General features: G+C 68.0%; 101 protein-coding genes, 1 tRNA gene and 1 pseudogene. 50 read left to right on the top strand and 53 right to left on the bottom strand.

The genetic code is table 11. The annotated features are described in order from the left end of the window. The first annotated feature begins 124 nt into the window (after positions 1-124). Both ACIGHN_RS18000 and ACIGHN_RS17995 read left to right on the top strand, forming a co-directional pair. Entirely contained in the window at positions 125-1108 is a 984-nt protein-coding gene (locus tag ACIGHN_RS18000; protein ID WP_396505419.1) for a GNAT family N-acetyltransferase, read from the top strand. Between the two features lie 131 nt (positions 1109-1239). Further along, a complete protein-coding gene (locus tag ACIGHN_RS17995; RefSeq protein WP_056421419.1) occupies positions 1240-1764 on the top strand; it encodes a GNAT family N-acetyltransferase in 525 nt (174 codons plus the stop codon). 49 nt (positions 1765-1813) lie between these two features. Here ACIGHN_RS17995 and ACIGHN_RS17990 read toward each other — a convergent pair whose 3' ends face one another. Next, positions 1814-2008 carry a hypothetical protein gene (locus ACIGHN_RS17990; protein ID WP_396505418.1) on the bottom strand — a complete coding sequence of 65 codons (195 nt, stop codon included), beginning with the start codon at positions 2006-2008 and terminating at the stop codon, positions 1814-1816. 363 nt (positions 2009-2371) lie between these two features. On the opposite strand from ACIGHN_RS17990, the gene ACIGHN_RS17985 reads away from it, so the two are divergent. From ACIGHN_RS17985 to ACIGHN_RS17975, 3 genes are all read left to right on the top strand, one after another. Beyond that, a complete protein-coding gene (locus ACIGHN_RS17985) occupies positions 2372-2959 on the top strand; it encodes a YigZ family protein (protein ID WP_056421421.1) in 588 nt (195 codons plus the stop codon). 87 nt (positions 2960-3046) lie between these two features. Further along, entirely contained in the window at positions 3047-4462 is a 1416-nt protein-coding gene (locus ACIGHN_RS17980; protein ID WP_396505417.1) for a dihydrolipoyl dehydrogenase, read from the top strand. 167 nt (positions 4463-4629) lie between these two features. Continuing rightward, a complete protein-coding gene (locus tag ACIGHN_RS17975; RefSeq protein WP_056421423.1) occupies positions 4630-4845 on the top strand; it encodes a YjfB family protein in 216 nt (71 codons plus the stop codon). 121 nt (positions 4846-4966) lie between these two features. On the opposite strand, the gene ACIGHN_RS17970 is transcribed toward ACIGHN_RS17975, so the two are convergent. From ACIGHN_RS17970 to ACIGHN_RS17955, 4 genes are all read right to left on the bottom strand, one after another. Next, entirely contained in the window at positions 4967-6130 is a 1164-nt protein-coding gene (locus tag ACIGHN_RS17970; protein WP_396505416.1) for an NAD(P)/FAD-dependent oxidoreductase, read from the bottom strand. 42 nt (positions 6131-6172) lie between these two features. Further along, a complete protein-coding gene (locus ACIGHN_RS17965; RefSeq protein WP_396505415.1) occupies positions 6173-7738 on the bottom strand; it encodes an amidase in 1566 nt (521 codons plus the stop codon). A 35-nt stretch (positions 7739-7773) separates the two neighbouring features. Beyond that, complete coding sequence (locus ACIGHN_RS17960) at positions 7774-8757, bottom strand: tripartite tricarboxylate transporter substrate binding protein (protein ID WP_056421426.1); 984 nt, start codon at positions 8755-8757, stop codon at positions 7774-7776. A gap of 100 nt (positions 8758-8857) precedes the next feature. Continuing rightward, complete coding sequence (locus ACIGHN_RS17955; protein WP_396505504.1) at positions 8858-10231, bottom strand: D-serine ammonia-lyase; 1374 nt, start codon at positions 10229-10231, stop codon at positions 8858-8860. 153 nt (positions 10232-10384) lie between these two features. On the opposite strand from ACIGHN_RS17955, the gene ACIGHN_RS17950 reads away from it, so the two are divergent. Then, positions 10385-11341, top strand: coding sequence for a LysR substrate-binding domain-containing protein (locus tag ACIGHN_RS17950; RefSeq protein ID WP_396505414.1), 957 nt, complete (start codon positions 10385-10387; stop codon positions 11339-11341). Positions 11342-11366: 25 nt separating this feature from the next. Here the strand turns inward: ACIGHN_RS17950 and ACIGHN_RS17945 are convergent, their stop codons facing one another. After that, positions 11367-11903 (bottom strand): AAA family ATPase, encoded by a 537-nt coding sequence (locus tag ACIGHN_RS17945; RefSeq protein WP_396505413.1) that lies wholly within the window; start codon positions 11901-11903, stop codon positions 11367-11369. A 100-nt stretch (positions 11904-12003) separates the two neighbouring features. Here ACIGHN_RS17945 and ACIGHN_RS17940 point away from each other — a divergent pair, with 100 nt between their 5' ends. The 7 genes from ACIGHN_RS17940 to ACIGHN_RS17910 all read left to right on the top strand — a co-directional run bounded on the left by ACIGHN_RS17940 (position 12004) and on the right by ACIGHN_RS17910 (position 18358). Beyond that, positions 12004-12312 (top strand): helix-turn-helix domain-containing protein, encoded by a 309-nt coding sequence (locus ACIGHN_RS17940; protein ID WP_396505412.1) that lies wholly within the window; start codon positions 12004-12006, stop codon positions 12310-12312. 49 nt (positions 12313-12361) lie between these two features. Beyond that, on the top strand, positions 12362-13717 hold the full coding sequence (locus ACIGHN_RS17935) for a type II toxin-antitoxin system HipA family toxin (protein WP_396505411.1): 1356 nt from the start codon (positions 12362-12364) through the stop codon (positions 13715-13717). 220 nt (positions 13718-13937) lie between these two features. Then, positions 13938-15272, top strand: coding sequence for a DUF2254 domain-containing protein (locus tag ACIGHN_RS17930; RefSeq protein ID WP_396505410.1), 1335 nt, complete (start codon positions 13938-13940; stop codon positions 15270-15272). A gap of 203 nt (positions 15273-15475) precedes the next feature. Continuing rightward, positions 15476-15760, top strand: coding sequence for a DUF6150 family protein (locus tag ACIGHN_RS17925; protein WP_396505409.1), 285 nt, complete (start codon positions 15476-15478; stop codon positions 15758-15760). A gap of 277 nt (positions 15761-16037) precedes the next feature. Further along, on the top strand, positions 16038-16643 hold the full coding sequence (locus tag ACIGHN_RS17920; RefSeq protein WP_056421431.1) for a chromate transporter: 606 nt from the start codon (positions 16038-16040) through the stop codon (positions 16641-16643). Next, a complete protein-coding gene (locus ACIGHN_RS17915; protein ID WP_396505408.1) occupies positions 16640-17278 on the top strand; it encodes a chromate transporter in 639 nt (212 codons plus the stop codon). The genes ACIGHN_RS17920 and ACIGHN_RS17915 overlap by 4 nt, the downstream gene beginning before the upstream one ends. A 123-nt stretch (positions 17279-17401) precedes the next feature. Then, positions 17402-18358 carry an aldo/keto reductase gene (locus tag ACIGHN_RS17910; RefSeq protein WP_396505407.1) on the top strand — a complete coding sequence of 319 codons (957 nt, stop codon included), beginning with the start codon at positions 17402-17404 and terminating at the stop codon, positions 18356-18358. Positions 18359-18503: 145 nt separating this feature from the next. On the opposite strand, the gene ACIGHN_RS17905 is transcribed toward ACIGHN_RS17910, so the two are convergent. From ACIGHN_RS17905 to ACIGHN_RS17885, 5 genes are all read right to left on the bottom strand, one after another. Then, on the bottom strand, positions 18504-19670 hold the full coding sequence (locus ACIGHN_RS17905; protein ID WP_396505406.1) for an ABC transporter substrate-binding protein: 1167 nt from the start codon (positions 19668-19670) through the stop codon (positions 18504-18506). A 435-nt stretch (positions 19671-20105) separates the two neighbouring features. Continuing rightward, positions 20106-20831, bottom strand: a complete 726-nt coding sequence (locus ACIGHN_RS17900) for an SIR2 family NAD-dependent protein deacylase (protein WP_396505405.1) — start codon at positions 20829-20831, stop codon at positions 20106-20108. A gap of 159 nt (positions 20832-20990) precedes the next feature. After that, positions 20991-21737 carry a 23S rRNA (guanosine(2251)-2'-O)-methyltransferase RlmB gene (gene rlmB, locus ACIGHN_RS17895; protein WP_056421436.1) on the bottom strand — a complete coding sequence of 249 codons (747 nt, stop codon included), beginning with the start codon at positions 21735-21737 and terminating at the stop codon, positions 20991-20993. 44 nt (positions 21738-21781) lie between these two features. Further along, a complete protein-coding gene (locus ACIGHN_RS17890) occupies positions 21782-21934 on the bottom strand; it encodes a hypothetical protein (protein ID WP_396505404.1) in 153 nt (50 codons plus the stop codon). 25 nt (positions 21935-21959) lie between these two features. Then, positions 21960-22676: an ABC transporter ATP-binding protein gene (locus ACIGHN_RS17885; protein WP_396505403.1), complete on the bottom strand. Its 717-nt coding sequence runs from the start codon at positions 22674-22676 to the stop codon at positions 21960-21962. Positions 22677-22691: 15 nt separating this feature from the next. On the opposite strand from ACIGHN_RS17885, the gene ACIGHN_RS17880 reads away from it, so the two are divergent. Beyond that, positions 22692-23387, top strand: a complete 696-nt coding sequence (locus ACIGHN_RS17880) for an arylesterase (protein WP_056421438.1) — start codon at positions 22692-22694, stop codon at positions 23385-23387. 2 nt (positions 23388-23389) lie between these two features. Here the strand turns inward: ACIGHN_RS17880 and ACIGHN_RS17875 are convergent, their stop codons facing one another. The 4 genes from ACIGHN_RS17875 to ACIGHN_RS17860 all read right to left on the bottom strand — a co-directional run bounded on the left by ACIGHN_RS17875 (position 23390) and on the right by ACIGHN_RS17860 (position 26650). Further along, positions 23390-23578 carry a hypothetical protein gene (locus ACIGHN_RS17875; protein WP_056421439.1) on the bottom strand — a complete coding sequence of 63 codons (189 nt, stop codon included), beginning with the start codon at positions 23576-23578 and terminating at the stop codon, positions 23390-23392. A 245-nt stretch (positions 23579-23823) separates the two neighbouring features. Then, positions 23824-24726, bottom strand: coding sequence for a DUF2189 domain-containing protein (locus tag ACIGHN_RS17870; protein WP_396505402.1), 903 nt, complete (start codon positions 24724-24726; stop codon positions 23824-23826). 116 nt (positions 24727-24842) lie between these two features. Continuing rightward, positions 24843-26072, bottom strand: coding sequence for a PLP-dependent transferase (locus tag ACIGHN_RS17865; protein WP_396505401.1), 1230 nt, complete (start codon positions 26070-26072; stop codon positions 24843-24845). An 86-nt stretch (positions 26073-26158) separates the two neighbouring features. Further along, a complete protein-coding gene (locus ACIGHN_RS17860) occupies positions 26159-26650 on the bottom strand; it encodes a BON domain-containing protein (RefSeq protein ID WP_396505400.1) in 492 nt (163 codons plus the stop codon). Between the two features lie 145 nt (positions 26651-26795). On the opposite strand from ACIGHN_RS17860, the gene ACIGHN_RS17855 reads away from it, so the two are divergent. From ACIGHN_RS17855 to ACIGHN_RS17840, 4 genes are all read left to right on the top strand, one after another. Continuing rightward, entirely contained in the window at positions 26796-28481 is a 1686-nt protein-coding gene (locus tag ACIGHN_RS17855; protein ID WP_396505399.1) for a SulP family inorganic anion transporter, read from the top strand. Between the two features lie 83 nt (positions 28482-28564). Next, a complete protein-coding gene (locus tag ACIGHN_RS17850; RefSeq protein ID WP_056421443.1) occupies positions 28565-29335 on the top strand; it encodes a GGDEF domain-containing protein in 771 nt (256 codons plus the stop codon). Positions 29336-29345: 10 nt separating this feature from the next. Next, positions 29346-30200: a MinD/ParA family protein gene (locus tag ACIGHN_RS17845; RefSeq protein WP_056421444.1), complete on the top strand. Its 855-nt coding sequence runs from the start codon at positions 29346-29348 to the stop codon at positions 30198-30200. A gap of 174 nt (positions 30201-30374) precedes the next feature. Further along, a complete protein-coding gene (locus ACIGHN_RS17840) occupies positions 30375-31217 on the top strand; it encodes a sulfurtransferase (protein WP_396505398.1) in 843 nt (280 codons plus the stop codon). Between the two features lie 176 nt (positions 31218-31393). Here the strand turns inward: ACIGHN_RS17840 and ACIGHN_RS17835 are convergent, their stop codons facing one another. From ACIGHN_RS17835 to ACIGHN_RS17815, 5 genes are all read right to left on the bottom strand, one after another. Then, positions 31394-32284, bottom strand: a complete 891-nt coding sequence (locus ACIGHN_RS17835; protein WP_396505397.1) for a pirin family protein — start codon at positions 32282-32284, stop codon at positions 31394-31396. A gap of 61 nt (positions 32285-32345) precedes the next feature. Continuing rightward, the gene (locus ACIGHN_RS17830) at positions 32346-32753 is read right to left on the bottom strand and encodes an OsmC family protein (RefSeq protein WP_396505396.1); all 408 of its coding nucleotides are present in this window, start codon (positions 32751-32753) and stop codon (positions 32346-32348) included. Between the two features lie 86 nt (positions 32754-32839). Continuing rightward, a complete protein-coding gene (locus ACIGHN_RS17825; protein WP_056421447.1) occupies positions 32840-33394 on the bottom strand; it encodes a flavodoxin family protein in 555 nt (184 codons plus the stop codon). A gap of 162 nt (positions 33395-33556) precedes the next feature. Further along, a complete protein-coding gene (locus ACIGHN_RS17820) occupies positions 33557-33970 on the bottom strand; it encodes a DoxX family protein (RefSeq protein ID WP_056421448.1) in 414 nt (137 codons plus the stop codon). Positions 33971-34040: 70 nt separating this feature from the next. Then, complete coding sequence (locus ACIGHN_RS17815; RefSeq protein WP_056421449.1) at positions 34041-34742, bottom strand: pirin family protein; 702 nt, start codon at positions 34740-34742, stop codon at positions 34041-34043. A gap of 105 nt (positions 34743-34847) precedes the next feature. Between ACIGHN_RS17815 and ACIGHN_RS17810 the strand changes: the two genes are divergently transcribed. From ACIGHN_RS17810 to ACIGHN_RS17790, 5 genes are all read left to right on the top strand, one after another. Beyond that, on the top strand, positions 34848-35786 hold the full coding sequence (locus tag ACIGHN_RS17810; RefSeq protein WP_056421450.1) for a LysR family transcriptional regulator: 939 nt from the start codon (positions 34848-34850) through the stop codon (positions 35784-35786). Positions 35787-35897: 111 nt separating this feature from the next. Then, positions 35898-37040: an NAD(P)/FAD-dependent oxidoreductase gene (locus ACIGHN_RS17805; protein WP_396505395.1), complete on the top strand. Its 1143-nt coding sequence runs from the start codon at positions 35898-35900 to the stop codon at positions 37038-37040. Then, positions 37037-38050, top strand: coding sequence for a tRNA glutamyl-Q(34) synthetase GluQRS (gluQRS, locus tag ACIGHN_RS17800; RefSeq protein WP_396505394.1), 1014 nt, complete (start codon positions 37037-37039; stop codon positions 38048-38050). The genes ACIGHN_RS17805 and gluQRS overlap by 4 nt, the downstream gene beginning before the upstream one ends. Further along, on the top strand, positions 38047-38811 hold the full coding sequence (trmB, locus tag ACIGHN_RS17795) for a tRNA (guanosine(46)-N7)-methyltransferase TrmB (protein WP_396505393.1): 765 nt from the start codon (positions 38047-38049) through the stop codon (positions 38809-38811). Before gluQRS ends, trmB begins: the two co-directional genes overlap by 4 nt. Before the next feature lie 34 nt (positions 38812-38845). Further along, the gene (locus ACIGHN_RS17790; RefSeq protein WP_056421453.1) at positions 38846-39895 is read left to right on the top strand and encodes a GGDEF domain-containing protein; all 1050 of its coding nucleotides are present in this window, start codon (positions 38846-38848) and stop codon (positions 39893-39895) included. A gap of 77 nt (positions 39896-39972) precedes the next feature. Here the strand turns inward: ACIGHN_RS17790 and ACIGHN_RS17785 are convergent, their stop codons facing one another. Together ACIGHN_RS17785 and alaS are read right to left on the bottom strand one after the other, a co-directional pair. Beyond that, positions 39973-42960, bottom strand: coding sequence for an HD domain-containing phosphohydrolase (locus ACIGHN_RS17785; protein WP_396505392.1), 2988 nt, complete (start codon positions 42958-42960; stop codon positions 39973-39975). 420 nt (positions 42961-43380) lie between these two features. Further along, positions 43381-46008, bottom strand: a complete 2628-nt coding sequence (gene alaS / locus ACIGHN_RS17780; protein WP_396505391.1) for an alanine--tRNA ligase — start codon at positions 46006-46008, stop codon at positions 43381-43383. Between the two features lie 345 nt (positions 46009-46353). On the opposite strand from alaS, the gene ACIGHN_RS17775 reads away from it, so the two are divergent. The 7 genes from ACIGHN_RS17775 to ACIGHN_RS17745 all read left to right on the top strand — a co-directional run bounded on the left by ACIGHN_RS17775 (position 46354) and on the right by ACIGHN_RS17745 (position 53521). Then, entirely contained in the window at positions 46354-47271 is a 918-nt protein-coding gene (locus ACIGHN_RS17775; RefSeq protein ID WP_396505390.1) for a dihydrodipicolinate synthase family protein, read from the top strand. 95 nt (positions 47272-47366) lie between these two features. Continuing rightward, positions 47367-48515 (top strand): branched-chain amino acid ABC transporter substrate-binding protein, encoded by a 1149-nt coding sequence (locus ACIGHN_RS17770; RefSeq protein ID WP_396505389.1) that lies wholly within the window; start codon positions 47367-47369, stop codon positions 48513-48515. Positions 48516-48739: 224 nt separating this feature from the next. Continuing rightward, positions 48740-49693, top strand: a complete 954-nt coding sequence (locus tag ACIGHN_RS17765) for a 4-hydroxyproline epimerase (RefSeq protein ID WP_396505388.1) — start codon at positions 48740-48742, stop codon at positions 49691-49693. Positions 49694-49868: 175 nt separating this feature from the next. After that, positions 49869-50990, top strand: a complete 1122-nt coding sequence (locus ACIGHN_RS17760; protein WP_396505387.1) for an NAD(P)/FAD-dependent oxidoreductase — start codon at positions 49869-49871, stop codon at positions 50988-50990. Then, positions 50987-51265, top strand: coding sequence for a 2Fe-2S iron-sulfur cluster-binding protein (locus ACIGHN_RS17755; protein WP_056168687.1), 279 nt, complete (start codon positions 50987-50989; stop codon positions 51263-51265). Before ACIGHN_RS17760 ends, ACIGHN_RS17755 begins: the two co-directional genes overlap by 4 nt. Beyond that, positions 51262-52674 (top strand): FAD-dependent oxidoreductase, encoded by a 1413-nt coding sequence (locus tag ACIGHN_RS17750; protein ID WP_396505386.1) that lies wholly within the window; start codon positions 51262-51264, stop codon positions 52672-52674. Before ACIGHN_RS17755 ends, ACIGHN_RS17750 begins: the two co-directional genes overlap by 4 nt. A gap of 172 nt (positions 52675-52846) precedes the next feature. Then, on the top strand, positions 52847-53521 hold the full coding sequence (locus ACIGHN_RS17745) for a GntR family transcriptional regulator (protein ID WP_396505385.1): 675 nt from the start codon (positions 52847-52849) through the stop codon (positions 53519-53521). Between the two features lie 181 nt (positions 53522-53702). Here ACIGHN_RS17745 and ACIGHN_RS17740 read toward each other — a convergent pair whose 3' ends face one another. Then, positions 53703-55121 (bottom strand): PLP-dependent aminotransferase family protein, encoded by a 1419-nt coding sequence (locus ACIGHN_RS17740; RefSeq protein ID WP_396505384.1) that lies wholly within the window; start codon positions 55119-55121, stop codon positions 53703-53705. Between the two features lie 200 nt (positions 55122-55321). On the opposite strand from ACIGHN_RS17740, the gene gabT reads away from it, so the two are divergent. The 6 genes from gabT (at position 55322) to ACIGHN_RS17710 (ending at position 62733) form a co-directional block, all read left to right on the top strand. Continuing rightward, positions 55322-56614 carry a 4-aminobutyrate--2-oxoglutarate transaminase gene (gabT, locus tag ACIGHN_RS17735; protein WP_396505383.1) on the top strand — a complete coding sequence of 431 codons (1293 nt, stop codon included), beginning with the start codon at positions 55322-55324 and terminating at the stop codon, positions 56612-56614. A gap of 44 nt (positions 56615-56658) precedes the next feature. Next, positions 56659-57762: an ABC transporter ATP-binding protein gene (locus tag ACIGHN_RS17730; RefSeq protein ID WP_396505503.1), complete on the top strand. Its 1104-nt coding sequence runs from the start codon at positions 56659-56661 to the stop codon at positions 57760-57762. A gap of 104 nt (positions 57763-57866) precedes the next feature. Next, on the top strand, positions 57867-58910 hold the full coding sequence (locus ACIGHN_RS17725; RefSeq protein ID WP_396505382.1) for an extracellular solute-binding protein: 1044 nt from the start codon (positions 57867-57869) through the stop codon (positions 58908-58910). 46 nt (positions 58911-58956) lie between these two features. Beyond that, positions 58957-60222, top strand: a complete 1266-nt coding sequence (locus tag ACIGHN_RS17720; protein WP_396505381.1) for an ABC transporter permease — start codon at positions 58957-58959, stop codon at positions 60220-60222. 32 nt (positions 60223-60254) lie between these two features. Then, positions 60255-61073: an ABC transporter permease gene (locus tag ACIGHN_RS17715; protein ID WP_056421466.1), complete on the top strand. Its 819-nt coding sequence runs from the start codon at positions 60255-60257 to the stop codon at positions 61071-61073. A 169-nt stretch (positions 61074-61242) separates the two neighbouring features. Beyond that, complete coding sequence (locus ACIGHN_RS17710; protein WP_396505380.1) at positions 61243-62733, top strand: NAD-dependent succinate-semialdehyde dehydrogenase; 1491 nt, start codon at positions 61243-61245, stop codon at positions 62731-62733. Positions 62734-62840: 107 nt separating this feature from the next. Here ACIGHN_RS17710 and ACIGHN_RS17705 read toward each other — a convergent pair whose 3' ends face one another. From ACIGHN_RS17705 to ACIGHN_RS17695, 3 genes are all read right to left on the bottom strand, one after another. After that, positions 62841-63986, bottom strand: a complete 1146-nt coding sequence (locus ACIGHN_RS17705) for an ROK family protein (RefSeq protein WP_056421468.1) — start codon at positions 63984-63986, stop codon at positions 62841-62843. 166 nt (positions 63987-64152) lie between these two features. Further along, the gene (locus tag ACIGHN_RS17700) at positions 64153-65364 is read right to left on the bottom strand and encodes a YeeE/YedE family protein (RefSeq protein ID WP_396505379.1); all 1212 of its coding nucleotides are present in this window, start codon (positions 65362-65364) and stop codon (positions 64153-64155) included. 167 nt (positions 65365-65531) lie between these two features. Beyond that, positions 65532-66425 carry a sulfurtransferase gene (locus ACIGHN_RS17695; RefSeq protein ID WP_156370952.1) on the bottom strand — a complete coding sequence of 298 codons (894 nt, stop codon included), beginning with the start codon at positions 66423-66425 and terminating at the stop codon, positions 65532-65534. Between the two features lie 248 nt (positions 66426-66673). Between ACIGHN_RS17695 and ACIGHN_RS17690 the strand changes: the two genes are divergently transcribed. Next, positions 66674-66747 (top strand) — tRNA-Gly (locus ACIGHN_RS17690). 145 nt (positions 66748-66892) lie between these two features. Here ACIGHN_RS17690 and ACIGHN_RS17685 read toward each other — a convergent pair. The 4 genes and pseudogenes from ACIGHN_RS17685 to ACIGHN_RS17670 all read right to left on the bottom strand — a co-directional run. Continuing rightward, positions 66893-67288 (bottom strand): annotated as a pseudogene (locus ACIGHN_RS17685) (nucleotidyl transferase AbiEii/AbiGii toxin family protein); the annotation flags it as partial. Beyond that, positions 67285-67890, bottom strand: coding sequence for a type IV toxin-antitoxin system AbiEi family antitoxin domain-containing protein (locus ACIGHN_RS17680; protein ID WP_056421471.1), 606 nt, complete (start codon positions 67888-67890; stop codon positions 67285-67287). The gene ACIGHN_RS17680 and the pseudogene ACIGHN_RS17685, both read right to left, overlap by 4 nt. Before the next feature lie 135 nt (positions 67891-68025). Beyond that, positions 68026-70716, bottom strand: coding sequence for an excinuclease ABC subunit A (locus ACIGHN_RS17675; protein WP_396505378.1), 2691 nt, complete (start codon positions 70714-70716; stop codon positions 68026-68028). A gap of 134 nt (positions 70717-70850) precedes the next feature. Continuing rightward, complete coding sequence (locus ACIGHN_RS17670) at positions 70851-71582, bottom strand: aspartate/glutamate racemase family protein (protein WP_396505377.1); 732 nt, start codon at positions 71580-71582, stop codon at positions 70851-70853. 78 nt (positions 71583-71660) lie between these two features. Between ACIGHN_RS17670 and ACIGHN_RS17665 the strand changes: the two genes are divergently transcribed. Continuing rightward, a complete protein-coding gene (locus tag ACIGHN_RS17665) occupies positions 71661-72485 on the top strand; it encodes a helix-turn-helix domain-containing protein (RefSeq protein WP_396505376.1) in 825 nt (274 codons plus the stop codon). A gap of 24 nt (positions 72486-72509) precedes the next feature. On the opposite strand, the gene ACIGHN_RS17660 is transcribed toward ACIGHN_RS17665, so the two are convergent. Next, the gene (locus tag ACIGHN_RS17660; RefSeq protein ID WP_396505375.1) at positions 72510-74528 is read right to left on the bottom strand and encodes a Cache 3/Cache 2 fusion domain-containing protein; all 2019 of its coding nucleotides are present in this window, start codon (positions 74526-74528) and stop codon (positions 72510-72512) included. 227 nt (positions 74529-74755) lie between these two features. Beyond that, positions 74756-75664, bottom strand: coding sequence for a pseudouridine synthase (locus tag ACIGHN_RS17655; RefSeq protein WP_396505374.1), 909 nt, complete (start codon positions 75662-75664; stop codon positions 74756-74758). A 216-nt stretch (positions 75665-75880) separates the two neighbouring features. Between ACIGHN_RS17655 and ACIGHN_RS17650 the strand changes: the two genes are divergently transcribed. Both ACIGHN_RS17650 and ACIGHN_RS17645 read left to right on the top strand, forming a co-directional pair. Further along, complete coding sequence (locus ACIGHN_RS17650) at positions 75881-78238, top strand: AsmA family protein (protein WP_082486117.1); 2358 nt, start codon at positions 75881-75883, stop codon at positions 78236-78238. Positions 78239-78382: 144 nt separating this feature from the next. Beyond that, positions 78383-78898, top strand: coding sequence for a M23 family metallopeptidase (locus tag ACIGHN_RS17645; RefSeq protein WP_056421475.1), 516 nt, complete (start codon positions 78383-78385; stop codon positions 78896-78898). A 25-nt stretch (positions 78899-78923) separates the two neighbouring features. On the opposite strand, the gene ACIGHN_RS17640 is transcribed toward ACIGHN_RS17645, so the two are convergent. The 5 genes from ACIGHN_RS17640 to ACIGHN_RS17620 form a co-directional block, all read right to left on the bottom strand. Then, a complete protein-coding gene (locus ACIGHN_RS17640) occupies positions 78924-82208 on the bottom strand; it encodes an error-prone DNA polymerase (RefSeq protein ID WP_056421476.1) in 3285 nt (1094 codons plus the stop codon). A 75-nt stretch (positions 82209-82283) separates the two neighbouring features. Continuing rightward, positions 82284-83789, bottom strand: coding sequence for a DNA polymerase Y family protein (locus tag ACIGHN_RS17635; RefSeq protein ID WP_056421477.1), 1506 nt, complete (start codon positions 83787-83789; stop codon positions 82284-82286). Continuing rightward, a complete protein-coding gene (imuA, locus tag ACIGHN_RS17630) occupies positions 83749-84639 on the bottom strand; it encodes a translesion DNA synthesis-associated protein ImuA (protein ID WP_396505373.1) in 891 nt (296 codons plus the stop codon). The genes ACIGHN_RS17635 and imuA overlap by 41 nt, the downstream gene beginning before the upstream one ends. 188 nt (positions 84640-84827) lie before the next feature. Next, on the bottom strand, positions 84828-85235 hold the full coding sequence (locus ACIGHN_RS17625; RefSeq protein WP_396505372.1) for a VOC family protein: 408 nt from the start codon (positions 85233-85235) through the stop codon (positions 84828-84830). A gap of 186 nt (positions 85236-85421) precedes the next feature. Continuing rightward, a complete protein-coding gene (locus tag ACIGHN_RS17620; protein ID WP_396505371.1) occupies positions 85422-86726 on the bottom strand; it encodes an HD-GYP domain-containing protein in 1305 nt (434 codons plus the stop codon). Positions 86727-87198: 472 nt separating this feature from the next. Here ACIGHN_RS17620 and ACIGHN_RS17615 point away from each other — a divergent pair, with 472 nt between their 5' ends. Both ACIGHN_RS17615 and ACIGHN_RS17610 read left to right on the top strand, forming a co-directional pair. Beyond that, positions 87199-87486 carry a hypothetical protein gene (locus ACIGHN_RS17615; protein WP_056168637.1) on the top strand — a complete coding sequence of 96 codons (288 nt, stop codon included), beginning with the start codon at positions 87199-87201 and terminating at the stop codon, positions 87484-87486. Between the two features lie 77 nt (positions 87487-87563). Beyond that, complete coding sequence (locus ACIGHN_RS17610) at positions 87564-87857, top strand: DUF4148 domain-containing protein (RefSeq protein ID WP_396505370.1); 294 nt, start codon at positions 87564-87566, stop codon at positions 87855-87857. Positions 87858-87979: 122 nt separating this feature from the next. On the opposite strand, the gene ACIGHN_RS17605 is transcribed toward ACIGHN_RS17610, so the two are convergent. Beyond that, on the bottom strand, positions 87980-88618 hold the full coding sequence (locus ACIGHN_RS17605; RefSeq protein ID WP_056412384.1) for a 3-oxoacid CoA-transferase subunit B: 639 nt from the start codon (positions 88616-88618) through the stop codon (positions 87980-87982). Positions 88619-88621: 3 nt separating this feature from the next. Then, positions 88622-89332 (bottom strand): CoA transferase subunit A, encoded by a 711-nt coding sequence (locus ACIGHN_RS17600; RefSeq protein ID WP_396505369.1) that lies wholly within the window; start codon positions 89330-89332, stop codon positions 88622-88624. 76 nt (positions 89333-89408) lie between these two features. Between ACIGHN_RS17600 and ACIGHN_RS17595 the strand changes: the two genes are divergently transcribed. Further along, entirely contained in the window at positions 89409-89954 is a 546-nt protein-coding gene (locus ACIGHN_RS17595; RefSeq protein WP_056168618.1) for a PAS and helix-turn-helix domain-containing protein, read from the top strand. A 152-nt stretch (positions 89955-90106) separates the two neighbouring features. Here the strand turns inward: ACIGHN_RS17595 and pcaC are convergent, their stop codons facing one another. The 3 genes from pcaC to ACIGHN_RS17580 all read right to left on the bottom strand — a co-directional run bounded on the left by pcaC (position 90107) and on the right by ACIGHN_RS17580 (position 93892). Beyond that, entirely contained in the window at positions 90107-90499 is a 393-nt protein-coding gene (gene pcaC / locus ACIGHN_RS17590; RefSeq protein ID WP_056412387.1) for a 4-carboxymuconolactone decarboxylase, read from the bottom strand. Between the two features lie 159 nt (positions 90500-90658). Next, positions 90659-92857, bottom strand: a complete 2199-nt coding sequence (katG, locus tag ACIGHN_RS17585) for a catalase/peroxidase HPI (protein WP_396505368.1) — start codon at positions 92855-92857, stop codon at positions 90659-90661. 102 nt (positions 92858-92959) lie between these two features. After that, positions 92960-93892 (bottom strand): LysR family transcriptional regulator, encoded by a 933-nt coding sequence (locus tag ACIGHN_RS17580; RefSeq protein WP_396505367.1) that lies wholly within the window; start codon positions 93890-93892, stop codon positions 92960-92962. Positions 93893-94025: 133 nt separating this feature from the next. Between ACIGHN_RS17580 and ACIGHN_RS17575 the strand changes: the two genes are divergently transcribed. Beyond that, positions 94026-95150, top strand: a complete 1125-nt coding sequence (locus ACIGHN_RS17575; protein WP_396505366.1) for an NADH:flavin oxidoreductase/NADH oxidase — start codon at positions 94026-94028, stop codon at positions 95148-95150. Between the two features lie 18 nt (positions 95151-95168). Here the strand turns inward: ACIGHN_RS17575 and ACIGHN_RS17570 are convergent, their stop codons facing one another. From ACIGHN_RS17570 to ACIGHN_RS17540, 7 genes are all read right to left on the bottom strand, one after another. Then, complete coding sequence (locus ACIGHN_RS17570) at positions 95169-96101, bottom strand: SMP-30/gluconolactonase/LRE family protein (protein WP_396505365.1); 933 nt, start codon at positions 96099-96101, stop codon at positions 95169-95171. Between the two features lie 125 nt (positions 96102-96226). Continuing rightward, positions 96227-97183 (bottom strand): Bug family tripartite tricarboxylate transporter substrate binding protein, encoded by a 957-nt coding sequence (locus ACIGHN_RS17565; RefSeq protein ID WP_396505364.1) that lies wholly within the window; start codon positions 97181-97183, stop codon positions 96227-96229. A 137-nt stretch (positions 97184-97320) separates the two neighbouring features. Continuing rightward, positions 97321-98265, bottom strand: coding sequence for an NAD(P)-dependent oxidoreductase (locus ACIGHN_RS17560; RefSeq protein ID WP_396505363.1), 945 nt, complete (start codon positions 98263-98265; stop codon positions 97321-97323). Continuing rightward, complete coding sequence (locus ACIGHN_RS17555; protein ID WP_396505362.1) at positions 98262-98948, bottom strand: RraA family protein; 687 nt, start codon at positions 98946-98948, stop codon at positions 98262-98264. The genes ACIGHN_RS17560 and ACIGHN_RS17555 overlap by 4 nt, the downstream gene beginning before the upstream one ends. Before the next feature lie 65 nt (positions 98949-99013). Further along, entirely contained in the window at positions 99014-100033 is a 1020-nt protein-coding gene (locus ACIGHN_RS17550; RefSeq protein ID WP_396505361.1) for a Bug family tripartite tricarboxylate transporter substrate binding protein, read from the bottom strand. A 19-nt stretch (positions 100034-100052) separates the two neighbouring features. Next, positions 100053-100994, bottom strand: coding sequence for an amidohydrolase family protein (locus tag ACIGHN_RS17545; RefSeq protein WP_396505360.1), 942 nt, complete (start codon positions 100992-100994; stop codon positions 100053-100055). A 51-nt stretch (positions 100995-101045) separates the two neighbouring features. Beyond that, a complete protein-coding gene (locus tag ACIGHN_RS17540) occupies positions 101046-102050 on the bottom strand; it encodes a Bug family tripartite tricarboxylate transporter substrate binding protein (protein WP_396505359.1) in 1005 nt (334 codons plus the stop codon). A gap of 134 nt (positions 102051-102184) precedes the next feature. Here ACIGHN_RS17540 and ACIGHN_RS17535 point away from each other — a divergent pair, with 134 nt between their 5' ends. Next, on the top strand, positions 102185-103012 hold the full coding sequence (locus ACIGHN_RS17535; protein WP_396505358.1) for an IclR family transcriptional regulator: 828 nt from the start codon (positions 102185-102187) through the stop codon (positions 103010-103012). Positions 103013-103192: 180 nt separating this feature from the next. Further along, a complete protein-coding gene (locus ACIGHN_RS17530) occupies positions 103193-103771 on the top strand; it encodes a peroxidase-related enzyme (protein WP_056412419.1) in 579 nt (192 codons plus the stop codon). Positions 103772-103827: 56 nt separating this feature from the next. Here the strand turns inward: ACIGHN_RS17530 and ACIGHN_RS17525 are convergent, their stop codons facing one another. Next, positions 103828-104838 (bottom strand): LacI family DNA-binding transcriptional regulator, encoded by a 1011-nt coding sequence (locus tag ACIGHN_RS17525; protein WP_396505502.1) that lies wholly within the window; start codon positions 104836-104838, stop codon positions 103828-103830. A 432-nt stretch (positions 104839-105270) separates the two neighbouring features. On the opposite strand from ACIGHN_RS17525, the gene ACIGHN_RS17520 reads away from it, so the two are divergent. The 3 genes from ACIGHN_RS17520 (at position 105271) to garD (ending at position 109190) form a co-directional block, all read left to right on the top strand. Continuing rightward, positions 105271-106230 (top strand): tripartite tricarboxylate transporter substrate binding protein, encoded by a 960-nt coding sequence (locus ACIGHN_RS17520; protein ID WP_056412424.1) that lies wholly within the window; start codon positions 105271-105273, stop codon positions 106228-106230. Positions 106231-106344: 114 nt separating this feature from the next. Further along, positions 106345-107508, top strand: a complete 1164-nt coding sequence (locus ACIGHN_RS17515; protein WP_396505357.1) for a mandelate racemase/muconate lactonizing enzyme family protein — start codon at positions 106345-106347, stop codon at positions 107506-107508. 104 nt (positions 107509-107612) lie between these two features. Next, the gene (gene garD / locus ACIGHN_RS17510) at positions 107613-109190 is read left to right on the top strand and encodes a galactarate dehydratase (protein ID WP_396505356.1); all 1578 of its coding nucleotides are present in this window, start codon (positions 107613-107615) and stop codon (positions 109188-109190) included. A 99-nt stretch (positions 109191-109289) separates the two neighbouring features. Here the strand turns inward: garD and ACIGHN_RS17505 are convergent, their stop codons facing one another. Together ACIGHN_RS17505 and ACIGHN_RS17500 are read right to left on the bottom strand one after the other, a co-directional pair. Next, positions 109290-109712, bottom strand: coding sequence for an acyl-CoA thioesterase (locus ACIGHN_RS17505; protein ID WP_396505355.1), 423 nt, complete (start codon positions 109710-109712; stop codon positions 109290-109292). A 140-nt stretch (positions 109713-109852) separates the two neighbouring features. Further along, positions 109853-110635: an SDR family oxidoreductase gene (locus ACIGHN_RS17500; protein WP_396505354.1), complete on the bottom strand. Its 783-nt coding sequence runs from the start codon at positions 110633-110635 to the stop codon at positions 109853-109855. A 139-nt stretch (positions 110636-110774) separates the two neighbouring features. On the opposite strand from ACIGHN_RS17500, the gene ACIGHN_RS17495 reads away from it, so the two are divergent. Then, on the top strand, positions 110775-112475 hold the full coding sequence (locus ACIGHN_RS17495; RefSeq protein WP_396505353.1) for an electron transfer flavoprotein-ubiquinone oxidoreductase: 1701 nt from the start codon (positions 110775-110777) through the stop codon (positions 112473-112475). Positions 112476-112562: 87 nt separating this feature from the next. On the opposite strand, the gene ACIGHN_RS17490 is transcribed toward ACIGHN_RS17495, so the two are convergent. After that, positions 112563-113207, bottom strand: a 645-nt coding sequence (locus ACIGHN_RS17490; protein WP_396505352.1) for a hydantoinase B/oxoprolinase family protein, incomplete at its 5' end; no start/stop codon positions are given.

The following is a 113207-nucleotide window of genomic DNA, read 5'->3' as shown; positions in this document are numbered from 1 at the left end:
CCGCGATTTTACGTGAGTGGGCACTTTTTGTCGCCCCACAAACACTTCCCCCTCGTAATGGCAGGCTTGATGAAGGTTCGGCATATACTTGCTTTTGTCAATTAATTACATGACAAAGGCAATCATGGAGACCCCTACTTCCAACGCCAGCAGCTCGACCAGCGACCCACCGAACGCGCCTCCTGTCGCGCCGGAGGCTGTGAAGGCCGTGCGCCGGTTCAACCGTTTCTTCACCCGCCGCGTGGGCGTGCTCGACCCGTACCTGGGCAGCGACCTGTCGCTGACCGACGTGCGCGTGCTCTATGAACTGGCCCACCGCGATGCGCCGGTGGCCAGCGAGTTGGCGCGCGACCTGGGCCTGGACGGCGGCTACCTGAGCCGCATCCTGCGCCGCTTCGAAGCCACGGGCTGGATCAGCCGCAGCGCCAGCACCCGGGACGCGCGCCAGAGCGTGCTGACCCTGACCGCCGCCGGGCGCGCGGCGTTCGAGCCGCTGCAGCAGCGCTCGCGCGACGAAGCCGCCGCCCTGCTCGCCCCCCTGCCCCCGGCCCGGCGCCAGGAGGTGGTGGACGCCATGCAGCGCATCGAAGCATTGCTCGCCCCGGCATCCACACCGCAAGGCCCCGCCAAGGTAGCCGTGCTGCGCGACCCTGTACCGGGCGACATGGGCTGGGTGGTACAGCAGCATGGCGAGACCTACTGGCGCGAGTACGGCTGGGATGCCCGCTTCGAGGCCCTGGTGGCCGACATCGCCGCGCAGTTCGTGACGAAATTCCAGCCACAGTGGGAGCGCTGCTGGATCGCGGAGCTTGACGGCGAGCGCGTGGGTGCCGTGTTCGTGGTGCGCAAGTCCCCTACTGTGGCGCAACTGCGCATGCTGATCCTGTCGCCCAAGGCCCGGGGGCTGGGCCTGGGCGCGCGCCTGACCGACGAATGCATCGCCTTTGCCCGCGCCAAGGGCTACAAGAAAATGGTGCTGTGGACCAACAGCTGCCTGGCTGCGGCGCGTGGCATCTATGCCAAACGCGGCTTCCAGTTGGCCCAGTCGGAGCCGTACGAAGGGTTTGGGCAGCAACTGGTGGGAGAGCACTGGGAACTCAAACTCTGAACCGGTGAAGCGTTCTGACGCTTCTAGCCGGTGGACTGCAGTGCCATCCGGGCTTTGGCGGCGCACGGCCGGCGTGACGATGGCCGCGCACGCATGCCATCATGGCGTCCCACTGCCTTGCCATCGCCCCCATGACGACCGCCAGCCCCACCACCTTGATCCGACCCGTCAGCGCCGGCGATGACCTGCAGCGGCTGACCCACCTCATCCACACTGCCTACGCGCCCCATGCGGCGCGGGGCCTGCGGTACTGGGGAACCCACCAGTCGGTGGAGGACACGGCCAAGCGATTCGCATCCGGGACCGGGCTCGTGATGCTGGAGGGCGATGAATACGTCGGGACCATCACGCTGCGGCCACCCCAGCCTGCCTCCCCGGTGGCCCTGTACCGGGAGCCCGGCGTGTGGACCTTCTGCCAGTTCTGCATCTCGCCCGATGCCAAGGGTCGGGGGTACGGCGGCCAGCTGCATGCACATGCCACTGCGTTTGCACGGCAGGCGGGCGCCCAGGTCATGGGTCTGGATACCGCCCAGCCCGCGTCCACGCTGATTGCGATGTACGAGTCGTGGGGCTATCGGGTGGTGGGCGAGTGCGACTGGCGGCCCTTGACCAACTACACCAGCGTGGTCATGTCACGCCAGCTGGTGGGCGGCTGAACGCCCCGCAGCGCGCCAAAAAGGCTGCAGCCGCAAAAGGCAGGCCTGCCTACCACTCGCCCGTTTCGCGCACACGCTGCGCCAGGTCCGGCACCGCGTCGTCCACCGCGGCATCGCTCATTGCCAGCGCCGGCACGGCGGCCTCTGTGCCCGCGGCGGGTGCTGCAGAGCGGGACATGAACCTGCCGAACACGTGGCTGGTCAGGGTTTCGTGCAAAGGCGCGATGAGAGGGATGGCGAACATGGCGGTTCCTTTGTGCCTTCGCTAGGCCGAGTGCCGGCAACCTGGCCGACACCACCGCTTATCGCAAGCAACGCAGAGAGATCGATGAACTGAAAAATGAAGCGAAGAAGGCCTTCAACACGATTCAAAAAACGTAGCGCGAGCTTAGACCGCAGCCACAAAAATCCAGTGTAGGAACAGATGCCATCTGCGAGTGTGACCAAACGCACACTCTGAGACGCCATGTGAACAGCGGTGTAAAACAGGCGCGCGCCTGTGGCATTCGCCCCACACCCTGCCGATGTCGCACGCTCAGCCCATGCGCACGGGGCGCATCGGCCAGCGCACGGCCGGTAGCGTGACGCGCCGTAAACTCACCGCCCCATGCCCTACACACTGGCTGCGCCCGCGCACAGCGATATCACCATCAAGAAAAGCCGCTTCATCGGCTGCGTGCAGCCGATGCCCGACCGGGCCAGCGCGCAGGCGGCGGTCGACGCGCTGTGGCAGCAGCACCCCGGCGCGGCGCACATCTGCTGGGCGCTGCTGGCGGGCGGGCAGTCTGCGGCGGTGGATGACGGCGAGCCGGGCGGCACCGCCGGGCGTCCCATGCTCGACGTGCTGCGCCACCAGGACCTGGAAGGCGTGCTCGCCACCGTGGTGCGCTACTTCGGTGGCGTGAAGCTGGGCGCGGGTGGCCTGGTGCGCGCCTACACCGACGCGGTGGCGCAAGCCCTGCTCACCGCGCCCAAGGTGACGCTGCAGCGCATGGCCACGCTGCAGTGCCAGGTGCCCTACTCGCTCGAAGGGCTTCTGCGCCGCGAGATCGAGGCGGCCGGGGCCGAGCTGGGCGAGGTCGGACACGGCTCCCTGGTCACCCTGCAGCTGCGCCTGCCCGAGACGCAGGCAGCCGGCTTCGTGCGGCGCATCAACGACATCGGCCAGGGCCGCGTCGGCTGGACCGAACCCTGAGAGCCAGAAATGCCTGTGCGCCTACACCGCACCGGCCGGGGCCTGCCGCACACTCCCCGCACCAAGGTTTGCCTAGGAGCCCACCTCATGAGCGAACCGCTCGACACCATCATCATCGGCGCCGGCACCGCCGGCCTGGCTGCCCTGCGCGAGGTGCGCAAGCGCACCAGCCGCTACCTCATCGTCAATGACGGTCCCTGGGGCACCACGTGTGCCCGCGTGGGGTGCATGCCGTCCAAGACCCTCATCGAAGCCGCCAACGCCTTCCACCGCCGCCATGCGTTCAAAGAATTCGGGATACGCGGTGGCGATGCGCTGAGCGCCGACATCCCCGCCGTATTGCAGCGTGTGCGCGCCCTGCGCGACGATTTCGTGGCCGGCGTGATGAAAGCCACCGACAACCTGGGCCACGCCAGCATCTCGGGCCGCGCCACGCTGCTGGGGCCCGGCACGGTGGATATCGACGGCAAGGTCTACCAGGCCAAGAGCATCGTCATCGCCACCGGATCGCGCCCCAAGGTGCCCGAGGAATGGCTCGCCTTCGGCGACCGCATGCTGACCACCGACACGCTGTTCGAACAAGCCACACTGGGCCCGCGGATCGCCGTGGTCGGCATGGGCGCCATCGGCGTGGAGCTGTCGCAGGCGCTGGCGCGGCTGGGCCTGCAGGTGGCCGCATTCAGCACCGGCGACACGCTGGCGGGGCTGAGCGACCCCGGCCTCAACGAAGAACTGGCCGCGCTGCTCAAGAAAGACATGGTGCTGCACACCGGCGAACCCGCGCAGTTGCGCGAAGTGGCCGGTGGCATCGAGGTGTCCAGCGGACCGAACCGGGTGGTGGTGGACCAGGTGATCGCCGCCATGGGCCGCACACCCAACATCGAACACCTGGGGCTGGAGACCCTGGGGGTGCCGCTGGACAAGCGCGGCCTGCCGCAGGTGGACCCGAAAACGCTGCAGGTCGGCAACCTGCGGGTGTTCATGCCCGGCGACGCCAACACGCAGGTTCCGCTGCTGCACGAGGCCGCGGACGAAGGCCACATCGCCGGCATGAACGCCATGGCCGACACGCCGACGCGGTTCCAGCGCCGCACGCCGCTGGCCATCGTGTTCTGCGACCCCAACATTGCCACTGTGGGCCAGCGCCTGGACGACCTCGACCCGGCCTGCACCGTGACGGGCACCGTGGGCTTTGCCGACCAGGGCCGCGCCCGGGCTGCCCTGCACAACCACGGGCGGTTGCTCGTCCACGCCGACAAGACCACGGGCCGCCTGCTGGGTGCCGAGCTGTGCGCACCCGACGGCGAGCACCTGGCCCACCTACTGGCACTCGCCATCCATCGGGAGCTCACCGTGCAGTGCCTGCTGGGGATGCCGTTCTATCACCCCACGCTGGAGGAAGGCCTGCGCACGGCGCTGCGGGATGTGGCGCGCCAGTTGCCGGACGGATCGGCGTCCGACCTGGCCACATGCGCCGGGCTGGGCGTGCCTGCGCTCGACTGAGAGGGGTTCACAAAACTCTCAGTGCCTGCGACGCAGCGCCTGGCCAGAACCGCTTCGCTGAGTTTTGTTATCAGCTCCAAGCTGCGGGGCCAGGTGTCACACAAGGTAACAGGCCTCAAGTCTCGGCCTGACCTGCCGATACGGAACCATTAACCCAAGGAACCGCCATGGACGTCGCACTCGCCAACAGCATCGTCAGCACCGCCACTTCCCTGGCCAGCGCCAAGACATCGGACGCCCTGAACATGGTGGTGCTGAAGAAAGCGCTGGACATCCAGGCCGTGTCCGCCTCCACGCTGCTGGACGCCATGCAGCAGTCCATGCCCCAGCCGGCGCTGGCCACGTCGGGCACGCTGGGCACCCAGGTCAATACCTTCGCCTGAGCGCTGGCAGCAGTCGGCCGCTGCGGGTTTTCGGCGCAATGCGGCCGGTAGGGCGCTGTGCACAGCCCGGGGCGCCCGCTGCCTGAGCTAGCGCCAAACGCGCCCGGCCCCCGGTCCTTCGCTACCGCAACCGCGCCGGCGACAGCGCTTCCGGCACCACCCCCTCACGCACCAATTCATCGCCCAGCGGCTCGCCGCGCAGCAGCTGGCACGCCAGCAGCGATGCGCCCGCCGCGCTCTGGATGCCATAGCCGCCCTGCCCTGCCAGCCAGAAGAAGCGCGGCACGTGGTTGTCCCAGCCGATCACCATGTCGCCGTCCGGCACGAACGAGCGCAAGCCCGCCCAGGTGTGCGACGGGCGGCGAATCTGTAACCGCGTCATTTCCTCGATGTGATAGATGCCGGTGGCCACGTCCAGCTCTTCGGGCACCACGTCGTGCGGGTGCGTGGGGTCGGCATTGGCGGGCGAGCCCAGCAGTTGGCCGGCGTCGGGCTTGAAGTAAAAACTCTCGTCGATACCGATCACCGCAGGCCAGCGGCTGGCGTCCATGCCCTCCGGCACGGCAAAGGTGAAAGCCGTGCGGCGGCGCGGCTCCAGGCCGATGGGCGGCACGCCCGCCAGAGCGGCCACCACGTCGGCCCAGGCCCCGGCGGCATTCACGAGGGTGCGGGCCTGCAGCGTGCGGCCATCGGCCAGGGTGATGTGCCATATCTCCCCCGCCCAGGCCAGGGCCGTGACTTCGGCGCCCGTCAGCACCTGCCCGCCGCGCTGGCGCAGGCCGCGCAGGTAGCCCTGGTGCAGGGCGTGCACATCGATGTCGGCTGCTTCGGGCTCGCTCATGCCCGCTGCCACGGCGTCGGGCTTCAGGCACGGCAGCAGCTCCATCAACGCCGCGTGGTCCACCCACTCCACATTGGGCGACGCTGCGCGGGCGTCGTCGTAAGCCTGCTGCAGCAAGTCGAGCTGCCCGGGCCCCGCGACGTACACCACGCCCCGTGGCGACAGGATGGGCGTGTCGCCAAACTCGGGCGGCGGCGCGTCGTAGAACCCGCGGCTCGCGCGGGTCAGCGCCTGGATGTTGGGCGTGCCGTACGTCGCCATGTACAGCGCGGCCGACCGCCCGGTGGTGTGGTAGCCGGGCTGCGATTCGCGCTCCAGCAGCAGCACGCGGGTGGCCGCGTCCGCATCGCCTGCACCGGTGGCCGCGGCCGCCAGTTGCCAGGCCACGGAGGCACCGGCAATGCCCGCACCGATCACCACATGGTCGTATGTCACAGAGTCCATGGCCTGTCCTTCGTTGCCTTCATGGTGGTGCACTGGCGCTGGTCACACCGCCGACACCGCGGCCTGTGACGCCACCCGGTCTTCGCGCGGCAGGCTGCGGGCGTCCCTCGGGTCGGGTGCACCGGTGACGATGGAGGTCAGTGCAGGCTCGGCCCGCGTGCCCTGCAGCTTGGCCAGGTCCGGGCGCGGCCGCGCCAGCCCGGGGATGCCCTTGAACGCCTGCTCCAGCGCATGCCCCACGCCCAACGTGTGCCGGTCGGCCCTGAAACGCCCGACGATCTGCAAGCCGAACGGCATACCCGCATCGTCCAGCCCGCACGGCAGGCTGAGCGCGGGGTGGGTGGTGAGCGTGGTGACGTACGTCAGCGCCAGCCAGCGGTAGTAGTTGGCCTGCGGCTCGCCATTGATGTGGCTCGCGTACAGCTGTGTCCACGCAAACGGCGACACCGGCGTGGTCGGCGCCAGAATCACATCGTAGTGCTCGTACAGCTTCTGGAACCGCGCCAGGATGCGCGTCTGCTCGGCCTGGGCCCAGGCGCTGTCGAGCAGCGTCATGGTGGCGCCCAGTTCGTAGTTGGCGCGGGTGTTGGGCCCCAGGCTGGCGGGGTCGCTCTCGTACGCTTCGCGGGTGCTGGCCACAAAGGCCTCGGCGCGCAGCACGTCGAAGCAGCGGTGCACATCGCCCAGGTCCACATCGATGGCGTCGCAGCTGCCAAACAGGTGCTTCATGGCCTGCACCTTGCGGCGGAACACGGCGCGAATGCCGTCGTCCACGGCGCAGGCGCCGAAGTCTTCGGTGTACGCCACGCGCAAGCCGCCCAGGTCCACGCCTTCAGGCAGCAGAAAGCTCATCGGGTCGAGCGGGTAGGTCAGCGGGTCACCCACCGACAGCCCGGCGGTGGCGGCCAGCTGCAGGCAGGCCTCTTCGACCGTGCGGCCCATGGGCCCCACCACGGAGATAGGCGTGAAGGCCAGCAGCTTGCGCGAGCTGGGCACCACGCCGGGCGATGGCCGAAAACCCACCACGCCGCATTTGGCGGCCGGAATGCGCAGCGAGCCCCCCGTGTCCGACCCTGTGCACACGGGCAGCATGTCGCAGGCCAGCGCCGCGGCCGAGCCGCCCGAGGAGCCGCCCGCGTTCAGGTTGGGGTTGAACGGGTTGCCCGTGGCGCCCCACACCGTGTTGCGCGAATTGGCGCCAGCACCCATTTCCGGGATGTTGGTCTTGCCGGTGACGATGGCGCCCGCCGCGCGCAGCCGGGCCACCAGCACGTTGTCTTCGGCCGGGATGTTGCTGCGGTAGATCTCCGAACCGTAGGTGGTCAGCAGCCCGGCCGTGGCCTCCAGGTCCTTCACACCCAGCGGCAGGCCGTGCAGCAGGCCCAGCGGCTCGCCGCGCAGCACCGCCTGCTCGGCGGCCTGGGCCTCGGTGCGGGCACGGTCGTAGCAGGTGGCGGTGATGGCGTTCACGTGCGGGTTGATCGCCTCAATGCGTTCGATGCAGGCATCGAGCAGTTCGACGGGCGATACCTCGCGGGTGCCGATGCGGTGGCGCAGCTCGTTGGCGGTCAGCTCGACCAGCGTGCTCCGGTTGCTTTGTGTGCTCATGTCAGGCTTGTCTCCTCTGCTGGTTCGCGGGTGGCTCAGTCGGCGGTGATGCTGGCGCGCTGGGCAATGGCGCGCATCAGCGGCAGCTCCTTGTCGATCAGCTCGGCCACCGCCTTGGACGAAGCATAGGCGGGTTCAAACCCCACCGCGATCATCTTGTCGCGGGTGTCCGGGTCCGACACCACCTGGGCCAGGGTCAGCTCCAGCCGCGACTTGACGGCGGGCGGCAAACCGCGCGGCGCCACCATGGCCAGCCAGGTGTCCATCTCCAGGCCCGGGTAGCCGCTCTCGGCCAGCGTCGGCACCTTGGGCAACAGGGCCGACCGCTTGCCGGCCGTGACGGCAATGGCCTTGATCTTGCCGTCCTTGAGCTGCGGCAGCGCGGCGGACACCGTATCGACCGTGAACGGGATCTGCCCTCCCATCAGGTCCGTCATGGCCGGTGCACTGCCCTTGTAGGGCACATGCTGGATCTTGAGCGCCGCCGCGTGGAAGAACATCTCGCCCGCAAACTGCGACGTGGTGCCTGCGCCGAACGAGCCGTACGAATACTTGTCGGGCGCGGCCTTGACCAGCGCCACGAACTGCTTCACGTCTGCCGCGGGCACGTCCTTGTTGGCCAGCAGGATCAGGCTGGTGCGCCCGGCGATGCCGATGGGCTCGAAGCTCTTGACCGGGTCGTACGGCAGCTTGGGGCGCACCGCGGGGTTCACGGTGAAGGTGGTGCCCGAACTCATCAGCAGCGTGTAGCCATCAGGCGCCGCCTTGGCCACGGCACTGGCACCGATGGTGGTGCCCGCCCCGGCGCGGTTGTCGATGACCACGCTTTGCCCCAGCAGGTCGCCCATCTTCTTGCCGATCAGCCGGCCCAGCACGTCGGTGGCGCCACCCGGCGGAAACGGGATCACGAGCGTGATCGGCTTGGCAGGGAAAGGACCGTCCTGCGCCATGGCGGGCGCCCACGCAGCGGCCCCCAGGGCACAGATCACGGCAGACAAAAGCAGCTTCTTGCGGTTCATGGTGTTCTCTTCAAAGGTCAAGGGATTCAAGGGGTTGTCGGGACGGATTCGGTGGGCCGCGAAGGCGGAATGCCGGTGCGATGGACGGGCGTCGGCAGCGTCAGCCACGGGCCGCCAGCAGGGCCCGCCCACGCTGCACAAAACCCTCGTACTGCGCATCGGGCACCAGCAGCCCGCCCGTGGTCCACACCAGATGGGTGGCGTTGGGCAGCGCTGCGCCCACCCCCGCGCGGTGCAGCCAGGCCTGGCCCGCATCGGTGCCGGTCAACATGCCCGGGCCACTGAAACCCGCTGCCGCCGAGGGCTCGATGCGCTCGCCCAGTGCGTCCAGCACCTGCACCAGGTGGGCAAACAAGGTGTCGTCTGCCACGGTGAACACGCCCGACAGCAGCGGCCCCATCAACTGCGCCGCCAGCAGGGACGCGCGGGGCACGGCCAGGCCGTCGGCCTCGGTCTGGTTGGTGAGGCCCCAGTCGTAGACCGAGGGGTGCGCCTGGCCACCACCCGACTGCGTGGCCTGATCCGCCAGCATCTGCACCATGAAGCACGGCGACTGCACCGGCTCGGCAAAGAAACAATGCACATGCGGCCCCAGCACCTGTCGCAGGCCAAATGCAATCCCTGCAGGAGCGCCGCCCACGCCGCAAGGCAGGTACACGATGAGCGGATGCTCGGCGTCCACCACGATGCCCTGCTCTGCCAGCTGCGCGGGCAGGTGCAGGGCCGCTGCGCTGTAGCCCAGCAGCAGCGAGAAAGATTGCTCGTCGTCGACAAAGTGGCACAGCGGGTCGCTGCCCGCCTGCGCACGGCCGGCAGCCACGGCGCGCTCGTAGTCGCCGGCATGCTCCACCACCTGCACGCCACGCTGGCGCAGGCGCTCTTTCTTCCATTCCTTGGCATCGGCCGACATGTGCACCGCGGCCCTGAAGCCCAAGGCCGACGCCACCACGCCGATGCTCAGCCCCAGGTTGCCGGTGGAGCCCACCGCCACCTGGTAGCGGCCCAGCACCGCGCGCGCCTGCGGGGTGGCCAGCGCGCGGTAGTCACCACCCGGCTGCACCAGGCCGTGCTGCAGCGCCAGCCCCTCCGCAAACTCCAGCACCTCGTGCATGCCGCCCCGGGCCTTGATCGATCCGGCCACCGGCAAACTGTGGTCCGCCTTGATGAACAACCGACCTTGGCCAGGCCCCATGCCCAAGGCTGGCTGCAGCGCTGCGGCAGGCAGCACGGCAGATTCAACGACCCCGCCCGTGCCTGCCAACTCGGGAAACACCTGCGCCAGCAAACTTTCAAAGCGATGGAACCGCGCCGCAGCCTCCCGCGTATCATTCAAACTAATGGTTCGACCCAGTGCCTGAAGGGATGCAGGCGCCTTCAACAGCCGCACCGGGTTGGTCCACAGGCAAGGCTGGGCCTGGCGCAGGTGGCTCGATAGCAGCGGATCGATTCCCTCTAGGACTGACGGTTCGACCATGTATTCGTTTTCGGACATAGATGTTTGGGCGGCAGTGGCACACAGTGGGCGGGCAGGCGCTTGTCGCACCCCGGGCCCACGCACTGCAGCATTCTTCGCCTGTCACTCGCTTGTCACAACGCATTTATAGTGACGAAGACATTAGCCAAAGTAATGGACATTCGACTTTCTCCCTCTCTGCTCGCGTGGCTGCGCAGCTTTGATGCGGCCGCCCGACACGGCAGCTTTACCAAGGCGGCGGCAGAGCTGTGCATCACCCAGGGCGCGGTGAGCCAGCAGGTCAAGCAGCTGGAAGACTGGCTGCGCCGCCCGCTGTTCCTGCGCACCCCGCGCGCCCTGGTGCCCACGCCCGAGGGCCAATGGCTGGCCGTGGTGCTGCGCGAGAGCTTCACCGCCATCGAAAGCACCCTGGCCCAGATGCGCCAGCCGCCCGAGTCCGCCACTGCCACCCTCAGCTGCTCGCCGTCGTTCGCCATGAGCTGGCTCACGCCCCGGCTGGGCGAGTTCTTTCGGCAGTACCCGAGCCTGGGTCTGCGCGTTTTCGGGGAGTTCCACACGCTGGACCGCACCCGCATGGTGCGAGACGGCATCGAGGCTGCCGTGCGCTTCGACCTGGGCGGCTACCGCGACCTGAGCGCCACCGTGTTCCTGGACGAATGGCTCATCCCGGTGGCGAGCCCCGGCTTTCTGGCCGGCCACCCGCCCATCACCGCACCAGCCGACCTGCAGGGCGACTGGCTGCTGCACGACGGCAGCGCCTGGGACGGCGCGGACACCTACGAAGAGTGGCAGCACTGGTTCACCCAAATGGGCGCCACACCGCCGTCCTGGGCGGGCGGTCAGCAGTTCAACCTGTCGCAGCTGGCGCTGGGCGCGGCCCTGGCCGGCCAGGGCATCGCCATGGGCCGCGCAGCGCTGGTGCTGGAGGACGTGAAGGCCGGGCGCCTGGTGCCTGTCTTGGCGCACAGCGTGTTGTCGCGTGCGGCGTATTCGTTCGTGACCACCGCACACCCCAGCCCGGCGATGGACCAGGTGCGGGAATGGCTGGTGGACGAGGCGCAGCGGTTTTGCGAGGAGCGACGACAGGTGCTGCCCGCGCCCGCCCGGTAGATGGACACCTGCGCCGCTGCAGGTTTTACACGCCGTGCGCGCGGTGCAGTGGCAGGCTGCGCACCGCCGCCAATGCAGCGGCCACCAATTGATCTTCCGGAACGTCCGAACGGAGTTCCATGCAGCGGCAGCTTCGCGCTGCCAGCCAATCGCGCTGCCGCTGCAGGCTGCGACCGGGCAGTTCACCCACATCGTACTGAGCGGCCCAGCTCAGAAACTCTGGGTTTGCGTGGCCAAAAAGCTGGGCCTCCCGCTGGCGCAGTCGCGCCAAGCGCGCGGCGGCATCCACGTACAGAAAAATGATGAGATCGAACGAGTCTTCCAACTCTGCGCCCCAGCCCGCCACCGAGCCGGCCAGCACCACGACGCTGTGACGGCGCAGGTCATCCGACAGCAGCGCAAGGCGCTCCACGCTGTCGCGCTTGGTGGTGAAAGGAGGCTCCGTGGGCAGCCAGAAATAGTCGTCGGCATCCAGATGCGTGCCATTCAATGCAGCAGCCAAAGCCCTGCTCAGAGTGGAAGTGCCGGAACCAGAAGCGCCGGTCACGTGGATTCGCAGCATGACAAATTCTCCATAGCTTCCATCTCGCCCATCAACGGAGGTAAAATCAAAAAAAATAACTATATTTATCTTTTTATAGAAAAAGAGTATAAATTAGATCATGAAAAACGATCTCATCAGCATTTTGGCAGGGGCCCGCAAAGCCACCAAAGTCACCCAAGCCGAGCTTGCCGAACGCGCCGGCCTCTCCCGCATGACCGTGCAACGCACCGAAGGCGGCGACCTGGACCCGCGCTATTCCACCCTGGCCGAGATGGCCCGTGTGCTGGGCCTGGACATCATCGCCGTGCCCAGCAGCCTGCGGCCCAGCCTGGAGGCGTTCATCCAGTCCGGCGGCAAGTTCCTGGGCCAGCCCGAGGGTGTGGACGCACCGCCCTCCGTGGTGGACAGCCTGAGCCGCCCCGGCTGAACCCACCAGCATCTCACACAGCCACCACAGCCCCGCAGCCATTGATGCCATGAGCACCTCCATCCGCTACCTGCGCCTTTACCTGCACCGGCCTGTGCGGGCGACTGGCGTGGCGGGCGAGCGCGGCGGCAGCCCGGGCACGCCCGCCAGCCGCCGCGAATCCATTGGCTACCTCTCGCAGTACGGCGACATCCTGCGCGTGTCGTTTGACGAGAGCTACATCCGCAACCCGCAGCGCCCCACCCTGTCGCTCAGCCTTCAGGGCGCGGACGAGGCGGCCACGCAGCAGATTCTGGCGTCGGCGCGCGATGCGCGGCTGGTGCGTACTGATGGGCGCTGGCCGGTGTACTTTCAAAACCTGCTGCCCGAAGGCCACAACCGCGACCGCCTGGCGCGCGAGCGCGGCTGCAGCCCCGACGACGAGTTCGAACTGCTGGCCGCTGCGGGCCACGACCTGATGGGTGCTTTGGAGGTGGAACCCGTGCCTGCACAGGACGGCATTCCGGACGTGGTGCGGCACTGGCACACCACACAGGGCCTGGACGTGCTGGAGCCGGCGTTTGTCGAATACCCGGTGGAAGACGCGGCGTCCCTGCCCGGCGTGGTGACCAAGTTCAGCGCCGTGCAGGATGGCCGCCGCTACACCGTGCACCGCCGGGGCGCGGCCGGCAGCGTGATCTTGAAGTTACCCACCACGGCCCACCCCGACTTGGTGGCCAACGAATACACGGGCTACCAGCTGTGCCAGGCGGTGGGCCTGCACTGTGCCGACGTGCGCGTCATCACCCGCGCCGAGGCCGACCTGCCCGACGCAGTGCCTTTCAACGACATATTGGCCGTGCAGCGCTTTGACCACCTGCCCGGTGGCGCCCGGGTGCACATGGAAGAGTTCAACCAGGTGCTGGGCTACACCCCGCGGCAGAAGTACGGCAAGGGCATGCTGCAGGACTGGGCCACCATGCTGCGCGTGCTCAACCGCCTGAGCAGCCAGCCGGTGCAGGACACGCGCGAATTCATGGCGCGCATGGTGGCGTTTATCCTCATGGGCAACACCGATGCGCACCTGAAAAACTGGGCGCTGATCTACCCCGATGCCCGCGTGCCGCAGCTGGCGCCGCTGTACGACCCGGTGTGCGTGGCAGCGTTCTTCGACGGCGTGCCCGAGAGCCAGTACGCGGTGAACCGCGCCATCGACCGCACGCTGCGCGCGTTCAGCTGGAGCGACATGGAGGGCCTGATGAAGTCCGCCGGACTGCTGCGCGTGCCGCGCCATCTGGCACTGCTGCGCGATGTGGTGCAGCAGGCGAAGGCGCAGTGGCCCGCGCTGCTGCACACGGCCCCCCCGAACATGCGCGCCACGGTGATCGAGCGACTGGCGGGCGGCGTAGCGCTGGCTGCGGCGTAGCTGCACATGAGCAGGTCGGCAGGCATTCTGCCCGCGGCCTATGCTTCACTTTCGATAGCACCCAGGGCAATATGAGTGTGCGGTAGAGCAGGTTACGGCGCATGCTGCGCCCCACCAGCCATGTCAGACACGGGCAAGCGCCCACCACCTTCACGGCGGCGGTCATCTGGCGGTGCCGTCCTTCATGCCGGCCTGCAACGGCACTCGGATACTGATGCGCATGTCTGAAAAACTTCGCTATCAATTGCTGCGGCTGACCCGCAAGACCTGGAGCCGCTGCGCGCTCTTCTCGCTGTTCGCGTTGATGGCGGTGGCGTTGTCCGCTCTGATCGGGCCCTACATACCAGAGAGCGTGGCGATTAAGCTGGGGTCGGATTCCATCGGCAGCCTGCTGGGCATCCTGGCCTCCAGCATGCTCACGGTGGCCATCTTCTCGGCCAGCACCATGGTGGGCTCTTTCAGCGCGGTGTCGAACAGCGCCACGCCCCGCGCTTCGCAGTTGCTGATCGAAGACTCCACGGTACAGAACACGCTGGCGGCGTTCATCGGGACGTTTTTGTACAGCGTGATCGCCCTGATCGGGCTGCATGCGCATTTGTATGGCGACGGAGGGCGGCTGGTGCTCTTCGGCTTCACGCTGGTCATTCTGGTGCTGGTCGTGGTGGTGCTGCTGCGCTGGATCGACTATCTGTCCGTGTTGGGCCGCCTCGGCGAGACCATCCGGCGGGTCGAAGCTGCCACCATGGCCGCCATGGCACAGCGCCTGCAGAAACCTTTTCTGGGCGGTCAACCGCAGCCACCCGGCGCCCAAGGAAGCCACGCGGTGCGTGCGCCCGCCACCGGCTTCGTGCAGCACATTTCGATGGACATCCTGCAGGCCCGGGCCGAGGCACTGGGCACGACGCTGCATCTGCACGTCCTGCCCGGCGCATTCGTCGAGCCTTCGGTGGTGCTGGCCAGCTGCGATGTCGACCTGACCGAAGAGGAACAGCAGGCCATTGCCGATGCCGTGCTGATCGGCGCCGGGCGCACCTTTGACCACGACCCGCGCTTCGGGATGGTGGTGATGGGCGAGATCGCGGCGCGCGCGATGTCGGCCTCGGTCAACGACCCGGGGACGGCCCTCGACGTGATCGCTGCGGCGGTGCGCACCCTCATCTTCTGGGTGGACACCGGGCGCCAGACCGCTGCGCAACAGGACGCCGCGGTGGAGTTCGACCGGGTCACCGCCCCGCGGTTGCGCGAGGCGGGCTTGCTGGAAGATGTGTGGACGCCCCTGGTGCGCTACGGCGCGCCCGCGGTCGAGGTGGGCATGGCACTTCAGCGCGCGCTGGCCTCGCTGCGGCGGCTGGACCACCCCGGGTTCAATGCGGAGGTGGAAGACCTGTCGCGCTATGCGCTGGAGAAGGCGAGCCATTCCAACCTGATCGATCGGGAGATGGCGATGCTGCGCCGGGAGTCTGCAGCGTGCGGTAGCAGCAACAGCAACGGCACCAACGCGGAGGGCACCGGGTACAACCACCAACACGCCGCCACGCATGCATATTCACAATGATGAGGGTTGAGGCACCGGGCACGGGACGCTACTGACACGACGGAGCATCGCACGACGCATGCACCTGGCGTTTGGCGTGTTGCACGGGTTGTTTTCGAACCCAGAGTCAATTCCCGCCCGCTGCTTCGCTCAGAACGGGTTGAAGGCGACCTCTCCAAGCCCTGCCGATTTCCGTCAGACCCATCACAAGGACAAGGACACCCATGGCCAAGATCCTCGAAGTGAAATACGAGCACCAGGCCGACGCCCGCGTGTGCGAGGTGGCCCAGCAGAGCATGGCCGACCTGTGCTGGCATGAGGTGGCCTACCCCACGCAGGCCAGCGGCGACGCCATCTGGTTCTTCGTGCCCTATGCCAACCAGGCCAGCTTCAAGGTCTTCCGCGTCAAGCATGCGAGCCAGGCCGACATCAAGCTTTTCAAGGTCGCCACGCCCGACGATGCGGGGTGGCGCAACAAGGAGCACCTGCTGCGCGGCAAGCTGGGGTGAAGCCCACTGTTGTCTGCGGGGCGAACACACACGCCCCGCCCGGCCTGTCCGAGGGCCGCGGGCCGCGGGGTGTCCGCGCCGTGCACGCCAATCGCTCACCCAGCCTTGCCGCAACGCGACGCCAGCGCCCCGCGCCGAGCCGAGGCGGCGCCTGCGGCGCGCGTAACATGGCGCGTGGGCGCGACGCTCCGGGCCGCCCCTTCGCACCACTCCTGATTTGATAGCTGCTACCGCTCGCCAGATGCGCGGTAGCTGCCACTTTTACTGTGAATTAGTCATGGCCATCGCCACCGATCTGCCCTCCCCCGACCCCACCCCCGGCCTACCGCCGCGGCCCCAGCCCCGCAACCCGTCCGATCTGTTCTGGTCCTTCACCTGGCTGGCCCTGCAGGGCTTTGGCGGCGTGCTCGCCGTGGTGCAGCGCGAGCTGGTCGAGAAAAAGCGCTGGATGACCAACGAGGAGTTCGTCGAGGACTGGGCCGTGGCGCAGATCATGCCGGGGCCCAACGTGGTCAACCTCAGCATCATGATCGGCGACCGCTACTTTGGCCTGCGCGGTGCGTTCGCGGCGCTGGCGGGCATGCTGACCTTTCCGCTGATGCTGGTGCTGGCGCTGGCCGTGATCTATGCGGAGTTCTCCAGCCACCCTGCCGTGGCCGGTGCACTGCGCGGCATGGGGGCCGTGGCGGCGGGGCTGATCGCCGGGGTGGGCATCAAGCTCTTCGTGTCCATCAAGAAGCACCCGCTGGGCCGCCCGCTGTGCGTGGCCTTCGTGATTTTGACCGTCATCACCATGGCGGTGCTGCGATGGCCGCTGCTGTGGATCCTGCCCGTGGTGGGCGGCGCGGCCTGCCTGCTGACGTGGAGAAAGCTTGCGCCATGACCACTGCCACCGCTGCTGCCACCACCCTCGCCACCGCCGTGACCGCCCCGCTGATCGCGCTCAGCCCTGCGGACTGGTTCAACCTGTTCCTGTACTACATGTCGCTGTCGCTGCTGGCGGTGGGCGGCGCCATTGCCACCGCGCCCGACATGCACCGCTTTCTGGTCGAGCGCAATGCCTGGCTCACCGACCCGCAGTTCAACGCGTCCATCGCCATCGCCCAGGCCGCCCCCGGCCCCAACGTGCTGTTCATCGCGCTGCTGGGCTGGAACGTGGGCATCAACGCCGGCGGCCCCGGCGTGGGCGGCTGGTTGCTGGGCGCCCTGGGCATGGCGGTGTGCATGCTGGGCGTGATGCTGCCCAGCAGCCTGCTGACCTGGATGGCCACGCGCTGGGGCCACCGCAACCGCGAACGCCGCGGCGTGCGCGCCTTCAAGCAGGGCATGGCCCCGGTGGTGATCGGCCTGCTGCTGGCCACCTCGTGGGTGCTGGCCCGTGCCCATGGCGGGCCGGGCACGGCCTGGCCGCTGTGGCTGCTGAGCGTGGTCACCGTGGTGCTGGTGTGGCGCACCAAACTGCATTTGCTGTGGATGCTGGGCGCAGGGGCGGTGCTGGGCGCGCTGGGCTGGGTGTGAGCGACAGCCCATCTGTGCACCGCATGCACCACGCCCCATCGAGCCAGCGCTGTCAGACCACGCCTGAACTCCAGTGCATCCGTTGAACCCGAGCTTCCATCACCCTGCATTGAAAGGCTACCGATGAACCTCCGTCCCCTGGGCCGCTCCGGCCTGCAAGTGTCTCCCCTGTGCTTTGGCGGCAACGTGTTCGGCTGGACGGCCGACGAAGCCACCTCGTTCTCGCTGCTCGATGCCTGGGTCGACGCAGGCTTCAACTTCATCGACACGGCGGATGTGTATTCGCGCTGGGCGCCCGGGCACGCGGGCGGAGAGTCCGAAACCGTCATCGGCCAATGGCTGCGCGCCAGCGGTAAACGCGACCGCATCGTGCTGGCCACCAAGGTCGGCAAGGACATGGGCGACGGCAAGGTGGGCCTGCGGCCCGAGTACATCCGCCAGGCGGTGGAGGCATCGCTCAAGCGCCTGCAGACCGACCGCATCGACCTGTACCAGTCGCACGACGACGATGCCACCGTGCCCCTGGCAGACACGCTGGGCGCGTACGCCGACCTGATCCGCGCGGGCAAGGTGCGGGCCATCGGCGCGTCGAACTTCAGCGCCGCCCGGCTGGCGGAGGCCCTGCAGACCAGCGAGCGCCTGCACCTGCCCCGCTACGAAAGCCTGCAGCCGCTGTTCAACCTGTACGACCGCGCGGTGTTCGAAGACGCGCTGCAGCCGTTGTGCGTGGAGCACGGCGTGGGCGTGATCAACTTCTATGCCCTGGCCGCAGGTTTCTTGACAGGCAAGTACCGCACACCGGCCGATGCGGCCAAAAGTGCCCGCGGCACGAACACGACTGCCAAGTACCTCAACGACCGGGGCCTGCGCATTCTGGCGGCGCTGGATGCGGTGGCACAGCGCTACGACGCCACACCCGGGCAGGTGGCGGTGGCCTGGCAAATGCGCCAGCCCGCCATCGTCGCGCCGATTGCCAGCGCCACGTCCCTGGGCCAATTGCAGGAGCTGGTGAAGGCCGCGCAGCTGGTGCTGGACGACGCCACGTTGGCAGAGCTCAACGCGACCAGCGCGCAGAGCTGATCGCTGCAGGTCACTGCAGGTCACTGCAGGTCACCCCTGAAAGGCGATGCTCCAGGGGGCGCCGCCCGCCATGGACAGCTCGTTGCTGAAAACTATTGATCAGTGATCAGTGATCAGCGACGAGTGACGAGTGACCAGGGGCCGGTCAACTGATGCGCCGGCCGTTCTCGGCGTACACCGCCAGGTAGATCGCGTCCGAGCCGATGTACGGTGCCTTGTTGCCAAAGCCGACGTTGAAGTCGCCGAACGACAGCGCCCGAATGCCCGCCAGGCCCGCGCGCAGGCGGTCGCGCGTGAGGTCCTTGCCCGCGTTCTTCAGGCCCTCGATCATGATCTGGCCGTTGAACCAGCCTTCGAGCGCGCTGCCGCTGTTCAGGAACGCCGCATTGGCGCCCACGGCCTTCATGGTCGTCTGGAACTTGCGCACCGCCACCGATTTTTGCGAGTTGGCATCCGGAAACACCTGCACCAGCGCCAGGCCGCGCGTGGAGGCAGCGAGCTTGGGCATCTCGGACGCGATCACCGTGACCGACAGGCCCGCCAGCGGCACGCCCTGGGCCTTGGCGCGAAACGCCTGCACAAACGCCGTGTTGGCGGTGCCCGTGGTGGCCAGCAGCACGGCGCCCGGGCGCTCGGCGGCGACCTTGTCGGCCAGCTCGGCGCCGTTCTTGCCATCCACCGCCAGCGCAAATTCGCCACCGCGCTCGACCTTGATCTCGTCCAGTGCGGCAGACATGTCCTTGAGCACTTCCTTGCCGAAAGGGTTGTCCAAGTACACCACGGCAATGCGCTTGAGGCCCATGTCCACGATCTGCTTGACCAGGCGCTGCGTTTCTTCGCGGTAGGTGGGGCGCAGGAAGAACACGTGGCGGTTGCCAGCGGCGCGCAGCGAGGTGGCGCCGGTCACCGGCCCCACGGTCGGGATGCCCTTGGACTCGACCAGCGGCAGGATGGACGCGGTATTGGCCGTGCCCAGTGGCGAGATCAGCGCGAACACCGACTGGGCGTCCACCATGTCCGTCACGTTCTTCAGGGTGCGGGCGGCCACGTAGCCGTCGTCCTTCACCTCCATGCGAATCTCGCGGCCGTGCACGCCGCCTGCGGCGTTCACTTCGGCGAACGCGGCCTTCATGCCCGCCAGCTGCTCGATGCCGGCCTGGCCCAGCGGGCCGGTCAGCGCGATGGAACAGCCCAGCGTCACCGACTTGGCCGTGAGCGCCTCTTCAGCCGCCATCGCGGTGTGGGCCCATGCGGGAAGCCCGGTGGCAGCAGCGACCTGGGTGGCACGCAGAAGAAAGTGACGACGGCTCATGGTGTGGAACGCCCCAAAGGTAACGGAAACAAAATGTGAAAGGTGGCGCAGGCTACAGGCTGTGCCTGCCCGGCCGGTGTCCGCTGTGCGACACGACGCCGCATTCCTGCAACGAAACCGCCAGGGATCCTCTGCACGCATCGAGCTGCCAAGTGTGCGCTGCGGATCGGGATGGAGTGCAAGGCGCAAGACGCAGCAATAGCCGTAGCTATTGCGAGTATTGGCAACGCCGCAGGCCGCCCGAGACCGCAGATGCACACGGCGCGATGATTCGTGCAGAGGGTCCCTAGGGGCAGCTCTCTACCGCGGCCAGAGGCGATCAGCAGCCGGCCGGCCAGGCAGCCGAAAAGTGCGAAGGAGAACGAGGCCGTTGCGCGCTGTGCAGCGGTTCACGGCCTGTGGCCTGGAAGACAGACTGAGCGACCGTGGCGTGGGTCACACCGCCAGCAACTGCGGCAGCAAGCTGCCCGCCGTGCCACGCAGCACGGCATGCGCAGCATCATCGAGCTCGCTCGGCGCCGGGTTGAGCACCACCACCCGCGCCCCGGCAGACCGCGCCTGGCGCGCCAGCCCCGCGGCCGGGTACACGGCGCCTGCCGTGCCGATGACCAGCATCAACGCGCACTGGTGGACGGCCAGCTGCGCAGCGGCGAACGTGTCATGGGGCAAAGCTTCGCCGAACCACACCACGCCGGGCCGCACCAGGTTGCCGCAGCGGTCGCAGTACGGTGGCTCTCCCTGGACCGCGTCCGCAATGTGGCAGCACGCGCGCGGGGTGTCGAGCCATCGGTTCTCCAGGATGTCGCCGTGCAGGCACAGCACGCCGCTGCTGCCCGCCCGCTGGTGCAATCCGTCGACGTTCTGGGTGATCAGGGTGAGCCGGCCCGGGTGTTGCTGCTCGAAGTCGGCCAGTGCCCAGTGCGCCGCATTGGGCTGCACGCCGCCCAACAGGTCGCGGCGGTACTGGTACCAGTTCCACACGCGTTCCGGGTGGTTGCGAAAGCCCTCTTCCGTGGCCATCTCTTCGGCGCGAAACTGCGCCCAATAGCCGGTCTGCGCATCGCGGAAGGTGGGCACGCCCGACTCCGCACTCACGCCCGCCCCGGTCAGCACCGCAATGCGCTGCGCTTGCTGAACCCAGGATCGGGCGATGTCCAGCATGTCAGTAGCCCCGCGCTCTGCGCGCCACTGGTGGCATGTGATTGAGGGCGGTGTGCCGAAGCCCGCGTGCCCGAGGAATGCGACTCACCGAGCCACCGCATGCCGTCCCATGCCCTGCCATCGGCGGGGCGCCAGACGCACAGTGGCTCGGGTGGTGTTTCATGTCCGCTGGCGCAGCGCCTCGTACAGGCAGACACCGCTGGCCACCGAGACGTTCAGGCTCTCGACCGCGCCTTTCATGGGGATGCTGACCAGCTCGTCGCAGTTCTTGCGGGTGAGCTGGCGCATGCCGTCGCCCTCGGCGCCCAGCACCAGGGCCACGGGGCCTTTGAGGTCCACCTGGTAAATGGTCTTGGGCGCATCGTCGCTGGTGCCGATGCACCAGATGTTGCGCTCCTTGAGCTCGTTCAGCGTGCGCGACAGGTTGGTCACCATGAAGTACGGCATGGTCTCGGCCGCACCGCTGGCCACCTTGGCCACGGTGGCGTTGATGCCCACCGCGTGGTCCTTGGGGGCGATCACCGCGTGCGCGCCCGCGCCGTCGGCCACGCGCAGGCAGGCGCCCAGGTTGTGCGGGTCGGTCACGCCGTCGAGCACCAGCAGCAAGGGCTGCTCGACGCCCGCGGCCTCGAGGTTTTCGAGCAGTTCATCGAGCGAGGTGATCTGGGCTACCGGCTCGACCCGCGCGGCCACGCCCTGGTGGCCGTGGCTGCCGGCCAGCTTGGCGATGCGCTCGCTGTCGGCTTCGATCAGGCGGGCACCGGCCTCGCGGGCGCGGTCGAGGAACTGGCGCATGCGGGCATCGCGCCGCGTGACTTCGTAGTAAATCTCGATGACGGATTTCGGCGCGGTCTTCAAACGCACGCCCACGGCGTGAAAGCCGAAGAGAACTTTGGGGCTGGACATCGGGCGATTATCCGCTGGCAGCAGGGGTGCCCGTCACGTTGCTATCAATTAAATAGCTGCTCGCGCTTGTTGGAAGCGCGGGAGGTGCCGAAAAAGACCTGAATGCGGCGCGTGCGGCCCCTGCGGGTACGGGCCGTGCACACGGTGTGCAGCCCTATCCTGCGCTCGGTGAGGTGCACGGCGAGGCGATTCGCCATGGCGCGTTGCGTTGCCGTGCGGGTCCTACACCACGCGGCCCGCTTCGATGGTGATGCGCCGCTCGCACTGCGCGGCGATGGCGCGGTCGTGCGTGACCAGCACCAGCGTCGTGCCCTGCTCGCGGTTCAGGTCGAACATCAGCTGCATGATGGTCTCGCCAGTGGCGAAGTCCAGGCTGCCCGTGGGCTCGTCGGCCAGCAGCACGGCGGGGTGCACCACGAAGGCCCGTGCCAACGCCACACGCTGCTGCTCGCCGCCGGACAGCACCTTGGGGTAGTGGCCCAGGCGTTGGCCCAATCCCACGCGCTGCAGCATGTCGGCCGCGGCCTTGCGCGCATCGCGGCGGTTGGCCAGCTCCAGCGGCAGCATCACGTTTTCGAGCGCCGTGAGGTTGCCCATGAGCTGAAAGCTCTGGAACACGAAGCCGACCTTCTGCGCACGCAGCGCGGCGCGCGAATCCTCGTCCATCGCGAAGAGGTCATGCCCGTCGAGCCGCACCGTACCGCGGGTGGGCGTGTCCAGGCCCGCAATGATCGACAGCAGCGTGCTCTTGCCCGAACCCGATGCCCCCACGATCGCCGCCGTTTCCCTGGGCGCCAGGCGGAAATCGATATCCCGCAGAATGTCGAGCGTGCCGGTGGAATCCGTCACCGACTTGAACACATGCTCGACGGCAATAATCGGTGTGGCAGATGCAGCGGCAGTGGCCGCCGCCACAGGGGATGAGAGGGATTCGGACATGAAAGGTTTTTTACTTTGATCGGATTGACGCACCGGCGCCACTTTATCCTGAGCGCCACTCTCGGCCTCGCGGTGGGGATTTGCGCCCCCGCTGCGCTGGCGCAGTCCTCGGCCAAGACACCCGTGGCCCCGGCCCCCACCAAGCCGCGCACGCAACCCCTGATCCTGGTGCTGGGCGACTCGCTCAGCGCCGAATATGGACTGGCCCGTGGCACCGGCTGGGTGGCCCTGCTGGAAAAACAGCTGGCCCAGGAAAAGCTCGCCGCCACCGTGGTGAACGCCAGCGTGAGCGGCGAGACCACTTCGGGCGGCCGCTCGCGCCTGATGGCGCTGCTGGCGCAGCACCAGCCCACGCACGTGGTGATCGAGCTGGGGGGCAACGACGCCCTGCGCGGGCTGCCGCTCAAGAATACGCAAGAAAATCTGACCGCCATGACGGAGGCTGCGCAAAAGGCTGGCGCCAAGGTCCTGCTGGTGGGCATGCAGGTGCCGCCCAACTATGGCACCGACTACGCCAACAAGTTCGCGGCCCTGTTCACCACGGTGGCGCAGGCCCGCAAGGCGGCGGTGGTGCCTTTCTTCCTGAAAGGTGTGGCGGATGGCCCGGACCCGACCCGCCTGTTCCAGCCCGACCGCATCCACCCGCGCGCCGAAGCGCACCCGCAGATGCTGGCCAACGTGTGGCCGGAGCTGAAGAAACTGCTGCGCTGAGGTCAGGCGCCGGCGCCGCCGGGCTGGCCGGGCGCTGGTGCATCCCCACCGGGCTGGCCGCCCTCGCCGGAGTTCTCCTCGGGCGGGTCTTCCGGCCGGCGCTGGGACTTGGCCCTCAGCTTTTCTTCCTTTTTCTGCTTTTTGGCGAGTTCGCGCTGGCGTTTTTCGTATCCGTAGTTGGGTGTTGCCAAGGTAGTTGCTTCCTGAAGTAATGGCCCACTGTAACAGCATGAACTGGGCGTGGATTCATGCCACCAAGAAGCTGCCCTGCGCCCTTTGGGCCCTTGCAAGTGCCCTGCCACCATTGGATGCCAGGCGTGGCCTGCAAACGGCAGATGGTGCTGGCCTCCAGGGCACCAAAGCCGTAAAAATCTTGCGGGCCGAGCGCAGGGTGGCGCACACGGGCGGGCGCCCCTGCAGGGCCCGCCGCAGCACCTCATGGCAGCGGTACCCCAACGCGATCGCCCCCAAGGCCCGGTGCAATGCCTGACAAGCCAGGCGGCGCTACCGACGCCCGGTAGGCGTGCCAGCTCGCGTGGCCGAGCAGCGGCCCTGCCAGCAGCAGGGGTACGCCCCAGAACCACAACGACAGCCCGACGATGGCCGTGATAAGTGCGCCCCACAGCAGCATGACCACCGCGTTCTCCAGCACCACGCGCACGCTGGTGATGCCGGCCGTGAGCGCATCGGTGTCGCGGTCCAGAATCATCGGGATGGAGACGACGGAGGTTGAAAACACCAGCGCCGCGAACACGCCGCCCACCACCGCGTAGACCGCCACGAAGCTCCAGTTCTGCGGGTTGAACACGGCATCGAGCACGCCTGTGGTCGATGGCATGCCGGTGTTGAAGAACACCGCAAACACCACGAGCGACGCGCGGCCCCACAAAAGCTCCAGCACCACGAGCACCAGCACCAGCATGCCCATGCTGCCCATGTGGCTGTCCCAGCAGGTCAGCGATTCGCTCAGTTGCGGCCGCTGGCCGGCCTCGCGGCGGCGGCTGGTGTCGTACAGGCCCATCGCCAGGAAGGGGCCGAGCAGCAGGCAGCCGCTGGCCAGGGACATGGTGTATTCAGGGCGGGTGCGCAACACCCAGCCCAGCAGCATCGCCATGCCCCAGAAGCACACGCCATAGAACACCGCGATGCCCGGCGCAGCGCGCATGTCGTGCAGGCCGCGCAGCAGCCAGCGAAAAGGGTCTGCCGCATGCAGCCGTCGCAGCGCAATGGGCGCAGCAGTGTCATGCAGCGCCTGCCCCGCAATCGCCTCCGCGCACTGGGCCTGCGATGGCGCAGACGCGTCGGGCACGGGCACGGGCGTGGGAGATGTGGCAGTCATGCCGCCACACTAAGCCCGCCAGCGCCGGGGCGCCACTGAGGAAACTACCACCCCGCCCCTCGCCGCCGTACATCGCCCTCCGTCACCCTTCCCCGCCCTTCACGCGGCGCAAGGCATCACTGCGTGAACGCGCGCTCCATCGCCTGCTGCAGGTCGTTTTGCAGGTCTTGCACCGCCTCCAGCCCCACCGAGAAGCGCACCAGCGTGCCCTGCCGCAGGTGCTGCGTGCTCTGGCTGCGCATGCTGGGCAGCTCGTAGGGCACCACCAGGCTCATCGGCCCGCCCCAGCTGTAGCCGAGCTTGAACCAGCGCAGGCCGTCGCAGAAAGCATCCACCTGCGCCTGGGTGTGGCGCGCGTCGAACAGCACGCTGAACAAACCGGCCGCCGCCCCCTGGCCGCCGTTGGCACTGCCGCACAGGGCCTTCCAGTGCGCGTGGCCGGGCGATCCTTCCAGGGCCGGGTGCAGCACCTGGGCCACCGCGGGCTGCTGCTGCATCCAGCGCGCCAGCTGGCGGGTCGCCTCGTCATGGGCGCGGTAGCGCAGGCCGATGCTGGGCAGCGCGCGCAGCACGGCCTCGGCATCATTGCCCGCTACCCCAAGGCCCAGGCGCATGTGGGTGAGCTTGAGCTTCATGTGCAGCCCCACGTCGCGGGTGATCACACTGCCCATGAGCACGTCGCCGCCGCCGCTGGGGTATTTGGTCAATGCGTGGGCCGAGATGTCCACGCCCAGGGTGCCGTCGCCCAGAAGATCGAACGGCGCAAACGCCAGGCCCGCGCCCCAGGTGTTGTCCAGCGCCGTGGTCACGCCCCGCGCGCGGCAAATGCGCACCTGTTCGCACAGGTCCGGAAACTCCAGCGTTACCGAGCCCGCGGCCTCCAGCCACACCAGCTTGGTCGCGGGCGTGATGCGCGCGGCCAAGTCGGCCGGGTCGAGGGCGTCGTAGAAGGCATGGGTGATGCCGAAGCGGCGCAGTTCGCCGTTGGCGAGGTCTTTGTTGGGGCCGTAGGCGTTGTCAGGGATCAACACCTCGTCGCCGGGCTTGAGCAGCGCCAGGGCGACATTGGCGATGGCCGCCAGTCCGCTCGGGACCAGCAGGCACTGCAGGCCGCCTTCGAGCGTGCACAAGCGCTCTTCCAGGATGAAGGTCGTGGGGGTGCCGTGCAGGCCGTAGGTGTAGCCGCTCTTGTCCTTCCATTCCCGCGACCGCATCGCAGCCACGTTGGGGAAGATGACGGTGGAAGCCTTGAAGACCCCCGGCTGGGGCGAGACGAAGTCGCCGGGAGGAACGTAGTCGTGGTGGACGATGCGGGTCGCCAACTGCTCGGAATGTGCGTCTTTCATCCGGCCATGGTAGCGCGCCGCGCGGGGCCTCAAACCCCGCGCGGCGCGCGGTACCTTCAGTGGCGCTGGAGGGCGCCGTTGGTGGATCAGCTGGCGCTGACCACCAGCTGGTTGTTCACGGCGGTCACGCCGTCCACAGCCTTGGCGATGGTTTCGGCACGCTCGCGGGCCACGGTGGTGGGAGCGGGGCCGTTCAAGGTGACCTTGCCGTTGACGGTGTCGACGTTGATCTTGAGCGCGCTCAGATCGGGGTCCTTGGCCAGGTCAGCGTTCACCTTGGCGGTGATGGTGGCGTCATCGATGGCGCCCTTGGCGTTGTTGGCGGCCTGCTTGGCAGAGACTTCTGCGTTGGCGGCGCTTTGCTCCATCTTGTTTTCGGCGTTCTGCATCGCGGCTTCAGCCTTGACGCGGGCGTCAGCTGCGGCCTGCTCCGTCTTTTCGACGGCCGAATCCAGGCGCTGGCCCACGGTGGGCTCTTCGTTCTTGCCGCAGGCCGACAGGCCCAGGGCCAGTGCGCTCACAGCCAGGATGCTGGCGATGCGGTGTGCGGGACGGTGGGAAATCGCGGTGGTGTTCATGGTCAGACTCCTTGGGTTGGGATATGGATCGAACTGTAGGCAGCCCCCTTCACCCGCCGGGTCGGACGGCCCTGAACCCTCTGTAGGACACCCGCCCCTGCCTGCGCAGTCAAAACCGGCCTTCGCCAGGCGCGACAATCGCAGCATGTCGCGCATTTCCCTGGCCCGCTGGCTCCCCTTTCTCTCGTGGCCCCGTCCTGACCGCAGCCTGATCAAGGGGGAGTTCTGGGCCGGCATGACCGTCGGCCTGATGCTCGTGCCGCAGGGGGTGGCTTACGCCGCACTGGCCGGCATGCCGCTGATCACCGGCATCTACGCCTCGCTCATCCCTGCGCTGGTGGCCGTGCTGTTCAGTTCGTCGACCCGCCTGGGCGTGGGCCCCACGGCGCTCACCAGCTTGCTCATCGGCGCCTCGCTGACCGGCCTGGCGGAGCCGGGCAGCGCGCAGTGGGTGGCCATGGCGGCCTGGATGGCGCTGCTGTCCGGCCTGCTGCAGCTGGTGATGGGTCTGGCGCGCTTCGGCTGGCTGCTCAACCTCGTCACCTCGCCGGTTCTGAGCGGGTTCACGCAGGCGGCGGCGTTGCTGATCCTGGGCTCGCAGCTGGCGGCGCTCACGGGCCTGCGGGCCGACTGGGGGGCCTTGCTGTCCACCCCCTCGCCCGGGCTCTTCGATCTCACGGCGGCGGCCTTCGGGCTCGGCAGCCTGGCCTTGCTGATGCTGGCGCGCCGCTGGCGCCCCAACTTCCCCGCCGCCATCGTCGTGGTGGGGGCAGCGGGCGCGCTGAGCTGGGCGCTCGGGTATGCGGACGCGGGCGGCGCCGTGGTGGGCGCCCTGCCGTCCGGCCTGCCCGCGCCGTACTGGCCGGGCGCCCTGCCCTGGTCTGGCTTTGCCGCGCTGGTCATGCCGGTGCTGGTGGTCACGCTGGTGAGCTTTCTGGAGACCGCCTCCAGCGCCAAGGTCGAAAGCCAGCGTTCCGGCGAGCGCTGGAACGAGAACCAGGACCTGATCGGCCAGGGCCTGGCCAAGATCAGCAGCGGGCTGTGCGGCAGCTTTGCCACCAGCGCGTCGTTCTCGCGCTCGGCCATCAACCTGTATGCCGGCGCCAAGAGCGGCTGGGCGACGCTGTTCGCCATCGGCCTGGTGCTGGTGGTGCTGCTGTGGCTCACGCCGGCGCTGTACCACGTGCCGCAGTCGGTACTGGCGGCGGTGGTGGTGACGGCGGTCACCAGCCTCATCAAGCCCGGCACGCTGCTGCGCCTGTGGCGCGTGTCCCGGGTGGAGGCGGTGATCGGCGGGGTTACCTTTGCCCTCACGCTGGCCACCGCGCCGCGCATGTACTGGGGCGTGCTGGTGGGGCTGCTGATGAACCTGAGCCACTTCCTGTACCAGCGGCTGCACCCGCGCATCATCGAGGTGGGCCTGCACCCGGACGGCAGCCTGCGCGACCGCCACCTGTGGCACCTGCCGCCCCTGGCGCCCCAGTTGCTGGCCCTGCGCATGGACGCAGAACTGGATTTCGCGTCCGCCAGCGCCCTGGAGCGGTGGGTGAACGAGCACATGGCCGCCCACCCCGACGTCGTGCACCTGTGCCTGCTGGCCCAGCCCATCAACCGGGTCGACGTGACCGGTGTGGAGACCTTCGCGCAGCTGCTGGCGCTGATGCGCGCGCGCGGCGGCACGCTGCACGTGAGCGGCCTCAAGCTGCCCGCCGAGAGGGTGCTGCGCCAGGCGGGCCTGCTGGAGCCGGGTTCGGGCCTGGCGATGTACCGCACGGACACCGAAGCGCTGATGGCCCTTCAGCAGCTGTCCCGGCCTGCTGGCGCTGCGTGATGCGGGTTTAAACCTATGCCAGCGGCTGGCCCTCTTTTTGCTGGGGCGCTGGTACACTTCCCAAACTCTTTTTGCTCCGATTTGTGTCTGATTCTGCAGCCTCTCATCTTGTAGATCTGCGCGACCTCCGCCTGGATACTGCCCACGCGCTGGTGGCTCAGGCTGGCGGCAGCGAAGCTGCACTGCGCCAGGACGTGCCGGCGAGCTACCTGCAAAGCCTGATCGACGGGCTGTGCGAACTCTCGCTGAAAGATCCGCTCACCGGGCTGGCCAACCGCCGCCATTTCCGGGCGGTGCTCGAACGCGAGATCGACCGCGTGACGCGCTCCGGCGAAGCCGCGCTGCTGCTCATGCTGGACATCGACCACTTCAAGAAGGTGAACGACACGCACGGCCACCTGGCCGGCGACATCGTGCTGCAGTCGGTGGCCCGCACCCTGGACGCCTGCGTGCGCCCCATGGACACCCTGGCCCGCTACGGCGGCGAAGAATTCGCCGTGGTGCTGCCGGCCTGCCAGGCCGGCTTCGGCAGCGTGGTGGCCGAGCGCATTCGCCGTGCCGTGGCCAATACGCCGATCCGGGTCTCGGGTTCGGTCGAGCTCAACATCACCGTGAGCATTGGCGGCGCATTCGCCATGCAGTGGATCCGCTCCACCACGCTGCTGTGGACCGACCGCGCTGACCAGCAGCTCTACGAAGCCAAGGCCGGGGGCCGCAACCGCATCAGCATCGAGGAGCAACCTGACAGCACCGTCAGTGCCGAAGAGAAAAGCCTGTTGTTCGGCCCGCTCTACACTCCCTCGGGCTGGGGCGACCTGCCCCCACTGGACCCACCAACAGGCAGCGCCTACTGAAAGTTAGAAGATGAGCGACGCGCTGTCCCCCCAACCCCCATCGCCGGCAGCCCCTGCCGGCCACGCCATGCCCCAGGCCCAGACGCCCGGCGGCGCCCGCATCATCGCCATCACCAGCGGCAAGGGCGGCGTGGGCAAGACCTTCGTATCGGCCAACCTGGCCGCCGCCCTCACCCGCCGCGGCCACCGTGTGCTGGTGCTCGACGCCGACCTCGGGCTGGCCAACCTGGACGTGGTGCTGAACCTGCACCCCAAGATCACGCTGCACGATGTCTTCACCGGCAAGGCCACGCTCGACCAAGCCGTCATACAGGCGCCCGGCGGCTTCAATGTGCTGCTGGCCGGCTCCGGCATGGTGGAATATTCGCGCCTGACGCCGGAGGTGCGCGGCCAGTTCCTGAGCGTCATCCAGGCGCTGACCCCGCAGTACGACGTGGTGCTGCTGGACACCGGTGCCGGCATTTCCGACGTGGTGCTGTTCTCGATTTCGCTCGCCTCCGAGGTGCTGGTCGTGGCCACGCCCGAGCCCACCTCGCTGACCGACGCCTACGCCGCCATCAAGGTGCTGGCCATGCAGCAAAAGCGCCAGCACGTGCGCATGGTCATCAACCAGGCGGCGCGCGCCGGTGATGGCCGCGCCATTGCCAGCCAGCTGCAGCAGGTGCTGGATCGATTCGTGAGCACCGAGTCGGGCCGCCCGATGCGGCTCATCCACATGGGCGACATCCCCGCCGACCCGTCCGTGCGCGACGCCGTGATGCGCCGCCAGTTGCTGCTGCTGCAAACCCCCGGTTGCCCGGCCGCCCTGGCGATTGCCCAGCTGGCCAACAAGATCGAAGGCGCCCTGCTGACGCCCGTGACCTGACGGCGCCGTGAGCCTGAACCTGCAGGTGGGCTGGCGCCGAAGCACCGTGCGGTTATGCGGTGCCTGGGCATACAGGCCGCCGCCGTATCACCGCCGCCCAGGCGACCGCACAGTCATACGTTGCGCAGTACGACAGGCCCGCCCCTTCAGCGCCGCCGCAATGCTCCATTTGCCGTGAACTCCACCGACACCATCCTCAACATCTCCTGCTACAAGTTCGTGCCCCTGCCCGATGCGGCAGCGCTGCGCGACCTGCTGCACGCCCGCGCCACCGCGGCCGGACTCAAAGGCACCATCCTGCTGGCAGAAGAAGGCATCAACTTCTTTCTGGCGGGGCCTGCCGACGCCGTGCGCGGCTTTGTCGATGCGCTGCGCACCGATGCGCGCTTTGCCGACCTGGACCCCAAGGAGAGCTGGTCTGCGGCGGTGCCGTTTCGCAAGATGCTGGTCAAGGTCAAGCGCGAGATCATCCGCATGGACCACCCGACCATCCAGCCCGCCGCGGGCCGCGCGCCGTCGGTCGACCCCGCCACGCTGCACCGCTGGCTGGACCAGGGACACGATGACGCGGGCCGCGAAGTGGTGACGCTGGACACGCGCAACGCGTTCGAGGTGGACCAGGGCACCTTCGACAACGCCATCGACTGGCGCATCGACAAGTTCACCGAGTTCCCCCCGGCCCTGCGGGCGCACAAGGAGGAACTGCGGGACAAGACCGTGGTGAGCTTTTGCACCGGCGGCATCCGCTGCGAAAAGGCCGCCATCCTCATGCACGAGGAAGGCCTGCCGCACGTCTACCAGCTCGAAGGCGGCATCCTCAAGTACTTCGAGCTCACCGATGGCGCGCACTACCACGGCGGCTGCTTCGTGTTCGATGAACGGGCGGTGCTGACCAGTGACCTGTCGGCCGATGCGACCACCCCTGTGCGCGATATCGCCAGCAAGGCAGCAGGCACCGGCGCCAGTGACGCTGCCGCAGCGTCGACATCACTGCCACCCGCCACCGGCACAGCCTGAAGCGGTCACAGTTCGGCGGGTGCCGTGGGCAGCACCACCACCGGTCAAACACGACTGCTATTGAAAAATGAGCACCCAGCGCCCTGCCAGCGGGCGGCAGGGGTTGTTTTGACCGGATGCCCGCCGACAGATGCCGGGTGCCTGTGGTCCCCGGCATCCGCCCGCGCCGCGCCCTGTCAGGGCTTGAAGCGGCGCTCGGGCAGCGGAATCCATTCCACCTCGCCCGGTACCTGGCCCATGCTCTGGGCCTCCCAGTCGGCTGCCGCCTGCACGATGCGCTCCTTGCGGCTGGAGACGAAGTTCCACCACATGTGGCGCGGGGCCTCCAGCGCGTCGCCGCCGATCACCATGAGGCGCGCGGCCGCCTCGCCGGGCGCGGACAGATGCATGGCCTGGCCTGCATCCATCACCGCGAGCAGCTGGGCACCCACGGCCTCGCCGTTGAGCTGCACCGGGCTGTCCACGGTGTACACCGCCATCTCCTGCGCCAGCGCGGGTATCTCCAGCGTGGCCCCGGCGGGCAATTGCACGTCCAGGTACACCGTGGGCGAATACGTCGCCACGGGCGACGCCTGGCCGAATGCGCTGCCGATCAGCACGCGCACCGTCGCTTCGCCCACCCGCACTTCCGGGATGTCTGCCGACGGCGTGTGCACGAACGATGGCTCGGCTTCTTCGTGCGCCACGGGCAGTGCGGTCCACAGCTGGATGCCGTGGTTCACATAGGTCTTGTCCACCAGGCTTTCGGGGCGGCGCTCGGAATGCACGATGCCGCGGCCGGCGGTCATCCAGTTGATGGCGCCCGGCTCGATCTGCTGCACATAGCCCAGGCTGTCGCGGTGCATGATCGCGCCCGAGAACAGGTACGTCACCGTCGCCAGCCCGATGTGCGGGTGGGGGCGCACGTCGTGGCTGTCGCCCGGCACCACGGTCACGGGGCCGAAGTGGTCGAAGAACAAGAACGGCCCGACCGCCTGGCGTTGCACCGCCGGCAGCAAGCGGCGCACGGTGAAGCCGCCGCCCAGGTCCTTGGCCTGGCCTTTCAGTTGCAGGATGGCATCGCTCATGGGTACATCTCCGTGCAGCGCACTGCGGTGCGGGTGGGTGTCAGGCGGCGGGGCACGGCGCTCATGCCATGCGCTCCACCGTGGTGTCGATCTCGGTGGTGACCGTGGTCATGAGCTTGTGCACCGGGCACTTGTGCGCCACGGTTTCCAGCTCGACGATCTGTGCGTCGGTCAGGTTGCCGCTGATCTGCAGGCGTGCGGTCAGGCGGTAGGTGCCCGCGCGCTCGGCCGAGGCGTCGCGCTCGATCACGGTCTTCACGTCTTCCACCGGCAGGCCCTTGCGCCGGGCGTACCACAGCACGGTGAGCGCCTTGCAGGCACCCAGTGCCGCGTCGTACAGGTCGTGCGGGCTGGGGCCGCCATCGGCCCCGCCCTCTTCCACGCTGGCATCCGCCACGAATTCGTGGCTGCGGATGTGAACGGCCTGGGCCATGGGCGCGCCGGGAATGCGCTGCAGTTCGATTGCCATAGGTTCCTTGTGCGCCTTGGTAGTTTTTCAGGTCGCTGGCACTGTAGCGCCATCCGGCGCAGGTTCAGTGCCGTCGCGGTGCTGGCTCAGCGCGCCCAGCGCTGCGCCGCGGCGGCCACGCGCTGGCCGAACTGACGGCCGGTTTCCAGGTCGCCCGGGAACATCTCTGCGGCCGACGCATCGGAGGGCGACTGCGACATCGCGCCGCTGAAGGAGCCCATCCAGTTCACGTCGTCGCGCGTCGCGGCCTTGGAGTTGGCCGGCATCATGCCGTTGCCCACCCACAGGCCGCCGTGCTGCATGGCCAGGTGGTACAGGTAGTCCAGCGTGATCTGCTTGTCGCCGTTCATGCTGGCACTGTTGGTGAAGCCGGCAAACAGCTTGTCCTTCCAGGCCTGGCCGAACCAGGGCTTGGACGACGCGTCGGCAAACTTCTTGAACTGCCAGCTCGGGCCGGCCATGTAGGTGGGCGTGCCGAAGATGATGGCGCTGGCAGCGGCCAGCGTCTCCCAGCCGCCTTCGGGCAGGTTGCCATCGGCATCGATGGCGATGAGCTCGGCGCCTGCGCCGTCCGCCACGGCCTGGGCCAGGCGCTGGGTGTGGCCGTAGCCAGAGTGGTAAACAACTGCGATCTGTGCCATGGAGAAACTCCTCAAAGGGGTTTAAAACGAAAGGAAATGCCAGCCCGTCAGGCCGGCGAAGGGGCCGAGCGAAGCACGATACCGTCGCTCACCCCGCCTCAGCGCTCCCTTCACCGCAGCCGCGCCGACTGCGCGCGGCCAAGGCAAGGGGGTTGCATCGCATCAGCGTTCGCCGCGGCGTGCGTCCAGGCTCCAGCCACCGGCGCCAAAGGCCACCAAAGCCAGCAGGCCACCGCTCACCGCCACGTTCTTGAAGAACATGAGCTGCTGCATCATTTGCTTGTCGGCCGGCAGGCTCCAGTAGGCGTGGAAGAAGAAGCTCGCCACCAGGGTGAACACCGCCAGCGCCAGGGCCGCAAAGCGCGTGCCGAAGCCGAAGATCAGCGCCAGGCTGCCCAGCACCTCGACCGCGGCGGCCACGGCGGCCGCCACCGTCGGCATGGGCAGGCCCACGGACGTGATGTAGCCGACCGTGCCAGCAAAGCCGGTGATCTTGCTGATGCCCGCAGGCAGGAACAGTGCCGCCAGCAGGAAGCGGGACGCCAGGGCGAAGGGGTTTTGCAGGTTGGCGAGCATGGTGGACTCCTCAGGTGGATGGTGTGGATGAAAAGAAAAAGAACGGTGCGAACACCGGGTGGGTGAAGCTTCAGGCGGCCAGGTCAAACACCAGCACCTCGGCGTCGTGGCCATGGGTCAACGACAAGGCGGTTTCGTTTTCCATCAGCGCGGCATCGCCGCCCGACAGGGGTTGTCCGTTGACCTTGAGCGCACCGCGGATCAGGTGCACATAGGTCTTGCGTGCGGGGTTCAGCGCCAGTGTGACGGCCTCTTGCGCGTCGAGCAAGCCCGCGTACACCGCAGCGTCGGCATGGATGCGCACGGAGTCCTGCGCGCCATCGGGCGACGCCACCAGCCGCAGCGCGCCGCGCTTGCCGGACTCTGCAAAGCTCTTTTGGGCGTAGCTCGGCGCAATGCCGCGCACGTTGGGCTCGATCCAGATCTGCAGGAAGTGCGTGCTCTGGCCTTCGGCATGGTTGAACTCGCTGTGCGTCACGCCCGAGCCCGCGCTCATCAACTGCACGTCGCCGGGCGGTATGCCCACGATGTTGCCCATGCTGTCCTTATGGGCCAGCTCGCCCGACAGCACGTAGCTGATGATCTCCATGTCGCGGTGGCCGTGCGTGCCGAAGCCCGTGCCGGCGGCAATGCGGTCTTCGTTGATCACGCGCAGGTTGCCAAAGCCCATGTGCTCGGGGTCGTAGTAGCCCGCGAACGAAAAGCTGTGGAACGACTGGAGCCAGCCATGGTCGGCATGGCCGCGGTCCTGGGATTTGCGAACAGTCAGCATGGTGCGTGCCCCTTTCAAGCCCTCACTGTAGGGCGGCGTGCGCCGTGGCAGGCGCTGCCGGATTGATGGCAATATTCAAAAAAATTGAATTACCATGGGGCAACCATGCAAAACGCACGCGATGTCCTCACCCCCGATGCGCTCGCCATGCTGCAGGTGATCGCCGAGGCCGGCAGCTTTGCCGCGGCGGCGCGGCAGCTGGGGCTGGTGCCCAGCGCCCTCACCTACCGGGTGCGGCAGATCGAGGACGCGCTGGATGTGCTGCTCTTTGACCGCAGCGCACGCCAGGCCAAGCCCACCGAGGCGGGCGTGGAGCTTTTGCGCGAAGGTGCGCGGCTGCTGCAGGACATCGACGCGGTGGCCCACCGCGTGCGCCGCGTGGCCACGGGCTGGGAGCCGCAGCTCACCATCTCGGTCGACGGCATCATCTCGCCCCACACCATGCTGGAGCTGGTGGATGCGTTCTACGCCATGGCCCCGCCCACGCGCCTGAAGCTGCGCGACGGCATCATGACCGGCACGCTGGAGGCACTGACATCGGGCCGCGCGGACCTGGCCATCGGGGTGTCGGTGTCCGGCGCCAGCATCGCGGGCCTGCAGCAGGCACCGTTGGGCGACGTGCTCTTCATCTACGTCGTGGCGCCGCACCACCCGCTGGCCGCTGTGCCCGAACCGATCACCGACGCCACCTTGCTGCAGCACCGCGCCGTGGCCGTGGCCGACTCGGCCACGCGCGGCGGCGCCACCATGGGCCTGCTGGGCGGGCAGGACGTGCTCACCGTGGACACCATGCAGGCCAAGGTGCGCGTGCAACTGCGCGGCCTGGGCGGCGGGTTTCTGCCCGAGCCCATGGTGCGCCCGTACGTGGAGGCCGGCCGCCTGGTCGCCCGCCAGGTGGCGCGCCCCGAACGCAACGTGCGCGTGCACTACGCCTGGGGCGGCCCCGGCTTCACCGCGCCGGGCCGCGCGCTGCAGTGGTGGCTGACCCAGCTGCAAAGCGCCGCCACCCGCCGCGCCCTGCTGGAAAACCACCATCACTTCTGACCCCGATCAGGCGCCAGGCGGGCAGCGCCGCGTGTAGAGTGGTTCCTGTTGGTTTTGTCCTGTTGGTTTTGCATTGCATTTCACCTGTCGACCGTCACCGAAAGGCCTTCCATGAGCAAACCTGATCCCCTCCCCGCCAAACGGCTCCGACGCACCAGCGCCCCCGCTTCCACCCCGCAGGCAGCCCCTGCAGCCCCCACCACCGCATCCGGCAAACCCCAGCGCCATTTCGCCATCATCGGCGCGGGCATGGCGGGCATCGCCTGCGCACGCACCCTGGTGCAGGCCGGCCACCGCGTGACGGTATTCGAGAAATCTTCCCGCGCCGGGGGCCGCACCGCCACCATCGACAGCCCCTTCGGCAACTTCGACGCGGGCGCGCAGTACTTCACCGTGCGCGACCCGCGCTTTGCGCGCGCCATCGACACCGTGCCCGGCGTGTGCAAGCGCTGGAGCGCCAACTCCGTGCAGGTGCTCGACGCCGCAGGCCGCGTGGCCGCCGTCGGGCTGCCGCACCGCGAAGCGCACTGGGTGGCCAGCCCCGGCATGCAGTCGCTGGTGGCCACCTGGGCCGAGCCGCTGCGCCTGGCGGGCCAGCTGATCACCGACACCCGCGTTTCGCGCATCGAGCGCGACGCCGTCAACCCTTCCGGCTGGCAGTTGCGCACCGAAGGCGCCGGTGGTACGCAGCACGTCTATGCCGGTTTCGACGCCGTGCTGCTGGCCCAGCCGGCCGTGCCCGCGCAGGCCCTGCTGGCCAGCTCCGCCATCGACACGCCCCTGTCCGACCCGCTGTCCACCGTCGCCATCGCCCCCTGCTGGACGCTGATGCTGGCCTACCCGCAGGCCGTGCGACCGGGCCTCACGACGCTCGGCCCGCAGTGGAACGCCGCACGCAGCACCCACCACCGCATCGCCTGGCTGGCCCGCGAATCCTCCAAGCCCGGCCGCAACGTGGTGGAGCGCTGGACCGTGCAAGCCAGCCCCGCCTGGTCGGCCGAACACCTGGAAGACGACGAAGCCCGCGTGCAGGCCAAGCTCCTCAAGGCCTTTTCCGAAGTGACCGGCATCCGCGCGCAGCCTGCGCATGCGGACACGCGCCGCTGGCGCTATGCCCAGACCACCCACCCCCTGGGCAAGACCCATCTGTGGGACGCCGGCATGGGCCTGGGTGCCTGCGGCGACTGGTGCCTGGGGCACCGCGTGGAAGACGCCTTCGTGTCGGGCCTGGAGCTGGCACTCGCGGTGGCATGACGGCTGGCCCGCCCCCGGAGGAGCTGCACCTCGGCGGCCATGTCGGCCGCAACATCGGCGGCTATATCGGCCGCTTTGCGCCGTCGCCCACAGGCCCGCTGCATGCGGGCTCGCTGGTGGCGGCGCTGGCCAGCTGGCTGGACGCACGGGCGCACGGTGGGCAGTGGCTGGTGCGCATCGAAGATGTGGACACCCCCCGCTGCATCCCCGGCGCCGACACCGTCATCCTGCAGCAGCTGGCGGCCTGCGGCCTGGTGCCCGACGCACCGCCCGTGTGGCAGTCTGCGCGCAGCGATCTCTACCAGAAGGCATTGGACCAGCTGATCGCCCAAGGCGACGCCTACCCCTGCGCCTGTTCCCGCAAGGACATCGAAGACGCCCAGGCGGCCCTGGGCCATGCGCGCGAGCGCCACGCCGCGCTGCCCTACCCCGGCACCTGCCGCCATGGCCTGGGCGGCCGCACAGCGCGTTCGTGGCGGTTCAATGTGCACGATTTAGAGCAAAAAAGGCCTCTACCGCTTGATAGGCAAGCGCAAGCAGCTACTAATTCAATAGCAACCAACGTGTTGCACTGGCAAGACCGCCGCCTTGGGCCCCAGCAGCAGAACGTCGCCGACACCGTGGGCGACTTCGTGCTGCGCCGCGCCGACGGCCTGTGGGCCTACCAGCTGGCCGTGGTGGTCGACGATGCCGCGCAAGGCATCACCGACATCGTGCGTGGCGAAGACCTGGCCGACAACACCCCGCGCCAGATACTGCTGCAGCAGGCCCTGGGCGTCCCCACGCCCCGCTACCTGCACACGGCCCTGGTGTGTGGTGAGAACGGCGAAAAGCTGTCCAAGCAAAACGGCGCGCAGGCGCTGGACCTGGACCACCCGCTGCGCGCGCTGGCGCAGGCCGCCGGGGTGCTGAAACTGCCCCCCGTGGCCGATGCAAACACTGGTTGCATTTCAGACGCGTTACAAGCGTGGGTTTCAGCGTGGCGACGAAACTACAATGGCGCACCGTGATTGAACAGAACAACGCCTTAGCCCCCGCCGACGCAGCCGCCGATGCTGCGGTTGCCCCCGCCGCCACCGGAGGCATTCCCGCCGGTGTGACCCACCCCAAGACCATCAAGAGCTTCGTGCGCCGCGCCGGCCGCACGACCACCGGCCAGGCCAAGGCCTTTGAAGATCTCGGCCCGCGCTTCGTGTTGCCCTATACCGCAGCCCCCATCGACGCCACCGCCACCTTCGGCCGCAGCGCCCCCCTGGTGCTGGAGATCGGCTTCGGCATGGGCGAGGCCACGGCCCACATCGCCCGGGTGCGGCCTGGCGACAACTTCCTGTGCTGCGAAGTGCACGAGCCTGGCGTGGGCGCGTTGCTCAAGCGCATCGGCGAGCAGGAGCTGACCAACATCCGCATCCTGCAGCACGACGCGGTCGAAGTCATCGACCACATACTGACCGAAGGCAGCCTCGACGGCGTGCACATCTTCTTTCCGGACCCCTGGCACAAGACCAAGCACAACAAGCGGCGCCTGATCCAGCCGCCGCTGGTGGCCAAGCTGGCCGCGCGCCTCAAGCCCGGCGGCTACCTGCATTGCGCCACCGACTGGCAGCCCTATGCCGAGCAGATGCTGCAGGTGCTCAGCGCCGAACCGCTGCTGCAAAACACTGCCGAAGGCTTTGCCCCACAGCCCGACTACCGCCCCCTCACCAAGTTCGAGAACCGCGGATTGCGTCTCGGGCACGGTGTGTGGGATGTTGTGTTCAACAGACGCCATTGACAACGTGTCCTCGCTGGCCCAACGTACATCCCCGATGAAGCCCATTCTCCAGAATCTGGTTGAGATGACCGGCCACCGCGATCACTTGCGGTTGGAAGTGTCGGTGTTGTCCACGTTGCAAAAGCTCAGCAGCATCGTCGAGGTGAGGGCCCTGGAGCTTTTCACCCACGCCGGCGTGCCGCACGTGCGGCCCCGCACCTGGGTCGACAACGGCAACCTGGTGTCCACCGACTCGGAAGCCGCCGCCGACCCCCGGCGCGAGGCCCTCGACCAGTACCCCGCCCTGCGCGAATGCGTGGCCAGCCACGGCGACAGCGCACTGGCATCGCCCCGCCGGGGCCGGTACGTGCTGTGGCTGCCGGTGTGGATGCAGGACAAGGTCAGCACGTGCCTGGAGATCACCCAGTCCCGCCCGTTCTCGGCCCACAAGCTCGATGTGCTCAAGGGCGTGTTCCAGGTCTACCAGAACTACCAGAGCCTGCTGGACTACAGCGAGCGCGACGCGCTGACCGGCCTGTTCAACCGCAAGACCTTCGACGAGCAGTTCTCCCGCCATGCCAGCGCACTGGCCAGCAGCAACGCAGCGGCCATCAGCGAATCGTTTGCTCCGGAAGACGGCCCGCTGCCCAGCGAACCCGTGCAGCAATGGCTGGCCGTGGTGGACATCGACCACTTCAAGCAGGTCAACGACCGCTTCGGCCACCTGTACGGCGACGAGGTGCTGATCCTGATCGCCAACATCCTGCGCAGCTCGTTCCGCAGCCACGACCGCATCTTCCGCTTCGGCGGCGAGGAGTTCGTGGTGCTGCTGCGCTCCACCACGCTCAGCACGGCGCACCGCGTGTTCAACCGCTTTCGTATGGCGGTGCAGGAGTACAACTTTCCGCAGGTGGGCACCGTGACGGTGAGCTTGGGGTTCGTGAGCACGTCGCAGGGCTCGCCGGTCGAGATTCTGGGCCAGGCGGACCAGGCGCTCTACTACGCCAAGGAACACGGCCGCAACCAGGTGTGCTTCTACGACGACCTGGTGTCCAGCGGACAGCTCGCGGCCAAGGTGGCCAACGACGACGTCGAGCTGTTTTGACTGCTGGGGCTGGTTGAAGGGATGCAAGCCCGCAACCGGGCTGCACCACCCGCAGCGCCCGGCTCGGTTTGCCACACTCACTCCAGCGACGCGAGGATCGCCTCCACATCCACTGCATCGCGCTGCGCCTCGGGCAGGAACTGCAGCGCATAGTCGCGCCACACGCCGCTTTGCAGGAAGAAGCGGAACACCTCCGGATCGATGTGCCGCTCGCGCACCATCTGGGCCATGATCTTGAGCGACTCGGACAGCGTCTTGGGAGGCTTGTAGGGCCTGTCGGCGGCGGTCAGCGCCTCGAAGATGTCGGCCAGCGTCATCACGCGGTCGGCCAGCGTGAGGTCGGCCGATGTCAAACGGCGAGGGTAGCCGGTGCCGTCGAGCTTTTCATGGTGCGACCCGGCAATGCTGGGCACGCGCGCCAGGTGCGGCGGAAACGGCAGGCCGCTGAGCATCACGATGGTCTGCACGATGTGGTCGTTGATCCTGAAACGGTCTTCCGCCGTGAGCGTGCCGCGCCGGATGGACAGGTTGTGCAGCTCGCCCAGGTGCGCCTGCTGCGCGGGTAGCGTCATGTCGAAGCCCCATCGGTTGGCCGGGTTGCCCGCCTCGACCGGCGGACGCCTCTCACCCCAGGGCACGATGTGCTCCGGCCGGTCGGCCAGCAAGGGCTCGTTCGCCGGCAGGGGCCGCACCGGCACCTTGGCCAGGCGCGCCGCCTCGGCCTTCGACAGGCCCAGCCGGTCGTCGAAATGGCGCTGCCACACCTGCCGCGCAATGGCTGCCAGGCGATGCACATCGGCGTCGTCCATGAACTCGCCACCCACGTTGCACCGGGCCACAAACGCAAACTCCTCCTGCAGCCGGTCGCGCCGCTGCAAGAGCTCGCGCTGCAGGCGCACCGGGTCCACGCCCGCCACCTGCTGCTTCCAATAGTCGAGCTCCGCATCGCGCCACAGCACCTCGAAGCGCATGCGCACCTCGTGGATGCGGTTGTGCAGGGTTTCGAGCTTGGTGGCCTTGTCAATGATGTGCTCAGGGCTCGTGACCTTGCCGCAGTCGTGCAGCCACGCCCCCAAGCGGAATTCATACCGCTCGGCATCGGTCATCGCCACATGGGCGAACGGCCCCTCGGTGGCATCGCACAGGCGCTGCATCAGCGATTCGGCCAACTGCGGCACACGGTCGCAGTGGCCGCCGGTGTAGGGGCTCTTGGCATCGATGGCATCGGCCATCAGGCGGATGACGGCGTCGAACAGCTTCTTTTGCCCCTCGATCAGGCTGCGCGTCTCGATGGCCACCGACAGCGTGCCCGAGAGCCTCTCCACAAACGCCCGAAAGTGCACGTCCTCTTGCCGCCCCTGCGTCACCCGGTAGCGCAGCACCAGCAAGCCCAGCGGCTGCCCGTCGCGCGTGCGCAGTTGCACCCGCAGCACGCGGTGGTGGCTGGCGGCCTCGGCATCGTCGTCTTCGTGCTCATCGCCGGGCTGCGGCTCGCCATGGTTGATGAAGTGGCCCATCGGCAGGTGGTCCGGGTAGCGCGACTGGTGGTCCGGGTCTTCGCAATAGCGGGCCGTGCGCAGCAACCCGGCGCGCTGCGGCTCCACCAGGTACACGGCCCCGGCGGTGCAGCTGGTGGCGCGCACCAGCTCGAACAGCACGCTCGACAGCATCAGGTCCAGCCGCGACTCGGCGCTGATGTGGTGGGTAATGTCCAGAAACTCCTGAATGGTCTCCGACATGCGGTCCATCACCTGGCCCAGCGCCCGCACCTCGCGCACGGGCGACCGGCGCACCGCCGCCCGGCGAAAGTCGAACCTTGCCAGCGCCTGGGCCTGAATGGCCAAGCCCGACAGGCTGCGCCCCACCCTGCGCCCGGCCAGCCACCCCAGCGGCAGCATGAGCGCAATCAAGCCCAGCGACAGCCAGACCTGGCGGCGCAGGTTGTCGTTCACGCCCGAGAGCAATTCCCGGGTCGGGATCGCCATCAGGACCTGCAGGCCCTGCCAGCGGGGCGAGGTGAGTGGCAGCACCTTGGCCAGCCACTCCTCGCCGTCGGCCATGAAGCGGTGCGACGGCCCGGCCTTGAGCCCCATCGCCTGGATGGCCTGCAGGCTGGGCACGCCCAGCGCGCTGAGCGTGCGCAGCTCCAGCCGGGGCGAGCCAGCGTCTTCGCTGCGCACCAGCACGCGGGCCATGTCGGGGTAGGCCAGCACGCGCAAATCGGGGTCCACCACGGCGATCTCGGTGCGCGGCATCAGGCGCAGGCTGCCGATCTCGGTGCCCAGGTCGGTCAGGGCCACGTCCAAGCCGAGTACCGCCCGCCCATCGTCGGTGGGCTGGCTCAGGGTCACGCCCACCTCCTGGGTGGTGAAGAACACATAGGGGGCCGTGAGCACCTGCGCCTTCTGCAGCGCTGCGTCGGCAAACCAGGGCCGGCTGCGCGGGTCGTACCGGTATTCGGGCCGCACGGCCGAATCGATCAGGCGCAGCTTCGCGTCGTAGTAGCTCCAGCGGCCCACGGTGCTGGCACCGCCGCGCTCCCGCGCCATCGACTGCAGCAGGTACGTCGCCTCGGCCGGGGCTTCCAGCCGTGCGCGCAGGGCCGCGTTGCGGATGGGGCGCAGCAGCAGAAACTGCCCGTCGGGGTAGCCGATGAACACGGCCGACAAAAGCTTGTTCTGCTCCAGCAGGCTGGCCAGCACCGGCAGGCGCAGCAGGCGTGCGGGCAAACTGGCGGCCGCAGCGATGGGGTCGAAAGCCAGCAGGCGGATGGTGGCGTCCGCAGGGTCCACGATGCGGTGCACCCGCTCGCTGATCAACTGGCTGATGTGCTGCGCGTTCTCGTCGGACGCATCGATCATCGCCTGCCGCGCGCTGGTGCCCACCTGGTAGACCAGCAGCGCCGTGAGCAGCAGCATGGCCAGCACCACGACCGAGGCGATGAGCACCTCGAAAGGGACGGTGATGCGGCGCCACCAGGGCAATGCGTCCGCCGCCGTGGCGGCGCGGGCCAGGCGCGCACCGGTGCCCGGCGACAGCGGCTGGGACGGGCGCGAGGAGTCCATCCGCCGCAATGTAGGGCGAAAGGCTGTAAGGCGTCACTTTCTTTTTGGCATGAAGGAGCGCCATGGCATGCGGCGAGATATCCCCCGTCGCCGTCAAACCCACGCAGCGACAGCGACCGCAGAAGTGGCAACCACGGTGAAGCGCGGCAGGGTGCCGTCGAGCGCGATCAAATTCGTCCGAACCCGCTCGTCGTCAGTAGGACGCGGCGCGATGCGGTCGGGCCCTGGCGAGCATCGGCCAGGCGCAAAAAAAGGGGCAGCGCCCCTTTTTCCGTGGTGTGCTCGGCCATCGCCTCAGCCCATCGTTACCGACGTCGCGACTTCTTTCGTTGCGCCTGCACCTGGAGCAGTCCCTCTGGACCGCCTGAACCACCTTCGCCAGACGTCAGCCCGGCAACATGGTGGTCCAGGGCCAGTCGATCAGCCCAGCTGCTGCGTCACCCAGCCCGTCACCGATGCCAGCGCTGCGGGCAGCTTGGACGCATCCGTGCCGCCCGCCATGGCCATGTCAGGCTTGCCGCCGCCCTTGCCGCCCACTTGCTGGGCCACGAAGTTGACCAGTTCGCCGGCCTTGAGCTTGCCGATGCTGTCGGACGTCACGCCCGCGGCGATCTGCACCTTGTCGCCGTCCACGGCCGCCAGCACGATGGCGGCGGTCTTGAGCTTGTCCTTGAGCTTGTCCATGGTGTCGCGCAGGGTCTTGGCATCGGCGCCCGGCAGCGCAGCGGCCAGGACCTTCAGGCCCTTGATCTCCACCGCCTGGTTCACCAACTCGTCGCCCTGGCTGGAGGCCAGCTTGCCCTTCAAGGCCGCCACTTCCTTCTCCAGCGCACGCACGTTGTCGAGCGCCTGGCCGATGCGGCCATTGAGCTCGGTCGCCGATGTCTTGAGCGTGCCGGCCGCCTGGTTGACGGTGCTTTCAAGCTGCTGCAGGTAGGCCAGCGCATTGGTGCCGGTCACGGCCTCGATGCGGCGCACGCCCGCGGCCACGCCGCCTTCGGCCACGACCTTGAACAGGCCGATGTCGCCCGTGCGCTGCACGTGGGTGCCGCCGCACAGCTCGCGGCTGGAGCCGATGTCCAGCACGCGCACGGTCTCGCCGTACTTCTCGCCGAACAGCATCATCGCGCCGGTCTTCTGGGCCGATTCGATGTCCATCACACGGGCCTGCGTGGGGTGGTTGGCCAGGATTTCCTCGTTCACCAGGCGCTCGATCTCGCGCACCTGCGCATCCGTCACCGGGGCGTTGTGTGCAAAGTCGAAGCGGGTGCGCTCGGCGTTCACCAGGCTGCCCTTTTGCTGCACGTGGCTGCCCAGCACTTCGCGCAGGGCCTTGTGCATGAGGTGGGTGGCCGAGTGGTTGCGCACCGTGGCGGCGCGCAGGGCCGTGTTCACCTCGGCCTGCACCGTGTCGCCCACGTTCAGCGTACCTTCTTCCAGAGTGCCGTGGTGGCCGTACACGTCGGCCTTCACCTTGAGCGTGTCGCCCACCGCAAAACGTGCCGAGCCGCTGGTGATGGTGCCTTCGTCACCCACCTGGCCGCCGCTTTCAGCGTAGAAGGGGGTGGTGTCGAGCACCACCACGCCGGTCTGGCCGGTCTTGAGGGCCGCGGTGCTGGTGCCGTCCACGTAGATGGCGACAATTTTTGCAGCTTCGGCCAGCTTGTCGTAGCCGGTGAACTGGTTGATGTCACCGGTGTACTCCAGCGCCTTGTCCATCTTGAACTTGCCGGCAGCGCGGGCCTGGGCCTTTTGCTTTTCCATGGCGGCCTTGAAGCCGGCCTCGTCCACTTCGACGTCACGCTCGCGGCACACGTCGTTGGTCAGGTCCAGCGGAAAGCCATAGGTGTCGTGCAGCTTGAAGGCCACGTCGCCGGGCAGCACCTTGGCGCCGCCGGCCAGGGCGGCGTCCAGGATTTCCATGCCGTTGGCCAGCGTCTCGAAGAAGCGCTCTTCCTCGGCCTTGAGCACTTCGGTGATGCGCTGCTCCTGCTCGCGCAGCTTGGGGTAGGCGTCGCCCATCAGGCGCACCAGGTCGGCCACCAGCTTGTGGAAGAAAGGCGTCTTCTTGCCCAGCTTGTAGCCGTGGCGGATGGCGCGGCGCACGATGCGGCGCTGCACGTAGCCGCGGCCTTCGTTGCTCGGGATAACGCCGTCGCTCACCAAAAAGGCGGTGGCGCGGATGTGGTCCGCGATCACGCGCAGGCTCTTGTTGTTCAGGTCGGCCACACCGGTCTCGCGGCCCGCGGCCTTGATCAGCGCGTCGAACAGGTCGATCTCGTAGTTGCTGTGCACGTGCTGCAGGATGGCGGCCAGGCGCTCCAGGCCCATGCCCGTGTCCACGCAGGGCGCGGGCAGCGGCGTGACCGAGCCGTCTTCGGCCATGTCGAACTGCATGAACACGTTGTTCCAGATCTCGATGAAGCGGTCGCCGTCTTCGTCGGGGCTGCCGGGAGGGCCGCCGGGGATGTGCGGGCCGTGGTCGTAGAAGATTTCCGAGCAGGGGCCGCAGGGGCCGGTGTCGGCCATCATCCAGAAGTTGTCGGACTTGTAGCGGCCGCCCTTGTTGTCGCCGATGCGGATCACGCGCTCGGGCGGCAGGCCGATTTCCTTGGTCCAGATGTCATAGGCCTCGTCGTCTTCCTGGTAGACGGTGGCCAGCAGGCGCTCCTTGGGCAGCTTGTAGACCTCGGTCAGCAGCTCCCAGGCCCACTTGAGCGACTCGCGCTTGAAGTAGTCGCCGAACGACCAGTTGCCCAGCATCTCGAAGAAGGTGTGGTGGCGGGCGGTGTAGCCCACGTTCTCCAGGTCGTTGTGCTTGCCGCCGGCCCGCAGGCAGGCCTGTACGGACACGGCCCGGTTGTACGGGCGCTTGTCGGTGCCCAGGAACACGTCCTTGAACTGCACCATGCCCGAGTTGGTGAACATCAGCGTGGGATCGTTGCCGGGCACCAGGGGGCTCGACGCCACGATGGTGTGGCCCTTGGAGGCAAAGAAGTCCAGGAAGGACTTGCGGATGTCTGCGACGGAAAAAGTGGGATTGCTCATGGTGTGTAGGAGTGGTTTCACACAGCAGGCCGCCCTGCAGGCCAATGCCTGCGGGCCGCCCATCGGGACCAACCTTTCATTATAGGTTTGCTCTCCCTGGGGGCCGTGGCTGGGCAGCGACAGGCGGGCGCTGTGTGCGGCCATGGTCGCAACCGCCCTCCGCACGCGACGATGGTTATGCGTCCGCACCGCCCCATTCACGGACTGCAAACGCCGGGCGCCCTGGTGCGGCCCGCCCTCCTCTGCTGGTAAAAATCCCGCTTGTGGATTTTAGATATGTTGTTAATATATTTATAAATCCACCGAAGCAGCAGCGCTTCACCCTCACCCCCCGAAGGAGCATCCGTGAATCCCCAACCCCGCTGGCAAGGCATCTTCCCCGCCATCACCACCAAGTTCCACGCCGACGAGTCCATCGACGCTGAGGGCACGGCCCGGCACATCGACTTTCAGATCCGCAACGGCATCCATGGCCTGGTGACCTGTGGCTCGCTGGGCGAAGCCAGCACGTTGAGCCTGGAAGAAAAACTGGAGGTCGCCAAGATCGCCCTGGACGCCGCCGACGGCCGCATCCCGGTGCTGGCCAACGTCTCCGAGACCAGCACCCGCGAGGCCCTGCGCTACATCGACGGTGCCAACAAGCTCGGCGTGGCCGGCTACATGGTCATGCCCTCGGTGATCTACGTCGCCGATGCGCGCGAGGCCATGGCCAACGTGCGTGCCATGGCGGGCGCCGCCCAGCGCCCCCTGATGGTCTACAACAACCCCGTGGCGTACCGCGTGGACCTCAAGCCCGAGCACATGGTCGAGCTGGCCGACTGCGAGTGGATCGCCGCCATCAAGGAAAGCACAGGCGACATCCGCCGCATCACCGACCTGCGCAACACCGTGGGCGACCGCTACCAGCTCTTTCTGGGCGTGGACGATCTGGCCTACGAAGGCCTGGCACTGGGCTGCGACGGCCTGCTGGCCGGCGTGGGCTGCGCCTTTCCGCGCGAAACCGTGGCGCTGTACGACCTGATGAAGGCCGGCAAGTTTGCCGAGGCGCTGCCGCTGTACCAGTGGATGACGCCCATGCTGCACCTCGATGTATCGAACAAGCTGGTGCAGAACCTCAAGCTCATCGACGCACTCGTCGGCGTCGGCACCGAGCACATGCGCCGCCCTCGCCTGCCGCTGGTGGGCGAAGAGCGCGCGTTCGTCGAAAGCGTGGTGAAGAAGGCGCTCGACACCCGGCCCACCCAGTACCAGTCCGTAGCCTGAGCAGGCCCGACCTGCCAGACCGCGCCGCCGGGCCGCACCGCCGGGTCACAGACGACAGCGGCCCTTTCATTCACCTCACCCACCCAAGGCTTCCCATGACACGTGCTTTCGGATTTCGCGCCCTGACCCCTGCCGCCATCGCCGCGCTGATGCTGGCTGGCCACGCCCACCACGCCAGCGCCCAGGAGCAGGTGGTGAAGATCGGCCACAGCGGCCCGCTCTCGGGCCCCAATGCCTTTGCAGGCAAGGACAACGAGAACGGCGTGCGTCTGGCCGTCGAGGAGCTCAATGCCAAAAAAATCACCGTCGAAGGCAAGGTGCTGAAGTTCGAGCTGGTGTCCGAGGACGATCAGTGCGACGCCCGCACCGGCGTCAGCGTGGCACAGAAGCTCGTGGACAGCGGCGTGAAGTTCGTCATGGGCCCGTACTGCTCGGGCGTGGCCATCCCGGCGTCGCGCGTGTACAGCGACGGCGGGGCCATGGTGTCCACCGTGGGCACCAACCCCAAAGTGACAGAGAGTGGCTACAAGAACCTGTTTCGCATCATCGCCAGCGACACGCAGATCGGCTCCAACATGGCCGTGTACGCCGCGCAGGTGATGAAGGTCAAGCAGGTGGCCGTCATCGACGACCGCACCGCCTTCGGCCAGGGCGTGGCCGACCAGTTCACCAAGGAGGCCAAGAAGCAGGGCCTGACCGTGGTGGGCCAGGAGTTCACCACCGACAAGTCCACGGACTTCCTGTCCATCCTCACCAGCCTCAAGGGCAAGCAGCCGCAGGCCATCTTCTTTGGCGGCTACGCACCGCAGGCCGCCCCGATGGCGCGGCAGATGAAGCAGCTGGGCCTGACCGCCAAGCTGCTGGGCGGCGACACGCTGTGCAGCCCCGAGGTGGGCAAGCTGGGTGGCGACGCCGTCAACGACACCGTGTTCTGCGCGCAGGGCGGCACCATGCTCGACAAGGCGGCCAACGGCCCCGCCTTCAAGGCCAAGTACAAGGCGCGCTTCAAGCTGGATGCCGACGCGTATGCGGCCTCCTACTACGACCAGGTGATGTTCATGGGCGAGTCGATGCAAAAGGCCAACTCCACCCAGCCCGCGAAGGTGGGCGCGCAGATGTACAGCGCCAGCTACCAGGGCGTGGCAGGCACCTACGCCTACGATGACAAGGGCAATCTGAAGCAGGCGCCCATCACGGTGCTGACCTTCCGCAACGCTGCGCCCTTTCCCTTGGCGAGTTATTGAAGCTGAAGCCCCCTTGACGAATCTTTGAAGCGCCCCGGGTACCCATTTCGTCAAAAATGCAAGAACCGTTCACGCTGAGCTTGTCGAAGCGCTGCGCAAGGCTTCAACAGGCTCAGCCCGAACGGTGTTGAATGATGGATGGAAAGCACATCCGCATCAGCTGCCGGCGGCGCCTTCCCCCGAATCGCCCAGACCATCTGCAACGCCCTGAACCACCTCACACCATGAAACGCATCCAGATCCTCGACTCCCACACCGGCGGCGAGCCCACGCGGCTTGTCGTCGGCGGCTTTCCCGACCTGGGTGCGGGCAGCATGACCGAGCGCCGCGCGCTGCTGGCCAGCCAGCACGATGCATGGCGGGCCGCCACGGTGCTGGAGCCGCGCGGCAACGATGTGATCGTGGGGGCGCTGCTCTGCGCGCCGCAGGACCCTGCCAACGCGGCGGGCGTGATCTTCTTCAACAACACCGGTTACCTCGGCATGTGCGGCCACGGCACCATCGGCCTCGTCGCGTCGCTGGCCTACCTGGGCCGCATCACGCCGGGCGAGCACCGCATCGAGACGCCCGTGGGCACCGTCACCACCACGCTGCACGACGACGGCTCGGTCAGCGTGCGCAACGTGCCGGCGTACCGCCTGCACCACCAGTTGGCCGTCGACGTGCCGGGCTATGGGCGCGTGGTGGGCGACGTGGCCTGGGGCGGCAACTGGTTCTTTCTGGTGGCGGACCACGGCCAGCGCGTGGCCAGCGACAACCTCGACGCCCTGACGGCCTACACCTTCGCAGTCCAGCAGGCATTGAAGGACCAGGGCATCCGCGGCGACAACGGCGGCGAGATCGACCACATCGAACTCTTTGCCGACGACGACCGCACCGATGAACCGGCCGACAGCCGCAACTTCGTGCTGTGCCCCGGCAAGGCCTACGACCGCTCGCCCTGCGGCACCGGCACCAGCGCCAAGGTGGCATGTCTCGCAGCCGACGGCAAGCTGCAGCCGGGCCAGGTGTGGCGGCAGGCCAGCATCATCGGCAGCGAGTTCGAGGCCAGCTACACGTTGGCCGTTGACGGCGGCGGCAAGGTCATCCCCACCCTGCGCGGCCGTGCCCACATGAGCGCCGAGGCCACGCTGCTCATCGAAGACAACGACCCCTTCGGCTGGGGCATCAAGCTGTGAAGGCCCCCGGTGTCGCTGCGCGCCTTCCCCCCAGGGGGACGACGGCCTTGGCTGCGGGGCGGCCCTTGCTGGCCGTCCACGCGCTCGGAGCGCGCCCTGTCCACCGGCAGTTGGCGACACGAAACGGCGTGAACACCTGCAATCCATCCCCCAGCGCACTGCGTACTCTCCTGCCATGCAGCACACCGATGTCCTCGTGATCGGCGCCGGCATCATCGGCGCGGCCTGTGCACACGCGCTGGTGCAGGCCGGGCTGTCGGTGCGCATCGTCGACGCGCGCCTGGGCGGCGCCACTGCGGCCGGCATGGGGCACCTGGTGCTGATGGACGACAACCCGGCGGAGCTCGCGCTCAGCCAGGCGTCGCTGAACCTCTGGCACACCTGGGCGCCGCGCATGGATGCGGGCTGCGCTTTCAGCGCCTGCGGCACGCTGTGGCTGGCCGCCAATGACGCCGAGCTGCAGGCCGCACAGGACAAGCGCGCCACGTTGCAGGCCCACGGCGTGGACTGCGAACTGCTGGACGCCGCCGGTCTGGCGCGCGCCGAGCCGGCACTGCGCCCCGGCATGGCCGGTGCGCTGCGCGTCGCTGCCGACAGCGTGGTCTACGCCCCACGCGCCGCGCAGTGGCTGCTGGACGACGCCGCCCTGCACGGCGGCCCTGGCCGTCTGTGCATCGAAGAGGCCGAGGTCGTGCACATCGACGGCCAGTGCGCCACGCTGCGGGACGGCAGCACGCGCCAGGCGGGCGCCATCGTGCTGGCCAGCGGCATCCACGCCGCCGCGCTGTGCCCCGGCCTGCCCCTGCGCCCCAAGAAGGGCCACCTGCTCATCACCGACCGCTACCCCGGCACCGTGCACCACCAGCTGGTGGAGCTGGGCTACATCACCAGCGCGCACCACAGCGACGGCACCTCGGTCGCCTTCAACGTGCAGCCGCGACCCACGGGGCAACTGCTGATCGGCTCGTCGCGCGAGTTCGACACCACCGACCCGGCGGTCAACGACGCCGTGCTGGCGCGCATGCTGCAGCGCGCGCTGGAGTACCTGCCGGGCCTGGCCGACCTGAACGCCATCCGCACCTGGACAGGCTTTCGCGCGGCCACGCCCGATGGCCTGCCCATCATCGGCGCGCACCCGCACCGCCCGCACCTCTGGCTGGCCGTGGGCCACGAGGGGCTGGGCGTGACCACCGCCCCGGCCACGGCGCAGCTGCTGGCTGCGCAGATCACGGGCACCCCGCTGCCGCTCGACGCTGCGCCCTTCGCAGCCCACCGTTTCGCATCGCTGCAGGCATGACCGACCCCGCCACCATCACCCTGTCGCTGGACGGCCATTCCGTGCAGGTGCGCCCCGGCACCACCGTGGCCGCGGCCCTGGCGCAAGCGCAGCCGCCGGGCGCCACGCGCCGCTCGGTGCGCGGCGAGGTGCGCGCTCCGCTGTGCGGCATGGGTATCTGCCACGAATGCCGCGTGCAGATCGACGGCGTGCGCCGCCTGGCCTGCCAGACGCTGTGCCGCGACGGCATGCAGGTGGCCACCGGCTTGCAGACCGCGAACAGCAGCCCACCATGACCACCGCCACTCCCACCGCATCCCCCGACGCCCCACCGTCCACCTGCGACCTGCTCATCGTGGGCGCAGGCCCTGCCGGGCTGGCCGCCGCGCTGGCGGCTGCGCCCAGCGGCGCACGCATCGTGCTGCTGGACGACAACCCTGCCCCCGGCGGCCAGATCTGGCGCGACGGCCCAGGCGTCACGCTGCCCCCCGCCGCCCGGCAGCAACGCAAAGCGCTGGAGCGCCACGCCCATGTGCAGCTGCGCTGCGGCACGCGCGTGGTGGGCCTGGCCGAGCAGACGGCGCGCAGCGCGGGCCTGCATGCGCTGTGGCTCGAAGACGCACAGGGCGGCTGGGTGCAGCACGCCCGCCAGATCATCCTGTGCACCGGCGCGCGCGAACTGCTGCTGCCCTTCCCCGGCTGGACGCTGCCGGGCGTGACCGGCGCCGGCGGCTTGCAGGCCCTCATCAAGGGCGGCCTGCCGGTGGCCGGCCAGCGCATCGTGGTGGCGGGCAGCGGCCCGCTGCTGCTGGCGGCTGCGCACACCGCCCGGCAGGCCGGCGCGCAGGTCGTCACCGTCGCTGAACAAGCCCCCTGGACTGCGCTGGCCCGATTCGGTGCCAGCCTGGCGCGCTGGCCGGGCAAGGCTGTACAGGCCGCAGCCTTGCTGCCCGCGGTGTACCGCGCCGGCAGCCATGTGGTGCGTGCCCATGGCGCCCACAGCCCACACGGCGCGGTGCAGTCGGTCACGCTCCACCAGGGCGGGCAGGAGCGCGAGATCGCCTGCGACCGCCTGGCCTGCGGCTTTGGCCTGGTGCCCAACACCGAACTCGGCCAGATGCTCGGCGGGCGCGTGGGCAAGCGCCAGGGCCTGGCGGTCGATGCGGACCAGCGGCTGCTGCGCGGTGGCGCCGCCCACGGCCCCGGCGAACCACACCCCGCCGACGCTGTGCCCGGCCTGCTGGCCGCGGGGGAGTGCACCGGCTTTGGCGGCAGCGAGCGCTCGCGCGCCGAAGGTGCCATTGCCGGCCACATCGCCGTGGGCGATATCGCCGCGGCCCGCGCTCTGCACGCCGAGCGCGCCCGCTGGCATGCCTTTGCGGACGCGCTGCACCGGCACTTTGCGCTGCAGCCCGCGCTGCGCCGGCTGGCCGAGCCGGACACGCTGGTGTGCCGCTGCGAAGACGTGCGCTACGCCGACCTCGCCCAGCGCTCCGGCTGGATCGACGCCAAGCTGCACACCCGCTGCGGCATGGGCGCCTGCCAGGGCCGCATCTGCGGCGCAGCCACGCACCACCTGCTGGGGTGGACGCCCGCCCCGCCGCGCCACCTGCTGGCGCCCGTGCGCATCGGCACGCTGGCCGCTGTGGCCGCTGCGGCCGCAAGCAGCAGCCGTGCCGACGAGGTCCCGCGGCACACCGGTTGACGAGGCGCCACCACGTGGCGGCAGGCCCCCTTTCGCGCCGGCACTGCCACGGCGCAACATCAGCCGCCCCGCGCGCGCACGCGCTGCTTGCCGTGGCGCCCGCGGGGTCATACCCTGAGGCCACTAAGATTCCGCTCCAAACACAACACCTACAACACCGGACACGCCCTCCATGACCACCCGCAGCGCCCCCACCCAGCGAGACCCGGCCCTCAAGCGGCGCGCGGCCGACGTGGCCTACGACGCCATCGAGACCATGATCTCCACGCTGCAACTGCTGCCCGGCTCACCGGTGGTCGAGGCCGAGATCGTGGAACGCACCGGCCTGGGCCGCACCCCCGTGCGCGAGGCGCTGCTGCGCATGGTGTCCATCGGGCTGATCGCGCAGCAGCCCCGGCGCGGGCTGCTGGTGTCGCACATCGACCTGGCGGACCATCTGGACGTGATCCAGACCCGCCGTGTGCTGGAACGCCTGATCGCCGCCTGCGCCGCGCGCCGCGCCACGGCGCCGCAGCGCCAGGCCATCGTGCAGTGCGCCGAGAAAATGGTGGATGCCGCGGCGCGCGGCCACCTGGACGACTACATGCAGGCCGACCACGCGCTGGACGTGGTCGTGCACCAGGCCTGCCAGAACCATTCCGCCGTCAAAAGCGTGCAGCCGCTCATCGTGCAGTGCCGGCGGTTCTGGTACGCCTACCAGCACGAGGGCGAGGTGTCCGAAGGTGCCCGGGCCCACATGCACCTGGCGCAGGGCATCGCCAGCGGTGACGAGGCGCACGCCGTGGCCGGTGCCGAACAGTTGCTCGACTACCTGGAGCGGTTTGCGCGGCACATCATCGACCGGTGATGAGAAAGTGCCGATGTCCCGATGGCGCGACGGGCCTGCGGGCCGGCGGGCCGACGTGGCACACAGCCGGCGACGCGCGGCAGGAAAAGCTATCATTTTTATAGCTGCCAGCGCTTGACCATCAAGCGGTAGCGGCCAAAAACATTCAAAAGAACAGGCAGGTAGCCCGCGCTGCCCGCCCCTAATCGCCCACCTGCTGCCCGGCCGCGATGCGCTGCTCCAGAAAGCGCCACAGGCGCTCGTCCTGGCTGAACGACACGTTGAAGCGCAGCCAGCCCGTGGGGCGTGGCTCCACCAGGAACAGCTGGCCGGGGCCGAGCATGATGCCCGCGCCCGTGGCTTCCTTCGACAGCTCCGCGCTGTCGGGCAGGTCGGGGTGCCGCGCCCACAGGTACATGCCGGCCTCGGGCTCGTGGAACAGCTCGAAGCCCAGGCTCAGCAAACGCCGCCCCACGCTGCGGTGCGCCTCGGCCAAACGCTCGCGCAAGGACTTCAGGTGCTTGCGCCAGCGGCCGTCGGTGACCACGCCGAAGGTCACGCGCTCGGTGATCTCGGACGAGGTCAGGCCCGAGATCATCTTGATCTGCACCAGCTCGTCCAGCAGGTCGCGCCGCGCGGCCACATAGCCCGTGCGCAGGTTGGGCGAAATGGTCTTCGAAAAACTCCCGATGTAGATCACGCGGTTGAGCTGGTCCAGGCTCGCCAGCGACGGGCGCACGCCCGTGTCCATGTCGGCATAGATGTCGTTTTCGACCAGCAGGAATCCGTGCTGCTCGGCCAGTTGCAGCAGCCTATGCAGGTGCGCCACCGACGCCACCGAACAGGTGGGGCTTTGCAGCCGTGGCTGGGTGAAGTAGGCCGTGGGCTTGTGCTCGGCGAGCAGCGCCTCCAGCGCCGGCAGGTCGTAGCCGGCCGCCGTGCGCGGCACGCCCACCAGTTGCGCGCCTGCAAAGCGCAGCATGAACAGCAGGTTGGGGTAGCCCGGGTCGTCCACCAGCACCACGTCGCCGGGCTTCACGATCCGCCGCGCGATCAGGTCCAGCGCCTGGCTGGAGCCCTGCGTGAGCAGCACCTGGTCCGCATCCACTGCCAGGTGGTGCTCGGCCAGCGACTCGGCCACCACCATGCGCAGCGCCATGTGGCCATGCGGCAGGCCGTAGCCGTCGAGCTCCGGCCCGTCGGCCGACAGCTGGCGCATGCTGCGCCGCACCGCGTCGCCGAACAGCCAGTCGTGCGGCAGCCAGCCGCAGCCGGGTTTCATCGGCAGGTTGCGGTTTTCAAAAATTTGTTTGAGGTACCAGCGTGCATCGAAACGGGGCACCGGCCGCGCCAGTGCCCCAGCGCTGGGCGCGGCGCCGTCGTTGTCGCGCCGCTTCACGAAGAAGCCCGCATTCGCCCGCGAGACCAGCCAGCCCTGCGCGACCAGGCGGTCGTAGGCCTCGACCACGGTGAACACGCTCACGCCGTGGGCGGCCGCAAAAGCGCGGATGGAGGGGAGCTTGCTGCCTGGCTTGAGCACCTGCCCCGTGATGAGCCCCCGCAGGCCGTCGACGATTTGGCTGACCAGGGGGGTCTGGAGATCCGGGCTGAGAGTGAGCATCAAGAGGGCCAAAAAGGGGGCGAATTGTGCACCGTCCTGGCGCACACCAGATCAGGGATTGCCTGTACAGGATTCTAGACCTGCACAGTGCGCGCCCGGCAGCGCTGCGGTGTACATGGACGGTCCGCGGCGCGGCTTCCAGAATTCGCCGCATTCCTTCCTTCATCCATTCATTGCCTCGTTCACACCACGCCACCGCCATGCAGCAAGACCGCCACTTCACCAACGCCGCCCTCCTCGCCCGCCGCCATGCCGCCGTGGCACGGGGCGTGGGCCAGGCCCACGAACTCTTCGTCCAGAAGGCCCGCAACGCCGAGCTGTGGGACGTGGAGGGCCGCCGCTTCATCGACTTCGCCGGCGGCATCGCGGTGCTCAACACCGGCCACCTGCATGCGGGCGTGATCGACGCCGTGAAGGCCCAGCTGGATCTGTACACCCACACCTGCTTCCAGGTCGTGGCGTACGAGCCCTACGTGGAAGTGGCCGAGCGCCTGAACACGCTGGCCCCCGGTGCCTTCCCCAAGAAGAGCCTGCTCTTGACCACCGGCGCCGAAGCGGTGGAGAACGCCGTGAAGATCGCCCGCGCCTACACCCAGCGCCCCGGCGTCATCGCCTTCACCGGCGGCTACCACGGCCGCACCAACCTCACGCTGGGCCTCACGGGCAAGGTCGTGCCGTACAAGACGGGCTTCGGGCCCTTCCCCGGCGAGGTGTACCACGCCCTGTTCCCCAACGCGCTGCACGGCGTGGGCGTGGAGCAGGCGCTGCAGTCGGTGGAGCTGATCTTCAAGAACGACGTGGAGCCCGAGCGCGTGGCGGCGTTCATCGTAGAGCCCGTGCAGGGCGAAGGCGGCTTCTACGTGGCGCCGCCCGAGTTCATCGCCGGCCTGAAGGCGCTGGCCGACCGCCACGGCATCCTGCTCATTGCCGACGAAGTACAGACCGGCGCGGGCCGCACCGGCACCTGGTTCGCTTGCGAGCAGTGGCCCGTGGCGCCGGACCTCATCACCACCGCCAAGTCCCTGGCAGGCGGCTTTCCGCTGGCCGGCGTGGTAGGCCGGGCCGATGTGATGGACGCCCCCGCCCCCGGCGGCCTGGGCGGCACCTATGCGGGCAGCCCCGTGGCCTGCGCCGCGGCGCTGGCCGTGATCGCGGCGTTCGAGAAAGAGCAGCTCCTGGCCCGCAGCCAGGACATGGGCGCTCTGCTGGTGCGCAGCCTCAAGGACCTGGCGGTAAAGGTGCCGGCCATCGGCGACGTGCGCGGCCTGGGCGCCATGGTCGCCATTGAGCTGTTCGAAGCCGGGGACGTGCACCTCCCCGACGCAGCACTGACGAAGAAGGTGGTGGCCGAGGCCGCGCGGCGCGGGCTCATCCTGCTGTCGTGCGGCACCTACAGCAACGTGATCCGCATCCTGGTGCCGCTCACCGCCTCCAACGAACTGCTGGACGAAGGCCTGGCCATCCTCGCGGCCAGCTTCGCCGCCGTGGGCTGAGCCCCGGATTTTCATCTGCCCGCATTCAACCCATGGCCACCACGATGACCCCTGCAGAACCCCTGGTCCGCTTCAGCGGCGTGCAAAAGACCTACGACGGCGAACAACTGGTCGTGCGCGCGCTGGACCTGGACATCGAGCGCGGCGAGTTCCTGAGCCTGCTGGGGCCCTCGGGCTCGGGCAAGACCACCACGCTGATGATGCTGGCGGGGTTCGAGTCGCCCACGGCCGGCGACATCCTGCTGGACGGCAAGCAGATCACCCGCACCCCGCCGCACAAGCGCAACTTCGGCATGGTGTTCCAGAACTACGCGCTGTTCCCGCACCTCACGGTGGGCCAGAACGTGGCCTACCCGCTCACGGTGCGCAAGGTGCCCAAGGCCGAGCAGGCCACGCGCGTGAAGAAAGCGCTGGACATGGTGCGCCTGGCGGGCATGGCCGACCGCCTGCCCACGCGCCTGTCGGGCGGGCAGCAGCAGCGCGTGGCCCTGGCGCGCGCGCTGGTGTTCAACCCCGAGCTGGTGCTGATGGACGAACCTCTGGGCGCGCTGGACAAGCAGCTGCGCGAGCACATGCAGATCGAGCTGAAAGAGCTGCACCGCCAGCTGGGCGTGACCTTTGTCTACGTGACGCACGACCAGGGCGAGGCGCTGACGATGAGCGACCGCGTGGCCGTGTTCAACGAAGGCGTGATCCAGCAACTGGCCGATGTGGAAACGCTGTACGAGGCGCCGTCCAACCGCTTCGTGGCCGGTTTCGTGGGCGACAGCACGGTGCTGACCGGCACGCTGCACGGCGCGGGCGGCGACGATGCCGCCATCCAGCTGCCCGGCGGCCATCTGCTGCCGGGCCGGAACGTGAACCACAGCGCACGCGGCGCCCGCGTGCAGGCCTGCGTGCGGCCCGAGCGCATCGTGCTGCACCCGCACACCGCCTACCCGAAGGTGTCGGCCGTGCCGGCCACGGTGGCCCGCACCATCTACCACGGCGACCACCTTCGCCTCATCTGCGACATGGGCCACGGCCAGGAGCAGGCCACCGTCAAGCGCGCGCTGGCCCAGGTGTCCGACGCCTTCCCGCCGCCACAGCCCGGCGATGCCGTGCTGCTGGAGTTTCCGCCCGAGGCCACGCGCATCTACGCGGCCTGAGCCGCAGGCCGGCCATCCACCACCACCCGTTTCGTTTCTGTTCTCGATTCCCGTCCCGTTCGCCGTCCCCCTTTCCCCTCTCACCACCCAAGGAAAACTGCACCATGAAAAACAAGAGCCTGATCGCCCTCGCATCCCTGGCCGCCTGCCTGGCACTGCCCGGCCTTGCGCAGCAGCCAGCCACGCCACTGACCGTCGTGAACTTCGGCGGCGCCAATGCCAACGCCCAGAAGAAGGCGTTCTACGAACCCTATGAAAAGGCCGGCAACAAGATCGTCGCCGTGGAATACAACGGCGAGCAGGCCAAGGTCAAGGCCATGGTGGAGGCCAAGAAGGTCACCTGGGACGTGGTCGAGGTCGAGTCGCCCGACGCTGCGCGCGGCTGCGACGAGGGCCTGTACGAAAAGCTCGACTACAGCAAGATCGTGGACAAGTCGGTGCTGCTGCCCGCCGCCGTGAACGAATGCGCCGTGGGCATCTTCGTGTGGTCCACCGTCATGGCCTACAACGGCGACAAGCTCAAGACCGCCCCCACGAGCTGGGCCGACTTCTGGGACACCAAGAAGATCCCCGGCAAGCGCGGCATGCGCAAGGGCGCGCGCTACAACCTCGAATTCGCACTGCTGGCCGACGGCGTCAAGCCCGCCGACGTCTACAAGGTGCTGGCCACCAAGGACGGCGCAGACCGCGCCTTCAGGAAGCTGACCGAGCTCAAGCCCCACATCCAGTGGTGGGAAGCCGGCGCCCAGGCGCCGCAGTTCCTGGTGGCCGGCGACGTGGTGCTGACCACCGTGTTCAACGGCCGCATCGACGCAGCCAACCGCGAAGGCCGCAACCTCAAGATCTACTGGCCCGGCGGCATCTACGACCTGGACTACTGGGCCATCCCCAAGGGCACGCCCAACAAGGATGCGGCGGTGAAGTTCATCGCCTTCACCCTGCAGACCGCCAACCAGGCCGCCTACGCGCAGAACATCGCCTACGGCCCGGCCAACACCACGGCCCTGGCCAAGCTGGACAAGAAGGTGCTGGACGACCTGCCCACGTCGGCCGCCAACGCCAAGGAGGCCCTGCAGTTCGGCGTGGCCTTCTGGTCGGACCAGGGCGAGGCACTGGAAAAGCGCTTCGCCGCCTGGGCCACGCAGTAAATCGATCGCCACGCAACGAACGCCCCAGCGCAAACAAAGCCCTGCCATGCACGCTACTGCTGCCGCCGTCCCACTCGCCACTACCCCCAGCGCGCCGCCCGCGGGCACCCTGCGCCAGGCCCTGTCGCGCGCCGAGGCGCGGCGCAAGTGGCGGGCCTTCGCCCTCACGCTGCCGCTGCTGGTGTTTTTGCTGCTCACGCTGCTGGTGCCCATTGCGGCGCTGCTGCAGCGCGGGGTGGAAAACCCCGAGGTGGCCAATGCCCTGCCCACCACCGTGCAGGCGCTGCATGGCTGGGACCGGCAAGCGGCCCCCGGGCCCGCCGCCTATGCCGCGCTGATGAGCGACCTGGCGCGGTTGCCCGACAGCTCGGACGCAGGCGCGCTGGCGCGCCGGCTCAATTCGGACATGCCGGGTGCGCGGTCGCTGGTGATGGGCGCCTTCCGTGCGCTGCCGATGCAGGGCACGCCCGATGCCGTGCGCGAACAGCTCATCGCCAAGGACGCACGCTGGGGCGAGCCGTTGCTGTGGCGCGCCATCGCCAAGAACGGCGCACGCTGGACGCCGGACTACCTGCTCGCCTCCGTCGACCTGCAGCGCGACGCGCTGGGCCACATCGAACGCATGCCAGAGGAGCAGCGCGCGTTCGGCGGCATCCTGCTGCGCACCTTCCACATCAGCCTGGTGGTCACGCTGGTGTGCCTGCTGCTGGGCTACCCGCTGGCCTGGTGGCTCGCCCAGTTGCCTGCGCGCCAGGCCAACGTGCTGATGATCCTGGTGCTGGTGCCGTTCTGGACGTCCATCCTTGTGCGGGTGGCGGCGTGGATCGTGCTGCTGCAGTCCGAAGGGCTGGTCAACCGCGGACTGATGGGCCTGGGCATCATCGAGCAGCCACTGGCGCTGCTGTTCAACCGCACGGGGGTGGTGATCGCCATGGTGCACATCCTGCTGCCTTTCATCATCCTGCCGCTGTACAGCGTGATGAAGAGCGTGCCGCCCACCTACCTGCGCGCGGCCGTGTCGCTGGGCAGCGCGCCGCTGGCCGCGTTCTTTCGGGTGTATGTGCCGCAGACCTACCCGGGCATCGGCGCCGGGGTGCTGCTGGTGTTCATCCTGGCCATCGGCTACTACGTCACGCCCGCGCTGCTGGGCGGTGCGGACGACCAGATGCTCAGCTACTACATCGCCCGCTACACCAACGTGGAGGTGAACTGGGGCATGGCCTGCGCGCTGGGCGCCCTGCTGCTGGCTGCAACACTCGTGCTCTACGGCGTCTACCGACGGTTCGGCAAGGCCGAATTGAGCCTGGGATGACCTCCACCTTCTGACGCAGAATGCCGCCGATCATGCTTCGCCTTCCTCCATTTCCTCTCTACGCCACGCTCGCCGACAAGCTCGGCTGGTGGGCCGTGCGCGTGCTGTGCGTGGCCGTGCTGGTGTTCCTGCTGGCGCCCATCCTCGTGATGGTGCCGCTGTCGTTCTCCGAGAGTTCGTTCCTCGCCTACCCCATCCACGGCTGGTCGCTCAAGTGGTACCGGCACCTGTTCGAGTCACCCGAATGGGCACGGGCCACGCGCAACAGCTTCATCGTGGCGCCGGCGGCCACGCTGGTGGCCACGGTGCTGGGCACGCTGGCGGCGGTGGGCCTGTCGCGGGCGGACTTCCGCTTCAAGGGCCTGCTCATGGGCATCCTGATCGCGCCCATGGTGGTGCCCATCATCGTGGTGGGCGTGGCCACCTACCTGTACTTTGCGCCGCTGGGCCTGGCCGACAGCTATGCGGGCCTGATCATCGTGCACGCCGCTCTCGGCGCACCGTTCGTGCTGACCACCGTGCTGGCCACGCTGGCCGGCTTCAACCACAACCTGGTGCGCGCGTCGCTCAGCCTGGGCGAGACGCCGCTCAACACCTTCTTTCGCATCACGCTGCCGGTGATCGCGCCGGGCGTGATCTCGGGAGCGCTGTTCGCTTTTGCCACATCGTTCGACGAGGTGGTGGTCACGCTCTTCCTGGCCGGCGCCGAGCAGGCCACGCTGCCGCGCCAGATGTTCACCGGCATCCGCGAGAACATCTCGCCCACCATCGCGGCCGTGGCCACGCTGCTCATCCTGTTCACCACTGGCCTGCTGCTGGTGCTGGAGTGGCTGCGGGGACGGCGCGCGTGACTGGCATCCTCTGCTTCAACGCACCGTTGCCATTGCCACATTGGTGACAACCGCGACACCGCCCCGTGCTAGCCTTTGGCGATGCCATCGGTGGCTGCGGCGGGCGGCACCGCCCCCTGTAGATCACGACATCCTTCACACCACCCTTCACTCTTCCCGGAACACTCCCATGGACATGAAGACCTCCCCCCTCGCCCAGCTCAACGACCCCAGCCTGCTCAAGACCGACGGCCTCATCGACGGCCAGTGGGTGGCGGGCAGCAGCCGCTTCGACGTGAACGACCCGGCCACGGGCCTCAAGCTTGCCGACGTGGCCAACCTGGGTGCCGCCGACGCCGAGGCGGCGATTGCCGCCGCCAACACGGCCTGGGGCCCCTGGAAGCGCAAGACCGCCAAGGAGCGCAGCATCATCCTGCGCAAGTGGTTCGACCTGCTCATGGCGAACCAGGACGACCTGGGCCGCCTCATGACCGCCGAGCAAGGCAAGCCGCTCGCCGAGGCCAAGGGCGAGGTCGCCTACGGCGCGAGCTTTGTGGAGTGGTTCGCCGAAGAGGCCAAGCGCGTGAACGGCGAGGTGCTGCCGCAGTTCGACAACACCCGCCGCCTCCTGGTGCTCAAGCAACCCATCGGCGTGTGCGCCGCGATCACGCCCTGGAACTTTCCGCTGGCCATGATCACCCGCAAGGTCGCGCCCGCTCTGGCCGCAGGCTGCCCCGTGGTCATCAAGCCGGCCGAACTCACGCCGCTCACCGCCCTGGCCGCGGCCGAGCTGGCCATCCGCGCGGGCATTCCGCCAGGCGTGTTCAACATCCTGCCCGCCGACAGCGACAACTCCATTGCCATCGGCAAGGTGCTGTGCGCGAGCGACGTGGTGCGCCACATCAGCTTCACCGGCAGCACCGAGGTGGGCCGCATCCTGATGGCGCAGTCGGCCCCCACGGTCAAGAAGATGTCGCTGGAGCTGGGTGGCAACGCGCCTTTCCTGGTGTTCGACGATGCCGACATCGACAGCGCGGTCGAAGGCGCCTTCGCCAGCAAGTACCGCAACGCCGGCCAGACCTGCGTGTGCACCAACCGCTTTTACGTGCAGGAAGGCGTGTACGACGAGTTCGTGGCCAAGTTCGCGGCCAAGGTCAAAACCGCCAAGGTGGGCAACGGCTTCGAGGCCGGCGTGAACCAGGGCCCGCTGATCGAGGAAGCCGCGCTCGTGAAGGTGCAGCGCCATGTTCAGGATGCGCTGGCCAAGGGCGGCAAGGTGGTGGCCGGCGGCCAGCGCCTGCAAAGCCTGGGTTCGGGCCAGTTCTTCGAGCCCACCGTGGTGGCCGACGCCACGCCCGACATGCTGTGTGCACGCGAAGAGACCTTCGGCCCGTTCGCGCCGGTCTTCAAGTTCAAGACCGAGCAGGAGGCCATCGACGCCGCCAACAACACCGAGTTCGGCCTGGCCAGCTACTTCTACAGCCGCGACGTGAGCCGCATCTTCCGCGTGGGCGAAGCGCTGGAGTACGGCATGGTGGGCGTCAACGTGGGCCTGCTGGCCACCGAGCATGTGCCGTTCGGCGGCGTCAAGCAGTCCGGCCTGGGCCGTGAGGGCTCGCACCACGGCATGGACGACTACGTGGAGATCAAGTACCTGTGCCTGGGGGACATCCAGCAGTAACGCCGGCCGCGTCAGCGTAGGGCCGTGTGCCCTGCGCCGATCACTATCATTTCGATAGCTACTGCCGCTTGCGCACCGGGCGCGAGCGGCATTTTTTATTCAAATTGTCACTCATCACCGACCGGTGACCGGTTGGTGTAGCTTGCATTGCCCAGCCCCGTGCCCACGGTCAGCACCGCCCAGCGCCTCACGTCCTGCGTGAAGGGCAGCTGCGACAGGCCCTGCACCACCGCATCGTTGTGCAGGCACACCTGGGTGCGGCCGTGGCCGATGGTGGGCAGGCGTTCGCACAGGTCGCGCGGCAGGTGAAAGCGGGTGCTCTCCCAGTTGCCGGGCAGGTTCTGCGTGCCCCCGGCGATGGAGCCGTCTTCCACGATCAGGCCGGGGCAGGCCACGCCGATGTAGGGTGCGAGCGCGATCTTCTTTTTCTCGGCATGGGCGATCAGGTCTTCCAGCCGCTCGGCGATGCCTTCGACCAGTTCATCGCGCCGCGGGCTGTCGTCCTTGTGCGTCCATTTTTCGCGGCGCACCACCTCGGCCAGCGACATGTCGGGCGCGCGGTGCAGGTGGGTCTGCACGATGCCGCAGCGCACGTTGGTGCCACCGATGTCCACCGCCAGGATCGCGTCGTAGCTTTGCAGCAGCGCCGGTGGCGCCAGGTGCACCCAGCCGATCAGGCCGCCCTCGTCGGCGTGGTGGTGCAGCGTGTGCAGCTCCACCGGGGTCTTGTCGGCCTTGAGGATGTCGCGCACCCGGTCGATGGCGCGGCTGCCGAACTCGCTCTGGTGAAAGCCCCCGCCCAGGATGACGCGCTCCACATCGCGCCAGGTGGGCTGCTTCATGAAGCGCTGCACCACGCCGGCCAGCTGCAGTGCATAGTCTTCGGCGGCCTGCTCCAGGGCGTGCGCCGCGTCGTCGTTCTTGTCGGCCAGCTTGTCCAGCTGTTTCTTGGAGAAGTCGCGCGTGGCCTTGCTGCCGAAGGGGTCCTTGCCTGACATGGAGGTGACGAGCTTTCGCCAGGCATCGAGCATGTGGCGAAACGCGGTACCGCTGGCCACGTCGCCCACGAAGCCGTCGCTCTCGCGGTCGCGCAGCTCCAGGCTATAGCCGTTGATGATGACGGACGCCAGCCTCATGTCGCCGTGCGGGCCGAGGATGCCCAGCTCGCGCTGGGCCTTGGAGTCCTTGTCGTCCTGTTTTTCGCTCCCCTTGCCGGTGCGGGGTTCCTTGCCGTCAGTGTCCTTCGAAGCCATTCATGCCCTCTCGCGGTGGGCCCTCACGCGGGGCCGAGCAGGCATCGTGCCGCAGTGACCGGTATTCGCGCGTCAGCCAACGCCGTGACCGCGCACGGGACCGCAGGCCGCAATGGCCCTAGGAAGGCCATGGACTTAGGCCCTGAGAGGCCCTGGGCGAACAGGCTCAACGCGCGCCAAAGCCCCGCTGCCGGACCACGCGCCGGCCCCACAGCCCCGCCCACACCGCAAAGAACACCGCAGCGCCAAACACCCAGCCCGACAGCGCCCCCGCCATGCCGCCCGACAGCAAGGTGCCGATGGTGCAGCCCAGGCCCGTCATCGCACCCCACCCCAGCAGCACCCCGCCCGACAGGCCCCGCGCCGCATCGCGCCAGGTGGGCCAGCGCGGCGCGAACTGGCGGCTGGCCAGCGCCGCCACGAAGGCCCCGGCCACCAGCCCCGCCAGCAGCAGCGCATTGGGCGTGAGCCAGGTGGACGGCGGCAGCGTGGCGCAGCCCGCAAAGCCGTCGAGCCCGTCTAGCCGGTCCGGTATCCACCCCTGCCCTTGCGCCCATTGCCGTGCCGCACCGCCCAGCGTGGCCGTCACGCCCAGGGGCCGCATGCGCACGATGGCGAACGCACCGATCAGGCCCACGGCAAGCCCGCCCACCCAGTAGTGCCAGCGCCCCGTCCAAAGGCTGCGCCACACCTCGCGCAACGGAGGGACTCTGCCGGCACGTTCCCCGCCAGCCTCACGCGCAAAGCCGCGCCACAGCCACGCGGCGACCAGCGCGAGCACGCCCAGCTGCACCAGCAAGGCGCCGCCGTACCCCAGGTGCGCCGGCAGCCACACCACCGGCGCATCGGCCACGCTGGCGCTGTACAGGCCGTTCCAGGACTTGAAGCCAAGGATGAACCCAAGCACCGACCCCACCAACGCGAACGGAGACACCACGGACCCCTCGGCCAGCCGGTACCAGTGCGCACTGATGCACGAGCCCGACACCACCATGCCCGCGCCGAACGACAGCCCCGCCGCCAGCAGCACCCAGCTCACCGGGCCGATGTGCATGTCCGGCGGCAGCTTGCCGGGCTGCGGCACGGGCAGCCAGCTGCCCAGCACCACGGTGTAGCCCAACAGGCCCACAGCCAACGCCAGCACGATGGCGAGCATGCCTCGCGGGTTGCGGTCTTCGAACCAGTCGCGTGCGTGGCAGTAAAAGCAAAAGCGCGATCGCTGCAGCACGATGCCCAGCACCGCACCGCAGGCCAGTGCAAACACCAGGGTGCGCCCGCCCGCCTGGCCCTGCAGCCACTGAGCGACGGCGATCAGAGCGGCCAGCAGGGTCAAGGCCAGCCATGCTGTCGCAGAGGGAAATCGGAATGAAAAGCTCATAGATTGATGGATGGATCAGTGGGGCCGTTGAGACGACGTGGACAGATGCCGCACAGCGCGAAGTCCCAGGCAGAAAAAAAGCCCGCACGAAGCGGGCTGTAAAAGAGACCCCCTACCAAAAGCCGTGACTTTCGCTGTCTCTCGCTCGTCGCTTCAATCCGTCCACCTCACTTGGCCGCCCACACGGTGCCGGCCGGGTTGTTGATGGGCACGCCGACCGAATTGCCATATTCCGTCCAGGAGCCGTCGTAGTTCTTCACGTTGTAGCCCAGGATCTTGGACAGCGCGAACCAGGTGTGGCTGGAGCGCTCGCCGATGCGGCAGTACGTGATGATGGGCCGGCTGCCGTCCACGCCCGCGTTGGCGTAGAGCTTCTTGAGCTCGTCGGCAGACTTGAAGGTGCCGTCTTCCTTCACCGCCTGGCCCCAGGGCACGTTGGCCGCGCCGGGGATGTGGCCGGCGCGGATGCTCAGCTCCGGCACGCCGGCCGGCGCAAAGATCTTGCCGCTGTATTCGTCGGCCGAGCGGATGTCCACCAGCTTCGCGTTGGTCTTGCCCTCGGCAGCGGCCAGCGCGTCCGACAAGCGGGCCCGCAACTGCGTGTTGACTGCGCCCACCTTGTAGCTGGTGGCCGCGAACTCGGGCACGCGGTTGTTGAGCGGCTGGTTCTCGGCCTCCCACTTCTTGCGGCCCCCGTCGAGCAGCTTGACGTTCTTCACGCCGTAGATGTCGAACACCCACGCGCCCCAGGCGGCAAACCAGTTGTTGGTGTCGCCGTACAGCACCACGGTGGTGTCGGGCGAGACGCCCGCCTTGGACAGCAGGGCCTCGAAGCCCTCCTTGCTCACGATGTCGCGGCGCACGCGGTCGTTCAGGTCCTGGTGCCACGAGAAGTTGACGGCGCCGGGCACGTGGCCCCGCTCGTACAGGCCCGGGTTCACGCTCACCTCGACAATGCGCACCTGCTGGTTGTCCAGGTTCTGCGCCAGCCATTCGGTGCTGACCAACGGGCCGGCAGGGATGGGCGTGGCAGCCAGCACAGCCCCGCCCCATACCACCATGCTGCCCGCCACACAGGTGCGAAGCCAGGCGCTCCAGGTGGAACGTGTCGAAGGGTTGCGTGGGGCGGTCATGGGCGTCCTTTCCAAGTCTGTGAAGAGAACCTGCGCCGTGTGCAGCAGGTGAAAGGAATTTAGGGCGCACAGCCCATCGGCCCAACCAACAAGATCGGCTATGAATATGCGTTTTGCGCGCTTGGCGCAACCCGAGGCCGGGGCCTGCACGGATGCTGCCTATAATCGCAGCCGTCGCGGGTGTAGTTCAATGGTAGAACGGCAGCTTCCCAAGCTTCATACGAGGGTTCGATTCCCTTCACCCGCTCCAAACACAACCAGCTGCGGGCGCTCAGTCCCCTTGAGCAATCACAGTGCTATTCATGGTGCTGCTCTCTTCAGTGCTGGCACCAAAGTCTCTCGCAACCTCGCCACGATGGCAGTGAGCGGTTGCGGATCGAGATCGTTCTTCTTCAACGCGCCTTTGCCAGTTCGCCCGCAATGACCACCCGAACACCGCCGTAGCCTGTGTCCTTGCGGATTTCTTCGACCGCGACTGAGGCCGGATCGAACACGATGCCATCGTCCACAGTGACCGCAGCGATCTCGCGGAAAACCCGTGCGACAGACTCCAGATCGCTTGCACCGAAGCCCAGCAAGTCGGCATCACGGGTAGCCCGGTGCGGCATGTCGTACCAAAGCGTGAACAGCAGCGCGCCCTTCAACACAAAGCGATCCGCGTGCTTCGATCGCGTCAGGCGGTAGAGAATGCGCTCCAGCGCGAAACGCACCAACACCTGATTGAAGTCCGAGTTCTGCGTCTTGGCGATGTTGAGCAAACGGGCACGAACCGACGCCGCGATATCACTCATTCCAGGGCCTCCAGGTAGGGACGCATCACGTTGGCGACGCGGCACAGCTTTGCATAGCGCCAGAGGTCGTCCGCCGTGGCTCGGCGCTTGCTACGTACTTCCCTCAGTGCCTCCAGCGCCACATCCAGTCCGATCTTGTTGCGGTGCTTGAAGCAGTCGGCCACGGTCTTCGCCACGCAGTACACACGCAGATTCACACCGTCGCGCTCGACATTTTCGATACCCTCCAGGTAGACATCGCCCGTCATCTGCACCATTTTGATGGGGGGGTACTCGATGCGCGGAACGTGGCTGCCGCGCGGCATGGCGATCCAGACCTGCCGTGGAAGTTGGGTAGTCAGTTCATGGAATTGGAGTGCGGTCAGCAGGCAGAAAACGCCTTGCGGTACTTTGGTCGCGACCGCCGCGAGGCCTTCGTGCTCGGACCCCGAGTGGCTGGGCAGACGGTAAAGGCCTCGCCCCACCTTGTCGAGCAGGCCCGCAGCGGTCAAGCGCGTCAGGACGATGCGCGGTGCCTCGATAGCGACCAGATCGCTGGCGCGTAGCAGCCCCTTCTGTTGGGCCAGATCAAGGACGCGCTGGGAGTGGCTGTCAGCAAGCATGGCGGAAATTTGTTCCTTTTATTCGTCTTATACAGTATTTCGACGAAAAAAAGAAACACCCCATCTAAGGCCACCGAGGCATGCCGTTGGTAGCCATCAAGTGGCATCAGCGTCCCTGACCATGCGACATTCAAATCATCCCAAAGCCCTGGCCAGATAAGGTGCCGTCCGGCTGACCGCGTTCGACGCCACGGCCTGGGGAGTCCCCTGCGCCACGATGTGCCCGCCCTCGTCACCCGCACCGGGGCCCAGGTCGATCACCCAGTCGCAGGCGGCCACCACGCGCATCTCGTGCTCCACCAGGACGACCGTGTTGCCCGCTTCGACCAGGCCATCGAGCTGCGCGAGCAGGCGGTCCACGTCGGCCGGGTGCAGCCCGGTGGTGGGCTCGTCGAGCACGTACAGCGTTCCGCCGCGCTGCTGCTGGCGCTGCAGCTCCGTGGCCAGCTTGATGCGTTGCGCCTCGCCTCCGCTGAGTTCGGTGGCGGGCTGGCCCAGGCGCAGGTAGCCGAGGCCAATGTCGCGCAGCACGGCCAGGGGGCGCAGCACCTGCGGTTCTTGCGCAAACACGTCGCACGCCGCATCGACCGTGAGGCCCAGGACATCGGCGATGGACAGGCCGTTCCACAGGATCTCCAGCGTGGCGGCGTTGTACCGGGCGCCATGGCACGCCGGGCATGGGGCGTACACGCTGGGCATGAAGAGCAGTTCCACGCTCACGAAGCCCTCGCCCTCGCAGGTCTCGCAGCGCCCCTTGGCGACATTGAAGGAAAACCGCCCAGCGTCGTAGCGGCGCTTGCGCGCAGACGGTGTGGCTGCAAAAAGTTTGCGCACGGTGTCGAACAGGCCCGTGTAGGTCGCCAGGTTCGAGCGCGGCGTGCGTCCGATGGGCTTTTGGTCCACCTGCACCAGGCGTTTGATGCCCTCGCCGCCAGCGGCCAGGCGACCTGTTGCGGCTGTGGCGGCCATGGCGGTTGCCAGCGGGATGGAGCCAAAGCCTGCGCCTTCTCCAGCCGATGCGTCGGCAGCATCGCCGTCCGGGTCTGCCACCACCGGGCGCCCCAGGTGCGCAGACACCAGCTCCAGCAGGGCCTGGCTCACGAGGCTGGATTTTCCGCAGCCCGATACCCCCGTCACCGCCGTCATGCACTGCAGGGGGAAAGCCACATCCAGGTCTTGCAGGTTGTTGCGCGTGATGCCTTCCAGCTGCAACCAGCCCTGGGCCTGGCGCGGTGCGTGTACCGGGGCAGCGCCTCCGCCAAGACCTGCATGGCCGTCGCCAAACAGGTAGCGCCGGGTTTGCGACCGCTCGATCTTCGCCAAGCCGGCGGGCGGGCCGCTGTAGAGCACCTCGCCGCCGCCTTCGCCAGCGGCCGGGCCCACGTCCACCAGCCAGTCGGCGCGCTGCATGGTGGCCACGTCGTGCTCGACCACGAACAGCGAGTTGCCGGCGGCTTTGAGGTTTTGCAAGGCCGACAGCAGTGCCTCGCCGTCCGCAGGGTGCAGGCCGGCCGAGGGCTCGTCCAGCACGTAGACCACGCCGAACAGGTGGGACGACAGCTGCGACGCCAGCCGCAGCCGCTGCAGCTCGCCCGGCGACAGCGTGGGGGTGGACCGGTCCAGCGACAGGTAGCCCAGGCCGAGGTCGATCAGCGCCAGCACCCGCCGGTGCACCTCTGCAGCCAGGCGCTGCGCAGCCATCACTTTCTCTTCAGACAGCCAGTGCGTGCGGTGCACGTCGGGTGCCGCCGCGTGCGCATCGCCAGAGGCAGCCCGCTTTTTGCGTGCGCGGGTGGCGCGGCCGCTCAGCTCTGGCTCTCCCTCGCCCAGCCTGCCTTCTGCGGCGGGCCGGAGCAGGTCGGCCAGCGCCTTGAGCGGCAGCTGTGCCAGCGCGGCGATGTCGTGACCGGCGAAAGTGACCGACAGCGCCTCGGTCTTGAGCCGCTTGCCATGGCACACCGGGCACAGCGTGCCCACCATGTACTGCGCCACCCGCTTTTTCATCAGCGCGCTCTGGCTGTGGGCGAAGGTGTGCATCACGTAGCGGCGCGCCCCGGTGAAGGTGCCCATGTAGCTGGGACTGAGCTTGCGGCGGATCGCATCCTTGACTTCGGCCACGCTGAAGCCTGCGTACACCGGCACGGTGGGCTGCTCGTCGGTGAAGAGGATCCAGTGGCGCAGCTTCTTGGGCAGGTCGCGCCACGGCGTGTCCACGTCGTGGCCCAGGGTGGTCAGGATGTCGCGCAGGTTCTGCCCCTGCCACGCGGTGGGCCAGGCGGCCACGGCACGTTCGCGGATGGTCAGCGAATCGTCGGGCACCATCGATTGCTCGGTCACCTCGTACACGCGCCCCTGGCCATGGCAATGCGGGCAGGCGCCCTGCGGCGTGTTGGGCGAAAAGTCTTCCGCATACAGCATGGGTTGGCCTGCGGGGTAGCGGCCGGCGCGCGAGTACAGCATGCGCAGCGGGGTCGATATGCCGGTGACGCTGCCCATGGAGGACCGCGTGCTGGGCGTGCCGCGCTGCTGCTGCAGCGCCACGGCGGGGGGCAGGCCCTCGATGCTGTCGACCTGCGGCACGCCGGCCTGCACGATCAGGCGGCGTGCGTAGGGCGCGACGGACTCCAGGTAGCGCCGCTGGGCCTCGGCGAACAGGGTGCCAAAGGCCAGCGACGACTTGCCCGAGCCCGACACGCCCGTGAACACCACGAGCGCATCGCGCGGGATGTCCACATCCACATCCTTGAGGTTGTGCTCGCGGGCTCCGCGCACGCGCACCATGCCGCGAGCAGAAGGGTCCGTTGCGATGGGCGAGGATTTGGGCATGGGGCGCTGCAGCACGGGGCTGTGGAAGGTGAATGAACCTCGGATCATTGCCTACGACACAGCCTCTTCGTGCAGGCATTCGCCGCATCTTCATGTGATGGGCACCCGGCCCCTGTGCGGATGGCGGGGATGGATCAGCGGCCCCCGAGCGCAAAGTCCACCGCCGCCTGCGAATGCAGGCGCGTGGTGTCCAGCACGGGCAGCACGCTGTCCTGAGGCTGGATAAGGAGCGTGATCTCGGTGCAGCCCAGCACCACGGCCTGCGCACCGCGCTGCGCCAGCGACTCGATGATGCGCTGGTAGGTCTTGCGGGACGCATCGCGGACCACGCCCGTGCAGAGCTCTTCGTAGATGATGCGGTGCACTTCGGCGCGGTCCGGCTCGTCCGGCACCAGCACCTGCAGGCCGTGGTCACGCGCCAGGCGATCGCGCATGAAGGGCTGCTCCATCGTGAAGCGCGTGCCCAGCAGGCCCAGCACCTGCGCCCCGGTGCGTGTGGCCTCGCGCCCCACCGGGTCGGCGATGTGCAGGAAGGGAATGGGCACTGCCGCCGCGATACGGTCTGCCACCTTGTGCATGGTGTTGGTACACAGCACCACGCAGTCCGCGCCGCCGCGGTGCAAACGTCTGGCGGCGTCCTCCAGCATGCCGGCCAGGTCGTCCCAGCGGCCTGCGTGTTGCGCCTGCTCGATGGGCCCGAAGTCGACGCTGAACATCAGCAGGCTGGCCGAGCGCAGCGGCCCCAGGCGGCTGCGCACTTCCTGGTTGATGAGTTTGTAGTATTCGGCGCTGGATTCCCAGCTCATGCCGCCGATGAGGCCGATGGTGCGGGGGCTCTCGCTGCCCTGGTGTGCGGGGGTGTTCATGCCGGCAGTGTCCACGGGCATGTGGCGGGCGTATATCATGGAATTTCAGCCGCGCCACCCTGCCGCCCCGTCTCCGAGATGCCAGACCACCCCCTCTTTGTGGATGCCAGCGCCCTGCAGGACCTGCAGGTGGCGCTGCTCAGCCGCAGGCCGTACAGCGCCAGCGACCCGGTGCGCACGCATTCCGTGGGCATGGCGCTGGAGCGCCAACGGGGCGTGCACGCGATCGGCTCCGACCGTCGGGAGGACTTCGACACCTGGCCCGGCACGCTGGCCTACACACCGCCCGGCGTGGATGTTTTTTCCGAGTCCGCGACGGGCGGCGAATACCTGGTGGTCCGCTGGAGTGGCGGCGGCATGGAGCCTGCCAGGCACTTGGGCGGCACGCAGCGCCGCGTTCACTGGATGGGCCATGCGCAGGCCTTGGCGGCAGCCCGGCATCTGCGCCGCCTTGCGCTGGCGCCCGCACCCGACGCGCTGGCCATCGAACAGGCGGCCTGGGGCTTTGTGGGTTGGGCAGGCCTGAGCGAGACCGCCAGCCACGCAACGCACGCCGACCGGCCGCTGCGCCCGCTCTACGCGCGTGTGCTGGACCGCATCGCCAGCGACTACGCCCAGCCCTTGACGATTGCGCAACTGGCGCTGGCCGAGGGCAAATCTCCGCTGCGTTTCCTGCGTGAATTCACGCGGCTCGTGGGTATGACACCCCATGCCTTCATCGTCGAGACGCGCGTGCAGGCCGCCCGCGCCTTGCTGCGGCGCAGCACCGAGCCGCTGGCATCCATCGCACTGGACTGCGGCTTCACGCACCAGTCGCACATGGGGACGGCGTTTCGCAAGGTGCTGGGGCAAACGCCCGGGCAGTACGCGGCAACGGCGAAGGCCACCGCCGTGCGGGGTTGACCCCGGGGTGGGGCCGGGCGCCGCTCAGCGCTGCGCCGGCGCGGACGACGGCAGCGACAGCGATGGCGAGCCGCCCGCATGCCCTGCCCCGCCCAGATTGAACTGCGCCACCGCCGACACCATGTGCTGCGCCTGCGTGCGCAGGCTGCTGGCGGCAGCGGCCATTTCTTCGACCAGGGCGGCGTTCTGCTGCGTGGTCTGGTCCAGCTGGGTCACCGCCTCGCCCACCTGCCCCACGCCCGCGGTCTGCTCGCGGCTGGCAGAGCTGATCTCGGCCACCATGTCGGCCACGCGGCGGATGGCGCCGACCACCTCCTGCATGGTGGTGCCCGCCTGGTCGGCCAGCGCAGAGCCCTGCTGCACCATGGCGCTGCTGGCGCCGATCAGTTCCTTGATCGACTTGGCCTCCGCCGCGGTGCGCTGGGCCAGGTTGCGCACTTCGGCAGCCACCACCGCAAAGCCCCGACCCTGGTCGCCGGCACGGGCGGCTTCCACGGCAGCGTTCAGCGCCAGGATGTTGGTCTGGAAGGCGATGCCATCGATCACGCCGATGATGTCGCTGATGCGGTTGCTGCTGGCATGGATGTCCTGCATGGTGGACACCACCTGCGAGACGACCTCGCCGCCGCGCGTGGCCACCTGGCTGGCGCCCACCGCGAGCTGGTTGGCCTGGCTCGCGTTGTCTGCGTTGTGCCGGATGGTGGCGCCCAGCTGCTCCATGCTGGCGGCGGTCTGCTCCAGCGAGCTGGCCTGGCTTTCGGTGCGACCCGACAAGTCCTGGTTGCCCTGGGCGATTTCGGTGCTGGCGGCGGAGACACTGTCGGCGCTGGTGCGCACGGTGCTCAGGCTCTCGACCAGGCGCCGGCGAAAGCCCTCCATGGCCTCGGCCAGCGTACCGATCTCGTCGCGCGAGCGCACCGACACCGCATGCGACAAGTCTCCCTGGGCCAGGTAGCCCAGCGCGGTGCTCAGTTGCTGCACCGGAGCGCCCACCAGGCGCCGCGTGACGAACACCAGCACCACCGTGAGCAGCGCCAGCGCCACCAGCACACCCAGCCACAGCCAGGTGAGCACGGTGCGCGCCTCCTGCATCATTTCGGACAGCGGCGCTTCGGCCACGATGCCCAGGTTCCAGGGCTTGTAGCGCTCCACCGCCACGAAGCGCTGCGCGGTGTCCCCCGCACCGGTGCGGCGCGGCGACCAGCTGGATTCGAACGAGCCGGTCTGCTCGATGCCCTCGAGCGACGCCAGCCAGGCCTTGGCATCGCCGTCTTTCTCGTCGAGCTTGACCGGCGCACCTGCCAGGCCGAACACATTGCCCCGCGATGGCCCCGCCGCCAGGCTGACCGAGTAGACCGCGCCGGTGGCGTAGAGCTTTTGCCCGGCCATCACGGCATTGAGTTTGGCCAGGATGGGGCCCATGTCCGAGCCGGTGAACAAGATCCCGATGGTGCGGTTGCCGTCGCGGATGGGCTCGTACACCGTCATGTAGTCGCGGCCGAACAGGTTGGCGCGGCCGATGTAGGTCTTGCCTTCGTTCATCAGCGCATACGCGGGGTGCTTGCGGTCCAGCAGCGTCTTGTAGGCACGGTCTCCATCCTGCTTCTTGAGCGAGGTCGTGACGCGAATGAAGTCCTCGCCAGAGCGCGCGAAGATGGTGGCCACGCCGCCCATGCTGTCCTTGGTGAACTTGTCCACCGCCTGGAAGTCGCCGTTCAAGGGTGCGCCTTCCAACGACAGCACCGCTTCGGGCTTGCCGTCGGCGCCCGGTGTTTCGCTCACTTCGAATTTGCCCGAGAGGCTGGACTTGAACAGTCCGAAATCGCGCTTGGCCTGCTCTTGCGCCGTTTCATCGAACGACTGCACCAGCGTGCGCACCTGGGCCGCGTACTGCACGCCGTCATCGCGCGACAGCCGCCCGAAATCCTTCCACAAGAGCACGCTGACAAAGCCCATGGTCACCAGCAACACCACGAGCAGGCTGAGCAAGGCTGTGAGCGACAGCTTGAAAGCCACGGAATGGCGAATGTTTGATGAAATCATCTTGTGCTTTTCTGTAATTTATGCAGTGATGTGCGTCGTGGTCGCTAAAAGTACCGCATCTACTGCTAATTACAAAACCACGTACCTGCAATGGCCATTGCAGACATAGGGAAAACCCTTGTATTGATCGCTGCAATGGGGCTGCCGACTGCCGGCCACACCCCATGGCCTCAGGGCATGTAAGACACACCACTGCCGTTCGGTGTCTCGGCAGGGCCTGACAGTGCTCAGCCCAGTGGCAGTGACTGGGTGGTCTCGAACCTGCGCATACCACCCGTGACAGGGTCCCGGAACTCGAGAGACCGTGCCAGCAACTGCAGAGGTTTTGAATAATCGCCCTCGGGCGGGTCGTTGACGACGGGGTAGAACGGATCGTTGCGCAGCGGCAGCCCCAGCGCCGCCATGTGCACGCGCAACTGATGGCGTTTGCCGGTCACGGGGGACAGCCGGTAGCGCGCCCAGGGGCCGGCCACTTCCAGCACGTCGATGCGGGTCAGGCTGTTGGACTCGCCCGGCACTTCCTGCATGCGAAAGAACTGCGGACTCTCTTCCAGGCGGCTGGCGTGTTCGAACGGGAAGGTCATGCCGGCGCGCCAGGGCGCGATGGCGTCGTAATCCTTGGTGATCTGCCGGTCCCTGAACAGCGCCTGGTAGGCCCCCCGCGTGCGCTGCTGCACCGACAGCAGCACCAGACCCGCCGTGTCGCGGTCGATGCGGTGCAGGGGGGAGAGCTCTTGCAGGCCCAGCCGGCGCTTCAGCCGCACCAGCAGCGTGCTGTGCAGGTAGCGGCCCGATGGAGTGACCGGCATGAAGTGCGGCTTGTCGGCGACCACCAAGTGCTCATCCTGGTACAGCACGGTCTCGGAAAACGGTGGCGCGGGCTCGTCGCCCAGGCTGCGGTAGTAGTACACCCGCAGGCCGCCCTCGAAGGGCCTGTCGGGCGCCACGGTCTGCCCGCGCTCATCCACCACATCGCCAGCGTCCAGGCGACGCAGCCATTCTTCGCGCGATACAGCCTGCAGCCGTTGCGCCAGAAAGTCGAGCATGCTGCCCGCGCCCTGGTTGGGCAGCACCACGCAGCTGGCACCCACACCGTCGCGCGGGGGCGGGGCGTAAGGGTGGCGGGGGTTGTGCATGGCGCGCATTCTAGGGGCGCAGGCGGTGCAACTGCCCCTGTAGGACAAGGGCGGCAGTTGCCATGCCGGGGACGCTGCACGGGGTGATGCGGTCTAGCATGGGGCATGGTGCAGCCCACGGGCGTCCGTCCCGCGCGGCCGGCGTGCGCAGCCGCCCCCAGTCCGCCCAGGGCGCATCACCCCTCAAGCAAAAAATTCCTCCACTACTTTCGCTGCATGCCCTCCGACTCCATCCATCCTTCTCCCGCCCGCCCGCCAGCTTCGGACACAGCTGCCCGGCGCATGGCGCGCGGCCCTTTGCAACGGGCGGCGGTCTGGGGCCTGTGGCTGCTGGGCTTGGTGCTCGCCGTGCTGGTGGTGCTGGCCATCGTGGTCGCAGTGATGGACTGGAACCGCGCCAAACCCTGGGTGAATGCGAAGGTGAGCGAAGCCACGGGGCGGAATTTTGCGATCGAAGGGGATCTGTCGGTCGACTGGCGCTGGCCTCAGCCGCTGGAGGACGGATGGCAGCGCTGGTTGCCCGGTGTCGCTGTCAAGGCAGACAACCTCGTGATGGACAACCCCGATGCCTTCGTTGCGCCCTTTCGGCGCGCCGATGGCAAGCCAGCGCCCGGCAAGGCCGGCCCGTCGAACAAGGACGCCGAAGCCCCGGCCCAGATGGCCCGCATCGGCAGCGCCACCGCGACGCTCAGTCTCTGGCCGCTGCTGGGCAAGCACGTGGCGATCGACACCGTGGACCTCACCGGTCCGGACATCGCACTGGCGCGCTCGGCCGACGGCAACAACAACTGGACCTTCCAGCGCAAGGATGGGCCACCGAGTGGCTGGTCGTTCGATGTGGACCGCCTGATCGTGCACCAGGGGGTCATCGGCTACGCGGACGGGATCAAAGACCTGGATGTGCGGGTCCGCCTGGACACCACCGCGCCCGAGCTGCCGCGGCAGCGCTCTGCCCCCGGCGGCCGGGCAGCCCCAGCCAACCCTGCCACGGCCAAGGCGTCGGCACCGGCCAGCGCGGCCTCGGGTACTGTCGCCCCATCGGTGGCTGCCGCATCCGCCCCGGCCAACGTGCCGTCGGGCAGCCACGCGCCCGTACCCTATGGCCTGCGGTTCGAGCTGGAAGGCCGCTACCTGAAGGCGCAGATCAAGGGCCAGGGGCGTGCAGGCCAGGTGATCAGCCTGCGCAACAAGGTGGTGAACTACCCGCTGCAGATCGACGCGAGCGCTGGCAGCGTGGTGCTGTCGGCCGAAGGCATCCTTGCCAATCCGGGCGCATTGTCGGGGCTGGACTTCCAGGTGCGGCTCAAGGCAGACAGCATGGCCGACCTGTACGAAGTGACCGGCCTGGTGCTGCCCAACACGCCGCCCTTCGAGACCGACGGACGCCTCACCGGCAGCCTGGAGCCCGAACGTGCGGTGTGGCAATACGACGGCTTCGACGGCAAGGTGGGCCAGAGCGATCTGCACGGTTCGCTCAAGTACACATCGGGCAAGCCGCGCCCGCGCCTGACCGGCACGATGACCTCCAACCAACTGCGGCTGGCGGACCTGGGCCCGACCATCGGCACCAGCAAGGCCGACAACGCCAACCGCGGCCGTGAACGGGTGGGCAAAGGCAAGGTGCTGCCGGATTCCAAGTTCGCGGCCGAGCGCTGGAACGCCATGGACATGGACATCGTGTTCAAGGGCCGCCACATCATCCGGCCCGAAAGCCTGCCGCTCGAAAACCTGAGCGTGCACGCCGTGATGGAAAACGCACAGCTCAAGCTCGCGCCGCTGACCTTCGGCGTGGCCGAGGGCAAGATCGAGTCGCAAGTGAGCATCGACGGCCGCACGCCCCCGCTCAAGGCCCAGATACGCGGCACCGTGCAGGGCCTGCAGTTGTCGGCCCTGTTCCCCAAGGTGCAGCTCATGAAAAAGAGCTTTGGCCGCATGGACGGTGCCATCGCGCTGGAGAGCACCGGCAACAGCGTGGCCGGGCTGCTGGGCCAAGGCACCGGCGAGATGCGGCTGTACGTGCGCGAGGGCACGTTGAGCAAGCAGATGCTGGACCTGGCCGCGCTGAACGTGGGCAGTATCGTCGTGGGCAAACTTTTTGGCGATACCAAAGAAGTGCACCTGCGCTGCGCGGTGGCCGACTTCACGGTGGTGGAGGGCCTGGCCACCACGCGCGTGGTGAAGATGAGCACCGACGACGCCATCATCGAGGCCACCGGCACGATCGACCTGGGCACCGAGGAGATGAACCTGCGCATCAAGCCCGAGTCGCTGGAGTGGAAGTTCTTCTCGCTGCGCTCGCCGCTGTACGTGAAGGGCACGTTCGGAAACCCCGACGTCGGCGTGGAAGCGGGCCCCCTGCTGCTGCGCGCAGGCGCTGCGGTGGTGGCAGCGGCCGTGGCCCCCGTCGCGCTGGCGCTGGTCCCGGTCACGGTGCCCGCGGCCGACGACGACACGCATTGCAAGCCGCTGCTGGACCTGGGCAAGCAGCCCGTGAAGCCTGGCCGCCAGGGCGCAGCGGGTACCGCATCGCAACCTGCGCGACAGGCGGCCAGCAAGGCGGCGCCCGCGCGCTGAGCCCACGTGCAGGCCGGGATAGGGGTTGCACGCACGGCCCTGCCCTGCGCTACAGCCACTCAACTCCTGCCCTGCTCCTGGCCAGTCTCCTGCCAGGCGGAATAATCGCGCTCTCGCGCCCAGGCGCTTACGCGTTGCCCGTTCATGAAAATTGCAAGAAACCTGTGCCTGGGGCTGCTGGCCATCATCGTGGTCGGACTGCTGCTCCCCGAGCGCATCCGCATCCCCGTCGCCGGAGCATCGGCCCGGGACTGGAACCCCCGATCATTCTGGTTCGAGCCCTGGGGCACGTCGGGGGTGCACAAGGGGATCGACATCTTCGGCAAGGTGGGCACGCCCGTGCTGAGCACCACGGATGGCATTGTTCTGTACACGGGCGAGATCTCCAAAGGCGGCAAGGTCGTGCTGGTGCTGGGGCCCCGCTGGCGACTGCATTACTTTGCGCACCTGGATTCGATACAGACGGGGGCCTTGTCTGTGGTGGCATCCGGCAGCGCCATCGGTACGCTGGGCGCCAGCGGCAACGCGCAGGGCAAGCCGCCCCACCTGCACTATTCCATCGTGCGGATGCTGCCCGCGCCGTGGAAGGCCGATGGCTCCACGCAGGGCTACAAGAAGGCGTTTTTCATCGACCCGCACACCTACCTGCTGGAGCGATAAGTCCACGGGGCCACCCGAACGCGCTTCAATGAAAATCCCGGCTGCCCTGCAGGGCCTGGGCCATGCGCCCGAGCAGCGGGGTCATGTCCTTGAAGCGCTGGGCCACCAGGTGGCGCACCACCATCGGTGCCGGGCCCTGCGATGGCGATGATGAAGACGGGCCATGGCCCTGGCCTGGCGCACCACCTTCCGGCACGCTGCATTGCCACATCCCCTCCACCGCCAGCAGCTGTGAGCGCAGCAGCGCATTGCGCCAGGCGTCCACCAACGCAGGCCACACGATCACGTTGACCGGGCCGGTCTCGTCTTCGAGGGTGACGAACATGGTGCCTTTGGCCGTGCCCGGGCGCTGGCGCACGGTGACGATACCGCAGGCCCGCACCTTGCGGCCGTGGGGCATGGCGTTCAGTTGCAGCGCACTCAGCAGCCGCCAGCGCACCAGGCGCGGGCGCAGCAGGGCCAGCGGATGGCGACGCAACGTAAGGCCGGTGGCGGCGTAGTCGAACAGTATCTCTTCGCCTTCCGGCGCAGCGGGCAACGCGAGCGGCGCCTCGTGCACCGGCACGTCGCGCAGCAGGGCCGGTGCCGCATGCTGGGCGGCGGCCTCCCACATCTGCTGGCGCCGGTGGCCCGACAGGCTGGCCAGTGCATCGGCCGCAGCCAGGGCCTGCAGGTCCTGCTGGCTCAGCTGCGCGCGCAGGGCCAGGTCTTCGGTGCTGGCAAAGGCGGGGCCCGCCAGGCGCGTCTGCACCAGTCGCTCGGCAGCATCCCCCTGCAGGCTGGCCACCAGGCGCAGGCCCAGTCGCACCGCGGGTTGTGGCAGGGGCGGCGCGGGCAGCCCCTTGTGGGGCTGCAGGTGCTCCAGGTCACCCTCCAGCGTGCAGTCGACCTCGCTGTGGGTCACATCGATGGGCAGCACCCGCACGCCGTGGCGGCGCGCGTCCTGCACCAGTTGCGACGCGGTGTAGAACCCCATGGGCAGCGAGTTGAGCAGGGCCGCCAGAAAGGCCGCGGGCTCGTGGCACTTGAGCCAGCTGCTGGCGTAGGCCAGCAGGGCAAAACTGTAGGCATGGCTCTCCGGAAAGCCGTATTCGCCGAAGCCCAGCATCTGCTGGAAGATGGCCTGGGCGAACTCCGTGCGGTAGCCACGCGCCTCCATGCCGCCGACGAGCGGGCGCTCGAAGCGGTGCACCCCACCCCGGCGCTTCCATGCCGCCATGGATCGGCGCAGGTCGTCGGCCATGCCGGCGCTGAAGCCCGCGGCCACCATGGCGATCTGCATCACCTGCTCTTGAAAGATCGGCACGCCCAGCGTGCGCGCCAGGGCACTTTCCAGTTCGGGTTTTTCCAACTCCAGGGGCTCGCCACGGCGTCTGCGTTCCCGCGCCTTCAGGTACGGGTGCACCATGCCCCCCTGGATGGGGCCCGGCCGCACGATGGCGACCTCCACCACCAGGTCGTAGAACTCGCGCGGCTGCAGGCGCGGCAGCATGCTCATCTGCGCGCGGCTCTCGATCTGGAAGACGCCCACGGTGTCGGCCGCGCAGATCATGTCGTAGGTGGCCGGGTCGGCGTGTGGGATGTCCTTGAGTCCCCAGCGCTCGCCGCGCAGGGCGGCACGCAGGTTCAGGCAGCGGCGCAATGCGCTGAGCATGCCCAGGGCCAGCACATCGACCTTGAGCAGGCCCATGTCGTCGAGGTCGTCCTTGTCCCACTGGATGACCGAGCGATCCTCCATGCTCGCAGGCTCCACCGGCACCAGCCGCGTGAGCTTGCCCTGGGTGAGCACGAAGCCGCCCACGTGCTGGCTCAGGTGGCGCGGGAATCCCTTGAGCTGCGCCGACAGCTGCAGCCAGAGCAACGCGGTGTGCCGCTGCAGTGGTGCCCCCACACCGTGGGCCAGGTCCTGCAGTCGGTCGGCCGCGATCTCCTCGTCGAACCAGTGGTGGTCCTTGGCAAACGCATCCACCAGCACTGGCGCCACGCCCAGCGCCTTGCCCACGTCGCGCAGGGCGCTGCGGGTGCGGTAGGTGGTCACCACCGCCGCAATGGCGGCGCGGTCGCGGCCGTATTTGCCGTAGATGTACTGGATGACCTCTTCGCGCCGGTCGTGCTCGAAGTCCACATCGATGTCCGGCGGCTCCTTGCGCTCCTTGCTGATGAAGCGCTCGAACAGCAGGTTGGAGTTTTCCGGCGGCACGGCGGTGATGCCCAGCATGTAGCAGACCACCGAATTCGCCGCCGAGCCGCGCCCCTGGCACAGGATGTCTCGGCTGCGTGCATAGCGCACGATGTCGTGCACCGTGAGGAAGTACATCTCGTACTGGCAGAACGTGATCAGGTCCAGCTCCTTGCGGATCTGCGCCATCACGGCGTCGGGTGCGCCCTCCGGGTAATGACCTTGCACGCCCGACTCCACCAGCCAGGCCAGCGCCTGGCCCGGGGTCATGCCTTCGGGCACGGTCTCCAGCGGGTACTGGTACTTGATCTCGTTGAGGCTGAACGTGCAGCGCCCCGCCACGGTGAGCGTGGCCGCCAGCAGGTCCGGCGGATACAGGCCCGCCAGCCGCACGCGCCGGCGCAGGTGCCGTTCGGCGTTGGGCTGCAGCGCGAACCCGCATTCGCCCACGCTGAGGCCCAGGCGCACGGCGGTGATCACGTCCTGCAGCGGCTTGCGCGAGCGGCCATGCATGTGCACGTCGCCCGCAGCCACCAGCGGCAGACCCAGGGCCGCGCCCGCCTGCTGCAGCGTGGCCAGCCACAGCCCATCGTTGGCGGCCAGGTGCAGCTCGGCAGCCAGCCAGACGTGGCCTTCAAAACTGGCATCAAAATGTGCCCTTGCGCTTGCCAGGCAAGCGCTGACAGCTATCAAATCAGAAGCATCAAAACGTGAACGGATCGGCGCCAGCAGCAACTCGCAGCCTTGCAGCAGCGCAAAAGGGCTGCACGGGCCGACGTGGTATTGGCCCTTGGGTGCCGCCCTGCGCGCTGCCGTGATGAACTCGCACAGATTGCCCCAGCCCTCCACATCCCGCGCCAGGGCCACCAGCCGCACATCGCCCCACAGGAACTCGCTGCCGACGATGAGGTGCAGCCCCAACTCCTCGGCCGTCCCCTTCGCCCGCACCACGCCGGCCACCGAGCATTCGTCGGTCAGTGCCAGCGCCCGGTAGCCCAGCTTGACGGCATGCTCCACCAGTTCCTGCGGGTGCGATGCACCGCGCTGGAAGCTGAAGTTGGACAGGCAATGCAACTCGGCGTAGTCCGGCAAGCCCGCAGCGCGGGTGCTGGGGGTCGCAGGCGGTTTCATGCGCGTCTCCCCATGCAGGCTGCACTATTGCAGGATGGCGGCAAGCACACCACGGCCATGTCCCCTGCTGCCCCATCAACCGAAGATGCCATGCAGGAACCAGCGGTGCGGGCGCGCTGCGGCCTGCGCGTCATCGGGCACCGGTGCCAGGCGCTCGCGGAACACCCACACCAGCCCGGCCACGTCGTTGTGCGCCACGAAGTAGTCGCGCAGGGCGAGGCCCGCCTCCGGATGTGCAGGGTTTTGCTCTTGGTCGGCAGCGGACCACCACCCCGCCTCGAAGCGGTGAGGGCCATCGAGCAGCCGCAGCCGCCCGTGGTGGCAGGGCCGGTTGCCCTGCACCGCCAGACGCCGGGGCGGATTCAGCAGCCAGGTAGGTTGCAGCAGCGCGTCGGGCGTGGCGTCCAGCGACTCGTTCTGGGCCTGCAGCGCGGCGCCCCTGCCCGCAGCGCGGACTGCCGCCGTCGCCACGCGCAGTACCTCGGCCGCAGGGCGCCACTGCTGCATGCGCTCGGGGCGGTGGTCGGCCTGCAGCACCGGGGCCAGCACCCGCTCGGGCCCCAGGCGGGCGGACAGCCGCTCGAGCAACTGGTGCAGGGCCTCGGCCGACGCGCCCGCGGCATCGCTGCCGCCGCCGCTGCGGCCATCGGGCGGCAGCAGGCTGGCGCTGCGCTGCTGCAGCGGTGCGGAGTCGAGCAGGCGCAGCGTGATCTGGTTGGCCGGCGCCGCCATGGCGGTGCGCGCCAGGTTTTCGGACAGCAGCCGCCGCAGGTGGGCTGTGTCTTGCGTGGCCTGCGCCGTGCGCACCTGCAGAGCGCGCGTGGCAGGCACCGCCACCCCGTCGAGCCGGCGCAGGTCGTGCCGCCAGGCCAGCTCCAGACCCAGCGCGCCCTGCTGGCGCGCCTGCAGCCAGCCCTGCAGCACCGTGAGGCAGCGGCTGGCACTCCACAGCAAGGCATCGGCCGACTCGGCCAGCGCGGGCAGCTCGGCGGTCAGCACGAACGCCTCGGGCAGCTCCAGCCAGCTGTGGGCCTGGGGCGCGTGGCCCAGGGCCTGGTCCAGCACCTGCAGCACGGCCGCACCAAAGCGCCGCGCCACCCCTGCGCGCGGCAGCGCCTGCAAGGAGCCCCAGGTGCGGCAACCCATGCGCTCCAGGCTGGCCACGTGAGGGCGCAGGGCCGTCAAGGTGTGCAGCGGCAGGCCCTGCGGCATGCGGGCCGGCAAGGCACGCCCCGCCAGGGCCATCCGCAGCACCGCCTGCGCAAGCAGCGCGGTGGGGCCGCAGCCCCAGACGGGCGAAGGGCCAGGCGGCTGCGGAGCCGAAGAATCTTTCGCACCCGCACCTATAGCGGCAGCACCACCTGCCGCCAGCGACCACGCCTGGCCCACCTGCGCCATCAGCGCGTCCCGCCCACCCCACAGCCGCTCGGTGGTGGAGACTTCCAGCAGCAAGGCATCGCCGTCCACCAGCGCGACCCGGGGGGTGAAGCGCAGCGCCCACCAGCCCACGGCCGTGGCGTCTGCCAGGGTGGCGGGCGCATCAGCCTCCCACCGTGGCAACGGTAGTGCGATCCAGTGCACGCCCCCTCCCCTCTGGTCCGGCAAATGGGCGCGTTGCAGCCACGCCAGCACCGGGCACCACCACCGGAGCCTGGGGTTCCACCGCCGCCATGCCGTGCGCGGCCTCGTGGACGGCACGCTGGCGCGCGGCTTGCGCTGCAAGCTCCTGGGCCAGCCGGGGGTGGCATCCGGGCAGGCACAGGCCATGCATCAGCGGAGGCCCCCTGCGTTTGAGAATCTGCACCTGCATCGCAGGGAACGGGACGCCATCGCCCTGCGCAGCGTGCTCGCGCAAAACCTGCGGGGTGGGTGCCTGCACTTGCAGCCGCAGCAAGGCTGGCGACGCCTGCGGAGCCGCCGCCACGGGCCGAAAGACCCACAAAAGCTGCTGATGCTGGGCGGCCGCCAGCTGCAGCCTGCGCAACGCGGCTGGCTGCACCTGGGGCAGCCACGCCATCACGGCCATCACGTCGCGGCAGCGCAAGGCCTGCTCCGCAGCCCACAGCGCGCAAGCCCCCTCGGCCTGCACCAGGCACAGCCGCTGGGCCGTCAGCCCGCGCGCCTGCAGCACCGGGCCAAAGGGCTCGTACGGTGGCGCCACGCCCACCACAGCCCCGTCGCGTGAGGCCACGGCCTGGGCCAGTGCCGGCAGCACAAGCTGCCATTCATGCCAGCCGGGCGAGGGCTGCAGCACTTCGCTCAGCGCCCCCACCGGCCATCCACCCCCGGGCAGTTGCGCGTCGAGCAATGCATAGCCCGACGGCTGCGTCAACTGCAAGCCCGCGCCCAGCGAATCCGCATGCCAGACGCCGGGCACGGCGGACGGCAGGTCGGATGCGGCCATCCGGCGGGGAATGCGCAGCGCAGACATGGGAAGGAGCGTCTTTCAACAACATCAATACTGTAAATATACACAGTATTTTGCCGTACCTCCCAAAATTTCAGCAGATTATTCCGAGCGCCTTGCCTCCATCAAGGGATTCAAGGGCCTGCCCCCTGAACGGCTTGAAGCTGCTGATCGCCTGGCACCCCAAGGCGCCTGGACCCGCCCCACCCGCTTCAAGCTTTGTCGGCCACCGCAGGGGCTGCGCCATGAAAGACTGCCTCGATGTTGTAGCCATCCGGGTCCAGCACGAAGGCCGCGAAGTAGCGTGCGTGGTACTGGGGACGCAGGCCGGGCGCGCCGTTATCGCTGCCGCCCGCAAACAGCGCCGCCTGGTGGAAGGCAACCACCTGCGCCTCGCTGTGCGCACGAAAGGCGATGTGCGAACGCGGCGTGAATGGCGGCCCTGCAGAAATCCAGAAATCCCCTCCCGGATCATCTCCGGGCTGGAGCTCCCGGGCGCCAAAGCCCACGGCATCCTCCAGCGCCAGCCGCACGCCATAGCCCAGCGTGGACAGGACGGATTCATAGAACTGCCGGCTGCGGCCGAGCTCTGACACAGTGATGCCTGTGTGGTCGATCATTGCAAACCCCTCCATAAAAGCGGATCACGAAATTCAGCGAAGCGGTTCTGGCCAGGCGCCACGTCGCAGGCATTACGGGTAGCACGACCAGGGCGCGGCAACGGCGCCAAAAGAGTCTTGTACGCCGCTCTCCGTGCATGACAAAAAACGGGTCTGCGCCAGTGTTGCCAAGGCCGCCCCCACCTGCTACAGCCTGCGGATGGCCCAGTCGCACCAGTCGGCCACGGCGGTGTCGTGTGGCGTGGCACGGTCGGCCAGCTGGGGCCAGCGGCGGTGGCAGGCGTTCAGGATGCTTTCCAGTTGCCACAGCGCTTCGCGGCCCACCAGGGCCACCTCGGCCAGGCCGATGGCATCGCCGTCGAGCTGGGCCATGAGTTCGCTTTGCTGCTGGGGGTGGGAGCCGGATTCGAGCAGGGCCTTCTGCAGCGCCAGCAGGCGGGCGTCGGCAAATGCAAATGCGCTGCCTGGCAAGGCCTTGGCACCGCCCGGCAGGGCTGCCTTGAGGCTGTCCCAGTACGCAAAGGCCTCGGCCAGCAGCTCGATCTGGCGCGGAGCCTCGTGGCCCAAGGGCATCAGCGAGGATTCGCGCGCCACCTCTTCCTGCAGCAAGGGCAGGATGCAGGCCACCAGCGCCGCCGGAAACTTGCGGTGGTTGAGCCGGAGCACCAGCGACAGGCGCTGCGCGGGCATGTCATCGTACTTTTCGTAGAAGGCGGCCACCACCTCGGCCAGCAGCAGAATGCGCCCCAGCGGCGTGATGTCCGCACCCGCCAGGCCCCGCGGATAGCCGCTGCCGTCCATGCGCTCGTGGTGCTCCAGCACGGCCACCTCCGCGGCTTTGGGGTAGGCGCCGGTGTCACGGACCATGAGCATGGCGGTGATGGGGTGCGCCACCAGGTGCTTGCGCTGCACGCCCACCACCTTGTGGTCCGGATCGCTCCAGGCCGGGTCCATGTGCAGCACCCCCAGGTCGTGCAGCAGGGCCGCAGCCGCCAGGGTGGCGCAATCGCGCTCGCCCAGGCCGGTCTTCAAGCCCAGGAACAGCGCCACGGTCATCATCTGCAGGCCGTGCTGGAACAGCTCCGGGCGCTGCTCGCGCATGACCGTGAGCTTGCAGGCCATGGAGGGCGGCAGCGGCACCGAGCGCAGCGGCGAGAGCAGCCGCGCGCCCGAACCCAGGGCCTGGGCCAGCATGTTGGGCAGGGGCTCCTGCTCGATCAAGGCCTGGCCCGCGGCCATCAAGGCCGCCACATCCACAGGGTTCTCCACGGACAGATGCCGGTCGATGGGCTCGCGCAGCTTGTGCTGAACGAGCCGGTCGTACAGGCGGCTGTCGATGCGCGCTCCCTTGTCCACCAGCTTGATGCCGTTGTCGGTGTAGATGGCGGCATCGGCCACCACGGTACGCCGGTCGGCCATCTCGGTCAGGGCGCGCAGGTAATGGGGGCTGTCTGCCGTATCGATATCGGCCGGTACGGAAATGTCGGTCATGCAAAGGACACAAATGGTGGCCTTCGAATATAAGACCTTCGCCCACCTGCACAGCCCGCAAGGGATACCCCAGCCCTGCCGGGGCTTGAGCTATATCAAGGGGGAATGGCGCAGTGGAAGACCGGGGTTTGCACAGGGCTTGCGCCGGTCGGCGCGGCACGGGTGCGGGATCTTCTGTACGATGGCACTGTCCCGAAATCGCATAAGGGGTTTCCAGCATAAAACCCCTGCAGAAGCCATCGCCAGCCCTATGGCATGGGTAAACCCTCAAAAGTTCCCGATGGATTGTTTCCAATACTGGAACAGTTAGTTCGCGACTCGGTGGTTTTTCTTCCGCCTTCATCCGCGTACAGTTCAACCCATCGATGAGCCGAACCCGCAAGGCGACTCACCGAACCCGGCAGGAAGCATCGACCTGTTTGTCTTCCCTCCGGTTTTTTTGAGACGCTCATTTAATTCAAGGACTTTCATCATGAACAACACCGCACGTTTCCTCTCCATCGCCGCTGTTGCTGCCTTCGCTTCCTTTGGCGCCCAAGCCGACGAAGCCGACGCTTCGCAATATGTGTCCAAGTTCGAAACCAACCGCACCCGCGCCGAAGTGGCGGCAGAAGCTTCGAGCGTCGCCCAGACCCGCAGCATCGAGCCCGCTGGTTCGCGCGTCGTGACCTACAAGTCCACGGCCGACCGCGCTGCTGTGCGTGCCCAGGCTGCCGACGCTGTGCGCACCGGCCAGATCCCTTCGGGTGAGCAAGGCTGATCTGGATCCGACGGATTCAGCGTCCTGACTCTCTCCATAAAAAACCTGACTTCTAAAAAATACACTGGACTTTCATCATGAACAAGACTGCACGTTTCCTCTCCATCGCCGCTGTGTCCGCTTTCGCTGCCTTCGGTGCCCACGCTGACGAAGCCGATGCTTCGCAATTCGCTACCAAGTTCGAAACGAACCGCACCCGCGCTGAAGTGGCTGCCGAAGCCTCCACCGTTGCCCAGACCCGCAGCATCGAGCCTGCTGGTTCGCGCGTGGTGACCTACAAGTCCACGGCCGACCGCGCTGCTGTGCGTGCCCAGGCTGCTGAAGCCGTGCGCACCGGCACGATCCCTTCGGGCGAAATCAGCGCGATGTAATTCGGCTGACGGCCATCAAAAACGGGCTCCATTCGGAGCCCGTTTTTTTTGGCGCCGCACCTGCGGCGCCCGGCTGTTTTCCAGGGCGGCGCTGCTTTGAGCGAGGCCCTGCGATCAGACCATCAAGCAATCAACGTCACACCCGTCTTGGCCTGCAGCGCCTCGAAGGTCACGCCCGGTGCCAGTTCGACCACCTTGAGCCCCTCGGGCGTCACATCCAGCACGGCCAGGTCGGTGATGATGCGGTCCACCACGCCCACGCCGGTCAATGGCAGCGTGCAGGCGGGCAGGATCTTGAGGTCTTCGGTGCCATCCTTCTTCTTGGCCACATGCTCCATGAGCACGATCACGCGCTTGACGCCGGCCACCAGGTCCATCGCGCCGCCCATGCCCTTGACCATCTTGCCGGGGATCATCCAGTTGGCCAGATCGCCCTTTTCGCTGACCTGCATCGCGCCCAGGATGGACAGGTTGATCTTGCCGCCGCGGATCATGGCGAACGACTGGTCGCTGCCGAAAATGGACGAGCCCTTGATCGTCGTCACGGTCTGCTTGCCGGCGTTGATGAGGTCCGGGTCCACCTTGTCGTCGGTCGGGAAGGGGCCGATGCCCAGCATGCCGTTTTCGGACTGCAGCCACACTTCCTTGTCGCCCGTGAAGTTGGCCACCAGCGTGGGAATGCCGATGCCCAGGTTCACATAGAAGCCGTCTTCGAGTTCTTGGGCCGCGCGGGCGGCCATCTGGTCTTGGGTCCAAGGCATGGTTCAGGCTCCTTCTTTCTTTTCCGTGATCGTGCGCTTCTCGATGCGCTTTTCCGGGTTGGCATTGAGCACGATGCGGTGCACGTAGATGCCGGGCAGGTGGATGTCGTCGGGGGCCAGTTCGCCCACTTCCACGATCTTTTCCACCTCGACGATGCAGACCTTGCCGGCAGTGGCGGCTGCGGGGTTGAAGTTGCGCGCGGTGAGGTTGAAGCGCAGGTTGCCCGACTTGTCGGCCACGTCGGCCTTGACCAGGGAGACCTCGGGCACCAGGGCGCGCTCCATCACATAGGTTTCGCCATCGAACTCGCGCAGTTCCTTGCCGTCGGCCACGATGGTGCCCACGCCCGTTTTGGTGAAAAAGGCCGGAATGCCCGCGCCGCCCGCGCGCAGCTTTTCGGCCAGCGTGCCCTGGGGCGTGAATTCCAGTTCCAGCTCGCCGGCCAGGTACTGGCGCTCGAACTCCTTGTTCTCGCCCACATAGGACGAGATCATCTTCTTGATCTGGCGCGTCTCGAGCAGCTTGCCCAGGCCGAAGCCGTCCACGCCAGCGTTGTTGGAGATCACGGTGAGGTTCCTCGCGCCCGAATCGCGCAGCGCGTCGATCAAGGCCTCTGGAATACCGCACAAACCGAAGCCGCCAACGGCCATGAGCTGACCGTCTGCCACGACGCCCTGCAGGGCTTCGGCGGCCGAGGGGAATATCTTGTTCACCACGATCTCCTTATGAATTGGGATGCGCTACGATACTACGTATCTGCATAAGTAGTTTCTCGTAAAGACTTGTACCATGGACGTTGATTACCGGCTGGCTTTCGACATGGCGCCCGTGGGCCTGGTGCTGTCGCGCAACCGCACCATGGTGGACTGCAACCGGCATGTCTGCGAGATGTTCGGCGCCTCGCGCGAGGTGCTGATCGGCCAGTCGTTCCAGGTGCTGTACCCCAGTGCCGACGAGTACGAACGCCTGGGCGCGCACATGGAGCCCATCCTGAACGCCAAGGGCCACTACGCCGACAACCGCATCATGAAGCGCGCCAACGGCGAGGTCTTCTGGTGCCATGTGTCGGGCCGCGCCTTGAACCGCGCCGACCCGCATGCCTCGGGCATCTGGAGCTTCGAAGACCTGTCGGCCCAACGCCCGGTGAAGGCCGAACTGACCGGCCGCGAGCGCGAGGTGGCCGCCCGGCTGCTCGAAGGGCTCACGTCCAAGGAGATCGGCAAGGCGCTGGAGATCAGCCACCGCACGGTGGAGATCTACCGGGCGCGGCTCATGCGCAAGTACAACGCCTCCACCGCGGCCGACCTGGTGCAGAAACTCCTCGCTGGGAGTTGACAAGCCCCCCCCTGAGCCGCTTCGCGTATTCCCCCAAGGGGGCCGCACCCGGTGGCCTGGCAAAGCCAGTTCCACGGGTGCACTGGCGTGGATCGCGCCAGTGGCAAAGGCTGCGCGCAGATCGCAGGACTCGGTTTTGAACCTCCTGTCCGTTACCCCTTCATGGGTCCGTCAACCACTTCGGCAGCCGTGCGGAATGCGTCCACGGCGCTGGGCAAGCCGCAATAGATGCTCGCGTGCAGCAGCAACTCCTGCAGTTCCTCGGCCGTCACACCGTTGTTGAGCGCGCCGCGCACGTGGGCCTTGAGTTCGTGCTGTTTGCCCATGGCGATCAGCATGGCCACGGTGATCATGCTGCGCGTGCGGCGGTCCAGCCCGGGCCGCTGCCACACGTCGCCCCAGGCGTTGCGCGTGATGAACTCCTGGATGGGCTGGGTGAACGCCGTGGCATTGCCCAGCGCGCGGTCCACGTAGTCGTCGCCCATGACCTGGCGACGGGTGGCCAGGCCTTGTTCGTAGTCCTTCGATGCGGGGGTCTGTGTCATGCGGTCTTCTCCTTCATGGTTTCGGAATGGTCGGTTCGGCAACCGATCAATGGTAGCGATGCCCACAAACACCAACGCCGCGCAAGCCATGGGCTGCGCGGCGTTGGTTTGTATTGAGTGAACAGCAGGCTACCGCTCACTCAGCGGCGCTGGGCATCATCACGCCACGTCAAATCGATCAAGGTTCATCACCTTGGTCCAGGCTTTGACGAAGTCCTTGACGAACACCGCCTGCGCATCGCTGCTGCCATACACCTCGGCCAGGGCGCGCAGTTGCGAGTTGGAGCCGAACACCAAGTCGGCCACTGTGCCCGTCCACTTCGGCGCGCCACCGGCGCGGTCCACACCTTCCAGCACGCCGGGGGCCGAGGCAGACTTCTGCCACTTGGTGCGCATGTCCAGCAGGTTCACGAAGAAGTCGTTGCTCAGCGTCTGCGGGCGCTGCGTGAAGTTGCCGTGCGCCGACGCGGCCGCCACGTTGGCCCCCAACACCCGCAGGCCGCCCACCAGCACCGTCATCTCGGGCCCGGTCAGCGTGAGCTGGTTGGCCCGGTCGATGAGCAGCTCGGCCACGGCGCCTTCCAGGCCGGGCTTCACATAGTTGCGGAAACCATCGGCCACAGGTTCCATGACCTCGAAGGATGGCACATCGGTCTGCGCTTGCGAGGCATCGGTGCGGCCCGGCGTGAACGGTACCGTCACGTCCTGCCCGGTCTTCTTCGCTGCGGCTTCCACCGCGGCGCCACCGGCCAGCACGATCAGGTCGGCCAGCGAGATCTTCTTGCCGCTGCCGCTGGTCTGTTGCGCAGCATTGAAGGCCTGCTGGATCGCTTCGAGCTGGCCCAGCACTTTGGCCAGTTGCGCGGGCTGGTTCACCTCCCAGTCCTTTTGCGGCGCCAGGCGGATGCGGGCACCGTTGGCACCGCCGCGCTTGTCGCCACCCCGGAAGGTGGAGGCCGACGCCCAGGCGGTGGACACCAGCTCGGCGATCGACAGGCCCGATGCCAGCACCTGGGCCTTGAGCGCCGCCACGTCCTGTGCGTCGACCAGCGCATGGTCCACATCCGGCACCGGGTCTTGCCACACCAGCACCTCGGCCGGCACGTCTGCGCCCAGGTAGCGCGAGCGCGGGCCCATGTCGCGGTGGGTCAGCTTGAACCAGGCACGGGCAAACGCGTCGGCGAACTGGTCGGGGTTGTCGAGGAAGCGGCGCGAGATCTTCTCGTAGGCCGGATCGAAGCGCAGCGACAAATCGGTGGTCAGCATGGTCGGCAGCAGCTTCTTGGACGGGTCGTGCGCATGCGGGATGGACGCCTCGGCATTCTTGGCCGTCCACTGGTGGGCGCCTGCGGGGCTCTTGGTCAGCTCCCACTCAAAGCCGAACAGGTTCTCGAAGAAGTTGTTGCTCCACTTCGTGGGTGTCGTCGTCCAGGTGACTTCCAGGCCGCTGGTGATGGCGTCGCCACCAAAGCCGCTGCCGTGCTTGCTGATCCAGCCGAAGCCCTGGTCCTCGATGCCGCCGCCTTCGGGCTCCAGGCCCACCAGGGCCGCGTCGCCCGCGCCGTGGGTCTTGCCGAAGGTGTGGCCGCCGGCGATCAGCGCCACGGTTTCTTCGTCGTCCATGGCCATGCGGGCAAAGGTGTCGCGGATGTCGCGCGCTGCGGCCAGGGGGTCGGGGTTGCCGTTCGGGCCTTCGGGGTTCACGTAGATCAGGCCCATCTGCACGGCGGCCAGGGGCTTGGCCAGGTCGCGCTCGCCGCTGTAGCGCTTGTCGCCGCCCAGCCAGGTGGTCTCTGCGCCCCAGTACACGTTTTCATCGGGTTCCCACACGTCGGGGCGGCCACCGGCAAAGCCGAAGGTCTTGAAGCCCATCGACTCCAGAGCCACGTTGCCCGTGAGGATCATCAGGTCCGCCCACGAGATCTTGCGGCCGTATTTCTGCTTGATGGGCCAGAGCAGGCGGCGGGCCTTGTCCAGGTTGGCGTTGTCGGGCCAGCTGTTCAGGGGCGCAAAACGCTGCTGCCCTGCCCCGGCGCCGCCGCGGCCATCGGCCAGGCGGTAGGTGCCGGCGCTGTGCCAGGCCATGCGCACGAAGAGCGGACCGTAGTGGCCGAAGTCGGCCGGCCACCAGTCCTGCGAGTCGGTCATCAGCGCGTGCAGGTCGGCCTTCACCGCGGCCAGGTCCAGGCTCTTGAACTCTTCGGCGTAGTTGAAGCCATCACCCATGGGGTCCACCAGGGGCGAGCTCTGGTTCAGGGGGCGCAGGTTGAGCTGGTTGGGCCACCAGTCCGCATTACCCCGGCCCTTGGGCGCGGCGGTTTGGGTGTGGTCGAACGGGCACTTGCTTTCTTGCGTCATGGGGCACTCCTTGTTGTGGCTGATGAGCGACGATGCTAAGGAATGCAGACCCTCTTTAAAAGACAATCGTTTCGATCGATTCAATAGCTTTTATCTAATCAATCACGGCAAGCGCAGCGGGCTCCCGGCCTCCTCGCATCCGCAGGTGTCGAACAGCACGGAGCGCACCCAGCGGTGCCCTGGCGAGCGGTGGGTGCGCTCGTGCCAGGCGGCGGTTTTCACAAAGCCCGGAATCGCCACCGGTGGCTCCAGCACCACCAGCCCACGGGCATCGGCCACGACCCGCTGCGGCACCACCGCAATCATGTCGCTGTTGCGCAGGATCTCCGGCAGCACCAGAAAGCTGGTGATGGACAGCACCACCCGCCGCGACCGGCCCAGGCGTGCCAGCACCTCGTCCGTCACGCCGCAGAAGCTGCCGCCGGTGTACGAGATGAGCGCATGGTCCAGCGCGCAGAAGCGGTCCAGCGACAGCGCGCCGCCCCTGGCGTCCGGGTGTCCCGCGCGCATCACGCACACATAGCGCTCGTCGAACAGGTGGCGGGCATACAGGTCGGGAGCGGTGTTCTCCGGGCTGATCAGGGCCAGGTCGATATCGCCGCGCTCCAGCCGCTCGTACACCGGCAGGTGCTGGGCAGGCACCACGGCCACACGCACACCGGGCGCATGCCGCCGCAGCCGGGCCAGAAACGGTACGACCACCGCCTGCAGCGCATAGTCGGTGGAAGCGAGGTGGACAGTCATCTGCGCCGTTGCCGGGTCGAACGCCCGGGGCTGCAGCAAGGACTCGATCCCGCCCAGCAATTCCTTGACGGGCGCGGCCAGCTCCTGCGCCCGCAAGGTGGGCGTGATGCCGCGCTGGGTGCGCACGAAAAGCGGGTCGTCGAAGCTTTCGCGCAGACGGGTCAGCATGCCGCTCACTGCCGGCTGTGTCAGGGACAGGCGCCGGGCGGCGCGGGTCACGCTGCGCTCGTCGAGCAAGGCATCCAGCGCCTTGAGCAGGTTCAGGTCCATGGCCCTGATATCGATCGCCATGATTTCAAGAATAAGAAATATCGATTTGGTTTATGGCTGCATCGTACCCACCATCCTCACCGTGTGTGGCCATGACTAGTTTTGGCCCTCCCGCTTCACCCCCCTTTTAGCCTCCCACAAGAAAGAAAGCTGCATGTCTGCCCTGTTCACCCCGTTCCAGCTCCAAAGCGTCACCCTGCGCAACCGCATCGCGGTCCCGCCGATGTGCCAGTACAGCGCCACCGACGGCCTGACCAATGAATGGCACCAGGCGCACTACGCCGGCCTTGCCCGTGGCGGCGCAGGCCTCGTGATCGTCGAGGCCACCGGCGTGTCGCCCGAAGGCCGCATCACCCCGGCCTGCACCGGCCTGTGGAACGACCAGCAGGTCGAAGGCCTGGCCCGCATCGCCGCCAACATCAAGGCTGCTGGCTCCGTGCCCGGCATTCAGATCGGCCACGCCGGGCGCAAGGCCAGCGCCCAGCGCCCGTGGGAAGGCGACGACCACATTCCCGAAAGCGACCCGCGTGCCTGGCAGCCCATCGCCCCGTCCGCCATTGCCTATGGCGGCGACCTGCCCCGCGTGCCCAAGGCCATGACGCTCGCGGACATTGCGCGCGTGCAGGCCGATTTCGTCGCCGCCGCCCGCCGTGCGGTAGCCGCAGGCTTTGAATGGCTGGAGCTGCACTTTGCCCACGGCTACCTCGCGCAGAGCTTCTTCTCGGTCCACAGCAACCAGCGCACCGACCAGTACGGCGGCAGCTTCGACAACCGCGCACGCTTTCTGCTGGAAACCGTGGAGGCCGTGCGCAAGGTCTGGCCCGCGCACCTGCCGCTCACGGCACGTTTCGGCGTGATCGAATACGACGGCCGCGACGAGGAAACCGTGGCCGAGTCCATCGAGCTGGTGCGCCAGATGCGCGAGCGCGGCCTGGACATGGTCAACGTCAGCGCCAATTTCGTGATCGCAGAGACGCAGATCCCCTGGGCCACGCCCGCCTTCCTGGCCCCGGTGGCCCAGCGCGTGCGCAGCGAGGCCGGCCTGCCCGTGGCCTCGTCATGGGGCATCGACGACCCGCACATTGCCGAACGCGCAGTGGCCGACGGCCAGATGGACCTGGTGATGATCGGCCGCGCCCACCTGTCCAACCCGCACTACACCTACCACCTGGCCCAGGTGCTGGGCGAGCCCAAGCCCGAATGGACCACGCTGCCCGCACCGTACGCGCACTGGCTGTCGCGTTATCGGGGTGCGGCCAAGGTCGCTGCGGCGCAGTAAACCACCCCCAGCCGCTGCTCAGCCCACCGCCGGGCGGTGCAGCGGCAGCCCCGGCGCATCCAGCCGGGCGCGCAGGATGCGGCCGTGGGTCGAATCGGTCACGAACACCGTCCGGCCGCCCTCCCCGCCCTCCCTGCCAAACGCCAGGTTCGTGGTCGACGCCCCGGCCGGCCCGCGCAGCACCAACTCGGGTTCTGCCCGGTGGTTGAGCACCCAGACATAGCCCAGGCCCGGGTTGGCCACCAGCAGCCGGCCCTGCGCATCCACGGCCAGCCCATCGGGGCCGCTGGGCCCGTAGGACGTGAAGAACTGCCCCACCTTGGCCACGCTGCCGTCGGGCAACAGCGGCGCGCGCCACACGCAGTTGCCGCGCGTGGCGGCCAGGTACAGCACGCGCCCGTCGGGCGACAGGGCCACGCCGTTGGGGCTGGGCACATTGGCCAGCAGCAGGTCGAGCTGGCCATTCGGGCGCAGGCGGTACAGGCGGCCGCTCGGGTCGTGCAGGCCGCTCTGCCCCTGGTCGGTGAAGTACAGGTTGCCGTCGGCGTCGAAGATCAAATCGTTCACACCCTTGAAGCGCTCGCTGTTGCGGCGCTCCAGGTACGGCGTGACTTTGCCGGTGGCCACGTCCAGGCGCATGAGGCCGTTCTTGTAGTCGGTGATCAGCAGCGTGCCAGCGTCCATGAACTTCATGCCGTTGGGCTCGCCGTCGTACTCGGCCACCAGCGTCCACGCGCCCTCTGGGCTGATGCGAAAGATGCGGCCCCACGGGATGTCGGTCACGTACAGGTGGCCTGCGTCGTCGAACACCGGGCCCTCCAGGAACGAATCGGTGACGGTGCCGCCCCGGTTGGCATCGGCCCACTCGCTGCGCTCGCGGCGGCGAAAGTGGTCGGGCATGGCGGTGAACACATCCAGGTCACGGACCTGGGGTGGTTGCAGCAGAAACATGGCGGTGTCTTTCTCGTTGTTCAGGCAGGAGCGCCGAAACCATACCGCCGCGCCGGGTTGTCGACGAGGCGGCCCCCACCGCATCCATGCGGCATGGCATCGCGCAACGGCAGGACCATGGGCGATCAGTCCAGCTTGATGTTGCCCTTGCGCACCACATCGCCCCACTTGCTGTCTTCCTTCTTGAGGAAGGCCGCGAACTCGGCGGGCGTGGAGCCCACGGGCTGCGCGCCCATGTCGGCCAGGCGCTGCTTGAGCTCGTCTTCCTTCATCACCTCCTGCACGGCCTCGCGCAGCTTGGCGGCGATAGGCTCGGGCGTGCCTGCGGGCAGGAACATGCCGTTCCATTCATACGCTTCGTAGCCGGGAATCACCGTCTCGGCCACCGTGGGCACGTCGGGCAGGCGCCTGGAGCGCTCGGGCGCCGACACGGCCAGGGCGCGCAGCTTGCCGCCCGACACGTGCGGGTAGGTGGCCGCCACGGTACCGAACATGAAGTCCACCTGGCCGGCCATCACGTCGGTGATGGCGGGGCCGCCGCTCTTGTAGGGCACGTGCACCATGTCCAGGTTCAGCTGCTGGCGCATCAGCTCGGCCGCCAGGCGCTGCACCGTCCCGCTGCCGCCCGAGGCGAAGTTGAGCTTGCCCGGCGCCGCCTTGGCCCGGGCGACCAGGTCATTGATGTTCTTGAGCGGCGAGTCCGCCTTCACGATGAGCACGTTGGGCGCCAGCAGCACCAGCGACAGCGGCTGCAGCGCGTTGGCGGCATATGGCATCTTGGGGAACAGGTGCGGGTTGATGGAGTACGGCGTGGCGTCGTACAGCACCGTGTAGCCATCCGCATTGGCCTTTGCCACGTAGCTGGCGCCGATGGTGCCGCTGGCGCCGGCCTTGTTGTCCACGATCACGCTGGTGCCCAGCCTGGCACCCAGGCGCGTGGCCAACACGCGGGCCACGGCGTCGGCCGCACCGCCGGGCGCATATGGCACGACGATGGTGATCGGGCGCTCGGGGAACGCGGCATGGGCCAGGCCCGTGGCCAGGGCGCAGGCGGTGATCAGGGGTTTGAGAAAACGCAACATGTCTTGTCTCCGATCCATCGTTCATGCGGGCATTCAGCCCAAATGCTATCAATAACATAGCTATAACCGCTTGATGGACAAGCGGTAGAGGCCATTTTTTTATAAAAATCTTGTTCGCCGGGCTTTCCCTGCCATGCCTACGCGGCACGCATCGCTGGCGTCTCGCGGGCCAGCACTGCCAGCAGGTTCTGGGCCGCGCCCACGCCCATGTTCACGTAGGCGTCGCTGGTCACGCCGCCGATGTGCGGGCTGAGGATGAAATTCTTCTCGCCCTGGAACGGGTGGCCGGCCACCATGGGCTCCACCGCAAAGCTGTCCAGGCCCGCCGCCATCACCTGGCCCGAGCGCACGGCTGCGAGCAGCGCGGCTTCGTCGATGAGGCCGCCGCGGGCGGTGTTCACCACGATCACGCCGCGCTTGCACTGCGCGAGCGTGGCGGCATTCAGCATGCCGCGGTTCTCGTCGGTCAGCGGGCAGTGCAGGGACACGGCATCCGCCTCGCGCCAGATGGTCTCCAGGCTCACGCTCTGCACGTAGTCGGGCAGGTTCTTGGCGAATGGGTCGAAGCCGATCACGCGCATGCCCAACGCGTCGGCCATCTTGGCAAAGCGCATGCCGATGGCGCCCAGGCCCACCAGGCCCACCGTGCGGCCGCCGAGCTCCAGGCTCTTGTGCGTGGCCTTGTCCCAGTGGCCGGCATGCATGCGCGCATCCAGCTGCACCACCGACTTGGCGCAGGCCAGCAGCAGCGCCAGCGCCTGCTCGGCCACGGCCGCGGCATTGGCGCCCACGGCGGCCACCACCTGGATGCCGCGCGCCTGGGCCGCCACCTTGTCGATGGTGTCGGTGCCGCTGCCGTGCTTGGAGATCACCTTGAGCGAAGGCGCCGCGTCCATCACGGCCGGGCCCACCTTGCCGTAGCGCACGATGATGGCCACCGGGTCGTGTTGCCTGGCCAGGGCGACCAGGTCGTCTTCGGTCGGCGTCTTGCCGGCGTAGACGATGTCGTAGCCGGTGAGCAGGCCGAGCGCCTGCTGCGCCAGGTCGGCTCCCGTGACGATGATGGTGGGGTTGGTGCTCACAGCGATTCCCCTTCCGCCAGCACACCCGCCGCACGCAGCGCGGCGGGCAGCCACTTGGAGGCCGTGTCGCCACGGGCGATGGCCTCGATGCGGGCAGCTTCATCAGCCACCTTCTTGTCGGCCAGGGCCATCATGCCGGGGGCCTTGGCGCGCTCGATCACGACCACGCCGTCGGCATCGCCCACCACCAGGTCGCCGGGGTTCACGGTGGCGCCGCCGGCAGAGATGGGGTGGTTGATGCGGCCGGGCACGTACTTGGTGGGGCCGGCGGGGTTGAAGCCTGCGCTGAACACCGGGAAGTCCAGTTCCAGGATCTCCAGCTTGTCGCGGATGGCGGCATCCACGATCACGCCGGCGAGGCCCCGCTTCTTGCAGGCGCTGAGCATCAGCGTGCCCATGAGCGCGGCGGTCAGGTCGCCCTTGCCGTCGATCACCAGCACGTCACCGGGCTGGGCCAGCGCAATGGCGGCGTGGATCATGAGGTTGTCGCCGGGGCGCACTTCCACGGTGAAGGCCGGGCCTGCGACTTTCATGCCCTGGTGCACCGGCGCCACGCGGCCGTGCATGGTGCCGCGGCGCCCGGCCACGTCGGCCAGGATGGCGGCCTGGAAGGTCGCGGCTTTGCGCACGACGTCGGCGCTCACGCGGTCGATGTCACGGATGATGTCGGGGAGTTGGCTCATGGTGTTCTGTCCGTTTGAAAAATGAAGAAGGGGTGCGTGCAGACAATGCCGGGGCAAAAGCCGTCTCACTCAGCTTTTATGTTTCCGTCTTTGATGACCTTGGCCCACTTGGCGGAGTCGGCCTTTTGCAGGTCGCCCAGCTGCTGGGGCGTGCCGCCCACCAGCGTCACGCCCAGCTTGTCGGCCAGGGCGACCACGGCGGGGTCCTTCAGGGCCTTGTTGATCTCCTGGTTCAAGCGCGACACGACGGCGGTGGGCGTCTTGGCCGGCGCGAACACGGCCTGCCACTGCTCCACCACGAAGTCCTTCATGCCCACCTCGGCCATCGTGGGCACGGCCGGCAGGGATTTGAGGCGCTGGGCCGAGGTGACGGCCAGCGCGCGCAGCTTGCCCGCCTGCACATGCGGCAGCGCGGCGGCCGCGGGCGCGAACATGAACTGCACCTGGCTGGCCAGCGTGTCCTGCAGCGCCGGGGTGTCGCCCTTGTAGGGCACGTGGATGAAGCGCGCGCCGGTCTGCTGCTGCAGCAGCTCGCCCTGCATCTGCAAGATGGTGCCGTTGCCGCCCGAAGCGAAGGCGAGCTTGCCCGGCTGGGCCTTGGCAGCGGCCAGCAGGTCGGCCACCGTCTTGAACGGCTGGTCCGCACCCACCACCAAAATGTGCGGAATGGTGCCGATGATGACCACGGGCTCGAACGCCGTGATGTGGTCGTACGGCAGCTTGCCCATCAGGTGCGGCGCGATCGCCTGCGGCCCGATGGAAGTGCCCAGCAGCGTGGTGCCGTCGGGCGCCGCCTTGGCGACGAAGGCCGCGCCGATGGTGCCGGTGGCACCGGCCTTGTTGTCCACGATCACATTGGTGGACAGCGCCGCGCCGATGCGCTGCGCCACGTTGCGGCCCAGCACGTCGGTGCTGCCGCCTGGGGGGTACGGCACCACCCAGGTGATGACGCGGCCGGCGGGCCAGTCGCCCTGGGCTCGTACTGGGGCGGCCAGCCACGGGGCCAGCAGCGCGGCACCGCCGGCGGCGAGCACGCCACGGCGCGACAGGCCGGCAGATGGAAGGTCAGTGGTGGATTCGGTCACGGTGGTGTCTCCCCGGTTATCAAGACAATGAAGAAATGGTCGGCGCGAAGCCGTAGAGCGCGGCCGGGTTGTCCACCAGCACGCGCTGCAGCGTCGCGCTGCTGTCGCCAGCCTCGCGCGCCCAGTCGGCCAGCCGGTCCACCTGGCGGGCGTCGTCGGGCAGGGGCTGCACGCCGGCCGATGCGGTGGCATGCGGCCAGTCGCTGCCCCACACCACGCGGTGGGGCGCGCAGCGCAGGTAGCTGGCAGCCAGGGCGTCGAGCGCGGGGTCTTCCACCGAGTGCTGCTCGCTCACGATGTAGCCGCCCGACAGCTTGACCCACGCCTGCCCGCCCAGCAGCAGCGCCAGCAGCAGCGCATGGGCGGGGTGCCGCCCCGCCTGCGCGGGAGCGATGCGGCCGAAGTGGTCGAACACCACCGGCACGGGCAACTGGCGCAGCACATCGGCCTGCGCGACCAGCACATCGGACGCCATCAGCAGTTGCAGGTGCCAGCCCAGCGGCGCGATGCGGCGGGCCAGCGGCAGCAGCGAATCCGCTGTGCCCGACACGCCCAGCGACAGGTTCAGCCGCACGCCGCGCACGCCGGCGGCGTGCAGGCGCTGCAGCGCTGCATCGCTCTCGGTGCCGTCGATCACCGCCACGCCACGGGCTGGCACGCCCATGGCGCGCAGCGCGGTCAGGCCTTCCAGCATCGGGCGGTTGTCGGTGCCGTAGGTCGACGGCGTGACCAGCACCACCCGCGTGGTTCCGATGCGCTGCTGCAGCGCTGCATAGTCCAGCGCCGACGCATCGGGCGGCAGCAGCCTGGCCTGCGGCGCGGCCGGAAAGCGGCTGTCGTACACATGCACATGGCAGTCGCAGGCACCGGCCGGCACCAGGGTGCGCGGCACGGCAGTACCGGCTGAAAACCGCACGGCGTGGGCGGTACGCACAGGCGTGACAAGGCTGTCGCGGTGCATGGCACGGACTCTTGGGGGGACGTGAAGCGGTGGCTGTGGGGGCGCTGTCGGTCAATCCAGGCTGGCGCCCGAGTCCTTGACGATCTTGCCCCAGCGCGGCACTTCGGTGCGCAGCAGCTGGCCAAACTGGTCGGCCGATCCGCCCAGGATGTCGCCGCCTTCGGAGCGCAGCTTGTCGGCCACTTCGGCGTGCTGCAGCGCCTGGTTGATGGCCTTGTTCAGCTGCGCCACGATGGGCGCGGGCGTGCCAGCGGGCGCCAGGATGCCGAACCAGGTCACGGCCTCGAAGCCCTTGTAGCCGGACTCGGCCAGCGTGGGCACATCCGGCAATTGCGACGAGCGCTTGGCCGACGTGATGGCCAGCACCTTGAGCTTGCCGTTGCGCACCTGGCCCAGCAGCGTGGGCACGGAGGACATGTACAGATCGATCTGCCCGCCCACCAGGTCCGTCATGGCCTGGGCCGCGCCCTTGTAGGGGATGTGGCGCAGCTTGATGCCCGCCGCGTTCTCGGCCAGCTCGCCGGCCAGGTGGGCCACCGTGCCGTTGCCCGAGTAGCCCAGGGTGAGTGCGTCAGGCTTGCCCTTGGATGCGGCCACCACGTCGGCAAAGGTCTTGTACGGCGAATTGGCCGGCGCGGCGATCACGATGGGCGACGAAGACACCAGTGCCACGGGCACCAGGTCCTTGATGGGGTCGTAGGGCAGCTTGGGGTACAGCGTGGGGTTGATGGCCAGGTTGCTGGTCTGGCCCATGACCAGCGTGTAGCCATCCGGGGCCGACTTGGCCGCAGCGTCCACGCCCAGGTTGCCGCCTGCGCCGGGGCGGTTGTCCACGATCACGTTCCACTTGTTCTGGTCCGTGAGCTTTTGCGCCACGGTGCGCGCGATCATGTCGGTGCCGCCACCGGGTGGGAACGGAACGATCAGGCGGATGGGTTTGTTGGGGTAGGCGGCCTGGGCCTGGGCGGCCACGGGCACGGCGGTTGCGGCAAGGCCCATCAAGGCTGCGCACAGGTGCGCGCCGACAGCACGCGAAAGCGATGGAAAAGCTGGCATGGATTTGTCTCCGTTTTATGGTGGTTCGTCACGCCGGTCTGCAGAACCTGCGAGGGCCCGGCGCCGTGGCCGCGACTTTACGCAGACGTTTCAACCCATACAATGCAGTTGCACACAGTGAAACAGATGGCACCATGAGCAACAAGCCCCGCAAGCCCCCTCTCCCCGCGCCATCGCCAACGCCGGAACCCTCCGCACCCTCATCCACACCCGTCCCCGCCCCGCAGCCCGACGCGGCCGGCGGCGTGATCGCCGTCACACGCGCCCTGCAGGTGCTCGAAGCCTTCGCCCTGGGCGAATCCAGCCTGCCGCTGGCCGAGCTGAGCCGCCGCTGCGGCCTGCACAAGACCACGGTGCTGCGCCTGGCGCGCACGCTGGCGCAGTCGGGCTTCATGGTGCAGCGCGAGGATGGCGACTGGCGCCTGGGCCCCGCCGCGGGCTGGCTGGGCGCGCGCTACCAGGCGGGCTTTGACGTGCAGAACGTGCTGGAGCCCGCGCTGCGCGAACTGACCCACGCCACGGGCGAAAGCGCGGCCTTTTACGTGCGCGAAGGCCAGGTGCGGACCTGCCTGGTACGCGTGGAGGGCCCGCAGGCACTGCGCCACCACGCCCGCATGGGCGAAGGGCTGCCGCTGGACAAAGGCTCCCCGGGCCGCGTGATCCTGGCGTTCTCGGGCGAGCCGGGCAAGGCCTATGAGGACATCCGCAAGAAGGGCTACCACTGGTCCATCGGCGAGCGCGAGCAAGGCGTGGCCACGGTGTCGGCGCCGGTGTTCGGCATGCACTGGCGCCTGATGGGGTCTGTGTGCATCTCGGGCCCCGCATCGCGCCTGCCCGCTGAAAAGCTCGAAGCTCTGGCCCAGACGGTGATTGCCGCAGCGACGCAGCTGTCGTATGCGCTGGCAGGCAACACGGCAGCGCCCGCGCAAAGCCCTGTGCGGGCCACGCACTGGCATCCTTGACCCCCCCCTGAGCCGCCTGGCGGCGTCTTCCCCCTAAGGGGGACGCACCCGGTGGACCGGCGGAGCCGGATCCACGGGTGCACTGGCATGGTCAGCGCCAGTTTCGGGGGGGCGTGGGCGACGCATGCATCGCGGATACTGGCATCCACGACACAACACAACACAGCCAAGGAGACCTTCGTGAGCCGCTATCCCTTTCCCGACCTGAACACCCTGCCCGACGACATCCGCGCACGCATCGTGGAAGTGCAGGAGAAGGCCGGCTTCATCCCCAACGTGTTCCTGGCGTTTGCGCGCCGCCCTGCCGAGTGGCGCGCCTTCTTTGCGTACCACGATGCGCTCATGCTCAAGGAAGAAGGCAGCCTGACCAAGGGCGAGCGCGAGATGATCGTCACCACCACCAGCGCTGCCAACCAGTGCCTGTACTGCGTGGTGGCCCACGGCGCCATCCTGCGCATCTACGAGAAGAAGCCGCTGATTGCCGACCAGGTGGCGGTCAACCACCGCAAGGCCGACATCAGCCCGCGCGAGCGCGCCATGCTGGACTTTGCGATGAAGGTCTGCCAGCGCTCGCACGAGATCGAGGACGCCGACTTCGAGGCCCTGCACCCGCACGGCTTCGACGACGAGGACATCTGGGACATCGCGGCCATCACCGCGTTCTTCGGGCTGTCGAACCGCATGGCCAGCTTTGCCGGCATGCAGCCCAACCCCGAGTTCTATCTGATGGGCCGCCTGCCGCGTGAGAAGAACAAGTAGGTGCGGCCCCGGCAAGCCCGGGGGGCCCTTACAACGTGGCCGATCCGGCCGCGGCGTCAGCCCGGCACGGCTGCGGTGGAGGCCCGCTCGATCAGCTCGAACCCTAGGTCGAACGTCGAGCGCTGCGGCTGCACGCCGCGGCAGCGGTCCATGATGAGCTGCGCTGCCAGGCGGCCGATCTCGGGCCCGTCCACGTGCACGGTGGTGATGGGCGGCACCATGTGCGCGCTGAAGTCCGCATTGCCAAAGCCGGAGATCGCCAGGTCCTGCGGCACGCGCAGACCGCGCGCCTGCGCCTCCACCAGAATGCCGTGGGCCAGCATGTCCGAGCTGCACACCACCGCCTGCAGGCCGGGCTCCCGGGCGAGCAGCTCGCACAGCGCCCTGCGGCCCAGTTGCAGCGTGCTGGGCGCAGGCACCACGGCCGTGGGTACGTCGCGGCCCCAGGCGGCCAGAAAACCCTCGCGCCGCTCCATCGCGCGCTGGTCGCCGCCGGTGGCGATGCCCACGCGCTGGTAGCCCCGCGACAGGAAGTACCCCGCCAGCGCACTGCCGACCTTGAGGTGCGAAAACCCGATCACCATGTCCACCGGCCGGTCGCTGATGTCCCAGGTCTCCACCACCGGCACGCCCGCTTTGCGCAGGCGGTCGCGCGCGGCTTCGGACTGCACCAGGCCCATCATCACGATGCCGTCCGGCTGCCGGCTGACCATGGCATTGAGCACGTCGATCTCGCGCTGCGCGTCGTAGAACGTCTGGCCCAGCAGGAGTTGGTAGCCCTCTTCCGCCAGCGTGGCGGTGAGCGACTGCACCGTGGGCAAAAACTGCGACACCGACAGCGCCGGCACGATCCCCGCCACCATGCGGCTGCGCTTGGACTTGAGCCCGCCGGCCAGCAGATTGGGGATGTAGCCCGTGGCCTCCACCGCCTGCTGCACGCGCGCCCGCGTCTTCTCCGACACGATGCCGGGGTTGCCCAGCGCACGCGACGCCGTGATGGGCGAGACGCCGGCCGCCTGGGCAACGTCGTGCAGGGTGGCGGGCTTGCGGGGCGGTGGCAGGTTCATGAAGGGTACGGCGGAGACTGCGGAAATAGCGGAAGGGGCGGACAAGCGGATGTCGGTGCGAGAAGCGGCCGGTGGGGGCCACGGCCAGTGCAGTGGGCTCTGGCGGCAGTGCGCTTCAGGGCACAACCCACAGCGCGACCCGCCATGCGCGACGTTAGCAGATAGCGCAGCAGCCCCGCCCCGGTGCCCGCCTGCGCGAAGGCTGCGAGGAGCGCCTGCTAACCACCACCCCATGGCAGCGCACCAGCAGGTGCCGTTGGGGCCGCACCTAGCGAAACATGCAGCAGATCGCACCGCATTGACTTTTGAAATGACAACGATACCATTTATCCAGCCAACAAAAAAACAGAGTTCATCGCGACAGAAATAAAACAGATGCTGGCATTCGCCCAAAAATGACAACGATGTCATTCAACCATCAAGGAGACAAGCATGAAGAAACTTTGGATCACCGCCGCGCTGGCCATGGCCGCGTGGAGCACCTCGGCCCTCGCCTGGCCCGACAAGGCCGTCACGCTGGTGGTGCCCTTCCCGCCCGGCGGCTCTACCGACCAGGTCGCCCGTGCCGTGAGCCCCCGCCTGACCGACAAGCTCAAGCAGCCGTTCACGGTCGACAACCGGGCCGGCGCCACCGGCACGATCGGCGCCACCTTCGTGCAGCGGGCTCCGGCCGATGGCTACACCTTCCTGGTCACGTCGCTCGGCCCGCTGGTCATCGTGCCGCACCTGCTCAAGAGCCTGCCCTACGACCCCACCAAGGACTTCGACTTCATCACCGTGGCCGTGGCCTCGCCCAACGTGCTGGTGGTGCCCGCCAACTCGCCCCACAAGAGCGTGGCCGACGTGATCGCGCACCTCAAGGCCAACCCCCACAAGATGAGCTTCGCGTCCGCCGGCAATGGCTCCAGCGACCACCTCACGGCCGAGCTGTTCTGGCAGCAGACGGGCACCCAGGGCGTGCACATCCCCTACAAGGGCGGCGCTCCCGCGCACACCGACCTGATCGGCGGCCAGGTGGACGCGTCGTTCCAGAACATCAACGCCGTGATCCAGTACATCAAGGGCGGCAAGATGCGCGCCCTGGCCGTGACCAGCCCCCAGCGCTCGCCCGTGCTGCCGGATCTGCCCACGCTGGCCGAAGCAGGCGTGAAGAACGTCGAAGTCGCATCCTGGCAAGCCATCGTCGCGCCCAAGGGCCTGCCGCCCGCCGTGCGCCAGAAGGCCCATGCCGCGTTCGTGGAAGCGCTGAACGACCCCAAGGTGAAGGAGCAATTCGTCTCCATCGGGTTCGAGATGGTGGCCAACACGCCGGAAGAATTCGCCGCCTTCCAGCGCAAGGAATACGACCGCTGGAAGACCGTGATCCAGGCCGGAAAGATCACCATCGACTGACCCCTGGCCGCCGGGAAACCCGCGCAGGCCGCCGCGGGTTTCCCTTGCACGCATCGCCCTGCTCCCAGCCCTTTTTTTGCCTTTCGTCCTTTCGTCGCCCCCCGCTTGAACGCCATGACCGCCCTCTCATCCGCCGACAACACCCCGCTGAGCCCCGACAGCATCGCCTGGATCCGCCTCTCGTCGTGCTACCTGCCGCTGGCCAACCCCATCAGCGACGCCAAGGTGCTGACCGGCCGCCAAAAACCCATGACCGAGATCGCGATGCTGTTCGCCGAGATCGAGACCCGCGATGGCCACCGGGGCCTGGGCCTGAGCTACTCCAAGCGCGCCGGCGGCCCCGGCCAGTTCGCGCATGCCAGGGAGATCGCTCCCGCGCTCATCGGCGAAGACCCGAACGACATCTCCCGCCTGTGGACCAAGCTGTGCTGGGCGGGCGCCTCGGTGGGCCGCAGTGGCATGGGCGTGCAGGCCATCGGCGCGTTCGACGTGGCGCTGTGGGACCTGAAGGCCCGCCGCGCCCACCTGTCGCTGTCCAAGCTGCTGGGCTCGCAGCGCGAGTCCGTGCGGTGCTACAACACATCGGGCGGCTTCCTGCACACGCCGCTCGACCAGCTCAAGGTGAACGCCCAGGCCTCGCTGGACCGGGGCATCGGCGGCATCAAGCTCAAGGTGGGCCAGCCCGACTGCGCGCTGGACATCCAGCGGGTGCAGGCCATGCGCGAGCACCTGGGCGACGCCACCCCCATCATGGTCGACGCCAACCAGCAGTGGGACCGCCCCACCGCCCAGCGCATGTGCCGCATCTTCGAGCAGTACAACCTGATCTGGATCGAAGAGCCGCTGGACGCCTACGACTACGAAGGCCACGCCGCGCTGGCCGCGCAGTTCGACACCCCCATCGCCACCGGCGAGATGCTGACCAGCGCCGCCGAGCATGGCGAGCTGATCCGCCACCGCAGCGCTGACTTCCTCATGCCCGACGGCCCGCGCCTGGGCGGCATCACGCCCTTCCTCAAGGTCGCGGCGCAGGCCGAGATGGCCAACGTGATGCTGGCCCCGCACTTCGCGATGGAGCTGCACGTGCACCTGGGCGCCGTGTACCCCAGCGAGCCCTGGGTCGAGCATTTCGACTGGCTGGAGCCTCTGTTCAACGAACGCCTGGAACTGAAAGACGGCCGCATGCTAGTGCCCACCCGCCCCGGCCTGGGCCTTTCGCTCACGGAGCAGGCCCGCGCCTGGACCCGCGAATCCATCGAGGTGGGCCAGCGGGCCTGACGGCTCACCCTGCGTTGCCTACCCCACTACCTCATCCCGCAACCACCACAACCCGCCAGCGCGTCAAACCCACGGCACGCCCTGCGTGCCCAGGAGCCAGCCCCATGAACGCCAGAACCACTCCCTTGCGCCCTCCTCTGTGCATCCAGATGCACGAGGCCGACAACGTCGCGATCGTCGCCAACGACGGTGGCCTGCCCGCTGGCACCACCCTGCCTGCGGGCGTGACGCTGGTGGATGCCGTGCCCCAGGCGCACAAGGTGGCGCTCCAGGACATCCCCCAAGGCGGCGTGGTGCGGCGCTACAACGTGCCCATCGGCTATGCCATCCGCGCCATCCCGGCCGGCAGCTGGGTGCATGAAAAGCTGCTGGACATGCCCGACGCGCGCTCGCTCGACGGCCTGCCCATCGCCACCGTGAAGCCGCCTGCACTAACGCCGCTCGCGGGCTACACCTTCGAGGGCTACCGCAACGCAGACGGCTCCGTGGGCACGCGCAACATCCTGGCCATCACCGAGACCGTGCAGTGCGTGGCCGGCGTGACCGAGTTCGCGGTGCAGCGCATCAAGGCCGAGCTGCTGCCCCAATACCCGAACGTGGACGACGTGGTCGCCCTGGCCCACACCTACGGCTGCGGCGTGGCCATCGACGCGCCCGACGCCGTGATCCCCATCCGCACGCTGCGCAACATCAGCCTGAACCCCAACTTCGGCGGCGAGGTGATGGTGGTGAGCCTGGGCTGCGAGAAGCTGCAACCCGAGCGCCTGCTGCCCCCCGGCACCATCCCGCTGGTGGACGAACGCACGCAGGCAGACACCCCGCTGGACGTGGTCTGCCTGCAGGACGAGGCGCATGTGGGCTTCATGTCCATGGTCGATTCGGTGATGCGCCAGGCCGCGCGGCACCTGCAGCGCCTGAACCAGCGCCGCCGCGAACCCGTGCCCGCCAGCGAACTCGTCGTGGGCGTGCAGTGCGGCGGCAGCGATGCCTTCAGCGGCGTCACCGCCAACCCGGCCGTGGGCTTTTGCACCGACCTGCTGGTGCGCGCGGGCGCCACGGTGATGTTCAGCGAAGTGACCGAGGTGCGCGACGGCATCGACCAGCTCACCGCGCGCGCCTCCACCCCCGAGGTGGCCGACGCCATGATCCGCGAGATGGCCTGGTACGACGCCTACCTGCAGCGCGGCCGGGTGGACCGCAGCGCCAACACCACGCCGGGCAACAAGAAGGGCGGCCTGTCCAACATCGTGGAAAAGGCCATGGGCTCCATCGTCAAGAGCGGCAGCTCGCCCATCACCGGCGTGATCTCCCCGGGCGAGAAGCTCCAACAAAAGGGCCTGATCTACGCCGCCACGCCCGCCAGCGACTTCATCTGCGGCACGCTGCAGGTGGCAGCCGGCATGAACCTGCACGTCTTCACCACCGGCCGCGGCACGCCCTACGGCCTGGCCGAGGTGCCCGTCATCAAGGTCGCCACGCGCGACGACCTGGCACGCCGCTGGCACGACCTGATGGACGTCAACGCCGGCACCATCGCCACCGGCGAGAAGACCATCGAAGACGTGGGCTGGGAAATGTTCCACCTCATGCTGGAGGTGGCCAGCGGCCGCAAGAAGACCTGGGCCGAACACTGGAAGCTGCGCAATGCGCTGGTGCTGTTCAACCCGGCGCCGGTGACTTGAGCTGAGCTGAGCCCCAGCGGAATGCTACTATTTCAATAGCTGCTAGCGCTTTACCAGTGCGCGGTAGAGCACTATTTCGCTTGAATTTTCAATACCCCATCAGGCACTGACGAGCGCCCGCATCCAGTCGGGCAGGTCCGTGGCCTTCTGCCGCGGAAAGTCCACCCAGATGGTGGTGGCGCCGCCTGCCGCGCACACCACGCCCGGCTGGTCCACGCGCTCCATGGTGCCCCAGGTCTCGAACGTGGTGCGGCCCGGGTCGCTCACGTAGAGCTTGAGCAGCACATCGGCCGGGTACTCCAGCTGCCGGTAGAAGTTGCAGAACGCATTGACGATGACCGGCCCCTGGCCCTGCGGGTCGGGGTTGCAGCCCACCGACACCAGCCAGTCGATGCGCGCCGTCTCCAGGTACCTGAAGTACACCGTGTTGTTGACATGGCCCATCGCATCCATGTCGCCCCAACGCACGGGAAAGCGCATCTCAAAAACCTGCTTCTTGGCTTCAGGAATTTCAATCTTCATCGATAGTCCAGTTTGGTGGTACCGCCCAGCTCTCTGCAACTGGCGCGCCCCCAGGCCAGTGCCACCGTGGAACTGGCTCCGCCAGGCCACCGGTGGCGTCCCCCTCGGGGGATGGCGCGAAGCGCCTCAGGGGGGCTTTTCTATACAGCGAAGCCGTCGTCGGCAGCGATGACGGCGCCGTTGACGAAATGGCTCTGGTCGCTGGCCAGCATGACCAGCAAGGCATCCAGGTCCTGCGGGCTGCCCACGCGCTTGCGGGGGAGCATGGCGATGAGCTTCTTGCCCTGCTCGGTGTCCCAGTGGTGGTGGTTGATCTCGGTGTCGATGTAGCCGGGGCAGATCGCGTTGGTATTGATGCCGAACTTGCCCCATTCCATGGCCATGGCGCGGGTCATCTGCACCACGGCGGCCTTGCTCATGCAGTAGGCGCCGATCTGCGGCAGCACCTTGAGGCCCGCCATCGAGGCGATATTGATGATGCGCCCACCCGTGAAGCTGCCCGGCGCCGCACCGCGCGAGCGGGCCAGCATGCGCTTGCCGACCTCCTGCGCCACGAAGAACGCACCCTTCACGTTGGTGTCGAAGATGAAGTCGTAGTCCTCGGGCGTCACGTCCTGCAGGCGCTGCGTGGTGCTCACGCCCGAGTTGTTGACCAGGATGTCGATGGAGCCCATTTCGGTCTCGGCGTGCGCCACGGCGGACTTGATGGAGTCGTGGTCAGTTACGTCGAGCTCGATCACGTGGGCGTCACCGCCCTCGCCTTCGATGCGCGCGCGCAGCTCCTTGAGCTTTTCCACCCGGCGGCTGGCCAGCACCACCCCGGCGCCGGCGCGGGCCAGCGTGCGGGCAAACTGTGCGCCCAGGCCGCTGGAGGCGCCGGTGATGAAGGCCACCCGGCCGGACAAGTCGATGCTGTAAGCCATTTAGAGTCTCTCCACTCAACAAAATAGAACGGTCGTTCGATTGTCGCTATTCCATGAATACAATCAGTCGCCAGCCAGACAGGGCATTGCATCCTGTTCTGTTCAAAATATCCATTATCAAACGCCCGACGAGAAGCCCATGACAAACGAAGAAATCATCGCCCAGTATGGTCCCCGTGAATCGATGGAATACGACGTGGTGGTCGTTGGCGGCGGCCCTGGCGGCCTGGCCACCGCGATCCGCCTGAAGCAGCTGGCTGCCGAAAAGGGCCAGGATGTCTCGGTGGTGGTGCTGGAAAAAGGCTCCGAGCCCGGCGCGCACATCCTGTCGGGCGCCATCATGGACCCCAAGGCACTGACCGAGCTGATCCCCGACTGGAAAAAGCGCGGCGCACCCCTCAAGCAGCCCGTCACCGACGACGCCTACATCTTCCTGTCGGAAAAATCGGGCCTGCGCGTGCCCAATGTGTTTCTGCCCCCCTTCGCGCAGAACCACGGCAACTACATCGTGCGCCTGGGCGACGTGACCAAATGGATGGCCGAGCAGGCCGAGGCCCTGGGCGTGGAGATCTTCCCCGGCTTTGCCGCCGCCGAAGTGCTCTACAACGAGAATGGTTCGGTCAAGGGCGTGGCCACTGGCAACATGGGCGTGGGCAAGGACGGCGAGCCCACCGAGAACTTCCAGCTGGGCATGGAACTGCTGGGCAAGTACACCGTGTTCGCCGAAGGCGCGCGCGGCCACCTGGGCCGCCAGCTGATCGAGCGCTTTCACCTGTCCGAAGGGCGCGACCCGCAAAGCTTCGGCCTGGGCGTGAAGGAGCTGTGGGAGATCGACCCCAAGAAGCACCAGCCCGGCTTCGTGATGCACACCGCCGGCTGGCCGATGGAGAACGACACCTACGGCGGCGCATTCCTGTACCACCTGGACGACAACAAGATCGCGCTCGGCTTCGTGACCGGCCTGGGCTACAAGAACCCCTACCTCAGCCCGTTCGAGGAATTCCAGCGCTGGAAAACCCACCCCAACGTCCGCTACTACTTCGAGAACGAAAAAGGCGAGATCACGGCCAAGCGCCTGTCGTATGGCGCGCGCGCCATCAACGCCAGCGGCATCAACGCCCTGCCCAAGACCATCTTCCCGGGTGGCGCACTCGTGGGCTGCAACGCAGGCTACCTGAACGTGGGCCGCATCAAGGGCAGCCACGCCGCCATCAAGACCGGCATGCTGGCCGCCGAGGCTGCGTACGACGCCGTCGTGGCCGGCCGCCAGCACGACGAACTCAAGGCCTACCCCAAGGCTTTCGAGGAAAGCTGGCTCTACACCGAGCTGAACAAGGACCGCAACTTCAAGAACTGGTTCAAGTATGGCCTGACCACGGCCACGGTAATGAACGGCTTCGAGCAGCTGATACTGCGCGGCCGCATGCCCTGGACGCTGCACCGTGACAAGCCCGACCACGCCTACCTCAAGCCCGCGGCCGAGTGCAAGCCCATCGTCTACCCCAAGCCCGATGGCAAGCTCACGTTCGACCGCCTGAGCAGCGTGTTCATCAGCAACACCAACCACGAAGAGAACCAGCCGGCCCACCTGACGCTCAAGGACGCGAGCGTGCCGGTCAACATCAACCTGGCCAAGTACGCCGGCCCCGAGGCGCGCTACTGCCCGGCGGGCGTGTACGAGTTCGTGCCCGACGTGGCCAAGGGCGGCGACGCGCAGCGCCTGCAGATCAACGCGCAGAACTGCGTGCACTGCAAGACCTGCGACATCAAGGACCCGACGCAGAACATCGTGTGGGTCACGCCCGAAGGTGGCGGCGGCCCGAACTACTCGGGCATGTGACCCGCGCTGGCGATACACCGCCAGCCACCCAGATCAAAGGGCCTGCCATGCAGGCCCTTTTTCATGGCGCGGGCCCGCAGGCCCGGTTCACTCAGCGGCCACGCATTCGCCGAACCCGCCACCGCCCGGGGTGGAGATCTCGAACACATCGCCCGGCTCCATCTGCGCGGCGCCGATGTGGCCCAGCTCCTCGACCTGGCCGTTCGCGCGCAGCACCCGGTTGGCGCCTGCGCGGCCCGGCTGGCCGCCCGCCATGCCGAAGGCGGGGTTGAGCCGCCCGTTGGACAGGATGCTGGCCGTCATGGCCTCCAGAAAGCGCACGCGCCGCACGCCGCCGTCACCACCGGCCCAGCGCCCCGCGCCGCCTGACCCACGCTGGATCTCGTAGCTGTCGAGCACCACCGGGAAGCGGAACTCCAGCACCTCGGGGTCCGTGAGGCGCGAGTTGGTCATGTGGGTCTGGACCACGCTCGTGCCGTCGAACCCGCGCACCGCGCGGCCTGATGCATCGAACACCGCACCCGCACCGCTGCCGCCGGCAATGGTTTCGTAGTACTGGTACTGCGCGTTGCCGAAGGTGAAGTTGTTCATCGTGGGCTGGCTGCCCGCCATCACGCCCAGGGCGCCGAACAGCGCGTTGGTGATGCAGGTGGAGGTCTCCACATTGCCCGCCACCACCGAGGCCGGCGGGTTGGGGTTGAGCATGGAGCCCTGCGGGATGATGACCTGCAA

The sequence above is a fragment of the Acidovorax sp. NPDC077693 genome, from assembly GCF_044542805.1.
Taxonomy (GTDB): Bacteria; Pseudomonadota; Gammaproteobacteria; order Burkholderiales; family Burkholderiaceae_C; genus Acidovorax.
This window is presented reverse-complemented; position numbering and strand designations above follow the sequence as displayed.

Bases quoted from the DNA above. Each gene is read 5' to 3' on its own strand.
- ACIGHN_RS18000 (WP_396505419.1), top strand. From the start codon at position 125: ATGGAGACCCCTACTTCCAACGCCAGCAGCTCGACCAGCGACCCACCG.
- ACIGHN_RS17995 (WP_056421419.1), top strand. From the start codon at position 1,240: ATGACGACCGCCAGCCCCACCACCTTGATCCGACCCGTCAGCGCCGGC.
- ACIGHN_RS17990 (WP_396505418.1), bottom strand. From the start codon at position 2,008: ATGTTCGCCATCCCTCTCATCGCGCCTTTGCACGAAACCCTGACCAGC.
- ACIGHN_RS17985 (WP_056421421.1), top strand. From the start codon at position 2,372: ATGCCCTACACACTGGCTGCGCCCGCGCACAGCGATATCACCATCAAG.
- ACIGHN_RS17980 (WP_396505417.1), top strand. From the start codon at position 3,047: ATGAGCGAACCGCTCGACACCATCATCATCGGCGCCGGCACCGCCGGC.
- ACIGHN_RS17975 (WP_056421423.1), top strand. From the start codon at position 4,630: ATGGACGTCGCACTCGCCAACAGCATCGTCAGCACCGCCACTTCCCTG.
- ACIGHN_RS17970 (WP_396505416.1), bottom strand. From the start codon at position 6,130: ATGGACTCTGTGACATACGACCATGTGGTGATCGGTGCGGGCATTGCC.
- ACIGHN_RS17965 (WP_396505415.1), bottom strand. From the start codon at position 7,738: ATGAGCACACAAAGCAACCGGAGCACGCTGGTCGAGCTGACCGCCAAC.
- ACIGHN_RS17960 (WP_056421426.1), bottom strand. From the start codon at position 8,757: ATGAACCGCAAGAAGCTGCTTTTGTCTGCCGTGATCTGTGCCCTGGGG.
- ACIGHN_RS17955 (WP_396505504.1), bottom strand. From the start codon at position 10,231: ATGGTCGAACCGTCAGTCCTAGAGGGAATCGATCCGCTGCTATCGAGC.
- ACIGHN_RS17950 (WP_396505414.1), top strand. From the start codon at position 10,385: ATGGACATTCGACTTTCTCCCTCTCTGCTCGCGTGGCTGCGCAGCTTT.
- ACIGHN_RS17945 (WP_396505413.1), bottom strand. From the start codon at position 11,903: ATGCTGCGAATCCACGTGACCGGCGCTTCTGGTTCCGGCACTTCCACT.
- ACIGHN_RS17940 (WP_396505412.1), top strand. From the start codon at position 12,004: ATGAAAAACGATCTCATCAGCATTTTGGCAGGGGCCCGCAAAGCCACC.
- ACIGHN_RS17935 (WP_396505411.1), top strand. From the start codon at position 12,362: ATGAGCACCTCCATCCGCTACCTGCGCCTTTACCTGCACCGGCCTGTG.
- ACIGHN_RS17930 (WP_396505410.1), top strand. From the start codon at position 13,938: ATGTCTGAAAAACTTCGCTATCAATTGCTGCGGCTGACCCGCAAGACC.
- ACIGHN_RS17925 (WP_396505409.1), top strand. From the start codon at position 15,476: ATGGCCAAGATCCTCGAAGTGAAATACGAGCACCAGGCCGACGCCCGC.
- ACIGHN_RS17920 (WP_056421431.1), top strand. From the start codon at position 16,038: ATGGCCATCGCCACCGATCTGCCCTCCCCCGACCCCACCCCCGGCCTA.
- ACIGHN_RS17915 (WP_396505408.1), top strand. From the start codon at position 16,640: ATGACCACTGCCACCGCTGCTGCCACCACCCTCGCCACCGCCGTGACC.
- ACIGHN_RS17910 (WP_396505407.1), top strand. From the start codon at position 17,402: ATGAACCTCCGTCCCCTGGGCCGCTCCGGCCTGCAAGTGTCTCCCCTG.
- ACIGHN_RS17905 (WP_396505406.1), bottom strand. From the start codon at position 19,670: ATGAGCCGTCGTCACTTTCTTCTGCGTGCCACCCAGGTCGCTGCTGCC.
- ACIGHN_RS17900 (WP_396505405.1), bottom strand. From the start codon at position 20,831: ATGCTGGACATCGCCCGATCCTGGGTTCAGCAAGCGCAGCGCATTGCG.
- rlmB (WP_056421436.1), bottom strand. From the start codon at position 21,737: ATGTCCAGCCCCAAAGTTCTCTTCGGCTTTCACGCCGTGGGCGTGCGT.
- ACIGHN_RS17890 (WP_396505404.1), bottom strand. From the start codon at position 21,934: ATGGCGAATCGCCTCGCCGTGCACCTCACCGAGCGCAGGATAGGGCTG.
- ACIGHN_RS17885 (WP_396505403.1), bottom strand. From the start codon at position 22,676: ATGTCCGAATCCCTCTCATCCCCTGTGGCGGCGGCCACTGCCGCTGCA.
- ACIGHN_RS17870 (WP_396505402.1), bottom strand. From the start codon at position 24,726: ATGACTGCCACATCTCCCACGCCCGTGCCCGTGCCCGACGCGTCTGCG.
- ACIGHN_RS17865 (WP_396505401.1), bottom strand. From the start codon at position 26,072: ATGAAAGACGCACATTCCGAGCAGTTGGCGACCCGCATCGTCCACCAC.
- ACIGHN_RS17860 (WP_396505400.1), bottom strand. From the start codon at position 26,650: ATGAACACCACCGCGATTTCCCACCGTCCCGCACACCGCATCGCCAGC.
- ACIGHN_RS17855 (WP_396505399.1), top strand. From the start codon at position 26,796: ATGTCGCGCATTTCCCTGGCCCGCTGGCTCCCCTTTCTCTCGTGGCCC.
- ACIGHN_RS17845 (WP_056421444.1), top strand. From the start codon at position 29,346: ATGAGCGACGCGCTGTCCCCCCAACCCCCATCGCCGGCAGCCCCTGCC.
- ACIGHN_RS17835 (WP_396505397.1), bottom strand. From the start codon at position 32,284: ATGAGCGATGCCATCCTGCAACTGAAAGGCCAGGCCAAGGACCTGGGC.
- ACIGHN_RS17830 (WP_396505396.1), bottom strand. From the start codon at position 32,753: ATGGCAATCGAACTGCAGCGCATTCCCGGCGCGCCCATGGCCCAGGCC.
- ACIGHN_RS17825 (WP_056421447.1), bottom strand. From the start codon at position 33,394: ATGGCACAGATCGCAGTTGTTTACCACTCTGGCTACGGCCACACCCAG.
- ACIGHN_RS17820 (WP_056421448.1), bottom strand. From the start codon at position 33,970: ATGCTCGCCAACCTGCAAAACCCCTTCGCCCTGGCGTCCCGCTTCCTG.
- ACIGHN_RS17815 (WP_056421449.1), bottom strand. From the start codon at position 34,742: ATGCTGACTGTTCGCAAATCCCAGGACCGCGGCCATGCCGACCATGGC.
- ACIGHN_RS17810 (WP_056421450.1), top strand. From the start codon at position 34,848: ATGCAAAACGCACGCGATGTCCTCACCCCCGATGCGCTCGCCATGCTG.
- ACIGHN_RS17805 (WP_396505395.1), top strand. From the start codon at position 35,898: ATGAGCAAACCTGATCCCCTCCCCGCCAAACGGCTCCGACGCACCAGC.
- gluQRS (WP_396505394.1), top strand. From the start codon at position 37,037: ATGACGGCTGGCCCGCCCCCGGAGGAGCTGCACCTCGGCGGCCATGTC.
- ACIGHN_RS17790 (WP_056421453.1), top strand. From the start codon at position 38,846: ATGAAGCCCATTCTCCAGAATCTGGTTGAGATGACCGGCCACCGCGAT.
- ACIGHN_RS17785 (WP_396505392.1), bottom strand. From the start codon at position 42,960: ATGGACTCCTCGCGCCCGTCCCAGCCGCTGTCGCCGGGCACCGGTGCG.
- alaS (WP_396505391.1), bottom strand. From the start codon at position 46,008: ATGAGCAATCCCACTTTTTCCGTCGCAGACATCCGCAAGTCCTTCCTG.
- ACIGHN_RS17770 (WP_396505389.1), top strand. From the start codon at position 47,367: ATGACACGTGCTTTCGGATTTCGCGCCCTGACCCCTGCCGCCATCGCC.
- ACIGHN_RS17765 (WP_396505388.1), top strand. From the start codon at position 48,740: ATGAAACGCATCCAGATCCTCGACTCCCACACCGGCGGCGAGCCCACG.
- ACIGHN_RS17760 (WP_396505387.1), top strand. From the start codon at position 49,869: ATGCAGCACACCGATGTCCTCGTGATCGGCGCCGGCATCATCGGCGCG.
- ACIGHN_RS17755 (WP_056168687.1), top strand. From the start codon at position 50,987: ATGACCGACCCCGCCACCATCACCCTGTCGCTGGACGGCCATTCCGTG.
- ACIGHN_RS17750 (WP_396505386.1), top strand. From the start codon at position 51,262: ATGACCACCGCCACTCCCACCGCATCCCCCGACGCCCCACCGTCCACC.
- ACIGHN_RS17745 (WP_396505385.1), top strand. From the start codon at position 52,847: ATGACCACCCGCAGCGCCCCCACCCAGCGAGACCCGGCCCTCAAGCGG.
- ACIGHN_RS17740 (WP_396505384.1), bottom strand. From the start codon at position 55,121: ATGCTCACTCTCAGCCCGGATCTCCAGACCCCCCTGGTCAGCCAAATC.
- gabT (WP_396505383.1), top strand. From the start codon at position 55,322: ATGCAGCAAGACCGCCACTTCACCAACGCCGCCCTCCTCGCCCGCCGC.
- ACIGHN_RS17730 (WP_396505503.1), top strand. From the start codon at position 56,659: ATGACCCCTGCAGAACCCCTGGTCCGCTTCAGCGGCGTGCAAAAGACC.
- ACIGHN_RS17725 (WP_396505382.1), top strand. From the start codon at position 57,867: ATGAAAAACAAGAGCCTGATCGCCCTCGCATCCCTGGCCGCCTGCCTG.
- ACIGHN_RS17720 (WP_396505381.1), top strand. From the start codon at position 58,957: ATGCACGCTACTGCTGCCGCCGTCCCACTCGCCACTACCCCCAGCGCG.
- ACIGHN_RS17715 (WP_056421466.1), top strand. From the start codon at position 60,255: ATGCTTCGCCTTCCTCCATTTCCTCTCTACGCCACGCTCGCCGACAAG.
- ACIGHN_RS17710 (WP_396505380.1), top strand. From the start codon at position 61,243: ATGGACATGAAGACCTCCCCCCTCGCCCAGCTCAACGACCCCAGCCTG.
- ACIGHN_RS17705 (WP_056421468.1), bottom strand. From the start codon at position 63,986: ATGGCTTCGAAGGACACTGACGGCAAGGAACCCCGCACCGGCAAGGGG.
- ACIGHN_RS17700 (WP_396505379.1), bottom strand. From the start codon at position 65,364: ATGAGCTTTTCATTCCGATTTCCCTCTGCGACAGCATGGCTGGCCTTG.
- ACIGHN_RS17695 (WP_156370952.1), bottom strand. From the start codon at position 66,425: ATGGTGGTATGGGGCGGGGCTGTGCTGGCTGCCACGCCCATCCCTGCC.
- ACIGHN_RS17680 (WP_056421471.1), bottom strand. From the start codon at position 67,890: ATGCTTGCTGACAGCCACTCCCAGCGCGTCCTTGATCTGGCCCAACAG.
- ACIGHN_RS17675 (WP_396505378.1), bottom strand. From the start codon at position 70,716: ATGCCCAAATCCTCGCCCATCGCAACGGACCCTTCTGCTCGCGGCATG.
- ACIGHN_RS17670 (WP_396505377.1), bottom strand. From the start codon at position 71,582: ATGAACACCCCCGCACACCAGGGCAGCGAGAGCCCCCGCACCATCGGC.
- ACIGHN_RS17665 (WP_396505376.1), top strand. From the start codon at position 71,661: ATGCCAGACCACCCCCTCTTTGTGGATGCCAGCGCCCTGCAGGACCTG.
- ACIGHN_RS17660 (WP_396505375.1), bottom strand. From the start codon at position 74,528: ATGATTTCATCAAACATTCGCCATTCCGTGGCTTTCAAGCTGTCGCTC.
- ACIGHN_RS17655 (WP_396505374.1), bottom strand. From the start codon at position 75,664: ATGCACAACCCCCGCCACCCTTACGCCCCGCCCCCGCGCGACGGTGTG.
- ACIGHN_RS17650 (WP_082486117.1), top strand. From the start codon at position 75,881: ATGCCCTCCGACTCCATCCATCCTTCTCCCGCCCGCCCGCCAGCTTCG.
- ACIGHN_RS17645 (WP_056421475.1), top strand. From the start codon at position 78,383: ATGAAAATTGCAAGAAACCTGTGCCTGGGGCTGCTGGCCATCATCGTG.
- ACIGHN_RS17640 (WP_056421476.1), bottom strand. From the start codon at position 82,208: ATGAAACCGCCTGCGACCCCCAGCACCCGCGCTGCGGGCTTGCCGGAC.
- imuA (WP_396505373.1), bottom strand. From the start codon at position 84,639: ATGTCTGCGCTGCGCATTCCCCGCCGGATGGCCGCATCCGACCTGCCG.
- ACIGHN_RS17625 (WP_396505372.1), bottom strand. From the start codon at position 85,235: ATGATCGACCACACAGGCATCACTGTGTCAGAGCTCGGCCGCAGCCGG.
- ACIGHN_RS17620 (WP_396505371.1), bottom strand. From the start codon at position 86,726: ATGACCGACATTTCCGTACCGGCCGATATCGATACGGCAGACAGCCCC.
- ACIGHN_RS17615 (WP_056168637.1), top strand. From the start codon at position 87,199: ATGAACAACACCGCACGTTTCCTCTCCATCGCCGCTGTTGCTGCCTTC.
- ACIGHN_RS17610 (WP_396505370.1), top strand. From the start codon at position 87,564: ATGAACAAGACTGCACGTTTCCTCTCCATCGCCGCTGTGTCCGCTTTC.
- ACIGHN_RS17605 (WP_056412384.1), bottom strand. From the start codon at position 88,618: ATGCCTTGGACCCAAGACCAGATGGCCGCCCGCGCGGCCCAAGAACTC.
- ACIGHN_RS17595 (WP_056168618.1), top strand. From the start codon at position 89,409: ATGGACGTTGATTACCGGCTGGCTTTCGACATGGCGCCCGTGGGCCTG.
- pcaC (WP_056412387.1), bottom strand. From the start codon at position 90,499: ATGACACAGACCCCCGCATCGAAGGACTACGAACAAGGCCTGGCCACC.
- katG (WP_396505368.1), bottom strand. From the start codon at position 92,857: ATGACGCAAGAAAGCAAGTGCCCGTTCGACCACACCCAAACCGCCGCG.
- ACIGHN_RS17580 (WP_396505367.1), bottom strand. From the start codon at position 93,892: ATGGCGATCGATATCAGGGCCATGGACCTGAACCTGCTCAAGGCGCTG.
- ACIGHN_RS17575 (WP_396505366.1), top strand. From the start codon at position 94,026: ATGTCTGCCCTGTTCACCCCGTTCCAGCTCCAAAGCGTCACCCTGCGC.
- ACIGHN_RS17570 (WP_396505365.1), bottom strand. From the start codon at position 96,101: ATGTTTCTGCTGCAACCACCCCAGGTCCGTGACCTGGATGTGTTCACC.
- ACIGHN_RS17565 (WP_396505364.1), bottom strand. From the start codon at position 97,183: ATGTTGCGTTTTCTCAAACCCCTGATCACCGCCTGCGCCCTGGCCACG.
- ACIGHN_RS17555 (WP_396505362.1), bottom strand. From the start codon at position 98,948: ATGAGCCAACTCCCCGACATCATCCGTGACATCGACCGCGTGAGCGCC.
- ACIGHN_RS17545 (WP_396505360.1), bottom strand. From the start codon at position 100,994: ATGCACCGCGACAGCCTTGTCACGCCTGTGCGTACCGCCCACGCCGTG.
- ACIGHN_RS17540 (WP_396505359.1), bottom strand. From the start codon at position 102,050: ATGCCAGCTTTTCCATCGCTTTCGCGTGCTGTCGGCGCGCACCTGTGC.
- ACIGHN_RS17535 (WP_396505358.1), top strand. From the start codon at position 102,185: ATGAGCAACAAGCCCCGCAAGCCCCCTCTCCCCGCGCCATCGCCAACG.
- ACIGHN_RS17525 (WP_396505502.1), bottom strand. From the start codon at position 104,838: ATGAACCTGCCACCGCCCCGCAAGCCCGCCACCCTGCACGACGTTGCC.
- ACIGHN_RS17520 (WP_056412424.1), top strand. From the start codon at position 105,271: ATGAAGAAACTTTGGATCACCGCCGCGCTGGCCATGGCCGCGTGGAGC.
- ACIGHN_RS17515 (WP_396505357.1), top strand. From the start codon at position 106,345: ATGACCGCCCTCTCATCCGCCGACAACACCCCGCTGAGCCCCGACAGC.
- garD (WP_396505356.1), top strand. From the start codon at position 107,613: ATGAACGCCAGAACCACTCCCTTGCGCCCTCCTCTGTGCATCCAGATG.
- ACIGHN_RS17505 (WP_396505355.1), bottom strand. From the start codon at position 109,712: ATGAAGATTGAAATTCCTGAAGCCAAGAAGCAGGTTTTTGAGATGCGC.
- ACIGHN_RS17500 (WP_396505354.1), bottom strand. From the start codon at position 110,635: ATGGCTTACAGCATCGACTTGTCCGGCCGGGTGGCCTTCATCACCGGC.
- ACIGHN_RS17495 (WP_396505353.1), top strand. From the start codon at position 110,775: ATGACAAACGAAGAAATCATCGCCCAGTATGGTCCCCGTGAATCGATG.